Genomic DNA, 115,343 nt, shown 5'->3' with positions numbered 1-115,343 from the left:
AGCGAAAGAAATTTATTCCGGAGGTCTATCCCTTCAGGTGGTGCTTTATACCCAAATGAATTGTATATATATTTAAAATTGGATCATTATCCAGACGGCATTTACCATTATGACGCTGCGCATCACCGACTTATCTTACTTCGCGAAGGAAATTTCGATTCTTATCTTACAGACACACTCGGCAATCGCTGTAACATACATTCTTGCTTTGGTGCTGCATTTGTATCCACTATGTTTTGGAAAAACTTTTTTAAATACAATAACTTTTCGTATCGTCTGCAAGGATTAGATAGCGGCGTTCTCATCGGTCAATTACTCGAATGTGCGAAACAGTTCGGTTACAAAAATGGCATATACTTTCAATTTCTAGACCGTGCAATCAATCATTTACTCGGACTGACCGAAGGAGAAGAAAGTGTGTATGCTGTTATTCCTTTAAGTACAGAACCGAATATAGATTGGTTCCACGATGATTATCGTAAAAATAAAACCGTTACTTCTCATGACTTATTGCAGCAAATTCCACCTTTAGCACATGAGCATTTCATTCGTTCCAAACATGTGGAAGGATATCCAATGATAACAAAAATAAATGAAGCATCTATGATTGAATCGACAGAACACTTCCAAACACTAGCTCATGAAGAGTACTATCAACATCATGCGCACACTGTACAGCTACCGAAAGTAGAGCGTTTATCGTATAATTTCTTACAACTTTGTAAAGAACGGTACTCCCCTAACGATGACTTTACTTTAACGAAATGGGATGCAGCTGAGCTCGCTACTTTACTACAAGAAGCGAGTCTCTCCTTCCCCTATTACAACGACCTTGATGGCAAGTATATAAATGAAAATGCACGCGTCTCCTTATATGGATGTTTTTATAACGTAAAAACTATTGAAAACGGGGCTTATGCTTATAACAGTAAAACACATTCCATACACCCAATTCGGTATGGAGACCTTCGTTACCCCCTTCAGTCTAGTATGACGATGGATAACGTAAACCTTTTTCAAGTACCACTTTGCTTACATGTAGTTGGAAAGAAGGATTACTACACACGTGCATTAGGCTATAGAGGATATCGCATTCACCAAATGGAAGCTGGTATACTCGTTCATAAACTCGTTTTCGCTGCGACCGCTATGGGGATGGGTGGTCATCCGTTACTAAGTTTTGATACAAATTCTTGTGATCAATTGTACGGGATTGATGGTGGAAATGAAACATCACTTATTCAAATTCCTGTTGGGGCGTATCGAGCGCGGAATTGGTTAAAAGGGTCTTTGCATAATTAAAAGCACGCCGTCCACCGGCGTGCTTTTTACTAGATTACTTTAAAGATACTCTTAATTTGTCTTGCAAATAACCAATTTTTCGTACCATAGTTATCATTTAAACTATCTAAATTGATAGTTTGTCCGTTAGCAAACTTTAATTCTAACGTTGTATTTTTGTCATTTGTTTTTAAATTACTATTTGTAATGGCATCATACTTTAATTTTTCAATCTCAACATATTCGTCTTTTTCTTGTCCGATAACGACATGGTCTTGGAAGAAAAACAATACTTCTACTTTCTTACCGAAGCAAAATACATTTTTCGTATAAATTAATGTCGCATTATCAAGTCCGACACATACTTCTTTCATCTCTTCAACAACGTGTCCAAAATCTTCTTCCTGTCTTGCGTTTGATTCCGCAATCCATTCCTCGATTGTTTTCATGTTAATTGCCATACTGCGCCCCCTGGTTCGTTCATTGCTTTGTTAAAAAACAAATACTATATGACAATATAAGCGATACGTACTTTGTTTTCAAGGGTGAACCTTATATTCAAAATAAAGTGAAACTTTAATCAGTAGGAGGGCTGTTCATCCCCCACTGATTATCAGCCCTCACCAATCGGGCGCTTACGAGCAACCCGACTCCCACAAATAGCGGGATAAAGCTAAATTTCAAAGTAATATACTAGGAACACTTATTTCATTATATTTTAAACGTTTGAACGAGGCATTCATCATCATCAATCATTTGTTTTCGTTCATCAAATTCAATGTTTAACTCTCTATATACTTTCTTCCAAAACGAAACTGCCGGTACATTTTTTAGAAGTTCGATAACGAAATACTGTCCTCGTTTCTCTTCTAGTAAATTTTCAATAACTTGTTTACCGATTCCTTTTCCCCTATATTGATTCAATATGAAAATGTCATTCATACAAAAATCGTTTTCTTTCTTCAAAAATGGACGTTCTAATAGTAATAAAAATCCTACAATACTATGATCAACCTTTATAAAATACGGAGTGATTCCGTCATTTTTCCAAAACATGTGCAAATCTTCGTATTCAAAAAAACCATCCGCTCCGATAGTTATATTCATAGTGAACTTAGAAAGGTCATGAAGGTATAATACGTACAAATTACGTAATATTTCTTTTTCTGATTCTTGAATTCTTTGAAGTGCTACAACCATTTTTAAAAATCCCCTTTTCTATATGTAACTATTTCCCCCTCTTTATTATTCAATAAAAAAGATTACTTCCCTTTACAAAAAAAGTAGCACTTTAAAAGTGCTACTCCGCTCTCCTTGCTGCTTGCTGAATTGGATCCCAAACGCTGTTATATGGTGGTGCATAACTTAAGTCGACGTCTTCTAAATCGTGAATGCTCATTTTATTGAAAAGCGCCATTGCAATCACATCAATACGCTTATCTACACCTTCTTCCCCAATTACTTGTCCACCCAACAATTGCTTCGTATCGGAGCGATATAGCAATTTTAAGTGAAGTGGTTTCGCACTTGGATAATAGCCCGCCATATTTGTTGAATCTACTTTAACTGTTTTATACGGGATATTGAGCCCTTTCGCTTCTTTTTCATTTAAGCCTGTTCTCGCGAGTGTCAAATCCATAAATTTAATAATGCCTGTACCTAACGTACCTTTAAATGATCTTCGTTTATCAACCATATTGAGTCCAGCAAGTCGTCCTTGTTTATTGGCAGTCGTTCCAATTGGAATATGATCATGAATTTCTTTTATAACGTGATAATGTGTCGCGCAATCACCAGCAGCATATACGTCTTGCACATTCGTTTGCATATATGCATTTACTTCAATTGCCCCTTTATAATTTGTACGTATATTGGTTCCTTCAAGAAAATCAGTATTTGGCTTTACTCCGACAGATACTAAAACAAGATCTGCTTTATACGTACCTTTATCCGTTTCAATCTCCTCTACTCGCTCTTTTCCTCTAAACGCTTTTACATTTTCATTCGTTACAATTTCAATATGATGTTTATCCGCTTCTTTATGTATATATTCCGCCATATCTGCATCATAAATCGTACCGATATGATCATTTCGCTCAATCATCCTCACTTTTTTACCGAGTTCAACGAATGTTTCTGCCATCTCCAGTCCAATCGCACCACCGCCAATAATTGTTACGTCTTCAACTTTGTTCGTTTCTAACGTTTTTAATATACGCTCAGCATCTGGAATTGTTTTTAAAAGATGAATGCCTTGTAACTCTCGTCCTTCCCATTCTGGCATAACAGGACGCACTCCCGTCGCAATTAATAAACGGTCATACGTAAATTCAAAAACATCTTTCGTCTCCGTATGCTTTGCGTACACAATTTTCTTTTCCGTATCTACTTTCGTTACTTCATGTCGCACTTTCGCATCAATTCCGTACTTATCACGAAACGTCTTCACGTTACGTGCAATTAATTTTTCCGTCGAAGCAATAGCACCACTAATAACATACGGTAATCCGCACTGAGCGTATGAATAGATTTCACCTTTTTCTAACGTCACAACGTTTGCAGTTTCATCGTTTCTTACAATTTGCATGGCTGCACTCATCCCAGCTGCATCTCCGCCAATAATGACATAGTTCACTTTACCACTCCTTCTTTTTTACCTACTCTTTACAATTTCCATATTTTACAGAAATAACACCTATTCCCATTGTAAAGAAATAATATTTCATCTACAAATTTAGTGCACAAACCTATGCCTGAATAGGTAACCGTCGTGTCTTATAAACAACATGTTTAATATGCTATAACAGTTACTATTGAAAGTAGGTGAAACATACATGTGCGCAGGCCTTCTCGCCCAGCTTCCAGAGGAACCGCAAGAACCGAAAGCCGCCTTGTCGCTTGACCAAGAATTTTCTATTAACGCAACACTTTATAGTGCTCGCGCTTGGTTATCTAATGATGAGACTTTCGCTCAAACTATTTGGAAAGGCTCTCGCTTCGCTTCAGCATCACACGCTGGCAAGTCCATCTTACCAATCGGTACTGTTAAAATTTTGAACTTATCTGATGATACAATAACAGTTACTGCATCATCAGAATCAGATGATGCCCTCAAAATAGTCGTACCGCCTCGTTCTGAAGGTGTTTTAACATCTAGTGCATTATCTGATGTGCAAGCTAGTACATCAGGAGGAGCAAGTAAAGTCACATTCCTCTTTCACATCTTTTTCTCAAGAGATCCTGGTCCAGCTAAACAACCATAGAGAAGGTACAGTAATATACACTGTACCTTTTTTATGCACTCTATTCTCTTGATTTGATCAATTCAACATTATAAGCTTCAATATCCGTTAAATTCCCTGTAAAATACGGATTTTCTCTGTACCAAGACTGTTTTGAAAAATACGCTTGCATATCTTTCGTTTGAAATATGTTTCCATGTCTTGCATATATTTCGTTTCTAGCAATTTTCAACTGTTCTTTCGTTACATACGTTAAATCTGCATTCGTTAATTTTCGAATATCACTATCAGGGAAGATAAAACCATTATATACATACCCAGTTGTAGGTGGCGGAGTAACATTGTAAACGACTGTTTTTTCTACGCTTTTCTTTTCGAATGGAAGGTTATAAGCCGAAAGTGCTGTTACCGTTTCTACTTTTGTCGTTTCCCTTCCGCTGTCTCCATTGCGTTCTAAATAAATCGTCGCACTTCCATCAGTTGCTACGGGACCCCACGTAATTTCTTCTCCGGTCAATGCGGTAACTGGCTTTTGATTCACATATAATGTCGCACCAGGCGCGTTCGTTTGAACTGTAATATATTGCCCTTGCAACGTTAAATCTATCGTTACATTATTTTGACTTTGTTTCATAAGTACAACTTTTTCCTCGCGTGATAGTTTTACATAGTCATTTTTATATTCCACTTGAAACAATTGAGCTCCTGGAAGAAACGGTCCATATTGCTTCTGAAAATTTTTGTCTTCTGTCTTATCGATTTCTTTTCCGTTCATTTTTAAAGATGCACCTTTTTCATTTGAAAGCAAAGTCGTATAATACGTCCTTGCCTTCAATTTATACCGATCAAATATAAAGTAATGTTTCCCGTCTTTCGTTAAAGAAAAATCCGCTCTTTCAATTCCGTCCCCTTGCTTTTCACCTTGCTTTAAATATTGTTTCAATTCATTCACGTAAGACGGATTTTCTTTTATATATGAAAATAGAGGCTTGAAACTCTCTCTCGTTACAATAACCGATGGGTCATCTGTCGTAACAATCTCAGCTAATTTTTCTCCGTCTCTCTCTTGTAAAATCGTAATCATCCGGTCTACTTGTGCCACCTGCGCATAATACGATGATCCATACAAATACAATCCAACAATCGCTATAACAAGTAGTGCTAAAAGTGTAATGCCAATTTTTGTACCGCTCCCCATTTTCTTCTTCACTACTGGAATTTCTCTCTTTGTACCGCAGTTTTGACAAAATTGCACACCATCTACAAACTGCGTTCCACACTTTGTACATACATTCATCCGTTCAACCACCTTTGCATTAGAAGCCAGTTAATCCCTGTGTAAAGGCTTGAATTACAGTGCTAATGTAAGACCAAAGTACCATAAATGTTGCGATTCCAATGAAAACATTTGCAATAAGAAGTGTATAAACAAGATCTAATCCGCCGTTATCTAATTTTAATATGGCTACAATTATACTAATCCCTATATAAGTTGTAGCTAAAGATAATAATATCGGTGAGAAAAAGATTAATAAGAAACTAAAAAGAAAAGTAAGAACTAATATAGCAATAACCGGCGTTGCTATCGTTCCCCATATGCCGAATACTTCAAGAAACGAAAAAGAGGATTTCATCATCTTACCACTTATAAAAATAATGAATCCAACAAACAAAGTTAAAATTAATAAAAAGAAAAATACCGTTACAGATTCTCCAAAAAATGTAGGAGTATATACTTCTGGCACTAGCGTTCTCGTAACAGCTGCACCAGCACTCATCATTCTATAAAAAATACATGCTCCTAAAAAACAAATAAGAACAAGACTGACAATTCCATTTCGCACTTCGACATTGCCACTTTGCATAATCGCTGTCGGTGCTTGAAATGCCTGTTTAAAAAACCGAAAATAGCCACTCGTAAACCGCTTTGCTTGCTCTACCGTTTCATTTGGACGAGTTTCCTTCGCTTGCTCTGCATGCGATGATTGCTGATTTTCTTCTTGGACACCACTTGCTACTACTTCTTCGGTTAACGAATGTCCACAATTCCCGCAAAACTTTGCTTCTACTGCATTTTCTGTATGACATGCTGGACATTTCACGCTCTCATCCCTCCTTAAGCATATATCTTATAGGATGTTACAAGTTCAATATATGACTTTGGACATAAAACATGACTACAAGAAACAGATTATGAAATCCTGCTTTTGAAAGAAAATATATAGACTAGTAATCTAGAAAAATAATGCTATTATGAAACAGAGCAACTAAAGTGAAACTTTAAACAGATTGGATGAAAGGCAATGGAATTTGTAAACTCAATTTTTCAAATACTCCTTACAAGCGTGATCCAGTTATTTTCTTTAATTGGAGTCATCATTGTAATCGGATTTCTATTAGGTTATTTAGAATCTCTCACACGAATGTATTGGTCGAGGGCTTTCGGAAGAAAAGGATTTCTTTTGACTGCGTGGATTGGTGTTCCTATTCATGAACTTGGACATGCCATTATGTGCGTACTATTTCGTCATAAAATTGTAGCAACGCAGTTCTTCCCAACAGATACGAGCCAAGGTGCGTTAGGTTACGTACAACATCAATACAATCAAAAAAGTGTATATCAACGAATTGGGAATTTCTTCATTGGAATTGGCCCTATTATTTCTGGTATTACTGCATTAATCCTTTTCATGCGCTATTTCGTGCCAGATTCATATTTTTTATTTAATACAACTCTCGAAAAGACGATTGCATCTACTTCTATTACTTTAGAAATGGTTCAAAACATGCTCTTGTCGACGTTCGTATTATTGAAAAGCTTATTTACAATAAACAATTTATTGAACCCTTCCTTTTGGTTATTTTTATTTATCGCTATTTGTATTTCTGCACATATCGCTTTAAGTAAACCAGACATTAAAGGATCCATTGACGGTGTCATCGTCATGTTTATCGTATTGTTTTTATTTAATATAATAGCAGAACTTTTTCAGTACGACAGTAACCAACTCATTGGGAAAGTAATGAAATATAATATGTATCTCATTGCATTTTCTAGTGTGGCACTGCTGTTCTCTTGTATTTCTACACTTGTTAGTTTTGGGTTTTATAAAATAAGAGGAGGGCGTTCATTGTGAAATGCCCCCGTATTAAAAAAGCGCAACTAAGCAACCTGAGTTCTATATTTATATGGACTCAGGCTGCTTAATTTTTTTGAAATCTTTGATAGTTATACAAGTGCATATATTTGCGCACAGCAACTTTAACCTCATCAAACCTATTAATAATTTAAAACATATAAAATACCCCTTTTAGCTTTTTCTAAAAGGGGTGTTTTATTTACATATTTAATCCAGCTTTTAATACCCAATATTTATTTCCATTCATTGTGAGTGAGAATTCAATCCATCCGTTTGGATCTTCACGATAAATAAATACAGGTGTACCCGTTGCTAATGTACCTTGATCATTTTTCGTAACTGACTGACTTTTAATTGTACCATCAAATGGATATGGTACAACGTAATAGGAAGTAGCCAGTTTAACAGTTTTTGTCGTTCCTTGTGAGTATGTTTTATATGGAATATCACTTGATAGAGCGTCGACATTTAAAGAGCTTGGATTTTTAGGTAACTTTTGCGCATATACATAATCTTTTTTCTGGAAAGGTTTAATACGTTCCATTATTTTTACGATTTTAGTAGACCACTCTTGATCTGTTGAATACATGACATTCATGCCTTTTAATGTTGGTCCGTTAAAGTATGATCCGTTTGTTTCTAAGTACTTTTCTCTTACGTAGTTTGCGTTATAAGAAATACTATCACCGAAAGTTGGTAAATATTTCGCATACTTAAATGGATCAGCATCGTAAGCACGTAACCCAAATAGGTTATGTTTACGATATGCAATTTCAGATTTACCATATCCCGATTCTAAAATAGCGTGTGCAGCTAAATAAAGAGCATTGACACCATGTTTAGCTTGAGCTTCAACAAAATCATTCCCATGTCCAATTAATGGGCTGTCTGGATGATATTTTTTAATATTAGCATCAATTTCTGCACCAGTCACATTTGAAGCGTACGTTAAATCAAGATCTAAATATGTGGTAGCAGTGATGTTATTTTCAGGAATCCAAGCACCGCTCTTGTCGAAATGGTACGTCGTTCCATTGATTGAAGCAGTTCCAGTTTGCATCATACCGTTGGATTGCAAATAATACCATGTATCGCCATCTTGTAGCCAGTCCGTCTTCATTGCACCATTATTTTGTAAATAGTACCAACTTCCATCTATAAATGACCAACCAGTTTTCATCGTACCGTTAGAATTCAAATAGTACCAAGCGCCGCCATTTGAAAGCCAACCCGTTTGCATTGCTCCACTAGCGTTTAAATAATACCACGTATTATTCACTTGCAGCCATCCGATTTTCATTGATCCATCATTTTGGAGGTAATAACGGTTGTTTCCATCTTGTAGCCAACCAATTTTCATTCCGCCACTTGAATTTAAGTAATACCACTTATTATTATCAAGAAGCCAGCCAGTTTTCATAGAACCATTAGAATTTAAATAATACCAAACTCCTTGATTTAATAGCCAACCCGTTTGCATTGCTCCGCTAGCGTTTAAATAATACCAAACTCCTTGATCTAATAGCCAGCCAGTTTGCATTGCTCCACTAGCGTTTAAATAATACCAAACCCCTTGATCAAACAGCCAGCCAGTTTGCATAATGCCGCTTGAATTTAAGTAATACCATTTATTATTATCAAGAAGCCAGCCTTTTTTTATAGTGCCATCTGGATTGAAGTAATACCATTTCCCATTTTGTTGGACCCATCCAGATTGTTTTACAGCATTTACATTTACAGTTGCTGTATTAGAAGTTGTTACAGTTTCAGCTAAACCTGTTATAGGAATAGAAATTATACTAGATGTTAAGACAATTGCTGCAGCTTTTTTAAACATTTCTTCCTAGTACTCCTTTTATTAATTTTTTAGTTTAATAGTTATCTAACTACTATTGTAACAAGGAAGAGGAAAAAAACAACTATAACATTGTAGATATTTAATAGTATAATATTCAAATTATTAATATTGAGTTTTTAGGGGGAATTTATAAAGGAACATGTTCATAGAAGGATTGGAAAAAGTTGATTTGTGAAGTCAGCTCGTTAGTTTTTATTGTACATCTTCTTCTTTTTTAATAAGAGGGTGCTGCAAAACCCTCTTATATTAATACATTTGATGCTTACTCTCCATTATAAATTTATATACTACACTCTAATTGCTCAAAGAAAATGTTAAATCACATTGTTTTTAATTCTAGTTTTGTTCCCGCTTTTTGCATTCCCTGTTTTAAGTGCTTTTTATTGGACGAAGGTGTCTTGGCAAGCTTGTAATTTTTTGCCCCTAAACGATACCCAGCTCCAAACGAAATAACTATACTAAAAAACAACTACATTTTAAGATTAATCACTTTACCATTAAGAGAAAATTGTTTTGCTTCAACTAACAAAATAGAATCCCAAATCTCTATTATAATATTTACTCCTGTGGAATATTTGCTACTCCATTCTTTCTCATTTTGTAAACTCAATTTAACTTCACTCAGATTTGGATCTTCATAATAAATCGTTGTTAATTCTAAATAATCTACTTTTTCTCTATCATAAAATGCAAATCTACGCTTTTCATCATCTTTAACATAATAAAACGATGACACTTCTATCAATACTAATTTATAATCTTTTATCACTCCATTATCAATTACCTGCAATGTAAATTTAATACTATCATTTAACAAATCTATATGTGTCTCTAAAATGGTAGCGCCCCATAAATCATCTAATATAGACTGTATATTAATACTATTCATGTAGCTTTTCATCCTTTTCTAACGTTTTTTATTTAATGTATGACGTATTTGCTTATAAGACTTCCTTAATCAATTAACACGTGATTTGCCTTTGTATCCTTTATAAGCACTATAGCCACTTATCGCTACAGGAATAAGCCAAGGTGCCTGTCCATCTGGATTTGTCAGCATCACTGGATTATTATCACCATACGTATACCCATTCTGCTTTACAGAGGCATCCTCTTCACCCAGATCATGCCCCATACAAAATCCCTTCTTTACTTTATTATATATTTTTCCCATTCCTGTTAGTTCTCATAAAAAATACAAACCTTTTTAATGAGGTTTGTATTTTTTATCTACTATTCAGTTATCTTGTCTTTGTCCATACACCGTTTGCATCTACCCAGTATTTGCTATCAACCCACGTATTTTTGCTCATTTTTCCAGTAGGTGGGAAGAAAGAATACCACTTACCATCTATCTCTTTCCAACCTGCTGCCCTTACTCCATTTTCATCAAAATAATACTTTTCACCCTCAAGAGAAATCCACCCTATTGCCATCGAAGCATCATTTTGCAAATAATAGCCCTTACCATTATTGAACATCGAACCTATTACCGCTTCACCTTTTGTATTAAAGTAGTACCATTTTCCACTATCTTGTAGCCACCCAATTACTTTTACACCGTTCTGGTTTAAATAATACAGTTTACCGTTTTCTATTCTCCATCCTGTTTTTCCATTCTTCCAGTCAGACATCATTTCACCGTTTTCTTTAAAACCATACCATTTACCATCAATGAAATGTTTTCCTACTGCCATTGCACCATTAGAGTGTAAGTAATACCAATTTCGATCTTTTTGTAACCAACCGGTCACCATAGAACCACTAGCGTTTAGATAGTACCATGTATTATTTACTAATATCCAATCTGTCGCCATGGAGCCTTCTGCATTTAAGTAATACCAATGACCGTTTACTAACGCCCATCCTTTCATCATGGAGCCACTTTCTTTCAGGTAATACCACTTCCCATCTACTAGCGTCCAACCTGTTTTCATCGCTCCATCTGCACTTAAGTAATACCACTCACCATTTACTAACGTCCAACCGGTCACCATAGATCCGTTTTCTTTCAAGTAATACCACTTGCCATCTACTAGTACCCAACCTGTTACCATCATTCCGTTGTCATTCAAGTAGTATTGTTTTCCATTTTCCTTAAACCAACCTGTCACAAATTCCAATTTTTTCTCATCAAAATAATACCAGTGTCCTTGTGTTTCTCCATATTCCTTGAAATAATTCCAACCAACTACTGGCTCCAATAACGTAATGTTACCACTGCTCAGTTCTTCCATGCTTTCTCTCTCTGAGCTATCTCGTGGCTCATGAACGTTAGAGTTATATGCTATTAAGCCCAAAACTCCTGAATGGATCATATCAATCTCCCAAGTTCCAACCTGCTCAAAATCAAAATAAGTATTTAATACACCTTCATACAAATCTGTTTCCGAATTATATTTTAAATTTACATACTCATAAACTTCTTCTTCCTCTTCATCTAAATAAGGAAGGATATACTTGATGCTTATATCAGAACCTATGCCATTTGGATTATTAACCTTGACGGTAACTTTCACTTTCATTTCATTACCAAAAGAAACCTCACTTGGCGTTACATGAACACTATCGATCCAATCACTCTTGTTTTCTGATTCTGCACCAACTTCTTTACTAAACACCACACTCATCATAACCATGACTACAAGCATCATCGCTTGCATCAAAATTTTCTGCCTCGTACCCATATATATGTAGCCTCCTGCATCCATAAAATTGTGACTTTCAGGGTGGAAAACAGACAAGTCTAGAATAATATAGTAAACTCCAAAACTATCTTACCATTCTTTTTTATTATCCATTAAAAACAGAACATCCGTTCAATCCCCTTACATAAATTAAAGGATAAGAATAAAAAAAACAAGATAGATTTTACATGTAGAAACACTTTCATTTGTAATTACGAAAATATTCCTACAATTCCTCGTAAATCATTTACAGACTCCCCCTATATCCCTTATATTAAAAGTAACCATATGCAAATACTACACAATGTGTAAAAATCACTTAATAAATCATACATGTGACAAAGGATTAGAAAGGACTTATAAAGAGTAAAAAGTAGTGACCATGAATTCTGATCCTATCAAAAACCTTTTATAAGTTATCATTTTCAATCATTATGAAAAATACCACTATTAATAATTCATGAACAGTTTCTATGCCTTCAATAGCGATCACCATACATAACAATTTCTTTATCATACATGTATCCCACGTATCCAAATGGATTCTCTGCTGCGATACCTTTTGCGTCACTCTTTAATACGTTCCACCATGCATCATATTCATAGTTTACGACAACTTGTCCATTTGGGTCTGTCATCGCTACTACGTCACCACTTGGGTTGTAGTGATAGAATAACGTTTGTCCTTGTGCTTTCATTGCTAGACGAACGCCGGCCATTGAGTATACATATTGACGAAGTACGTTTCCACTACCATCTGTCTCGTATAACGGATTAATACTGTCACCATCGTAGAAGTAACGTGTGATTTTTCCATTTACTTCTTTTTCGAAACGAAAAGAGCTCGTTCATGTCGAACGAGCTCTTTTCATCAATTATTTTTCTTATAATTACAATTCTCAACCGGAACACGAGCATGCCCTTCTTCATCCGTACACCATGACTGCGACTGGAATGCAAGAAAGATACCGATCCATTCTTCTTCCTTTTCAAAATGAATGAGTATTCCTCCGTCTTGCCATATACCATCATCACCTTGCCATTTTTCTACATTTCCTTGATTCATATGAATATCATGTATACCGTTTCCTGGTTCAAAATGAAAGTAAGAATCGGGTGTATTTTCTTCTGGCCCCCATCTTTCACCGAACGCGTAAATAATCGCACTTTCTTCTATCGCTCGCTTTATATACCGCTCAATTTTTTCATTTAAATCATTATCAGCTCCTGCTTTTTCAGGTGGTAAAGGGATCATTTGATTTGAGTCAAATAGATTTCCTCTTACATAATCTAAAGCTACTTTCGGTTCATTGTTTTTTATTTCTGTAAAACCGAATGGTAATGTCGGTAAAACATGAATCGCCTCTGACCTAATATTGTTACTCGCAAAATATAAAACTTCCGACGGATAACTTTGCGATTTCACGTTAATTGCAATACGATAATCTACTCCTGCTTCGCCTTGTAAATGAACTTGATAATGAGGTGTTTTCCCTTTTCCAATCTTTGATTGTATAACTGTACCTTTTAACACACCGTAGTTTTTTAGGGGCATACATTTCATCTCCTATTCATTTAGTAGGAGCTTTTCATACTTAAGGCATTATCCATATAAAAAGAAAATCCTCCTTTTTCAGGAGGATTTTCTTATTTTCTCAACATATACCAAAAAATAACCTCCACCACTACAAGTAACACCGCACCAAAGATCATTAACGTCGTCTTCTTTAATAGTTCATTTTCACGATACGGGATATTACATAAATAAGCACCTAGTGTAATGCGTGATGGACAAGCGATTGTCGCCACTGACGATGCGGTGTTTTGAAGTGTTGTGACGTATTGCCACGGGAGTGCTACGTTTTGTGCTGTTTGCATTTGTAGTTTTATAAACATCGCATTTGATCCTGCGTTACTACCTGTTAAAAAACCACCGATACCACCGATGAACGGAGCAACGAAAACGAAAAAGGTACCAAATGTTTCACCAGCTGTTTTTGCGAGTAATGAATGCATGCCAGATGCACCCATTAACTCTGAAATGGCGATAAACATTGTCGTTGTAATAGCGAAAGGAATCCATTGTTTTATCGTTTGTGAGAGTGATTGTTTCATAATATTTGATGGAATACGGAAAAAAATAATTGTAAATAAACAAGTCATACCGAGCCAAAAACCTGGTGAATATAACATTTCTAATTTGTAAGAATATGATTTTAAATCAAGGACTGCATAAGATCTGAACAAATCATGTAATGGTGGAACGAGGCGAGAAAGTAAAATACAAACTGTTAAGAAGATATAAGGGCTAATAATTTTTATAATGGATACTTCTCTCTCCGTTGCCGCAGCATGTTCTGTTATAAAGGTTTGCTCATTTTTCCCTTTTAGTTTAATGATAAGAAAGCCAAATGTAATTGTAACGATAGAACTTAATATACCTGCTAGTTCAACACTTACGTATGCGTTAGAAAGATAGATTCCGAGAGAAAATAATAGAAAGAATCCTATCCCTTCCTTCCACTTTTCTATAACTGCCTGAAAGCCACCGACAACGTATAAAGAAAGGATGATAAAGTATGCGAAAATCGGGATGCTTAATAATGCTGTATTTGTACCAAGAGTTGTGAGCGGCATATTTATAAGCTGCGAACCGATAATCGTACCAGTTGCCATTGCGCCCCATGAACTAGCTAGTAAACCAATAAATGAAAGTAGTACAGCTTGAAACGGTTTATAGCCTAATGAAAGAAAGATAGGTGCTGCAACCATGAAGCCAATTCCGAATCCACTTACCGATTCAATTAGTGGGCAAATACCAAAGCACATAAGAAGCATTTGTAATAAACGATCTTGCGTCACTTCTTCTAAAAAACGCGCTACTTGATCGATGTACCCCATTTTGTTCATGAGGTGAAATAAAAAAATACCGAAAAATAAAACATACCCGACAATAAAACAAATTAACCAACCTTTAATCGTTGCATGCACAGTTTCACTTATCCTTAATTGAAACGTTGGCGAGAGTAAAACGATTCCAACAGACACCGCATAAGAAATTAATGAGGACCTTAATGACGTTTGTTTAAATAAAAATAAACAAATAAAAATCATCATAATTGGGATAAGTGCCAACAATATGGCCATGTTATCATCTCATTTCGTTAAAAATACAATTTCTAACTATTATATAACAGATGTAATATTTTTCAATTGTTTTTACAACAGAATCAAAAAGAAGCCGTTTGGCTCCTTTTTGATTCACTCCCATTTTCTATTATCCTCAAAAACCGTCTGCTGTCCGATTATTTTTCCTAACACAACAAACACAATGTAAGCACATATCGCTTGCAGTACAATATTCCCAAGTTTCATTAATGAAAATGAATAAATCCATTGAAATAATTCATTTAATAATACAATCGAAACGATACTAAATAGTTCTATACTAATTGAAAATATACATACTTCTAAAATAGATTGCTCTTGAATCCGATTTAAGTTGGAAAAGATGAATACATACCCTACAAATTGAGCCATCAACTCTATTTTCGTCATGCTAATAAGCCAAGCGTACAGTGGTACAGTTAAAAGCAGATATAGTAGTTTACGTCTTAGCATGCTTTCTCACCCTCTAAATTATATGTATTTTCTGTATATTTTAACATTTATTACGCAAAACAAAAAGAAGAGACTTACGCCTCTTCTTTTTGTTTTGTTGCCTGTATTAATTCACATACTTCTTCTCGTTTTTCATTTTCTAACAGCTCAATAACTTTACTTCCAACGACAACTCCGTCACATATTGTAATCATTTCTTCTACATGTTCCTTTGTTGAAATACCGAACCCTGCCACTACCGGTAAATGCGTATGTGATTTTACTTTTTCTAAGTAACTATGAATTTCCTCTTTAAAGTTTTGACGCACTCCCGTTACACCTGCTACTGTAACTGCGTAAACGAATCCTTCTGATTCACTCGTAATTTTTTCGATTCGCTCAATTGGGCTCGTTACTGTAACGAGTGGAATTAGCGCAATGTTTGCCTCTCGAAGTAACGGGGCAATAATATTTTGTTCTTCATACGGTAAGTCTGGAACGATAATACCGTCCACACCTGCCTCTAAGCATCTCTCAATGAATTGTTCTTTTCCGAATGCGAGTACTGGATTTACATATGTCATGAGTACAAATGGAATTTGCACTTCTTTCCTTACTTCTGCTAACGCTTGAAAAATGCCTTTTACTGTTACGCCGCTATCTAGCGCTCGTTTCCCTGCTCTTTGAATCGTTGGACCATCTGCGACTGGATCTGAAAATGGAATACCAATTTCAACGATGCTTGCTCCTGCTTCGTCTAGAAAACGAATTCTTTCTTTTAACTTTTCAAGTCCACCATCTCCGCCCATTACGTACGGAATAAATGCTTTTTTACCATTTTCAAATACTGCTTTAATTTTTTCTACTCCCATTTTTTACACCTCTTCCATATAACGTTTTATACTCTCTACATCCTTATCACCGCGGCCAGATAAACAAATGACAAGTCCTTCGTCTTGCTTCATTTTCGGAGCTAGTTTTAAAGCGTACGCGACAGCATGTGAACTTTCTAACGCTGGGATAATCCCTTCTTTTTTCGTTAATAATTGAAATGCTTCTAACGCTTCATCGTCTGTAATGGAATGGTACGAAACGCGTCCAATATCTTTTAGTAAACTATGTTCTGGCCCAACACCTGGGTAATCGAGTCCTGCTGAAATAGAGTGTGCTTCTTGAATTTGTCCTTCTTCATTTTGCAGAAGGTACATCATCGATCCGTGTAAAACACCAACGCTTCCTTTCGTTAAAGTCGCTGCGTGCTGTTCTGTATGAACGCCTTTCCCTGCTGCTTCTACGCCGTAAAGAGCGATTTCTTCATCGTGTACGAACGGATAAAACATGCCCATCGCATTACTACCACCGCCAATACAAGCAACGACTGCTTCTGGTAACTTTCCTTCTAACGCCTCATATTGTTTTTTCGTTTCTTTCCCAATTACACTTTGGAAATCACGGACAATTTGTGGGAATGGATGTGGCCCGAGAACAGATCCCATAATGTAGTGCGTATCATGCACATGTGAAACCCAGTAACGAAGCGCCTCGTTTACCGCATCTTTTAATGTTCCGCTACCTGCCGCTACACTTTCTACTTTCGCTCCGAGTAACTCCATTCGAAACACATTTAATTTTTGACGTCTCACATCTTCTTCCCCCATAAAGATGACGCATTCTAATCCAAGTAGGGCACATACAGTAGCGGTTGCCACTCCGTGTTGTCCAGCCCCTGTTTCAGCGACAACTTTTTTCTTGCCCATTCGTACTGCAAGAAGTGCCTGACCGATTGTATTGTTAATTTTATGAGCTCCTGTATGATTCAAATCTTCACGTTTTAAATAAATCTTTGCACCGCCGCAATACTTCGTCATATTTTCAGCGAAATAAAGCGGTGTTTCTCTTCCGACGTACGTTGTTAAATAATGATTTAATTCCTTTTGAAACGCTTCATCTTGCATCGCTTCTTTATATGCTTCTTCTAGTTCTAATACAGATTGCATTAACGTTTCTGGAACGTATCGTCCTCCGTATATACCGTAGTGGCCTTTTTCATCTGGATATGCGTAGTTCATTTGGAACACTCCTTCGCTTTTTTAATAAATTGTTTTATTTTCTTTAAATCTTTCTTTCCTTCTGTCTCCACTCCGCTACTTACATCGACCATATACGGCTGAATAGTTCGAATCGCTTCTTCTATATTAAGAGCGTTTAATCCACCAGCTAATATCGTTTTCTCTCGCAACTCTTTTGGCATATGCTCAAGTAGTGCCCATGAAAATTTCTTTCCATTTCCTCCGTGAAACTTTTCTTTCGGGCTATCAAACAATATATAATCCGTTTCATATGTTTGAGCGTTTTTCATATCAGCCTCTGAAGTTACTCCTAGCGCTTTTGTAGACGGAATATTCAATCTTCTAATTTGATGATTATCTTCATCCCCATGTAGTTGCACATGCGTTAACCCGCATTCATCTGCAATTTTCTGGATCTCTTCTACTGATTCATTTACGAAAACACCGACTTTTAATACGGTTGCTGGAATCTCCTGAATGATTTCTTTCGCTAGCCTTGGAGTGATTTTCCGCTTACTTTCTGCAAAAACAAATCCGAGTGCATCAGCTCCGTATTCACAAGCACGTTTTGCCGTTTCAACATCAGTGATGCCGCAAATTTTCACTTTCATATGTTCACCTTACAATCTTCAAAAAAGGTACGAATAGAAGATGATGTCATGAGTGCTTCTCCAACTAATACACCTTTCGCTCCAGCTCGTTTGACACGAATAATATCTTCTTTTGAATGAATCCCGCTTTCACTAATCCAAAGTAATTTCTCCTCGTTTAATCGTTTTCCAAGTTTTTCTGTTTGGCTTAAATCGACTTCGAATGTTTTTAAATTACGGTTGTTAATACCGATAACGTGCGGATTTAATTGGATTGCAATTTCTAATTCCTGTTCATCATGAACTTCAACGATCGCTTCTAATCCTTTTTCTAGCACGTAGCTATAAAGCTCTTTTAACTTTTCTTTCGTTAACACCGCTACGATTAATAAAATAAGATCTGCACCAGCTTCATACGCCCTATCAATTTGGATTTTATCGATTATAAAATCTTTGCATAAAAGCGGAATGTTACTTTCTGCTCTTGCAGTTTGTAAATCGGGAAACGATCCTTTAAAAAATTGACTGTCTGTTAAAACCGAAACTGCTCCTGCACCGCATTCTTCATAAGTTTTCACTTGTTTTCGTACATCAACGTGTACATTAATATCTCCTTTTGATGGTGATGCTCGCTTTACTTCTGCAATGACAGTAAATTGCTCTAAAGCTTTTACGAGTGAGTATGTTTTTCTTTTTGCATTGCCTGGTATATATGTTTCATATAGCTCCGCAACTTCTTTTTTCTTCTGCTCTACAATTTTGTCTAAAATCGTCCCCACCTTAATTCACCCTTTCTAATTTTTCGTTGCTTGCTGTAATTAATAAGTTTAGTTTGGCTAATGCTTTTCCAGAGTCAATGCTATGTGTCACTAGTTTAATTCCCTCTTCAATCGTTTCCGCTTTTCCGTTTGCGAAAAGTGCAAGCCCCGCATTTAATAAAACGGTATCGCGGTAAACACTCTTTTCTCCATTTAATACGCCGAGCGTAATCTTTGCATTTTCTTTTGAATTCCCGCCTCTAATTTCTTCGTTTTTCACTTTTGAGAAACCATACTTTTCCGGATCGATACTCATTTCTACTATTTCATTATCTTTTAAAAGGGCTACGTGATTTTCTCCCTGTAATGATGCTTCATCTAAAAAACCACTTCCATTTACGACAAGCGCTTGTGTCCGCCCTAACTTCTGTAATACTTGCGCAACTGGTAATAACATATCTCGTTTATAAATACCGACAAATTGTGTTTCTAAGTTAACAGGATTCGTTAAAGGGCCAATTAAGTTAAAGATTGTCGGCACATTTAATTCTTTTCTTATTTTCATAATGCGCCTTAATGCTGGGTGCATCGCTGGTGCGAATAAGAAAGCGATACCGACATGCTCTAGTAAATAATCAATTTCGCTTGGCGTACTGCTAATATTTACACCGAGTTCTTCTAATAAATCCGCACTTCCTGTTTTACTAGAAACAGCACGATTACCATGCTTTGCCACCTTTACACCTGCTCCTGCTAGTACGAATGCCGATGTTGTACTTACATTGAACGTTTGGGCACCGTCACCACCTGTTCCGCAATTGTCCATCGCGCCTTCTATATGGTTTGAAAACGGCAATGCTTTTTCACGAAGAGCACGAACGAGGCCATATATTTCTTCTGCTGTTTCACCTTTCGCTTTCAGTAATACTAAGAAAGCTGCTACTTCACTTTCCAATATGTTGTCACTTAATAAAAGAAGTCCCGCTTCATACATTTCTTCTTCTGTTAAATGTTGTCCCTCCACTAATTTACGAAGATAGGTATTCATACTCTCTCCTCCTCTTTTACTTCTCCTAAAAAAGCACGTATTAACTTTCCGCCTTCTTCTGTTGCGATTGATTCTGGATGAAACTGTAACCCGAAAAGCGGATAATAATTATGACGAACCGCCATTATTTCTCCATCATCCATAGCAGTTGCTAACACATCAAAACATTGTGGTAAACTCGTTTGCTCTGCAACAAGTGAATGGTAGCGCATCGCTGTTAGTGGCTGCGTCACGTACGAAAAGATTGCCGTTCCGTTATGTTTCACACGCGATGTTTTTCCGTGTTTAATGTGCTCCGCTCTTACAATTTCTCCTCCAAATGCCGATATAATTGCCTGATGGCCGAGACAAATCCCTAATATGGGAACGTTCTTATAGAAATGACGAATAACTTCGATACAAATACCAGCATCTTCTGGTTTTCCTGGTCCTGGTGAAAGCACAATTCCTTTTGGATTCATCTCTTCTAACTGTTCTATCGTTATTTGATCATTTCTTACGACTACAATTTCTTCTTCGTATTCGCCTAATAGTTGGTACAAGTTATATGTGAACGAATCGTAATTATCGATGAGTACAATCATTTCATTACCTCCAAAAGCGCCCTCGCTTTATTTAACGTTTCTTCATATTCAGCTACCGGATCTGAATCGTAGACGATACCTGCTCCTGCCTGAACATATGCTTTTTCATCTTTTACAACCATCGTTCGAATGGCGAGCGCCATATCAAGATTTCCTGAGAATGAAATATATCCAACAGCTCCGGCATATACATTTCTTTTTTCATGCTCTAACGTATTGATAATTTCCATCGCTCTAATTTTCGGAGCTCCCGAAACCGTCCCCGCTGGTAAACAATACGCTAATGCGTCAAATCCGCTCATTCGTTTTCGCAATGTTCCGTAAACTTCAGATACAATGTGCATGACGTGAGAATATTTTTCTACTTTCATATATTTATCTATCGTCACAGATCCAATTTCACTCACTCTGCCAATATCGTTTCGTCCAAGATCCACAAGCATCATATGCTCTGCTCGTTCTTTCTCGTTTTCTAACAGTTCTTTTTCAATTTCCGCATCTTCCTGCTTTGTTTTCCCTCTCGGTCTCGTACCCGCAATTGGATTTGTCATCACTTTATCGTCTCTAACTGATAACAAGCTTTCTGGTGAAGAACCGAGTACAACATAATCTTGAAAATCGATATAAAACATATATGGTGATGGATTCGCAATGCGAAGCTTGCGGTATAAAGCGAAAGGATCACCTTTACACTCGCTTTGCAAACGCTGAGATAGTACGACTTGGAATATGTCCCCTGCTCGTATATGCTCTTTCGCTGTTTCTACCATCATGCAAAACTCTTTTTCCGTTATAGAAGAAGTGAATGATAATGTTGATTGTATTTCCTTTACTTCCGCTTCTTCTCCTTTTAGCACTTCTTCTTTGTATACTTGCAACCTTTCGTATACTTCTTCATAATCTGCTGAATCATCTTGCCCGCATACATATACAAACGACAACTTTTGGCGTAAATGATCGTAAACGATAAACTCACGATATAGTAAAAGGTGTACTTCTGGAATATTTAATGGATCGTGTAAATCTGCTCCAATGTTTTCATACTGCCGAATGACGTCATACCCTATATAACCAACTGCTCCTCCGCAAAATGGGAATAGGCTCTCTACTTGCGATGATGCAATTACCCCTTCTAACACTTGCAGTACGTTACCTTGCAACCTTTCTGTTTGCCCATATGTCGTTCGTTCGACTTCCATACCAATGCTTTTCACTTCTCCATACGGATTACAACCTAAGTAAGAATAGCGCCCTTTATCTTGATGAAGCTGTGAGCTCTCTAATAAAAACTTCTTCTTCCCTGTCATACGTCTATATAAAGAAATTGGCGTAATGCTATCTCCTTCTTCTTCAGCGATTACTAAAAATGTTTTTCCTTGTTCTTTTTGCTTCATAAATTCCTCTTTTGTCATCATGCCTTTCACCTCACTCTGAAAAATAAAAAAGTCCCCTACATATCGAAATATGTAGAGGACGATAAATTTACCGTGGTACCACCTCATGTTGGACGCAAAAGCATCCCGCTTTATTCAGGTACAAAATATATACCTTATCCTTGTAACGGCGGAACCCGGGTTGCCTACTGAATAAAATTGTTCAGCATACCTCTCGTAAGCCCATTCCGTATATGGCACCGTACCGGGCTCCCACCTGTCCCCGACTCTCTAAAACGTCTCCAATATACGTACTCTTCTTACTTAAACGATTTAACATATTTAATTTTTTGTACACAAAAAGGGAGTACTCATCCTATAGAAAGGACGGGTACTCCCGTGGTGCCACCTTAATTCGTTACGAATGTAACGCACTTTACCGTATCAAAAACAATACGTGTCTCTTGTATCGATGAGATCCTGTCGCCAAAGCCTACTTCTTTCGTTTCGGTTTGGAAGCTCCGAAGCCCATTCCACATCAATCCCATACTGATTCGCACCAACCATCAGCTCTCTGACATGTTCATCATGTGTACTCTTCTTCATCAACGCTTGCATTTTTTTAAGTTGCACTCATTATAGACTTAACTTTTTTCACAAGTCAATACTTTTTTCGAAAAAATATTTTTCCCTTCTTTCAATATTATATTGACAAAACAACGTGTTTTTATGTAAATATAATAAATACTCTATTAAAATTAAGGTTTTTTCGGCTAAAATTTATATATTAAAAAAGTAAAACGATGTCAAAAAACGCTTACATTTCTGAAAATTCATATTTGTATATGGATTTTTCAGAATAATCATGATAGATTATAAATATGCAAAATGCATCAAAAGACATGACAAAAGAAAGGGGAACTACATGAGTACGCAGATGTTAACTTTAACTTCTATCTCTATTTACATGCTCGGGATGTTAGTAATCGGCTATTTCGCCTACAAACGAACATCCAACTTAACAGATTATATGCTTGGCGGTCGTACACTAGGCCCCGCAGTAACAGCATTAAGTGCTGGAGCATCCGATATGAGTGGCTGGCTTTTAATGGGATTACCCGGTGCAATGTTTAGCGTTGGATTAAGTAGTAGTTGGATTGCAATTGGCCTAACACTAGGCGCATACGCAAACTGGCTATATGTCGCTCCTCGCTTACGTACCTACTCTGAAATTGCAAACAACTCTATTACTATCCCAGAATTTTTGGAACACCGTTTCCACGACAAATCTCACATGCTACGCTTAGTATCCGGACTTGTTATTATGATTTTCTTTACTTTCTATGTAGCTTCAGGGTTAGTTTCAGGCGCTGTATTATTTGAAAATTCATTTGGTATGAACTATCATATTGGATTATTCATTGTAGCAAGCGTCGTTGTAGCTTACACATTATTTGGTGGTTTCTTAGCAGTAAGTTGGACAGACTTCGTGCAAGGAATCATTATGGTAGTTGCTCTTATTCTTGTTCCTATCGTAACAATTATGAATGCAAACGGACTTGGACCTGCATTTGATACAATTCGCTCTGTAGATCCAACACGTTTAGATATTTTTAAAGGTGCCTCCACTTTAGGAATGATTTCTTTATTCGCATGGGGCCTTGGTTATGTTGGACAACCTCATATTATCGTACGCTTTATGGCAATTTCTTCTGTAAAAGAACTGAAAAGCGCACGAAGAATTGGTATGAGCTGGATGATTTTCTCTGTTGTCGGAGCTATGTTTACTGGTCTTATCGGTATTGCCTACTATTCACAACAAGAGTTGACATTATCTAACCCAGAGACAATTTTCCTTGAGCTTGGAAAAATTTTATTCCATCCACTTATTACTGGATTTTTATTAGCTGCGATTTTAGCTGCAATTATGAGTACAATTTCATCTCAACTTCTCGTTACTTCAAGTGCTGTAACAGAAGACTTATATCGCACCTTCTTTAAACGCTCTGCTTCTGATAAAGAGCTTGTATTTGTCGGTCGTATGGCTGTTCTTGGTATCGCATTAGTTGGGTGCGCATTAGCGTTTAAACAAAATGATACGATTTTAGCTCTTGTTGGATACGCTTGGGCTGGATTTGGTTCTTCATTTGGACCAGCTATTTTATTAAGTCTATATTGGAAACGCATGACGAAATGGGGCGCACTTGCTGGTATGATTTCTGGTGCCGCTACTGTTATAATATGGACTCAATTTAAATTCTTAACAAACTTCTTATATGAAATGATTCCTGGGTTCACAATTAGTTTACTAGCAATCGTAATCGTTAGTTTACTAACACAACCTTCAAAAGAAGTTGAAGAGCAATTTGAGAATTTCGAAAAACAACATAGTGATAGTCTATAAAAAAGAAATCTCTGCTGTTATCGTAACAGCAGAGATTTTTTTACAGTTCGACAATCTTCTTCTCAAATTTAACAAATTCTTTATGTTTCGTTAAATTTAACATAACACTACTCCTTTATAGTACTAGTATTAGCACTTATACAGAAAGGGGACTCCAACATGTTAGCAGCTTTCCAGCAACAACATATAAGAAAATATTCACCTATTACAAATACTTCTGCTTCTCGTTTAAACATTCAACCTAATCCACCCAAAATTTCAATTGCTCCTTCTGTTATTTCCGTTATCGGTATTCATATGCAAAAAAATAAGTTGAAAATAAAAACTGGACAAAGTGCGGATTTATCAGCTTCCGTTTTGCCAATGCAAGCAGCAAATAAAGAACTTATTTGGACAAATATGAATTCTGACATCATTACCATATATCCAAAAGGAGATACGGTAACGATTACTGGAAAAAGTGCAGGAAGAGCAGTCGTAATTGTTACAACTGCTGAAGGAAAATTTCGTGACCTATGCGTCATTCATGTACAACCTTATATGACAAACCCAAAGTAAAAGAGTGGCTACGAGGCCACTCTTTTACTTTATTTCAATGTGGGGATTTTTACTTTTTACGAGATTGATGAATTGTTCTTTATCTTTAGGAGAAATAATCTCTGTTTTATGTACGCCGTAAACAATTTCAAGTCGATCGAATGATAATGCGTGAGCTGCTATTGGGTTTTTCGTATTTGAAATTTGTTTTATATCTCGTATAAATATACATTTTTTTACGAGACCTGATCTAATAATAATTGTTTCTTCCCCGACAATATATTTTGTTGAAAACCAACTCCAAATAAATACTATTGCCAATGGAATTGTAAAAAACAAAAGAAAATATTCTCTCCCTGCAAATATTGGAGCAAAACAGGCGCCTAAAATAATGAAAAAGATTGAATATAACCATGCGTCTTTTTTTGATGGAAATTCCACTACACTCCCCCCTTCTTCACCTAAATTTCTACAAAACAAAAAGAGAAGTATCTTAACTTCTCTTTTCTCCGCTAACATTATAATTCCTGTGTATACACTGGCTCGTTCACCACATTTTTTGCTGTTCTTTTTTGTTGCTGTAATAAGAAAACAGATACACCAAACAATACGAGCGTGCTGCCGATAATTTGCATTGCGTTTAATTTTTCTCCCAGTAAGAAAAATGCTAGTATAGACGCCCCAACTGGTTCTCCTAAAATACTCATCGAAATTGTTGTTGCATTTACGTAGTTTAATAACCAATTATTAATGACATGTGACACTGTCGGTACAATCGCAAGTAAAAGAAAAACGGTCCAGTCCCACTTCGTATAACCTGTAAAAGGCACTTGCAGCACGATATTGTAAATTCCCATGAAAATACCCGCGAATGCAAAAACTGTAAAGCTATAAATCCAGTGTGATACTTTCTTTACTGTCGTTTGCCCGATAAATAAATAACCGACAACCGCTATTACACTTAAAAAGGATAATATATCTCCATAAATTGCTTGTTTACTTAAACCTAAATCTCCCCAACCAATACACATTACACCTAATATAGCGATACCCATCGTTGCAATGGCTGAGTAGGTTGTTCTTTCTTTAAATAGAAAAAAACCTCCAACTAAAGACACGATCGGTTGAAGTGCTAAAATAATTGTCGAGCTAGCAACTGTTGTATGCTTTAAAGACTCAAACCATAAAAGAAAATGTAGCGCTAAAAAGAATCCAGATCCAATTAAAAATCCCCAATCTTTTATTTGAATCTTCTGGAACTCTTCCCGTTTCTTCCAAACGATAGGCAGCATAATAAGTACAATAATCCATAAACGATACATACTTAAGATGGAAGATGGTGCTGAGGACATCTTTACAAAAACTGCTGCGAATGAAATAGCTATAATGGAAATGGCTAACGGTAGTGCAATTGATCTTTCCTGTTTCAAATTCTGTCTCCCCTCTCACCTGTCAAAAATCCCACTTCATTATATCCGTTTTCTTTCCTAACTTAAATACTAATTTTTTAGATTCTTCGTACCATTATGGTAAAATAGAAATTAAGGCACCTATTAGTGAATCGTTCTTTCATTTTCACTATAAGCGTCGCCCTTACAATCATTACAGTAAACTTTTATTTAGGGGGATCTACATGAATCAAACAATAGGGAGAATTGAGGAAATTTCATTTTATAGCGCATCACTTCAAGAAGATGTTACGCTTTTAGTTTACTTACCAGTAAATTACACGCCACTGCACAAACATACAGTTGTAATTGCACAAGATGGTAGAGATTATTTTCAGCTCGGTAAAGCACACCGTGTAATTGAAAGCCTTCGTGAAACTGAAGAAATTGACCGCACAATTATTGTCGGTATTCCATATAAAAACGTACACGATCGTAAGGAAAAATATTTCCCAAGCGATGTAAAGAATGCTGCTTATATTCGTTTCCTTGCTCACGAGCTTGCTCCATATATCGATGAAAATTATCCAACGTATCAAATGGGTAAAGGTCGCGTTTTAATTGGAGATTCTCTTGGCGGTACAGTTTCCTTTATGACTGCACTTATGTATCCGCATACATTCGGTAAAGTTGTTATGCAATCACCATTTGTTGACGAAACAGTAATGAACTTAGCAAAAGAATTCAAAGATCCACAGGCTTTAGAACTTTATCACGTCATTGGTACAGAAGAAACAGCTGTAAAGCGCACTGATGGACAAGTATCTGATTTCGTAGAACCGAACCGTGAGCTTAATACTCTTCTTACAGATAGAAATTTCATCACGCATTACGAAGAGTTTGAAGGTAATCATACTTGGAAGTATTGGCAGGCTGACTTACCGAAAGCCTTCTCTCATATTCTATCAATGAAATAATAGAGAGCAGTGTTCAGAATAATTTGATATAATAGATAAAGAGATTTATTTTTCTCAAAATCTAACTAGACTTACAAAGGGAGGAATTGGAACATGAAATTAGGCATTGTAATTTTTCCATCTAAAATGATTCAAGATAAAGCGAACGGATTGCGTAAGCGTTATGATCCGCACTACGCATTAGTTCCGCCACATATTACATTGAAAACACCCTTTGAGACGCAAGATGAACAATTAGAATCGATTGTAAACGAGCTACATACAATCGCAAATAAAACGAACCCTTTCACCCTTCATGTCGGAAAAGTTGGTTCATTCGCACCTGTTAATAATGTTCTTTATTTTAAAGTAGAAAAAACACCTGAACTTACTTTCTTAAATGAAGAAATGCATAGCGGATTATTCACGCAAGAACGCGAATACGCTTTCGTACCTCATTTAACAATCGGACAAGGTTTATCAGATGCAGAGCATGCTGATGTATTAGGTCGATTACGTATGAAAGATTTCTATTATGAACAACCAATTGATCGCTTCCATCTTCTATATCAATTAGAAAACGGAACATGGACTGTACACGAAACATTCCACCTTGGAAAGGGGAACAACTAATTTGCACGCACAGATCGTACAAACAGACGAACAACTAAGAGATGCATTCTCTGTACGTAAGCAAGTATTCGTGAATGAACAACGCGTTTCTGCTGAAGAAGAGTATGATGAGTTTGAAGAAACTTCAACACACGTTGTTATATATGATAATGATGTTCCAGTTGGTGCTGGTCGTTTTCGCACCATTGATGGAATAGGGAAAATGGAACGCATTTGCGTACTAGCTTCCCATCGTAAAAAAGGCATTGGAAAAATTGTAATGGATGCACTTGAAACATATGCAAAGAAAAACTCGCTACCAAAATTGAAACTTCATGCCCAAACACATGCTGAAGATTTCTATAAAAAACTTGGATACGTAACGAGTTCTGATGTATTTATGGAAGCAAATATTCCTCACATCGTTATGATAAAAGAATTGTAATTTGAAAACAGGAGGTATCCCCTCCTGTTTTTTACATTGCTATTTTCTTTTTCTTCCGCTAAAGTTAAATGTTGATGCTATAGTTTTGAAGGTGAATATATGACACAAGAAAAATTTTCACAAAAATCGTTAACACACGCTGATATTCCGCGTGCCACATATCATATTCCGAAAACATCTACCCATTTAATTATGGAAGAAGATGCAGATGCGGCGTATTTCCGCGCTCTCGAACAGCAAAATGTTTTTCTAAACGAAAAGCAATTAGAAGCTGTGCGAACGACAGAAGGTCCTGTTCTTACATTGGCTGGTGCCGGAAGCGGAAAAACATCTGTTTTAACAACCCGCGTTGGTTATTTAGTAAATGTAAAACAAGTTCATCCACGGAATATTTTATTGCTTACATTTACACAAAAAGCGGCTGAAGAAATCCGAAGTCGTGTAGCAAATTTACCAGGTATGAATCGTGCCGCAAGTAGCTATGTTGTTGCTGGTACATTCCACTCTGTCTTTTTAAAATTGCTTCGTAGCCAAGGATATAATCAGCAAATTTTAGCAAATGAAAAACATAAACAAATTATGATAAAGAAAATTTTAAAAGAATTACGTTTAAAAGACGGTTATGATGCGGAAACGATGCTCGCTATGATTTCCCTTGAAAAAAACAACTTAAATCGTCCGAAAGATGTAAAAGCGAAAACACCAGTTGAACAAGAGTTTAAAGAAGTATACGAACGTTTTGAAGAGGTAAAACAACGATATAATTATATCGATTTCGATGACATCTTATTAGAAACATATTATATGTTAGAAAATAACGCTCCCTTACTTACTCAATTACAGCAACGTTTTCACTATATTGAAGTAGATGAGTTCCAAGATACATCTTACGCACAATATGAAATTGTAAAATTGTTAGCCACGCCAAGAAATAATTTATTTATCGCAGGTGATGATGATCAAGCGATCTATGGCTGGCGAGGAGCAAGTCATCAAATTATTTTATCTTTCCCAAAGGAATTTGATAATACAACGATTATCGCGCTTAATACGAATTATCGATCCAATCCATTTATCGTTGGACTTGGAAATGAAGTTATCAAACTAAATCAAGAGCGTTTTGATAAAGAGCTATATTCTGTTCGTGAAGAAGGTGTACAACCATTTTACGCACGACCAGCTACAACTCTTGATGAAGCAAATCAAATTTTACAGCTCATTCAAGAAAAAGTAGATAGTGGCGAACGAAACTATAAAGATTTTTGTTTACTGTATCGCACACATTCTGTAAGCCGTTCGTTACTTGATCAGCTTACAATTCATAAAATCCCGTTTATTAAACACGGTGCGAGTCAATCCTTTTACGAGCACTCTTTAATTAGACCTGTATTAGATCATTTACGACTCGTGATTGAACCGTTTCGCCTAGAATCTCTTTCTAACATATTGCCAACTATGTATATCGGCCGAGATGAGTGCATTTCCTTTATTGAACGTGAGCAATGGAAATATGGTGAAGGTCGTTTCCCTTCTCTTCTTCATTTCTTATTATTAAATCCGAGCTTGAAACCTTTTCAAGTAAAAAAGGTAAATGAGCGCATTGATTTTATTAAATTTATAAAAGAACTAGAACCGAAAAAAGCATTAAAAGAAATTATTCATGGTAAAGGAAAATATTTAGAGTACTTACAAAGTAACGATCGTTCTTCCTTTACGATGCATAAAGACATCCAAGAAGAAATGTTAGAAGAATTAATGGAGTCTGCAACTCGTTTCACCGATATTCCAGCTTACTTACAATTTATTGACGAGGCGATTCAAGGTCAAAAAGAAATGGAAGCATTAAAAACTATGCCGCAAAAAGATGCCGTTTCGCTTATGTCCATTCATAACGCAAAAGGCCTTGAGTTTCCATGCGTCTTTTTACTTGGAGCGAGCGATGGTATTTTGCCGCATACTTCTTCTTTAAAAGACGCAAATGACCGTGTAACGGAAACTTCTGAAGCACTAGAGGAAGAACGACGATTACTCTATGTCGCAATTACACGTGCGAAAGAAGAACTTTACATTTCTTCTCCGCAATTTTTCAGAGGAAAGAAATTAGACATATCTCGTTTTTTATATACTACAAGAAAAGACTTACCTGAAAAGACATCCACTAAATAAGGATGTCTTTTCTCGTACTCCCCCCTCCTATTCAAATTACCTGCTTTTATCATAAGAATTAACGTAATATCAACCATATCTCATTCATATTGTAATAGTGTATGTCAGAACTCACGATAAGGAGTGAACATAATGAGCTGCAATTGTAACGAAGACCATCATCACCATGATTGTGATTTCAGCTGTGTATCGAATGTCGTTCGTTTTATACATGAATTACAAGAGTGCGCAACTACTACATGTGGATCTGGTTGCGAAGTTCCATTTTTAGGAGCACATAACACTGCTGCAGTAGCAAATACACGCCCTTTTATTTTATACACAAAAACCGGAGAGCCTTTTGAAGCATTTGCACCGAATGCAAGCCTTACTAGTTGCCGATCTCCAATTTTCCGTGTAGAGAGTATAGATGATGATGATTGTGCTGTATTGCGGGTATTGACTGTATTATTAGGTGACAATTCTCCTGTGCCACCTGGTGACGATCCAATCTGTACGTTTTTAGCGGTACCAAATGCCAAATTAGTATCGACCTCTACTTGTATTACTGTTGATTTAAGTTGCTTCTGTGCTATTCAATGTTTACGTGATGTTACGATTCAAAACTAAATAATGATTTAAGTATGGATTGGGTGGCAGATAATTCTGCCACCCAATCCATGCTTAAAGAGTATTCTTATGTAAATTTCTTAAAATTGGGAACTTGTCTAGAACATAGAACCTGTCCTTTTCATTAACTGAAAGTAGAAACAGATAAAGGAGTGAAAAACATGTTCTCTTCTGATTGCGAATTTACTAAAATCGATTGCGAGGCGAAGCCAGCTAGTACACTACCTGCCTTTGGTTTTGCTTTCAACGCGTCTGCACCTCAGTTCGCTTCACTATTTACACCACTATTATTACCTAGCGTAAGTCCAAACCCAAATATTACTGTTCCTGTAATAAATGATACAGTAAGTGTCGGAGATGGCATTCGAATTCTACGAGCTGGTATTTATCAAATTAGTTATACATTAACAATTAGTCTTGATAACTCACCTGTTGCACCAGAAGCTGGTCGTTTCTTCTTATCATTAAATACACCAGCTAACATTATTCCTGGATCAGGTACAGCGGTTCGTTCTAACGTTATTGGTACTGGTGAAGTAGACGTATCTAGCGGTGTTATTCTTATTAACTTAAATCCTGGTGACTTAATTCAAATTGTGCCAGTTCAGTTAATTGGAACTGTAGACATCCGCGCAGCAGCATTAACAGTTGCACAAATTAGCTAGTAAAAAGCGGTATTTCTAATACAGAAATACCGCTTTTTATATATAATAAAAAACACTCACAGTAGCATGAGTGTTTCATTCTTCATATTGTTTTATTGTGTTCTTCTTTTTCCCACAATTGCATCCCTTTTTCTTCACAAATCCTTGTTGTTGTAATTGTTCTTGATATGCCTGTTGTTGTGCTTGGTGTTGTTGCTGTATGTGATACCACTGCTGCAGGTCATATGAATTCTGCCTTGGATTATTGCTCACAGCAAACATCTCCTCTACTGTCAATTCTGTCTATTCACTATATGAACAACTCCTTATTTCCGTTCCCTCATTCTTTTAAACTCCGCTTTTTCTTGATGCTATAAAAATATATTATTCTCCCATAAAATATCCTGTAATTGTTTCAATAATTGCAGCTGCACCTGCGATAGCTAATAATGCAAGTAATGGCTCCGCAACGATCGGGATCCAATTAAATAAAACTAATAAAAAAGCACTAACCCATACACCTGTACACCAATAACAACTTAATAATTCTCCAATCCATTTTCTTAATCCTTTACCTTTTACTTTTGTAAAAGTCGATACGCTTCCATCCGGCTCTGTAATCTCTAATTCATCAATAAATGGTCTTCGCAAAAAGCCTGTAATTTTATCATAAACAATTAAACGAGTAAACCTAAAAGCAGCTAACGCGAAAATAAAAAATAAAAGCCAGCTTGTAAACAGCATAATTCCACCTTCCCTTATCCTCTTTCGCCTATTTAAAAAAAAAGGTCTTGAGATTGTGACCAAATCTCCTCGACTCCAATATCTTATTAATGTAAATACAAACAAGAAGATAAGGAGTGACATTAATGAGTTGTAACGAAAATAAACACCATGGCTCTTCTCATTGTGTAGTTGACGTTGTAAAATTCATCAATGAATTACAAGATTGTTCTACAACAACGTGTGGATCTGGTTGTGAAATTCCATTTTTAGGTGCACACAATACTGCATCAGTAGCAAATACGCGCCCTTTTATTTTATACACAAAAACTGGTGAACCTTTTGAAGCATTTGCACCAAATTCAAGCCTTATTAGCTGCCGATCTCCAATTTTCCGTGTGGAAAGTGTAGATGATGATAGCTGTGCTGTACTACGTGTATTAAGTGTAGTATTAAGCGATGGTTCTCCACCTGCAAATGGTGATGATCCAATTTGTGTGTTTTTAAATGTACCAGGTGCAAGGTTAATATCGACATCTACTTGCATTACTGTAGATTTAAGCTGTTTCTGTGCGATTCAATGCCTACGCGACGTTACTATCTAATAAGTGAAGTAAACTAAAAAACTATTGGGGTGGTAGAAGGTTTCTACCACCTTTACATATTTAAAAGCCGGCCATATCAATCGATTTGATGTCTTCTATAGATAACCGAACATCTCTCATACTATTTGGTGGCATAATGGATACAATGCCATTACGATACGATATAATCGATCCTATATATGAGACGGTAGTCGTTCTTATCCTACATCTTACTTTCGGAATGTAATGAGGACGATTTAATAAAAAATGAATTTTTTCTTCATTATCCATATCCTTAAATGATTTATTATATGGGACGGCTCTCACTTGCTGTTGTTCTTCTTGCTCTTCTTGTTTCTCTTCTTCTATTTTTTCTTCTATTTTTTCTTCTATTTGCTGCTCTTCTTGTTCTATCACCTCTTCCACAGCACTACTTACAACATTTTCGTTTCTATTACTTTTCTCTTTTCGGTCCTCATCTTCAAAATTCGTTAATATAATTCGTTTTATTTTCGGTGCAGCAAGTTCTAAATTTACTTGCGCAATATATAACAACGGTTTTCCAACTGTTGAACTTTTATTTTTATTCTTCACACTCGTCCCTCCCACTTCCATACGTCGCTGAATAAATCGTGTACTATTATAGTTATATTCATAACGTGGCAAGAACTTTCGTTAAAAATCGTTCTTTCTGAGAACAATAAAAAAGGACAGCCTCAACGTTTAGAGACTGTCCTTTAAAAACTATAATTAATATTTATCCTAAAATATGATATCCTGAATCAACGTGAATATTTTCTCCTGTTACACCGCGTGCTAAATCACTGAATAGGAATACTGCTGTATCTCCAACCTCTTCTGGCGTTGTAGTACGACGAAGTGGTGCACGCTCCTCGATTTCTCTTAAGATTGAGTTGAAATCGCCTACACCTTTCGCAGATAACGTACGAATTGGTCCTGCAGAAATAGCGTTCACACGAATGCCATGTTGGCCTAAATCGTTCGCTAAATATTTTACGCTCGCTTCTAATGAAGCTTTCGCAACACCCATAACGTTATAATTTTTCACAACGCGCTCACCGCCAAGGTATGTTAACGTTAAAATATTTCCGCCTTCTGTCATTACTTTCTTCGCTTCTCTTGCTACAGCTGTTAAAGAGAATGCACTAATATTTTGTGCAAGTAAAAATCCATCGCGAGAAGTATCTACAAATTCACCTTTTAAATCATCACGATTTGCAAAAGCAATACAATGTGCTACACCGTGAATTGTACCAACTTCTTGCTTAATCGTTTCAAAGCAAGCTGTAAGTTCTTCATCATTCGTTACATCACAAGGTAATACAAGTGATTCTTGTCCTTCTAATGTGTCCGCTAATTCACGAACATTTCTTTCTAAACGTTCTCCTGCATATGTGAATATTAATTTTGCACCTGCATTATGCAAAGAGCGAGCAATTCCCCATGCAATACTTCTTTGGTTCGCAACGCCCATAACAACAAATGTTTTCCCTTGTAATAGTTCCATGATATATCCTCCCAGAAATACTTATACTTGTTATTAGTACCTGATACTATAATTATAGTACCATAAAACCGCTTAAAGGCAAACAAAAAAGTCATTAACATAAATTTGTTAATGACTTTTTGTTTCTATAAAAAAACGTTCTAATCCTTCTTCCCAAGAAGGCATTTGTAAAAAACCATTTAATCTTAGCATGTTATGTTGAAAGATAGAATATTTCGGCCTCGCAGCCTCCGATCCAAATTCTTCCGTTGAAACAGGTAATACATTCACATTCATATTTGCATAAGAAAATATTTTTTGTGCAAATTCAAACCAAGAACATGATCCTCTATTGGATACGTGATATGTACCGTATAAAGAAGTGTGAATGAGCTTATTAACCATCATATTTAAATCTGCCACGTACGTAGGAGAGCCAATTTGATCCGCTACAACGGTTATTTCATCTTTTTCTTTACCTAATCGCATCATCGTTTTCACAAAATTACTTCCATATTTACCATACAGCCACGATGTACGAACGATAAAATATTTATTATGTAACTCTTTGACGAACTGCTCCCCCGCATACTTAGAGGCCCCGTATATATTTATCGGCGCTGGATTATGAAATTCCCCATACCCATCCGGTCTTGCGCCCTGAAATACATAATCGGTACTAATGTAAACTAATTTAGCCCCTACTAATTGTGAAGCAACCGCTACATTTCGAGCTCCTATTGCATTTATTAAATAAGCAAGATCTTGTTCTTTCTCAGCACGGTCCACCTTCGTATAAGCTGCACAATGAATGATTATATGTGGTCTTATCTCTTGTACCACTTGTTGAACTCGGGATATGTTTGTTACATCTAGTAACTTTTTATCAAAAGGATATATGTCATATTCTTCAGGACTTAACTCTTCTTGCAGTTGCTTTCCTAACTGACCATTTGCTCCTGTTATGATAACCCGCTCTTTCATTTTCATGCCCCTTACTTTTCTTTTAGTGGTTTCCACCATTCTATATGATTTTCATACCATTCCACTGTTTCTTTTAGCCCTTGTTCAAACGTATACTGCGGTTCCCAATCAAACTCATTCTTCATTTTGTGTGCATCAATTGCATAACGACGATCATGACCTAAACGATCTGTAACAAATTCAATATCTTTTTCTGTTTTACCTAAGAGAGTAATAATTTGTTCCACAACATCTACATTTCTTTTTTCATTATTTCCGCCTATATTATATACTTCTCCTAAACGCCCCTTATGCAAAACGATGTCAATTGCACTGCAATGATCCTTTACATGTAACCAATCTCTTACATTTAATCCATCACCATATAACGGTAGTTTTTTTCCTTCCAGCGCATTCGTAACCATTAATGGAATTAATTTTTCGGGATATTGATACGGCCCATAGTTATTGGAACAACGCGTCACTATAACTGGTAATTTATATGTTTTATAATAAGATAAAGCTATCATGTCCGCGCTCGCCTTACTTGAAGAATACGGACTATTTGGAGCTAATGGGGTTTCCTCAGTAAACTTTCCTGTTTTCCCTAAAGAACCATATACTTCATCTGTTGATACTTGTACGAGCTTAATATGCGGATACTTTTTCACTAATTCTAATAAAGTGACTGTCCCGATTACGTTTGTATCATAAAAAGGGATCGGATCTTCAATGCTACGATCTACATGTGATTCAGCTGCGAAATTTACAACTACTTGCACGTCACGTTCCTTAATAACATGTTCCAGCAGCTCTCCATTTTGAATTTCCCCTTTTACAAAAAAGTAATTCGGATGATCTTGAAGAGACTTTACGTTATTTAAATTTCCGCTATATGTTAATGCATCGAAATTTATTATTTTATATGTTTCATAGCTTTGTAACATGTAATGGACAAAGTTACTTCCAATAAATCCGGCCCCACCTGTTACTAATATATTCATAAACAACTCTCCTACTCAAAAGCTATCTTCACATTCCTGAAGTAACGGTAATATTCGATCTTTATCAGACAAAATAGGACTTGTTACTGGCCATGAAATCGCTAATTCTTTATCGTTCCAAAGCACACCAGAGTCATGATTAGCACTATAATATTCATCTACTTTATACATAACAATAGTATGCGGGACAAGTGTACAAAAACCATGTGCAAATCCTTTTGGCACTAATAATTGCCTGTGGTTATCTGCGCTTAAAATATATCCTCTCCACTGTTTAAAGGTTGGTGAATCTCTTCGCAAATCAACGATAACATCATAGATTGCTCCTTGCATAACTTGAATAAGTTTCGTTTGTGCTTTCGGATTTTTTTGAAAGTGTAATCCGCGAATTGTTCCCGCTTCTGCTGAATAAGAAACATTATCCTGTACAAATGAATACGTAACCCCTAATGTTTCTAGCACCTTCTTATTATAACTTTCAGTAAAAAAGCCACGCTCATCTCCAAATAACCTCGGTTCTAACAATTTTGCATCGGTAAAGTTTGTTTCTATAACTTTCATATTCTCACCTATTCTCCGTTAAACTGTTTCCCAAAGTTCATATCCCGTGCTAACGTATTCGCCCTTTGAAGAGAAGCATGAGTTCCCGCATCCGTCCACCAACCGCTCATTTCATTATAAGTAAGTACTCCTCGTTTTAAATACCAATTATTTATATCTGTAATTTCAAGTTCTCCCCTTGCGGAAGGTTTTAATTCTTTTATATAGGAAAAGACTTTCGAATCATACAAATAAATTCCCGTAACAGCATAAGAGCTTTTCGGCTCTTTCGGCTTTTCTTCAATTTCAATTATTTTTCGGTTTTGAATATGCGCTACACCAAACCTTTCAGGATCTTCTACAGATTGCAATAGCACTTTCGCACCTTCTTTTTGCTTTGTAAACTCTTCAACATACGGATAAATATCATCTGAAAAAATATTATCTCCTAATATAACTACCATACGATCATTTCCGACGAAATCTTCACAAAGACCTAAAGCTTGTGCAATCCCGCCCGCTTTATCTTGCACCCGATACGTAAAAGACACGCCAAATTCGTGGCCACTTCCTAAAAAGCTAACAACATCTCCCATATGCTCTTTACCTGTAATTATCATAATATCTGTAATCCCGCATTGTTTTAGCTTATATACTGCATGATAAATCATTGGATACCGTCCAACAGGAAGCAAATGTTTATTCGTGACTTTCGTAATTGGATATAGTCTCGATCCAGTTCCGCCCGCTAAAATAATCCCTTTCATCCTACATCTCTCCCTTATGATGGAGATAGTATATCTTTATACTGTTCTACAAACACTTTCCGATACTTCTCGTATGTATCGGCATCAAACTCATCTCCGTTATAATGAATACACCATAAATTTGCTTGATTAGGGATACCAATTAGATAGCCAGCCTTTTGAAACTCTAAAGACTGTGAAACGTCATAAAAGTGGAATCCTTGAAATAAATCTTCTCGCCACGGAATATCATACTGCGTTGCCATGAGTAAACCATCGATTGCCTGCACTGACATAAAAGATTGATTTCCATAAAACCCTTGATCTAAATTTAATAATTGATAATTCCGTCTTCTATACTCAATCACTTTCCCCACTAAATTTTTCCCTTCCCACCATATCCCGTTACTCGGTAAAAACTGAGCACCAGCGACTCCAATTAAACCAAGTTTTTCATTTTCTTTAAAAAGAGAAATAAGATTATAAAACATATCACGATTAATAAGGTACGTGTCTTGATGTATATATACTTTATACTTTGCTGGAAATGAAAGAGCACGGTTATATGCACTTGCCATACTTTTTGCATCTCGTATCGGGAAAATTTGCACAGCATAGCCAGGGGGAACAAAAATGTTTCTTATTTGCCTCTCGCATTGCTCGAAAAGCTTTTCATTATTTACACAAACAACGACTAATATTGTGTGATCTTTCATTTTGTAGCCCCTCTATTCTTCCTTATTCACATCTGACATATAGTTTTCTACAAATACTTTTCTATATTTTTCATAGTTTGTCATATTCACATCGAAATGATAATGAATACACCAAGCATCGCGCTGTACAGGTACACCGACTGTATATCCTGCTTTTTTAAATTCAAATGATTGAGATACATCATAAAAGTCAAATCCGTCAAATAAGTCTTCTCGCCACGGGATATCATATTGTGTTGCCATTAACAAACCGTCAATACATTCAACAGGAATAAACGTCTTTGATTCATGAAATGGTTGCTCTAAACTTGCCATATAAAACAAATCGTTCATATAACCAATGACTTTCCCGACAATTCCACGCCCTTCGTTCCATATACCAGTTGGAGGAACATATTGCGATCCAACCATCCCAATCATTCCAAGATGTTCATGTTCCTCAAATAATTGAATTAATCCGTATAAAAAGGCTGCGTTTATAATAAATACATCTTGGTGTAAATACACTTTATACTTTGCTGGATGTGAAATGGCTTGATTGTATCCGCTCGTCATGCTTTTTGCATTTCGAATCGGCATGAATTGTATAGTATATCCAGGAGGTACTGCCAATTTCAATATATGTCGCGCACATTGTGCATACAATTTCCGATCATTTATACATGTAACAAATAATATTGTTTTGTCTGCCGCACTCATAATTGTGATTTTTCTGCTTCAATAATATATTGAAATACAACCGTCTCAGCCATGAAGCCACTTCCAAGACGATACTTTTTACAAATTCCATATAACTCTTCAATAAGTGGCTCATATATTTTATGATCAACATATACACGATCTACTTTACTAATTGAATATCCAGCTTTTAAAAACAGTCTTAACATTTCATTAAAAGTAAAGAAACGAATATGCGTTTTATCTAACAGACCATACTCTGTATACGTCCAGTTTCCAGCGAGTAAGGGGGCTAACACCGAGATGTGAGCAACGTTCGGTATACTAGCTAAAATCACACCATTTTGTTTGATATATGGTTTCACTTTTTCTACCACAGCCCATGGATCAAACAAATGCTCTAATACGTCACCAAATATGACGCAATCAAATTGGCCCTCCTCATACGGCATATCCATTGTCTCTATATCACCTAAAACAACATGATCTAGCTTTTCTTTTGCTTTTTCCGCTGCTTCTGAAAATGCCTCAATTCCTGATACACGTGTACCATTTTCTTTTATAGTCGCTCCTAATGCACCGCTCGAGCAACCAATATCAAGAACTTCTTTCCATTCCTTTTTTATATGCTTCAATAAATTTGGATTCGCTGCATTATAATAAAAATCAGATTTTTCTTCATATAAAGAACTTTTTTCCCGATTCATTTCACACGCTCCTTATGTAAATTGAATTTGAAATATACATCTCATATGAACAAAATACACTTTATAACCAATACCATCCCTGCCGATACTCTAATATATAGCCAATCTATCATTATTAGAATCGTGACAAGTTATTTCCTAAAAATAGCATGCATTACACCTTATATTGTTTATCAAAAACACCTCGAAAATATTTACGGTTATACTCGATTGCAGCATTATTCGGAACATAAGAAGCTGCTAATTCATTGTAATAATAAGCTTTGTCTTGCTCCCCTAACTTGCTGTAGCAAATACACATTTGTAAATAAGGAAGCCATGTGTAGCTAGCTGGACTGTGAAACGGACTATCCTTTGCCAGCGGCACTTCCGTTGCTAATTTAAACCAAAATATCGCTTCATTATACTTTTGTTGATCCATATATATATATCCTATTCTTGTACAATTCTCTCCTCTAGGAACATCGTACCGAAACGATTTTGCACAAGCCTCAACTGCTTTCTCCCACAGTCCGAGCTTCGCATAACAATCCCCTAACTTACCACATGCATAGATTTTCTCTTCATACCATCCTTCATCTTGATTCAGAAATGTTTCATATAAAAGAACCGCATCATTGTATTTTTGATTATCCATAGATTCATTTGCATAATAAAACAAATCTCTCGGACTCAATTCTTCTCCAGCTGCTACAGCATTTTGAAAAATTTTCAAATTACGATCCGTTACTTCTTTTTCCTTTTTATGTGTAATAGCAATGTTGCTATTAAAAATTTCACCGGAAACCGCTAAATACTCATGTACTTTACCAAACCATTGAAACTGTTTTTCGCGCTTTACAAGCCGATACCTTCTTGTGCAATATAAAGGCTTCCCGTTAGAGTCCATTACGAGGTGATAAGGCATCGAAACAGCATCCACATTAGAATCTAATTGGCCCTTTAATTGTTTCAATGCTTCTTGAGCATCTTCTAATAATACGTCATCTGCATCTAGCCATAATATATACTGTTGCGTCGCTTTTGAAAAAGCAAAATTTCTAGCCGCCGAGAAATCATCAATCCACTGGAAATCATATATATTAGGAGTATATTTCTCTACAATTTCTTTCGTTCGATCAACAGAACCTGTATCAACTACTACAATTTCATCAACAATTTCTTCAACCCCATCCAAACATCGAGCTATTGTCTTTTCCTCATCTCGGACTATCATACATAAACTAATTGTAATGCCTTGCTTGTTCAATATAATCACCTTCTTCCAACTCAATCATATGTTATACAAACGCGAAACTTTCCACATTTTTATATTGTTCAAGTTATTTTAGATTTCTTTTCAATAATTCAAATGTCCGTGTCATTTTCTTGCGATTTTGCATCTACTATATAATGAAAGCTTTATGGAGGTGAATTTATGTCAAATAATAATTATTCAGATGGCTTAAATCCTGATGAATCATTATCAGCTAGTGCATTTGATCCTAATCTTGTAGGTCCAACTTTACCACCAATACCACCGTTTACACTTCCAACCGGGCCAACTGGACCTACTGGGCCGACTGGACCGACTGGGCCATCTGGACCGACTGGGCCAACTGGACCTACTGGGCCAACTGGACCTACTGGGCCGACTGGAGGTACTGGTACAACTGGCGCGACTGGACCGACTGGAGGTACTGGTGCAACTGGACCGACTGGGCCGACTGGAGGTACTGGCGCAACTGGACCGACTGGGCCAACTGGATCCACTGGCGCAACTGGATCCACTGGTGCGACTGGACCTACTGGACCGACTGGGCCGACTGGGCCGACTGGACCGACTGGACCGACTGGGCCATCTGGATTAGGACTTCCAGCAGGATTGTATGCATTTAACTCTGCTACAGTTTCTTTAGCTCTTGGAATTAATGATCCTGTACCGTTTAACACGGTTGGATCTCAGTTTGGTACTGCAATTTCTCAATTGGACGCTGATACTTTCATCATAAGTGAAACTGGATTCTATAAAATTACTGTTATCGCATATACTGCAGCAGTAAGTTTATTAGGTAGCCTTGCAATTCAAGTTAATGGTGTTACTGTACCAGGTGCAGGCACAAGCTTAATCTCAATTGGCGCACCTATCGTTATCCAAGCAATTACACAAATTACAATAACTCCATCAATGGTTGAAGCAGTTGTTACTGGAATTGGATTATCTCTAGCTCTTGGTACAAGTGCATCTATTATTATTGAGAAAATCGCTTAATCTTTTACTTAGCAGTAAAACTGATATTGGTTTTACTGCTTTTTCTATTTCGAATTCAATCATGAAATCTTTGCTATCTACATAATCATATTGTTGTATGACATTTTTCAGGAGGCATAAATATGGAAAATAAATCCGCTGTTCAGCTTTATCTCGAATTGCTAAAGAAGACAATTTTATTTGAAATATGGTTAGAATATGAGGAGTACTTACCTGCATCTCTACATATATCAAAAGAACTTCAATTCGAGCCAGTTACCGTACCACTCCCTTTATTCATTAAGCAATATGCCGAAAATCACAACTTAAAAATTGTAAAGCCAGATGTTTCAAAAAGTGAACGTCATGATGGACTGGATTGGCCAAGAGCAGCCCATAGTATGATTGGCCGAGAACGTATGAATCAGTTACATGAGGCAATGGAAACCGTTGTTCGTGAAAATATAGAAGGAGATTTTATCGAAACAGGTGTATGGCGCGGAGGCTCTTGCATTTTTATGAATGGCTTTTTACAAGCCAATAACATTACGAATCGTAATATTTGGGTTGCAGATTCATTTGAAGGTTTGCCAGCACCAAATTTAGAACAATATCCGAAAGACTACGGTGATTATTTACACACATTCGATTATTTACGTGTTTCTTTAGAACAAGTACAAGAAAACTTTAAAAAATATGATTTATTAAATGATCAAGTAAAATTTTTAAAAGGCTGGTTTAAAGATACTTTACCAACAGCACCAATAGAAAAGATTGCAATTGCACGACTTGATGGGGATATGTATGAATCTACGATGGATGGTCTCGTGAACTTATACGATAAAGTTTCAACAGGTGGCTATATTATTATTGATGACTATGGACTACCAGCTTGTGCAGAAGCTGTGACGGACTTTAGAAATCAAAGAAACTTAAAAGCTCCTATTACTAAAATTGATATCTTTGGTGTATATTGGCGAAAAGAATAAGAGAAATTTTGATTATAAGGAGGTTCCATTCCTATTAATCTAATACTTGAATACATGAACCGTTTTAGGAATCTCCTTGTATGTAATAAGCGGTCACATCTTATCCTCTTTCGCTATCAAATAAAACTTTAATTTCCCCATACTCCTCGTTTTGAGGTGAGATTTGTCTGTAAATATCGAGATAATATGGATACTGTATTGGTTTGCCTTTTTACTACAAGGAAGGAGTGTATTTATGAGCGAACTTGAAAAAGAAATAAAATTACTCCCCCCTCCTGGACTCGTCCAATATGTAGGTGGCGATTTTGAAAAGGTCGGTAAAGAATTCCTAAAGCATTTCATTCAAATTGGGGCTTTAAAGTCAAACGAAAAAGTATTAGATGTAGGCTGTGGCGTCGGCCGAATGGCTGTTCCATTAATGAATTACTTAACTGATGATGGAGCGTATTATGGATTTGATTTATTTAAAGAAGGTATCACTTGGTGTAAAAATAATATTACAACTACCCGTAATAATTTTCATTTTGAACACGTTGACATATACAATCAATTTTACAATCCAGAAGGAAAAGAAGATGCCTCTCACTATAAGTTTCCATATGAAGACGCGACATTCGATTTCATCTTTTTAACTTCTGTATTTACGCACCTTCTCCCAACAGAATTAGAACATTACGTATCTGAGATTGCACGTGTATTAAAAAAAGACGGGAGATGTTTTATTACGTTCTTTTTAATAAACCCTGAGTCATCCTATTATTTAAATGCAGGACTAAGTACGTTAGGATTTTATCATCAAATTGAAAATTGTTATGTCGTAAATAAAGATATTCCTAATTTCGCAGTTGCTTATCCTGAAACAGATATTTGCGCTTTATTGAATAAATATGGCTTAGAGGTAATGAATAAACCACACTATGGTTTATGGTGCGGCCGACATGAATATACAAGTTATCAAGATATTGTTCTTACAAAAAAAAGCTTCTGAAAGGAAGTTACGTATGACAAATGAAAAAAATCTACCTCTTGTTTCCATCCTTATTCCCACCTATAATAGACCACATTATTTCAAAATCGCTTTAGAAAGTGCTTTGGCACAAACTTATCCAAACATTGAAGTTATTGTAGGAGACGATAGTACGAATGATGAAACTGAAAAATTAATGCATGAAAAATACTTACTAAACCATTCCCATATAACATATATCCGGAATAGTACTACTTTAGGACAATTCCATAATGACCTCATGCTCTTAGAACAGTCTAGTGGCGAATACATAAACTTCTTAATGGACGATGACTTATTCCATAGTAATAAAATTGAGAAAATGATGTTCTATTTCCAACAAGACTTAAATCAAAAACTCGCACTTATTACATCATATCGCACTTGGATTGATGAAAATGGAGATATAATTGAAAACCATCCCGCTGTAAATAGATTGTATAGCGAAGATACCCTGCTAAGTGGGATAGATTTTGGAAACCATATGCTTTTATCTGGACAGAATATTATTGGTGAACCTACGACTGTACTCTTTCGAAGGCGACTATTAACAGAACCTTTTGGTACTCTAAATGAAAGGAACTATTGTTGTAGTGTTGATATGGCCTCTTGGATGGGTTTACTTTCAAAAGGTGATGCATTTTATATCACTGAACCTTTAAGTTCCTTTCGCTTTCATGATGGACAGCAAGTACACCATAAATTACTTGAAGGATCTGAAGATTTTTCACATCTCGTTTTAACCTCAAAAAAGTATGGTTTCTTACAAGATTTCAATGATTATAGAACTAGTCTGCTCAAAGCCTATGAGTGGTGTATGGGTGCATTCGAGTTTTATAAACAATACCCCAATCTCATTCCAGATGCACATATACGTCTTTCTCGTTGTTTAAATATAATTATAAAAGAGCTAAATCCACGATAGCTTTGCATAAGGGAGGAGCTATTCCTCCCTATTATGTATGACTTTACATAAATAGTGGAATAAATGTATGGACAGTCTGCTTATATTACTTTTAGAATGACGTCATCAACATATTTACTAGGCGATAGAAAGGATTACATACAGTGAAAGATACGAATTCTCAATATCAAATAGACTACGTATTACTATTCATTTTATTTGCCATTGGGACTGTTAGTTGCTTTGCTATTGCAAGTGCGCAAACCTCTTTACCACCATTTTTACAAAATGTAAATTTTGCACTCAAGCAAATACAATGGTACTTCATTGGATTTGTCGCTATTAGTGTTATTATGATTATCGATTTCGATCGGTACCAAAAAATTGCTTGGTATTTATATAGCTTTGCAATGATATTACTTATCGGGCTAGAACTTCAGGTTCCAGGTGCCGTTACAATTAAAGGGGCTACCGCTTGGTACAGGCTCCCAGGCATCGGAAATTTTCAACCTTCAGAAATTATGAAATTATTTTTAATTATCGTCATTGGACGAATTATAGCTAATCATAACGAAAAATATTTTTTTCGAACACCTCGTGAAGATTTTATCTTACTCGGAAAAATATTCGCAACGAGTTTGCCACCGCTACTACTTATTGCAAAAGAACCTGATTTAGGAAACACAATGGTAATTTCAGCGATGCTGGCAGCAATGATACTAGTTTCCGGTATACGTTGGCGCTTTATTTTCGGATTAGTCTCCGTTATTTTCACAGCAGGTGTTACCTTAACGTATATTTATATTGCTCATACAGAATTCTTTAAGGAGTATATCTTAAAAGAATACCAATTAAACCGCTTCTATGGTTGGCTGGCCCCTTACGAATATGACGCGCAAGGCTATCAATTAAGACAAGCTTTTTTAGCTACTGGATCAGGAGAAATGCAAGGAAAAGGTTGGGAAAATGGACAAGTATACTTTCCAGAACCACATACAGATTTTATTTTCACTAATGTCGCTGAGCAATTCGGATTTTTAGGCGCAAGTGTCATTATTGCACTTTTTTTCCTACTTATTTTCCGCATGATTCATATCGCTTTAGAAAGTAATGACCCTTTCGGTAGTTACATCTGCGCTGGTACAATCGGAATGTTTACTTTTCAAGTATTTCAAAATATCGGGATGACAATCGGATTACTACCTATTACAGGAATCACATTACCCCTTATGAGCTACGGAGGAAGTTCGTTGCTTACATACATGATTGCAATTGGATTTATTTTAAACGTTCGCTCACGAACGAAAGTTTTTATGTTTAAATAAATCGTGCAAAAAACGATATTTTTATCTCTATCCTTTTTTAGTTATACTAATGAAAAATAGGCTGGAGGTTTACATATGAAATATGACATTATAGGTGACATTCATGGCTGCTTCCAAGAGTTTCAAAACTTAACGACGAAACTAGGATATAAATGGAATAGTGGCATGCCAGTTCATCCCGACGAGCGAAAGCTGGCATTCGTTGGTGATATTACAGACCGTGGCCCTCATTCATTACATATGATTGAACTTGTATGGGAACTTGTCATACATAAAAAAGAGGCTTATTACGCTCCTGGAAATCACTGTAATAAGCTGTACCGATTTTTCCTCGGACGTAATGTGACAATCGCTCACGGACTTGAAACAACTGCTGCTGAATACGAAGCACTATCTTTTCAAAAACAGCAAATCATAAAAGAAAAGTTCATCACTCTTTATGAAAATTCCCCTTTATATCACGTGCTCGATGAGAAAAGGTTAATTGTATGTCACGCTGGCATTCGGAAAGATTACATCGGAAGGCAAGATAAAAAAGTACAAACGTTTGTATTATATGGCGATATTACAGGTGAAAAACATGATGATGGCTCTCCTGTCCGTCGCGACTGGGCGAAAGAATATAAGGGCGACGCTTGGATTATATATGGACATACACCAGTAAAAGAACCTCGTTTTGTAAATCATACAGTCAATATCGATACTGGCGCTGTATTTGGAGGTAAACTAACTGGATTACGTTATCCTGAAATGGAGACCGTTTCTGTCCCTTCTTCCCTTCCTTTTGTCCCTGAGAAATTCCGCCCAATTTCATAATCCTCTCTACTTCGTACAATTCACGAATAACGAGAGATTATCATATTTTCTAGATGTATCCTATATAAATCTAGGTAAAGCAATTAAAAAAAGATGCAATAAAGTGCATCTTTTTTTAATTGCACGACATATAATGTCGCAGGAGGTGACAGAATGAAGAAAAAATCTTCTCAACAAAAAAGAAAATTCCACCCTTTATATCAGCCCATGTATGGAATTAACAACTGGTGCGGCATTCGAGCTGCAGCTATAGAAGAACTAGAAGAACAAGAGTCATCAAAAAAGAGCAAAGCTAAAACAAAATATGTCTCTTTAGAAAATGCTGTAATGAGTCGCATAATCAATCGTAGAAAAGTAAAGATGCAACAAAAAAATAAACATCTCTCTCATCACGATGAACAAATACTGCATTCTGAAGAAAAACAGGAAAATACGGAAGAGAACATTCCTGTAGCAATAAATAAAAAAATACAACCAGAAATTCCAACCGATATTATAAACCAAGTAAAAAAAATAAAAGAAGCATTAACTCCATCAAATAATATACAAACAGAAAAAACGATCATAATTCAGACTCCTGCACCTGAAAATACGAAAGTAAAAAAAGAAGGCCGATATTCACATGCAGAGGGGCTTCACTCTCATGCAGAGGGTACAGTTTCACATGCAGAAGGACTTCTTACACACGCAAAAGCAACTTGCTCCCATGCAGAAGGATCGAAAACAAAAGCAACTGGACATAGTTCGCATAGTGAAGGAAGTGAAACGACAGCAGGCGGCTCTTATTCTCACGCGGAAGGTAAACATACGATTGCTTTAGGCGAAGCAGCACACGCAGAAGGAACCGCAACTATCGCTAATGGATTCTCTTCTCATGCGGAAGGTAATCATACATCAACAGCTCATTTTGCAGGAAGCCATATTATGGGACGATTCGGCACGGCCGAAGAAGCCTATTCTTGGTTTATTGCAAATGGAACAAACGATACCGATCATAATATCGGTGCTAAATGGCTTGCTCATAATGGAGAAATGTACATTGAGGGTGCTTCTTACAATGCAGGCGGAACGGATTTTGCACAAATGTTTGAAACCGCGGACCATAAAGCTATTGATGTCGGTTATTTCGTTACATTTAGTAGCGAAGAAAAAATTCGGATAGCTACTTCAAACGATTCTTTCATTTTAGGAATATCTAGTGCAACCCCCGCTATTATAGGAAATAGTGGTGCTTTAAGTTGGCAAAAGCGCTATAAAACAGATAACTTTGGAAAGCGTCAATATGTACGTACAGAAACACAAGAAATACAACCACTTTTAAATACAGAATGGGATCCAGCTTGCAAATATATAGCAAGAAAAGACCGTTCTGGTTGGCTTCCTGTCGGATTAATTGGACAAATGTTAGTACGTGATGATGGCACTTGCGAACCGCATGGATATTGTCGTCCAAATGATGACGGCATTGCTACAAAAGCTGAAAGTGGATTTTTCGTTATTAAGCGTACGGATGATAATCAAATTTTAATATTATTCCGCTAAGAAAAAAGGGACCAAAATTCTTTATTACATAAGAATTTTGGTCCCTTTTTAAGCGTGCATTAATAACTGCTGCATATCGCTTGGAATCGTCGTAGCAAAAGACATTTCCTTTTCTAAAATAGGATGATAAAACGCCAAAGATGTACTGTGAAGTGCTTGTCGTTTCATTTCATCCCTTCTTCCTCCATATAAGTCATCACCAAGTAACGGATGTCCTATATGAGCCATATGCACGCGGATTTGATGCGTTCTTCCTGTCTCAAGTTCAAGAGATACATGCGTCTTTTGCGAGGAACTATGAATCACTCTAAAATGAGTAACTGCCCTCTGTCCATCCTCACAAACTGTTCGTTCAATGATGCTATCTGACTTTCTACCAATCGGTGCATCAATCGTTCCTTCACGTTTTATCATCTCTCCATGAACAATTGCTTCATACGTTCGTTTCACAGCTTTTTGTTGATGTTGTTTCGATAAAAGATGATGTACGAAACGATTTTTTGCAATAAGCATGAGTCCTGACGTATCACGATCCAACCTTGTTACAATGTGCACCGTACTGGCAAGATGCTGCTTATCATAATAAGACAAAAGCGCGTTAGCAACACTTCCCTCTGGATGTTCTCTAGACGGAATCGTTGACATGTTCGCTTCTTTATTGATGACAAGAACTGCATCATCTTCATATACAATGCATAGTGGGATATCTTCCGCAATCATCCCTTCACTTCTTTCTTCCACTGGAAAAAAAACACGTAATTGTTCGCCCGCTTGTAGTTGATGACGAACGCTTGCATATTGACCATTTACTTCAATGGCTCCGCCATGAAACTTTATATCCGTTAAAGCAGCTTTAGAAATCCCTTTTGTTTTCAAAAATTCTCTAACTAAAGTTCCCTCTTCAGCTGACTCTATATCCCATTTCAATGTAAATCTGTTCAATATATAAACCCCTTCTATTTATCTGCAACAAACGAGTCACGGACACGTTTCCAGAATGGGAACGGGCGGAAACGAACAAATCGCACTTTCTCGTTTGCAACGCGATACTGGATTGATTTCACATCTTGATGAACCATCGTTAAATGGTCCACCGTAATTTGTAAGTTCATCCCTGGAGCCGGCTTCAACACACATGTATGATGCTTCGGCAATACAAGCGGCGAGCCTACAGTACGAAACACACGGTTGTTAATGGATGCCATTTCTGCAATTTGAATTGCTTCAATAGAAGGGTGAATAATTGCACCGCCAAGTGCTTTATTATAGGCAGTACTTCCTGAAGGAGTTGAGATACATAGACCATCCCCGCGGAATGTTTCAAAGTACTCTCCCCGTATTTCCACTTCTGTTACTAATGTGCCCTCTGCACTTTTTACAGTCGCTTCATTCATCGCTAAATACTGTGACTCTTTACTTCCATTCACATAGCGAATAATCACTTCTAAAAGCGGATATTCCACCACTTGGAATGGCGTTTTAGCAATCGCAATTACTAATTTCTCTACTTCTGTCGGTAACCAATCTGCATAGAAACCTAAATGCCCTGTATGTACACCAACAAATGCTGTTTCATCCAATCGATTATAATAACGATGAAACGCATATAAAAGCGTTCCATCTCCCCCAACAGAAATTACAATATCGGGTTCCTTTTCATCCATAATGAATCCAAAATCTAGCAAGTACTCTTTCATCGTGCTTGCTAGTGTATCTGATGATTGATCTCCCTTTGACATAATTGTAAATTTCATCGCCAACACCCTTTAGTTTATGATTCGGAATCTTTCGTTTCTTGCTTTCTTGAAAAAGCCTTTTGTGCTTCTTGAATTTCAAGACGAATAGAAGACATTTCTTCATCCAATAAAAACGCCGCTTCCGCTGCACGTTGCAAGCGTATTTTAATATCTTCAGGAAAACGCCCACTATATTTATAATTCAAAGAATGCTCAATCGTTGCCCAAAAGTTCATTGCTAGCGTGCGTATTTGGATTTCTACCAATACTTTTTGTTCCCCTTGAATCGTTTGAACAGGATAACTAATAACAACGTGATAAGAGCGATAACCGCTATCTTTCTTTTGCGTAACATAATCACGCTCTTCCACGATTTCAAAGTCATTTCGTTTTCGGAGATATTCTACAACAGGCTTAATCTCATCAACAAATTGACACATCATTCGAAGGCCCGCGATATCCTGCATATCTTCTCTGAGCCGGTCTAGCGGTACATTTCTCTTCTCCGCTTTATCAATGATACTTGCAACCGACTTTACCCTTCCTGTTACAAACTCAATTGGAGAATGCTCTGTTAACATTGCAAATTGAGTACGCATTCCTTTTAGTTTCACTTTCAGCTCTGCCACCGCTTGATGGTAAGGTGCTAAAAATTCTTCCCAATTTCGATTCATTTCAACCACCACCAAAATCAATCCATTTGCTTATAGAAATACTTTTTCTACAGCAGTTACTAGTTCTTCTCCGTAATTTGCATTACCTTCAATATTTTCAACTAAATATTCTACTTCTTCTTTTAAACCTTCTAATTCCATTTCAACATCATTCACTTGAATAAACATCGCTGTATCTTTATTCATTGCTTCACGCATTGCTTCCCAGCATGTATGCGGAATACTTACATATATGAAAGATGATTCGTTTTCTAAGATATATAAAAATGATAAATTGTCTGAGTCTACAAGTACGTGATTACGCGCACTTAACTCCTTTACCTCTATTTCAGTATTTTCCGCACAAAAAATAAGCGCATTCTCTCTCATTTCTACGCTCTTTACTTGAATTTTATTTTGCATGCTCGAACTCCTCCATCTCAACTTCCTGTCTTACTTAACAGTATTATTGTATCATAACATGGACGCAAACAAATAAAACATTGAACCAAATTTGTGAAAAAGCGATAATGTGTAAAGAATTATTTTTCAAAAGGAGCGCATACAATGACACAAGAAATTGAAATTGAATTTAAAAATATCGTTACAGAAGAAGAATTCCAATCATTATGCAAATCTTTTTCTATTGAAGCTTTCACGAAACAAGTGAATCACTACTTTGAAACGCCCGACTTTTCATTAAAAGAAGCTGGTTCTGCACTTCGTATTCGTCATAAAGGGGAAACTTATACATTAACGTTAAAACAACCTGCAGAAATCGGCTTGTTAGAAACGCATCAAGTTGTAACCGAGGCCGAAGCAAAAATGATGATGGAAACAAACACAATCATTCAAGGTGCTGTAGTAGACCAACTACACAAATTACAAATTCCTGTTTCCGCTTTAACTTATATGGGCAGTTTAACAACTGAAAGAGCTGAAACATTATTTGAAGGCGGAACGCTTGTCTTTGATCATAGTTTCTATTACAATCACGATGATTATGAAATTGAATATGAAGTGCAAGACGAAGAAACAGGAAAAGCTGCATTTATTCATTTGTTAACACAGCATAACGTACCAGTTCGCCATACAAATAACAAAGTAAAACGCTTTTTCCTTGCCAAACAAAACAAAGCACGCTAAAGTGAAAATTCCACTAGTGAATCCGTTCTACTAGTGGATACATCTCACTTCTTAAAAAGTAAAAGGTTCATTTACACCTGTAGAAGAAGCAAAGAATGTTAGGAAGGCTGTTTATTTGCCCTCTCGAACATTCCATTGCTACAATAGATATACATTTCATGGAAAAAGGAGTTTATAAAGGATGAGCAAGCAACCGATGACACCATTTGAAGCAATTGGCGGTGAACAATGCATTGCAATATTAGTAGACACATTTTATTCCTATGTCAGTAAACACCCTGACTTATCTCCCATCTTCCCGGATGATTTAACAGAAACAGCTAGGAAGCAAAAACAATTTTTAACACAATATTTAGGTGGTCCTAATTTGTACACTGAAGAACATGGTCATCCTATGTTAAGAGCACGCCATCTTCCGTTTGAGATTACGCCAAAACGAGCAGAGGCTTGGCTATCATGTATGGAGCAAGCAATGGATGACACAGGAGTACACGGTCATATAAGAGAGTTCGTTTTTGAACGTTTAGCATTAACTGCTCAGCATATGGTTAATACTCCAAACGAAACAGGTGAAATATAATGGATAAACAGGAAGCAAAGCATATCAATATGCCATCTCCTTCCGCATGTGAGCATAAGTCTGTAGAAGCATATTTATTTATTGATCCACTTTGTAAAGATTGCTGGGAAATTGAACCCTTTATTATTAAACTATGGCTTGAATACGGGAAATACTTCTCTATTCGTCATATTGTAACTGGAAAAGTGGATGGAACGAACGCTTCCTCACACAAATGGAATAAACCTGCTAATATTCGATTTGTGTGGGAAAAGACGACAAGTTTACAAGGTTTTTCATGTGATGGAAAAGTACATATGCAAGAGGCATCATCAACACCATATTTAGTTTCGATGGCAATTAAAGCAGCGGAGTTACAAGGCCGAAAAGCAGGTTCGAAGTTTTTGCGAAAACTCCAAGAATACATTTTCCTTGAAAATGTATCAAACCCTGACTGCGAATTATTGCTTGCATGTGCAAAAGATAGCAATATTGATGTAGAAGAATTTAAAAAAGATCTACATTCCGCCAGCGCAAAAAAAGCTTTCCAATGTGACTTAAAATTCACAAATGAAATGCATATTACAGAAATACCTTCCCTCGTCTTTTTTCATGCGAACTCAGATGAAGAAGGCATTAAAATCGCTGGAACTTATTCCTATGATGTATACGTACAATTATTAAAAGAGCTCGTAAAATGTGAAATCGAGCCAGAACCATTACCGCCTTTAGAAATGTTACTAGAAGCAACGCAATTTATATCTTCAAAAGAAGTAGCATTTATATATGACTGCTCGCAACAAGAGATCGAGCGCGAACTAAAAAAATTACAACTGAAACGCAAAGTACAAATGATTGACGTAAAATGTGAGCGTTATTGGAAATGGATAGCAATAGAAAAAGACCTGGTGTAAACACCAGGTCTTTTTCTTTACGGCTTATAAAAATATTAAAGGGGATGGGAGAAATTTTCACGTTCAAACAAAGGGGTATATGTTTGTATGTGAATTCGTTCACGCTTATTATATTACAAGATTCGACGTCAGATGACAACCCCTTTTGTCGAATTTCACACTTTTGTCACATTCTAAACGTTTTCATTTTTGAATAAGCTATATAAAAGCCCTTTAGGAGGTGTTTTTCATAAAGAAATCCTATATTTTACTAATTTTTTCATGTGTCCTTGTTTCTTTTTTCTTGTACATTCTCTCTCTATTACAAGCTTTCCCTAAAATTATCGCCTTTCCTCTTCTATTCGGAGTCATCGTCATCGCTCTTTCTTATTTCAACCATAGAAAACGATTTAAAGGATTTTGAATTCAAAAATTAACTATAAAACTGTCTTCAAATTTAGAAATAGTAAGGAAAACCGATTTTCATTTCGACAAATATCGACAAATTGTATTTTTAAACAAAAAAGACGAGGATAAAATCCCTCGTCTTTTCTCATTACTTTTCTTCAAATAATAACGCTTCTAATTCATTTAATTTCTCTTCAAATACTTGTAGTGCCTCTTTCACTGGTTCAGGAGATGCCATATCAACTCCTGCTTTTTTCAGCACTTCAATTGGATAATCAGAGCTTCCTGCTTTTAAGAATTCATTAATGTAACGTTCTACCGCTGGTTGCCCTTCTTCTAAAATCTGTTTAGATAGAGCCGTTGCTGCACTAAATCCTGTTGCGTATTGGTATACGTAATAGTTGTAGTAGAAGTGCGGAATGCGAGACCATTCTAACCCAATTTCTTCGTCGATTACTAAAGCGTCACCGAAATATTTCTTATTTAAGTCGTAGTAGATCTCCGTTAACATATCTGGCGTAACAGCATGTCCTTCTTGTACTTTCTTATGAATAATATGCTCAAACTCTGCGAACATCGTTTGACGGAATACAGTACCACGGAATCCTTCTAAATAATGATTTAATAAATATAGGCGCTCTTTTTTATCTTCTGTCGTTTTTAATAAATAATCATTTAGAAGCGCTTCATTACAAGTTGACGCTACCTCTGCAACGAAGATTGAATAATCACCGTATACGTGCGGCTGTGTCTTTCTTGTGTAATAACTATGCACAGAATGACCAAACTCATGAGCAAGTGTAAATAAATTATTTACATTATCATGCCAGTTCATTAAAATATAAGGATTTGTTCCGTATGCACCAGATGAATATGCTCCGCTTCGTTTTCCTTTATTCTCATACACATCTACCCAGCGATTTTCATATGCTTCTTTCAAAATTTCAACATACTCATCACCAAGTACGTTTAAAGATTTTAATAACATGTCTTGTGCTTCTTCATATTTCACATTCATTTTCACTTCTTGTACAAGTGGTGTATATAAATCGTACATATGAAGTTCATCAAGTCCTAGCGCACGCTTTCGAATATCGATGTAACGGTGCAATAAATGTAAGTGATCATTTACCGTTTCAACGAGTTGATCGTAAACTGCTTCAGGAATATTATTATTGCTCAATGCAGCTTGGCGAGCAGAGTCATATTTACGAATACGTGCATTGAAATTATTACGTTTCACTGCTCCGCTTAACGTACTTGCAAATGTGTTCTTAAATTTCCCATACGTTTCAAATACAGCTTTGAATGCATCTTCGCGAACACGACGATCATCACTTTCTAAAAACTGAATGTAACGACCATGCGTAATTTCTATTTCTTCTCCGTCCTCGCCTTTAATAGACGGGAATTTCAAATCCGCATTATTCAACATACCAAATGTATTACTTGATGAACTCATTACTTCAGATGCTTCCGCTAATAAAGCTTCCTCAGCCTCAGATAATACGTGTGGACGTTGACGTGTAATTTCTTCTAATGCATGTTCATATACACTTAAGTCTCTATTTTCTTTTAAAAATGCTTGTAGTGTATCTTCTGAAATAGATAAAATTTCAGGTACGATATACGCTGTGCTACTAGATACTTGTGAATATAAATTCGTCGCACGATCATTTAAAGCTTGATACACAGAGTTTGTTGTATCTTGATCATAGCGCATATGAGCATATGTATATAGCTTGCCTAGTCGCATTGAAATTTCATCTTCATATTGCAGTGCCTCAAGTAAGTTGTTCGCAGAGTCACCAAGCTTACCTTTAAATTCAGTTAACTGCGGTAATAACTCTTTAATCGCTTGAAATTCTTTTTCCCATTCTGCATCTGTTTGGAAAATATCTTCTAATCGCCACGTACTTGCTTCTTCAATCTCATTGCGATCTGGTAATGTTTTTGCTTTATTTTGTTCAGACATTCTGTAAGCCCTCCTTTAAATATCTCTACTTAAGTACAATTCTGTTTTTCTTATGTAATTCCTTCACGTTCATTCTTTATTATATCCCCTTTTTCTTCTCCCATGTTGAACTTTGTCTCAAATAGAGATAGCGCATAAGTTAGGCAAATCTCATCATATTTCCTAACTTCCTCCTCCGTCTGTAACATAACTATATTCCTCATTTTTCGGTACGTATAAGTTCCTATTTTACGCAACACGCCTACAAAACATAAAAAAGTCATATATTCAGTAACCGCTACTTTCCATATATGTTGTGAAAAGTACGGAAGTAAGCGCCTTTTCGTATATTTTTTTACATAACTACACACATATTGAAGGGAAATACAATTCCCTACCGCAAGCTTTTCTATACACTTCATGTATAGAAAAGCTTGCCATGTAAATGGATTTGTTTGAAAAGCAAATGAAGACGGGAGTGGCACACCAATTTCAGAAGGAAAGCTCGCTGGAGTACATTTAAATTGATATAAGAGGCGTAATAGTGACTTATGATTATAATTCCAAATAGATAGGGCATTTTGCCGAAAGTAGTCCTTTCGCTTCTTCCATTCCTGTCCTAATATTTCTTTCCGGAAAGGAATAGGGGAAAAGAGTAATTCAAAAGTAGTTGTATCGTCTGGTAAATACATAATATGTGAGAAAGAGACGTTTGTAGAAAACGGAGTGATAAAGGCACATTTCATAAATGATTTTTGTTTCGGACAGAAGAAAATAAGAAATGGCTGAGGATAAGATTGTAAGGAGAAAGCCAGAAGTGAGGAAAATTTCATCCAATATGCAGCTTGCTTTTTGAATTGATTTCCGCCAATGATCCAGATGACCTGAATGCCCGCTTGCCAATACGAGTATGTTCGTTTAGAAAGTTGTTCTATGGAGAGATTGGCGCATTGATATTCAATCGCAATTTCCCTACCTGCTCTCTCTACGAAAATATCTGGTCTTTGCTGGATTTTTGGAAGGTAACGCTCTATATCCACATGGAAATTTTGACGTTTCAACCATCTATATAACAATTCTTTACCGTGCATATGATATATAGATTCTGCTTCATAAAAAGCAAGGCATGACTCCACTTTCTTATGAGCAAAATGCCAACTTCTTTGTTTCCCTAATTTCATTTGCACTTCCTTCCCACAAGCTATACAAAAGAAACACTCCCTTTTACGCATACGTTGTAAAAGCTCTTCATTTCGATTATAGAGTAGATGAATTTTCTCTCCGTTTTCTCTTTTAGCGATAAACATTATAATCACACCCTTTCAGCTCCTTATATTCTACAATTTATTACAAATCCCTTTTAAAAAAGAGATGTCCCAATTTCGGACATCTCTTTTTATAATAAAGGTGATAATAATCGATATGTCGATTCAACAATTCGTCTATGAAGACGTCTTTTATGAAAACGATCGACATGAATTTCACTTGATTCTTCTAAATCATCTTTAAAGTCTTGAACGAGTTTTCGAATGCTATCTGTATCATATAAAAAGGCATTCACTTCAAAGTTCAAATGAAAACTTCTCATATCCATATTTGCTGTCCCAATTGAAGCTAAATCAGAATCAACGATGACAACTTTACTATGAAGAAAACCTTTTTCGTACTCATATATCTTTACTCCTGCATCTAAAAGCTCAGGGAAATATGATCTTGATGCATAAAAGACAGTGCGCTTATCAGGCTTACTCGGCATTAATAAACGAACATCAATACCAGCAAGTGCCGCTACCTTTAATGCAGATAAAATATCATCATCCGGAATGAAATACGGTGTTGCAATCCAAATAGATTTCCGAGCAGAAGAGATCATTGCAAAATATAAATGTTTAATCGTTTCCCATTTATTATCTGGTCCACCTGCAATTAGCTGAACTCCGCCCCAATGATCACCTTCAACTGCTTTTGCCTGTAAATATTCTGGAGCCAGCACTGCCTCACCAGTCATATAAAACCAATCTTGAAGGAAAATAAGCTGTAAACTTTGAACAGCCTCACCACGCAAATATAAATGTGTGTCTCTCCAAAAACCGAAATATTTATCCTTCCCTAAATATTCATCTCCAATATTTAACCCACCTACAAACCCTTCATTTCCATCAATAACAACGATTTTCCGGTGGTTTCGATAATTAATCTTATCGTTTAAAATTGGAAAGCGCACAGGAAAGAACGGAATCATTTCGACACCTGCGTCATTTAATTCTTCAATATACGAATTCGATAACCTAAAACTTCCAACCGCATCATATAAAAACCGAACGACTACGCCTTCTTTTGATTTTTGTATTAAAATATCTTTAATTTCTGTTCCAAGCTTATCATCACGCACAATGTAATATTCCATATGAATGTGGTGTTTCGCTCGTTTTAATCCATCTAAAATGGCCTGAAACGTTTCATCCCCATTTGTTAATGTTCTCGTTTCCGTTTGAAATGAAATATTTAAAGCACCTAAGCGGTCCGCTAAACGAAATAACAGCTCTTGATGCTTATGATTACGTAACATCCGTTCTTCATAATCTTCATGCCCCTTATATTGTAAAAACGCCTGTTCATCCAGTAACGCCTTCTTTTGGAACATTCTCTTTCTCCGAAAGTTTTGTCCAAATAATAAATAAGCGAAGAATCCAAATACCGGAAAAATACCTAACACAATGAGCCATGTAAGTGTTTTAGACGGGTGACGGTTTTCTAAGAAAATAACGCAGCCAATTAAAAATGCAGATACCGTAAATAAAATACTAATAATACCTAAAATCGAAACATCTTTTATCCCAATTACATCCGAATAAAATGCTACATCAATAAACATACGTAACGAAACAAATAATGCGAACAATAGTAGAACAAAGAAAATCAACTTTAACGTATTTTTCATCTCTTACCTCCTTACTAAGAAAGCTTTCCTATTCTTCATATAAAAAGCCGATTTCATACTACAGAAATCGGCCTACGTTTTAGCAGGAAAATTATTGCGAATTGTTTCAAGCGCACGCTCTTTCACAATTTGTTTCCCATACTCACTCACACGATGAATTGTTAAAGTTGATTCTTCTCCATATTCTAAAATAATACTTAAAATACGATCAATTTCTTCTTCATCATGTAGCACTTCATCGAATTCCACATATACATAATAGCGGTCATCAAATGAATACAGCTCATCTTTTATATCTTCAAAGATAAGACGATGACTTAATGAAATAACATCTTCAAAATCATTAAACTTAATTAAAAAGCCAAACGTACCATCTTCATTAAAGTTTGTTCCTGTTTGTTCTTCTACCTCTTCCACTAATTCTTGCTGGAATAATGACTCGATACCCTCATCTAAAGGAATGTCTATAATTTTGTCTACACCTATCGGTAGCTCTAGCTTTTGTCCATCCTTTGAGAGCTCGGCTTTCGTGACAAGTACTTCAATCCCTTTATCGACTGCTTGCACTTGAATCCATAACGGTCCATCAATAAAGAAGTCATCATGATCACGAGCTTCGTCCATCATCTCCCAAAAGAGCTCTTCACTACGTTCGCGGTCATACCAAATTTCTTCACGATTAAACCCTCTGTCCTCTATATCAATGTACGTAATAAAAAACTTCATCGTATGATCGTTAATTCTTTCAATTTCCAAAATACAACTCTCCCTTCCTGTTTAGAATTGTTATGAAGGGATCCCCCACTCATATGACAAATCAATAGATTCTTGTACTCTCATTTTATGATAAGATTCTCCAGAAGGGAAATAAAATCGATTTATTTTACAAAAATAGTTATATGCCTATCTTTATTCGATTGTCTACATAAATATATCATTATGACAATTCTTTACACACGAAAAATTTGGACATACATTTCTATATTCCCCCGTACACTGTAATAAAGTGAAACTTCTATTAGAGGAGATTATTTAGTTCCCACTTTCTTCATCACATACATATATTTCGCTTATTAAAACATCATAAATGGAGGCAGACGAATGGACTTAGAGTTTTTAACATCTGTACTAATGATTGTTGGTATTGATGTTGTATTAGGTGGTGACAATGCAATTGTCATTGCATTAGCTAGCCGGAATTTACCTGAAGCAAAACGAAATAAAGCCATTTTGATCGGTACTCTTTTAGCAATTGTGCTACGAATTCTTCTTACAATAATAGCTGTCTACTTACTCGACATTCCTTTTTTACAGCTTATCGGCGGCGTTTTACTTACATTCATTGCAGTAAATTTATTAACTGATAATAGCAACGATCTTTCTTCTATTCAAGGGAAAACAACTTTATTCCAAGCTGTGCGTACAATTGTATTCGCGGATCTCGTTATGGGGTTTGACAATGTCATCGCTATTGCAGGTGCGGCTCACGGAAGATTATTACTCGTCATAATCGGGTTACTCATTTCTATTCCGATTATTATTTGGGGCAGCAAACTTATTTTAATCCTTATGGAACGCTTTCCACTTCTCATTTATTGCGGAGCAGCGATACTCGCCTATACAGCTGGAAAGATGATTACACACGAAGACAGACTTGCAACCTTTTTTCATAACAACCCAAGTTTCACTACAAGCATTCCTTTCTTGTTCATTTTCACTGTTCTATGCATCGGTATTATCGTTCAACAAGTTCGCATACGAAATGTGAAACAATAAAAAAAACCTTCTACTATATAATAGGTAGAAGGTTTTCATATTATTATAATTAATTTACAAGACGCTGTGCTTCACGTAATTGGAACGTTCTTACTGTACGTGGTAAGAAACGACGGATTTCATCTTCATTGTAACCTACTTGAAGACGCTTCTCGTCAATCATAATTGGACGACGTAAAATCCCTGGATAGTCACGAATCATCTTATATAAATCTTGAAGTGGTAAAGACTCTAAGTTTACATTTAATTCTTGGAAAACTTTCGAACGAGTAGAAATAATCTCATCTGTTCCGCTTTCTGTCATACGTAAAATCTCTTTAATTTCCTCAATCGTTAATGGATCTGAGAAAATATTACGTTCTGTATAAGGAATATGATTTTCCTCTAGCCATAATTTCGCCTTTCTACAAGACGTACAGCTTGGAGAACTATATAATGTTACCATACAAAGCTCACTCTCCTTAAAGAGTACAAATTCTGTACTAATTACAGTTTAAAATTCTAACTTCAGTAATTTTTCGCGATAACTTGTCTTATAACAAAGTACAAAAATCGCATTTCATGTAAGCAACAACTTATAATAAACAACAATTACTTTTAATAAGTAACTTCTATAATCATTATACAATAGATTTTGCAAGAAATATACAGTAAATTTCCTACTAGTTGAGAAAACTCTTCCGCGTATTCCACTGCTATGTAACATGATTACGCTCACTTTAGCTGTACTTTAACAATGACCTTCAAACCTTTTAATACTCACTTCCCATTGATTTTTCATATAATATATAGTTATTTATCTATAATTTCACCTAAAAAAAGAGAACGTTTTCTTACTTTTTCTTGATAAATCAATTAAGAAATGTAAGACTATATAAATGAGAATCAAAAGGAACGTTTGTTCTTATTTTAACAAACATTCTCCCTCCTGTCTACACGATTTCTAAAGTAAACCAAATATTTTTCTGACATTTCTTTCTTTTTTATCTTTTATCTCATACAATAAAAATACAGACAGGCAAAGGGGGAATTTGCAAATGATTGCTTTTTTTATTGATTTTGTTACTGTTGCTGCCCTCATCATCGGAATCACAGCATTGATTGGTGTCATTTCAAATAGCATCGGTGAAAAACTCTTTGGCGGAAAAGAAAAAATGAAGTTTGTTAACAAAAGTTTGGATGTACAATCCGGATGGAACCAAGTTGGTGGAAAAGGTATTTATAAGAAACGTACGTATTAAAAAAAAGCAGGTAATCACCTGCTTTTTTCTTATTTCTCTACTGACGCCCATTTAAAGCTTAAATCGCCACCATATTTATGGTTGTACATATTTTTAATTGAATCTCTTTGTAAGTATGCTCTACCACGTTGATATACTGGAACAATCGCAGCATCATCAAGTAACATTTTCTCTGCTTCTAGTAAGTTTTTCCAACGAGCATTTACATCGCTTCCATCTTTCTTCGCTTTCATGATAATCTCATCATATTTCGGATTAGAATATTTCATTTTATTTTGTGATCCGTCCGTTACAAACATATCAAGGTATGTAACTGGATCTGGGAAGTCTGCACTCCATCCAGAGAATGACATGACGTAATCGCCCGCATCTTCTAATTTTAGTTTTTGTGCAAATGGTTGTTGTTTAATTTTCACTGTTAAACCTGGTAAATTCTTTTCTAACTCACCTTTTAAATATTCACCAGTTTTCTTCGATAATTCAACGTCTTCATTTAATAGCTCTAATTCGATTTCATTTTTACCAAGCTCTTTTTTACCAGCTTCCCAATACTTCTTCGCTTCTTTCACGTTTGGTTTTACAATATCTCCATTTACAGCACGGAAGTCCTTTTTATCCGGTCCTTTAATGAAGTTATCAGGAATTAATCCTGTCGCTGGCTTAGAACCGTTATTTAATAGCGTGTCAACAAACGGCTTACGTTCAAAAGCAAGAGAAATTGCTTTACGAATATTTTTATTTGCTAACGCTGGATCTTTTTGATTTAAACGAAGGAAGAATACAGATGTATCTTCTACTGTTTGGAAATCTGGTTTTCCTTTATATTTATCGATGAACTCTGCTAATAACGTCGCTCGATCGACTGCGTTTGTTTCATATAAATTGATTGGCGTAGACGTATCTTTTACAATATTAAAGTTTACTTCCTCAATCTTCACTTCTTTATTTTCCCAATAAGATGGGCTCTTTGTCATTTTAAAGCTACGTTCATGTTGCCAATCACTTAGTGTAAACGGTCCATTATATAGTGTTGTATTTGCTTCTAAACCAAACTTCGTCCCCTGCTCTTTTACAAACTTTTCATTCACAGGATAGAAGATTGGATATACCATTAAATCTACAAGATATGGAATTGAATTGTCTAATTCCACTTCTAATGTATAGTCATCAATTGCTTTTACGCCTAATTGGTCTGGACTCATCTCTTTTTTATTAATTTTCTCTGCATTTTTTATATCATACATAATGTACGCTGATTTCGCAGCTGTGTCTGGGTTAATCGCTCTTTGCCATGCGTACACGAAATCTTTCGCCGTCACAGGCTCACCATTTGACCATTTTGCGTCTTCACGTAATTTAAATGTATATTTTTTACCGTCTTCTGACTTTTTGAATTCCTTCGCTACACCTGGAACTAGCTTATCATCTTTTCCTAAACTGTATAAGCCTTCCATCGTATTAGTCATTACTCTTGAAGAAACTGCATCAGCTGATAATGCTGGATCCATCGTTGGAATTTCTTGCGTTTCAATTAAGTTAATAACTTGCTTCGCACCGCTCTTCCCGCTATCCCCTTTTGCGTTCGCTTGCGATTGTTCATCTTTTTGATAACTACATGCCCCTAAAATCATGCTCATTGCTACCGTTGATAATACAAAAACCGGCATCTTTTTTTTCATATTTCCACCCTCCATAAAAATGTTAGCCCTTTCATTTTCAAACAAAAAGAAATATATATATGTTCTAATAATTCATATTATACACACAAATATATTTTTTGTATATTTATATTTCTATCTTATTAAAATTTCCTGTGAAAAAATAAATCTTTGAAAACGTTTCATATTACCAGTTTACCCGACTGAAGTGTCGGAAATAACAAATTTTAAACTTTTCTAAATTATCAGAGAAAAACGAATTTTATATTTTATAATATTTTTTGTATAATTATCCTTCTCTTTTTAGCATAAAATGAAGGTCTCTTCATATTAAAAATATGTAGGTTAAAATGAGTGCAAAGGATAAGAAAGTATGTTACGATACACTTTGCTAAAAATAGATATCGGTAAAGAGGGGACGGACATGACAGCAATTCACTCAAAAAACGGGCCGACAGAAAAATTAAGTTTATTCTTATTAACATGGCCTATTTTTCTAGAAGTTTTTCTTTTTATGTTGATGGGGATCGCTGATACTTTCATGTTAAGTGCATTATCAGACGATGCTGTATCTGGGGTTGGTGCAGCGAATCAATATCTTCATATCGCTATTTTGGTACTAGAAGTAATCGGGAATGGCGCTGCGATCGTCGTATCTCAATACCTCGGTTCCAAACGTTTTATGGAAGCATCTAAAATATCAGCATTAGCCGTCACATTAAATTTAGTGGTCGGACTCGTTATAAGTGCTGGTTTTCTTTTATTTTCAAAACATATGATGATGGCAATGAATTTACAAGGCGATGTACTAACGTATGCACAAAGCTATTTATCCATCGTCGGAGGAGCCATTTTCCTTCAAGCTATTATTAACTCGTTAGCCGCAATTATTCGCGTTCACGGCTTTACAAAGCAAGCAATGTTTGTTTCGCTTGGAATGAATATTATTCATATCGCCGGAAACTACGTACTTATTTTCGGGAAGTTCGGTTTCCCTGAACTTGGTGTACAAGGGGCCGCGATTTCTTCCGCTGTCAGTCGACTACTGGCACTGATTGTGTTCTTCTGGTTACTATACCGCGTTATGGAATACCGTGTAAAATTACAATATTACTTCACCTTATCAAAAGAATACGTGGGGAAAATTTTAAAAATTGGCATTCCATCTGCTTTTGAACAAGTCATGTATCAAGCTTGCCAAATTGTCTTCCTGTACTACGCAACTTACTTAGGAACAGAATCGTTAGCTGCTAGACAATATGCTACTAACATTTCCATGTTTACTTATTTATTCGCAATTGCAATCGGTATGGGAACAGCTATTATCGTGGGACGCCTAGTTGGCGGAAATGAAAAAGATGAAGCATACACACGTGTATGGAAAAGTGTACAATGGGCAATTGGTGTGACTTTATTTATGGTCGCTCTCGTTATTACATTCCGCACACAATTAATGGGGGTATTTACTGATAATCCTCATATTATCGCTCTAGGGGCAAGCGTTCTTTTACTAAGTGTACTACTCGAAACAGGACGTACGATGAACATCGTCATCATTAATTCCCTTCGTGCAGCCGGTGATGCAAAATATCCAGTTTTAATTGGTGCGTTCTCTATGGTGTTAATGAGTTTGCCACTCGGTTACTTTTTTGCCTTCCATTTAGATATGGGACTCGTTGGTATTTGGCTAGCGATTGCTATCGATGAATGGACGCGGGCAATTATTATGTTCTTCCGCTGGAGAAGTAGAGCATGGGAAAGTTACGCACTTGTTAAGCCGAATGAGCAAGAAGAGAATGTTTCTGTTCAGGCGCAGTAACACTTCTTTGATTAAGGTGCATTTATTGATAAATGCACCTTATATCGATGATTCTTTAAATATATCGACTTATCGACAAATATAGTAAAAAAGGTCATTCTTCCGTAACGGAAGAATGACCTTTTTTTTATTGATAAATCTCTTTATATTTCCTATACTCTGCTTCAGAACATAATACGAAATGTCCTGGGCGAATTTCACGCATTGTTGGTGCTTCATTACCATAATCATGCTGCGATGGATCGTATACGATACGTTTACGATTGCGCTCATAATCTGGATCTGGAAGCGGAATCGCTGATAATAGTGATTTTGTATATGGATGAATTGGATTCGCATATAACTCATCACTTGTTGTTAGCTCAACGATTTGACCACGATACATTACGCCGATGCGGTCACTAATGTATTTTACCATTGATAAATCATGGGCAATGAATAAGTATGTTAAACCTTTTTCTTTTTGTAACTGTTTCAGTAAGTTTACAACTTGCGCCTGGATCGATACGTCAAGTGCTGAGATTGGCTCATCGGCAATGATAAATTCAGGTTCTACAGCAAGCGCACGAGCGATACCGATACGTTGACGTTGTCCACCCGAGAATTCGTGCGGGAAACGGTTTGCGTGTTCTTTATTTAAACCAACTGTGTTTAACAGTTCATGAACACGGTCCATACGTTCTTTTTTACTTTTTGCTAATCCGTGAATATCAATACCTTCTGCAATAATATCCCCTACTGTCATACGAGGGTTTAATGATGCATATGGATCTTGGAAAATCATTTGCATTTTACGGTTGAACTTCTTCAGTTCTGCGCGTGATTTCTTACCATGTACGTTTTCACCATCGAACAACACTTCACCAGCAGTTGCATCATATAAACGAATAATCGTTCTTCCAGTTGTTGATTTACCACAACCAGATTCTCCTACAAGCCCGAATGTTTCTCCGCGGAAAATATCAAATGAAATATCATTAACCGCTTTGACAACACCACCACTCACGTCGAAGTGTTGTTTTACATTTTTTACTTCAATTAATTTCTCACGTTGTTTAGTCATGTTGTTCACCTGCTTTCATTTGAAGAATACGTTTTTCAACAACTGCCGGCGGTTTTACTTCTGGTGCTTGCTCGTGAAGTAACCAAGTTGCCGCATAGTGTGTATCACTTACTTTAAATAAAGGCGGTTCCATTTCAAAATCAATTTTCAGCGCCTGTGGGTTACGTGGTGCAAAAGCATCACCCTTTGGCGGTTTTAATAAGTCAGGAGGCGTTCCTGGAATCGCATATAGCTCTTCCTCTGATCCGTCTAAACTTGGCATAGATGCGATTAAGCCCCATGTGTACGGATGTTTTGGGTTGTAGAAAATTTCATCTACAGTTCCAATTTCAACAACTTTACCAGCATACATAACCGCAACTCGGTCAGCAACGTTTGCTACTACACCTAAGTCATGCGTAATGAAAATGATTGCTGCTTCTGTCTTTTGCTGAATGTCTTTCATAAGCTCTAAAATTTGCGCCTGAATCGTAACGTCTAGCGCTGTTGTCGGCTCATCGGCAATTAATAATTTCGGGTTACAAGCTAACGCCATCGCAATAACTACACGCTGTCTCATACCACCTGAGAATTGGTGAGGATATTGTTTTAAACGTGCTTCTGGATTTGGAATACCTACAAGGTCGATTAATTCTAACGCAACTTTACGTGCGTCTCCTCTACTCATCCCTTGGTGTTTAATAAGACCTTCCATAATTTGATTCCCAATTGTCATCGTTGGATTTAATGATGTCATTGGATCTTGGAAAATCATTGCGATATCTTTACCACGAACTTGCTGCATTTCTTTTTCCGTTAATTTCGTTAAATCACGACCGTCAAATATAATCTCTCCATTTTTAATACGGCCTGGAGGATTTGGGATTAACCCCATTAGCGCTTTAGAAGTAACTGATTTCCCAGAACCAGACTCTCCTACAATCGCTAATGTTTCCCCTTTTTTCAAATCAAAAGTAACTCCGCGCACTGCTTGTACTTCACCTGCATGTGTATCAAAGGAGACTTGTAAATCTTTTACCTCTAACAATGTTTTCATTTTTACTTCTCCCTCCTCGTTTACTTACGCATTTTTGGATCTAACGCATCGCGTAATCCATCTGCCATTAAGTTGAATGCTAGAATTAACATACTGATGACAACCGCAGGGATGAACATCATGTGTGGATACGTTTGAATAGATTTATAACCATCATTTACAAGAGAACCAAGTGACGCGAATGGTGGCTGAATTCCTAAACCAATGAAACTTAAGAACGCTTCACCAAACACCGCTGATGGAATTGTAAACATTGTCATTACGATAATAGGTCCCATTACGTTTGGAATTAAGTGTTTTACAATTAATTGCGTGTTCGTTGCACCTAATGTACGAGATGCTAATACATATTCTTGGTTTTTTAACTTTAAGATTTGTCCACGAACAATCCGCGACATCCCTATCCAACCTGTAATCGCCATCGCGAGTGTAATCGACCAAATACCAGATCCCATAATGATTACCATTAAAATAACGATGATTAAGTATGGAATACCGTTAATAATCTCCATAATACGTTGCATAATATTATCTACTCTACCGCCGTAGAATGCTGAAATACCTCCGTATGCAACCCCAATTACTAAGTCAATTGCTGCTGCTAAAAGAGCGATATATAATGATACGCGTGTACCTTCCCATGTTCTTGTCCATAAGTCACGGCCAAGATCATCTGTACCAAACCAGAAGTACTCTTTAATATCACGTTTTTCATATTGGTCAACACCATATTGATCTGTACCGTCAAATGGTAACCAATGAACATTTTCAATAACTGGAATTTTTGGTGGTAATTTCGCACGACCTAAATCTTGCTCTTTATACGAGTGTTTACTTACCATCGGTCCAAAAATCGCTAATAGCGCAATGATTACTAATAATACAAGGCCAAGCATCGCACCTTTATGTTGGAACAAACGTCTTCTTACATCTTGCCAAAACGTTAAGCTTGGACGGGCAATGACTTCATTATCAACATTATTTTGATTGGCTTGTTGAAATAAATCTGGAGATAATTTTTGTACATCTTTCATCATTTTTTCCCTCCCGCTAAACGAATACGAGGATCAATAATTCCGTATAAAATATCGACAATGAAAATAACTAAAATGAAGATTGCACTATAGAAAATCGTAGTTCCCATAATAACTGTATAGTCATTTAAAGTAATCGATTTAACGAATTGTTCCCCAAGTCCTGGTACAGCATAAATTTGCTCGATAACAAGTGTTCCTGTAATTAATGCCGCAACCATTGGTCCTAAAATTGTTACAACTGGAATTAACGCGTTACGAAGTGCGTGTTTTACAATGATAACGCCTTGACTAATTCCTTTTGCTTTCGCTGTTAAAATATAGTCTGACTGCATAACTTCAATTAATTCTGCACGAGAGAAACGTGCGATTGTTGCGATAACTCCCATCGATAATGCAATTGTAGGCATTACAGTAAACTCTGGTCCTTTCCAGAATGCTACCGGGAACCAACCAAGTTTTACCCCTACGAAATATTGTAGTAATGCGGCGAATACGAATGATGGTACCGACATTCCGAGTACCGAAATAACTGTTGCACTATAATCCACCCACGTATTATTACGAAGTGCGGCAACAATACCTAAAATTAAACCGATAAATGTCCCTAATATAATCGCTTGTAAACCTAATTGGGCTGATGGTCCAATACGATCCACAATCATGTCTGTTACTGGGCGGTTATCATATTGGAATGATACCCCTAAATCACCTTTTGCTAAGTTACCTAAGTAACGTGCGTATTGAACTGGTACCGGATCATTTAATCCGTATTTTTCAAGAATGATTTCTTTTTGTGCCGGTGATAGCTTCTCCTGGTTTTTAAGCGGAGAACCCGGAAGTAATTTCATCAAAAAGAAAGTCAGTGTAGTAATTAAAAATAATGTCAAAGCCATGTACACGAAACGTTTTAATACATAACGTCCCATAGTCAAGCACCTCCCCGTTTTTCTCAAAAGCAATAAGATAGTTTAAAATATTCTTACTTTTATTTTTTTAAAATAAGAGCATATGCCCATCATAGGCATATACCCTTGTAAACGATGGAAAAAAAAGATTATTTTTGTTCAACAGATGCCCATTTGTAAGTTAATTTACCACCATAGTTAATTGGGATAATATCTTTTACGGCACCTTTTACTACATACGCTGAACCTTTTTGGAAGATTGGAGTGATAACTGCATCCTCTTTAATTAACATCTTCTCTACTTCTAGAAGGTTGTTCCAGCGAGCTTGTAAATCTTTTGTATCTGTTTTAGCTTTTAGGATTAACTCATCATACTTCTGATTAGAATACCCTGTTTTATTTTGAGAACCATTCGTAACAAACATATCTAAATATGAGATTGGATCTGGGAAATCTGGTCCCCAAATACCAAACGCAATATCATATTGCTGAGAATCTTCTAATTTATTTTTTTGTGCGAATGGTTGCTGTTTAATTTTAATTGATAAACCTGGTAAGTTCTTTTCTATCTCACCTTTTAAGAATTCACCAACTTTTTTAGCATCTTCATTATCAAAGTTTAAGAATTCTAGTTCGATTTTATCAGTTCCAAGCTCTTTCTTCGCTGTTTCCCAAAGCTTTTTCGCTTCTTTTGGATTTGTTTCAACTAGCTTTCCATTTTCAGCTCGGAAATCTTTTTTATTCGGACCTTCAGCGAAATCTTTTCCAACAAATCCGTAAGCTCCAATTGCACCGTTATTTAAAATAACTTTCGCAATGTTATCACGGTCAAAGGACATTGAAATTGCTTTTCTTAAGTTTTTATTACTTAAGTACTGATTACTTTGATTAAATCTTAAGTAAGCAACCCCTGCTTCTTTTCTTGTTTGGAACTCTGGGCTTTGTCTAAACTTATCAACAAATTCAGACGTTAAAGCCGCACGATCAATCGCGTTTGTCTCATATAAATTTACATCAGTTGCTGTATTTTTTACAATATTAAAGTTGATTTCTTCGATTTTAACCGTTTTATTATCCCAATATGAAGGATTCTTCTTGAATTGGAAACTTTGTTCATGTTTCCAATCACTCATAACGAATGGACCGTTATATAATGTTGTATTTGCCTCTAAACCAAACTTATCACCTTGTGCTTTTACAAAGTTTTCATTTAGCGGGTAAAATACTGGATAAACTGTTAAATCGATAAAGTAAGGAACGGGATTGTCTAATTCCACTTCTAATGTATAATCATCAATCGCTTTTACACCTAATTGGTCAGCAGGTAATTCTTTTTTATGAATTTTCTCTGCATTTTTAATATCGAACATAATGTACGAATACGTTGCTTTTGTATCTGGATTTACGGCTCTTTTCCATGAATACACAAAGTCTTTAGCTGTTACAGGTTCCCCATTTGACCATTTCGCATCTTTTCTTAATTTAAATATGTATTTCTTCCCATCATCTAGCTTTTCGACATCTTCTGCAACGCCAGGCATTCTCTTTTGATCTTTGCCAATACGATATAAACCTTCCATCGTATTATTTAATGCTGTAGAAGATGAAGAGTCAGATGCTAATGATGCATCCATTGACGGAATTTCAGATAACTCTGTTAAATTAAGAATCTGTTTTCCGTTACTACTACTCGTAGCGTTCTCTTTCCCTTTTGCTTTTGCGTCATCTTTTTGGTAGCTACACGCGCCAAGCAACATACTTGCAGTTAAAGTTGATGCAAGTAATAACGGTATCTTTTTCTTCATGTTGTGTTGCCTCCCCTAATTGCACTTCCTGTACCCTCACTTGTTAAAAAGTAGAATTGAAAGAATAATCTCCAAGTTTCTACAATTTTCATTATACATATAATACGACGATTGTGAATATAGTTTTTTGTTTTTTTGTTAAAATTTTTAATAAAATGTTTATATTTTTAATTTTTCGTAAAGGGATACGTTAACATTGCTACCATCATCTTAAAATCAGACCTTTAATTGCGTATAATTTTCAAAAAATTATTTCTAGTACTTATTATAGCTTTTATAGTATAATAATTCTAGTAATATTTTGACGGAGGGGAATATTTTGAATAAAGTTTTTTTTCATACTTGTATACTAATTTTTATAGCGATGATTGCTTCTAGTATTGGTGCATTCCTCATTTCATCTCAATTTTTGTTGAACTTTGTCAACATTTCGTTTTATATCGCGCTATTTTTTATTCTGATAGGTGGTTTTTTATTCATATTTCAAAATGGATTTTTCAATGTGACTCTTTACGCTTTCCAGAGAGTATTTGGCACGAACAAAAAAATAGACTCGTTAATTGAAGAATCCGAGGAACCGGTGAATAAGAAAGAACGTATTTATAAAACATATTCATTCAAATGGACATATCCTATTTGTATTACAGGTATCATACTCGGAGCGTTCTCGACTCTCATTAGCTTTACTATTTTGATGTAGTTTGCAAACACTATCCCATATGATATAATTATCAGCAAAACATTTTGTTATAAAACTTTAGTTCTTTCATATTAAAAGAGCTCAGTTAACAATAAATAAATTTATATGTATGCGATGATAAAGAAGAGTACATATTGAAACAATTTCAGAGAGCTTGTGGCTGGTGTGAACAAGTAATTGTACAATGTGGAATGGGCTTTTGAGCACCAAACCGAACCGAAAGTAGTAGGCCTTGGCGTTATATCCAGACGTTACTATGGATTAGAGAGATTTCACAGTAGTGAAATAATTAGGGTGGTACCGCGGTCCATTCGTCCCTATAGTTTTTTGGGATGAATGGGCTTTTTTGTTTGCCTTCTCTTCCCTATCACGCATTCAAATTTAGGAGGAAATAATTATGTCAGTTATCTTTTCTGGTATTCAGCCAAGCGGAACGATTACACTTGGAAACTATTTAGGGGCTATGAAGCAATTTACAGAGCTTCAAAACGAACACGATTGCTATTTCTGTATTGTAAACCAACATGCCATTACAGTACCTCAAGATCCTATACAACTTCGCAAAAACATTCGTAGTCTTGCTGCACTTTATGTAGCATGCGGCATCGATCCTGAAAAAGCTACTTTATTTGTACAATCAGAAGTACCTGCACACGCTCAACTAGGATGGATCATGCAATCTGTTGCTTACGTTGGAGAATTAGAGCGTATGACACAATATAAAGATAAAGCTTCAGGTAGAGATTCAGTTCCAGCTGGATTACTTACGTATCCACCATTAATGGCTGCTGATATTTTACTTTATAACACAGAAATCGTACCTGTTGGTGATGACCAAAAACAACATATGGAATTAACACGTGATCTAGCAGAGCGTTTCAACAAACGCTTCCGTGAAGTGTTCATAGTTCCTGAAATTCGTATTCCAAAAGTAGGAGCTCGCGTTATGTCATTAACAGAACCTACGAAAAAAATGAGTAAATCTGATCCGAATCCAAAATCAATGATCAGTATGCTTGATGAACCAAAAACAATTGAAAAGAAAATTAAAAGTGCTGTAACAGATTCAGAAGGTATCGTGAAATTCGATAAAGAAAATAAACCTGGAATCTCTAACCTATTAACAATTTACTCTTCATTCTCAGGAAAAACAGTTGAAGAAATAGAAGCAATGTACGAAGGAAAAGGATACGGCGACTTCAAAGGCGACTTAGCACAAGTAGTCGTAGAAGCAATTCGCCCAATCCAAGACAAATATAACGAACTAATCAGCTCCCCAGAACTAGACGAAATTCTAGACAAAGGTGCCGAAAAAGCAAACCGCGTTGCATTCAAACAACTACGCAAAGTAGAAAACGCAATGGGACTAAGCAGAAAACGTAGGTAACTTATAAAGCGGAAGCGGCTCGCTTAGAATGTGAGGGGGATGGAGCTCCTGACGTAGAGGCGCTTTTTGCCTCGCAGGAAGGCGCGAAGCCACCGAACATTCTTGCCGCTGAAGCTGGATTTCATCAAATTAAAAAACCGCCAATTGGCGGTTTTTTAATTTACCTTTTGCTCATTTTCCATTTCCCATAACTTTTCAAAAAACGGCTGTCCTTTTACAAGGCGCTCGCATAATTGTTCGTGCTTCTCAGACCAGCCTGATTTCGCTTCATCATATAGTCTTGCCCAAATATCTTCAAATTCCATATGTTGGACCGTTCCATATGCTGACGGATCCCATTCTGTGTACCAATAACGAATTTCCGCTGTGTTTTTCGTTGTATGTAATTGATCTAACGCCATAAATAATAATTGTTTTAGCTGTCTCTCTTTACGAGTTAAGCCATTCATAATGAAAGGCGATGGTGATAAAATATGATGTTCCTTTTCTGTTTCCTCTACTTGGAACTCATACTTTTCTGCTTGTACGTTTTCCACCATCTCATATACCATCTGCTCTTGGCGAGGTATAAGTCTACTTTTTCTAATTGGTACATTGTAACCAATTGTATCAATCGCAATAATTCCTTTTCCATCTGTAACAACAAAGCAATACTCTTGCTGCAAACGTTCATGATTTTTACGAATATAAGCCTTATGATGTACGTCTTCCAACAACTTTTGCGGAAGCTCTAACAATTCGTTCTCGATGTAATGATATAATGTGGCATCTACTTTTAATAATGGCACTTGATCTAATAGTTCAATCGTATCATCTTTCCGCCATTCGTAAAAATGACAAACGTTATACCCATTTTCTTCACCTTCAAACCAATTTACCCATACATCATGTAGATATAACATTCTCTATCCCTCACTTCACTACTGTTTGTACCAATCATTATGTTCATTTTCGCTTAACTTTATTCCACTTAAGGAAATATATTCTAATTATTATTTTTCCTTCTATAATATCTAAAAAAACAGGAGATAGACCTCCTGTTTTTCATGGAATACGAAATGTATTTGCTTTACTCAATATTTCTTTCGCATCTATAGGTAATAAAGACAGTGTATCTTCCCCTTCAAACGCTACACAATCTTTTACAATGTGAAACCCAAGCGCATAACCAAGCATTTTCGGATAAGAATGAAGTCCGTTTAATAATACGTCATGCTCCCTCGTTCCTCGTTTTATACTTATTCTTTCTTGAACAACGTTTTGCCAATAATAAATCGCCTCTTCTTTTGAAAGATATTTCGTCCACGGTGCATTATTTTTTTCTGTATATCTTTCCGTTACTGCTTGCTCAGCTAACCCTTCCATAATCATCGTATCAAGTAACGTATACTCTGTTTCTTTCGTCTCAATTTGATGTAACCTGCATATGTGGTGATATTCATGTGCCAATAACACTTTTAATTCTTCCACCGAATTCCGTCCACATACGAATAAGAAAATAACGTGACGCATAGATAATCCAGCTTTTCCGTTATACTCTTCTTGTACAGTTCGATTATACGAATCTGATAATAAAATAAAGATAGGGACATCCGGACCTTTTAACCAATTTTTCAATTTATCATACTCCATACGTAACTCTTTCCAAATTTCTTTTTTCTCTAATTCTTTAATTTCACGTTCTCCTCGCATTACTGGGCGATACATACCTTTAGAAATTAAAAAGCGATACAACCTTTCTTTTGGCAGTGGAATATACTTCGTAAATTTCTCACAAAGCTTTTCTGGCCGTCCATAATATAGATGTAACCACTCGGCTGTTTCAACAACCCCCATCTTTATCCCCCCTTTTTCTTATGTATATGCAAAAGAAGAAAAAGGCGTAAAAATAAATAAGGTGTTTTTTCGTAGTTTATTACGAAAAAACACCTTATTTCATCTATTATTTATACGATTTAAATACTAATACTGCATTATGACCGCCGAACCCTAGTGAGTTACTTAATACAGCTTTTACTTCTTGCTGTCTCGCTTTATTCGGTACGTAATCTAAGTCACATTCTGGATCTGGTGTTTCATAGTTAATTGTTGGAGGAATTACTCCGTCCGTAATTGATTTAATAGAGAAGATCGCTTCAACAGCACCAGCTGCACCTAGTAAGTGACCTGTCATAGATTTCGTTGAGCTAATGGCTACTTTATATGCATGCTCACCGAAAGTTTCTTTAATTGCCATCGTTTCGTATTTTTCATTTGCATCTGTACTTGTACCATGTGCATTAATGTAATCGATATCTTCTGGCTCTAGACCTGCATCCGCTAAAGCTTGACGCATTGCACGCACTCCGCCTTCACCGCCAGGAGCAGGCATTGTAATATGGAATGCATCTCCAGTTGCGCCATAACCAGCGATTTCCGCATAAATGTGAGCACCACGTGCTAATGCATGCTCTAATTCTTCAAGAATTAGAATCCCTGAACCTTCACCCATTACAAAACCGCTACGATTTTTATCAAATGGGCGGCAAGCAGTTGCTGGATCTTCATTAAATGTTAATGCTTTCGCTGAACTAAATCCTGCGAATGCCATACTTGTTAACGGTGCTTCTGCTCCACCTGTAATCATTGCATCCGCATCACCGCGCTGAATTGCTTTAAATGCATCACCAATTGAGTTTGCACCAGATGCACAAGCCGTTACAGAACAAGTGTTAATTCCTTTCGCTCCAGTCGCAATAGATACTTGACCTGCTGCCATGTCTGGAATCATCATCGGTACGAAGAATGGACTCACGCGGCGTGGACCTTTCTCAGTAAAAATCTTAAATTGTTCTTCGTATGTTTCCATACCACCAATACCAGAACCAATCCATACACCAATTCGAGGTCCGTTTTCTTCTGTAATTTCAAGCTTTGCATCCGCAACTGCCATTTTCGCTGCTGCTACTGCATATTGTGTAAAGCGATCCATACGGCGCGCTTCTTTTTTATCAATATATTTCTCGACTTCAAAGTCGTTAATTTCTGCTGCTACTTTTGCTGGAAATAGTTCCGGATCAATTCTTGTAAGTCGCCCGATTCCAGATACACCCTTTTTTATGTTTTCCCAAGCTGTTTCAACATCTGTTCCGATCGGTGTAACAGCTCCTAGTCCTGTAATTACGACCCTCTTTTTTTCCATACAAAATACACTCCTTTTTTCTCTCAATCCTTATTTACCCCAACGAAGAGCTACTGCTCCCCATGTTAATCCACCGCCGAAACCAACAAGTATAATTAAATCACCGTCTTGAATACGTCCATTTTGCAATTCCTCTACCATTGCAATTGGAATGGAAGAAGCTGATGTATTACCGAACTTTTCAATTGTCATACTCATTTTTTCTTGTGGTAAATTTAATCTCTCTCTCGCAGATTCCATAATACGAATATTCGCTTGATGTGGTACTAAGAAATCCACATCCTCTTTCGTAAGACCAGCTTTATCTAACACACGAAGACAAGAATCTCCAAGTTGACGAACAGCAAATTTAAAGACTTCTCTGCCATTCATCATAACATACTCGTCTTGATAAAGATGCTTGCCGCCACTTCCGTCTGCTCCTAATTCGAAAGATAAAACGCCTCTTCCTTCTGAAACAGCTCCCATTACGATAGCGCCAGCTCCGTCTCCAAATAGTACTGCTGTGTTTCGATCATTCCAGTCTACAATTTTAGATAGTTTATCACTACCAACTACTAATACATTTTTATAAGTTCCAGTTTGAATAAATTGCTGTGCTGTAATCATTCCGTACATAAAACCCGCACACGCTGCACTTAAATCCATTGCCGCTGCGTGTTTCGCTCCAATTGCCTCTTGAATCACACAAGCTACTGCTGGAAAAGCACGATCTGGCGTTACTGTTGCCACTAAAATAAGATCGATATCCTCTCCGCTAATCCCTGCATCTTCAAGTGCTTTTTTAGAAGCCTCTACGGCCATATATGAAGTATCTATTGTCTCATCGGCAATGCGTCTTTCTGCAATTCCCGTTCTCGTACGAATCCATTCATCGGATGTATCCATTACTTTCTCTAAATCGTGATTTGTGACTACTTTTTCTGGCACATATCTTCCGATCCCTAAAATGCCCACGTTCACATCGCAGCCCTCCGTTTTATATCAATTATTATGACTTGGTACTAATTTTAAAACATAAATTTACTTTTGTCTAGAATATATTTCAGCTAAAACAGAAAGCTAGCGTTTTATTCTCTTTATTTTTCAGTAAAAACAACGAAAACATACCTTCCCCTATTCTTCCCCTTACTTCGCTCGAAATATAAAAAGACCCGAACCGCTTCTACTCACGGTTCGAGCCTCTCTCCCCTCAAAAAGAAGGGTTTTATTCTTTGTCTGCTTTCCCAAGCTCATATGCTTCATTCATAACTTTCATTAATAACTCTAACACTGGTTGTGCCTTCTCCATATCAAGCTCAATTCCATTCGAATCTAAAATTGCCTTTGCTTCTGGTAAATGCTTCATTGCGATTTGTAAAAATTGCATGCTTTTTTCGTTCATATTATACTCTTCCTCTCCATTAAAACTTTCAATTCATAATCCATACAATAGTGTAACACGTGCACTATCCTTCGTATAACTCTTTATATTTTTTCATATGTGCCAATTGTTTATTTAAACCGTATTCTAACGGGGTATTTCTTTTTATCGGAATATCCTCGGCCGCTTCATCTCTTTCTTCCTTATTATTTTTATTCACTTTATCATCTGCACGTAAAAGATTCATCCCTTTTTCCCATAACGACCGTTTACCACTAAGTAAATTGTATATACCGAGATGCTCTCCGTTCGTTCCATTTCCCCATAAGTATTCGCATACATCTTCAATGTAAAGTAAATCGCTTCCTTTTTCCTCACTCGTACAACGGCACTCTTTCTCATCCAGTTCTGATAAAATGAGCTGATGATACATCATAAAGGATGGTTGCCACGGACCATATAATGTAGGAACTCGAAATACACTATATTGTAATTCCCCTTTTTTTAACCCTTCTTCTACTTTCGAAAATAGGCGTTTATTTTCGGATTCCCCTGTGCATCCTACCTCAATAGAAGAAATTAGATTTAGCTTTACTTTATTTTCTTCACACATTTTTATAATCCGCTTTAAATATTGTAATATGACTCTTTCATTCCGAAAGCCACTTTGCTGGTTTGGTTCACACAAACAAAAGTAAACTGCATCGAAATTCTCTTCCTCTACTGATCTCCATCCATCTTCATCTCTTATTGGATAGTACGTAAATAAAGCGTTTCGCCCAATTAACAATAACTTCTCTTCATTAATTTTTGTCATACTATCGTATTCATCAAAATCAAGACCATACACTTCTACTTCTTCTGCAATCATTTTATTCACAAGGTGATAACCTACAAACGTAAGTGCACCTATAATCAGCACGCGTTCCATACCACCAACCCTTTCCCCTTGAAACAAATAGCTCCTCATTTATGTATATGGGAGCCTCACAATTCTTCTTCATATTTTTTAAAGAAATCCGTTGTTTGTCTAACCATTTTATATTTCACATCTTGGAGATGGAATAAGACAGAAGTATCACATTGATTGAATTGCCTCATTTTCTCGTATTTACGTAACAATTGTTTTCTTCCTCTTTTTTCTTGTGTTGATACGAAAATTTTAACAGGTACACAAGACGGAAGAAGCGTAAATGATTTCTTATTTATTTTTGATTCTAATTCTTCTTCTTTGGAATCGTACGCCAAACTTAATTCCTTCACTAATCTTTTGTAAAAAAACTTATGCTCTTTTTCGAACTCCACATATTCTGGCAAATCTAAACACGGATTTAACATAATGACAGAACGTATACTTTCAGGGTATTTGTTCATCATTTCAAGCGCTACAAGCGCACCCATACCATCTGCCATAATGTGCATTTTCGTATTTAATGTCTCTTTTCTCAAAACAACATCATATAAACGTTTCGCTAGACGAACAGATTGGTCATTCCCCCAGTGTCTTCCATATAAATTAGAAGAAAAGACCGTGTAGCCTTCCTCAATAAGGCCATGTAAAAAATAAGATCTTCCCGCATGCTGTGTCCATAAACTTGTACCATTCTCAATAAAGTAGTTGTAATCACCGAGGAGCATAACTGAAAACCCATTTGGCTTCTCCGGTAAATAAATGACACATGGTTCTTTTTCTAAGTAAAAAAAACGTTCCGTAATACTCATTTTTCCCCCGCCTTATTTTCTAAACGTATAAAACCACTCTTTTATAATGTATGAACGGAATGCAAATTTGCGTTGAAAAATCTACAAATATTTTTCTATATTCTTTTTTCAATTGTGTTACAATAAGGACAGATTGAACGAATAGAGGTGTAAAATATGCGTTTCATTTGGGCATTAATTTGGTCGTTCGCGCTTGTACATATGATGAGCTACGTAATCGGCTCTATGACTGGCGGTACATACGATTTTAACCAAGCGTCTATTTTCTCAGTTGTTCTTGCGGTATTAGTATTAGCGATTTCAGCTGCAATTCCAAACGAGCCAGTAGAACAACACTAAAAAGAGTCCGGATTTTATCCGAACTCTTTTTTATTTTCATTTCACATGAACAACTAATTCGTTATTTTCTACATCAACAACTACGTGACTATTATCCGTAATTGTGCCTGCAATTAATTCTCTCGCTAATTTCGTCTCAACTTGACGCTGCACATATCGTTTTAACGGACGAGCTCCGTACATCGGATCAAATCCAGCTTCTACAACAAATTCTTTCGCTGCGTCTGTTAATTCTACCGTAATATGACGGTCAGCTAAACGACCTTGTAATTCTTTTACAATTTTATCAACAATACCTTTAATTTCATTCGTTGTAAGAGGCTTGAATAAAATAATTTCATCGACACGATTTAAAAACTCTGGTCGGAAATGTCCTCTTAATTGTCCCATGACAAGTTCTCTTGATTCCTCTTTAATGGAACCATCTGCTTCTAATCCATCTAATAAATGAGCAGATCCAATATTTGAAGTCATAATAATAACCGTGTTTTTAAAGTCTACTGTACGTCCTTGCGAATCTGTAATGCGTCCATCATCTAACATTTGTAATAAAATGTTGAATACTTCTGGATGCGCTTTTTCGATTTCGTCTAACAAAATAACGGAATACGGTTTACGTCTTACTGCTTCCGTTAATTGACCGCCCTCTTCATATCCAACATATCCAGGAGGTGCACCAATTAAGCGTGACACAGCATGTTTCTCCATGTACTCAGACATGTCGATACGAATCATTTGCTCTTCACTATCGAATAAAGACTGTGCTAACGTTTTTGCAAGCTCTGTTTTACCAACACCAGTTGGTCCTAGGAAAATGAAAGAACCAATCGGGCGATTCGGGTCTTTAATACCAGCCCGCGCACGAAGAACTGCATCTGATACTAAGCTTACCGCTTCCTCTTGTCCGATGACACGCTCTGATAAAATTTGCTCTAATCGTAATAATTTCTCACGTTCACCTTCAACGAGTTTTGCGACAGGAATGCCAGTCCAGCGTGAAACAATATCAGCAATCTCTTCTTCACTGACTTCCTCGCGTAATAAACGATTTTCTTGTTTATTATGTGCGCTCATTTCTTCTGCTTCTTTTAACTCTTTTTCAATTGTAGGAATTTTTCCGTGACGAAGTTCAGCTGCTTTATTTAAATCGTAATTACCTTCTGCTTCTCCTAATTCACGGCGCAGACGCTCTAAATGTTCACGTAAGTCACGAACTTTGTGAATATCTTCTTTTTCTTTCTCCCATTTCGCTCTCATGCTACTTGCAACTTCTTTTAAATCCGATAATTCACGTTGCAATGTTTTCAGACGTTCTTGGCTACCAAAGTCCTTCTCTTTTCCAAGAGCGGCTTCTTCAATTTCCAGCTGCATAATACGGCGCGTTACTTCATCTAATTCTGTTGGCATAGAATCAATTTCTGTACGAATTGTTGCGCACGCTTCGTCAACAAGGTCAATTGCTTTATCCGGTAAGAAGCGATCTGAAATATATCGATCTGATAAAACAGATGCTGCTACAATCGCGCGGTCATGAATATTTACACCGTGATAAATTTCAAAACGCTCTTTTAAACCACGTAAAATGGAGATTGTATCTTCAACAGTCGGTTCCTCTGCTAATACTTGTTGGAAACGTCTTTCTAACGCTGGGTCTTTCTCAATATATTTACGATATTCATCTAATGTCGTTGCCCCGATACAATGCAGTTCACCACGAGCAAGCATCGGTTTTAACATATTCCCTGCGTCCATCGCACCTTCTGTTTTACCAGCACCGACGATTGTATGAAGTTCATCAATGAATAATAAAATACGGCCTTCACTCTTTTTAATTTCATTTAATACAGCTTGCAGGCGCTCTTCAAATTCACCACGGAATTTTGCTCCGGCTACAAGTGCACTCATATCTAATGCAAAGATTGTTCTATCTTTTAACCCTTCTGGTACATCTTTTTTCACGATACGCTGTGCTAATCCTTCAACAATTGCTGTTTTACCAACACCTGGCTCACCAATTAAAACAGGGTTGTTTTTCGTTTTACGTGAAAGAATGCGAATAACGCGGCGAATTTCACTATCTCGTCCGATAACAGGATCAATTTTCCCTGCTCTCACTTCCGCCACTAAATCACGGCCATATTTTTCTAACGCTTCATAAGTTGCTTCTGGATTTTGACTAGTCACTCTTTGATTCCCCCGAACTGTCATTAAAGACTGTAATAAGTTATCTTTCGTAATATGCAATCTTGTAAATAAATGATTGATATCGCCTTTTTCTTCAGAAAAAGCAAGCAATACATGTTCTACTGAAATGTAATCATCCTGCAGTTTTTCTGCTTCTTTCCCTGCTCTTACAAGCAGTTGCTGCAGATTGCTTGTTATATACAATTTCCCAGCTTCTGCTCCGCTTCCCGTTACAGAAGGTTTCTTTTTAATTACATTTTCTACATCTTGCTTCAATGCTTCTATATCAACATTCATTTTTTGAAATATACGTACTGCTAATCCATCTTGCTCCTCTAATAATGCAAGTAATAGATGAACAGTATCCACCTCTTGGTGATGATGAGATACCGCTAAAGATTGGGCACTCATAATCGCCTCTTGTGTTTTCGTTGTCATTTGATTTAAGTCCATCTTTACAGCCCTCCAAAAGTTTGACTTTCTTTGACCTTTGATTTGATTATACGCCAACTTACTTTTTTATACAATAAATTTGCCTATGTATTTTCAAACTTATTATTGGAAAAAGAAAAAGGGAGCATTCATTATGCTACTTAAAAAAGTACAGTAAATGAAATTATATTATGTAACAAAAAAAGCCGCAATAAAGATTGCGGCTTCTGTTACGGTTTTCTTTTATATGTCCACTGACGGTTATGATTCGTGTTATCTGGAAACTTTTCACCGGCAGTTAATTGTACCATTTGCGGATTTTTTACCATACTTCCCGTTTCACCAATTTCTACGTAAACGCCATCATTTGGCGCTTTTTGTCCAGAACGAAACCTGCGATTTTGTCCCATCTTCATTCTCCTTCCATGACGTCTTGCCTCATTAGTATATCCATTTTAAAAGAAAGCTTTTCTGTCATGTTTAGGAAACAAGTACTACAGTTCACCGATTTACAATATATATAATTACACAAGCTTAAGCAGGGATTACTTCCTTACTTGTAGAAAAAAAAGAAACCAACCTACCTGTAGGCTAGCTTCAAAGGAGAGTCAAACATATACGAGAAGATTACATGTTTATTATAAGCCTCCTCATACGGGCAATGTAACCCTTTTCACAATTTGTACATAATGAAAGAAACATTGTTTGAACTTTCTAAAAAAATATTGACTTTTCTTGATTTCCAACGAGAAATAGTAGACACCACCGTACTTTGCGACGTAAGATGGATATATAGTGAACTTTCCATCTATGGTGGTCTCACCCAGTCTAACCTCTTATTTCTGCATATTAAAAACGGAAATACAGATAGATACAAAAAAATTATTATAAGAGGTGAAATTATGAGTAAACAACATTTAATCGCATTAGACTTAGACGGCACTTTATTAACAGACAACAAAATAATTTCCACTCGAACGAAACAGACAATTACAAAAGCAAAGGAACAAGGGCATATCGTCGTCATTTCAACAGGACGTCCATTCCGTGCTAGTTTTGATTATTATAAAGAACTTAATCTTAATACACCGATTGTAAACTTTAATGGTGCTTACGTGCATCACCCTCTTGATTCAAATTGGGGCACACATCACTCTCCACTTGAGCTAGCAACAGCCCAAGAAATTGTCCGAGCTTGCTTTGATTTCGGCGTAAAAAATATATACGCTGAAGTGATGGATGATGTGTACGTTCGTGAAATTGATGAAGATAAAAAACACATTTTCGAATTTGGTTCTCCAAAGATTTTCACAGGAGATTTATTAAATATTTTAAACGACCATCCGACTTGTTTATTAATTGACGCACACGATGATCATTCCGTTGCAATTCGTCAACATTTAACTGATATGCACGCTGAAGTGATCGATCATAGAAAATGGGGCGCACCTTGGCCAATTATTGAAATTGTAAAAAGTGGATTAAATAAAGCGGTCGGATTGCAAAAAATTTCTAGTCATTACAACATTCCAAAAGAGCGCATTATCGCTTTCGGTGATGAAGATAATGATTTTGAAATGATTGAATTTGCTGGTCACGGTATCGCAATGGGTAATGCAATACCTGAATTAAAATCACTCGCCAATCATACGACATTAACAAATGAAGAAGATGGCATCGCTCTATATTTAGAAGAGGTTCTTGGATTGTAATCTAAAAATTCCCTGCTTATAGTTTCTCGCCAAACGCTCATACTATAATTAGACGCCGAGTTAACGCGTCGATTGTTTTCAGCTAAATAAAGGGGGTTTTTCGAATGGGTAAAAAGAACAAATCAAAACGTTTTATCCAACAAGGAGCCGATGCTGTTATGAAGCATGATGCAAGATTCCCGTACAGAGGTACATTAGCTGAGGCAGAAAAAGCGAGAAGTAACTCTTCTTTTGGAGGGGTTTAAATGGGGAACTTACTATTCCAACAAGCTAGAGATGCTGTTGCAAATGCCGTATCTTGTTCAAGCGGCGCTGAACAACAAGATCTCGTATATACAGCAAAAAACGCTTTGCAATCCGCTTATGCAAACTCTTCAACTGCTGAGAAAGTTCAGCTACGCGAGATGCAGGAGCAGTTGCAAAACATTACGAATTTGCATTAAAAAAGAGGACCAGCTTTGGTCCTCTTTAATCTTTTCGAAACAATCCGAATACCCCGACCGTTTGCAGTATATTTGTGAACGCACCTGGGTCTACTTGTTTAATAACCCTTTCTAATTCGTACAACTCGTAACGAGTAATAACCATCATTAACATTTCCTTATTTTCATTTGTGTAAGCACCTGTTGCAGGTATAGTTGTAATCCCTCTCACTAACCGTGAGTGAATCGCCTTTCGTACGTCTGCACCATTTTTCGTAACGATTAACGCTGTGATTTTCACATGGCGAGTATGGATGGCATCAATAATTCTCGTTGATACATATAAAGTTACTAACGTATATAACGCTTTCTCCCACCCATATACATAACCCGCAGCGATAATAATAATTGCATTAAAAAAGAAAAAGTATGTACCGACAGGTTTATCTTTTATCTTAGATAAAATCATCGCAATGATATCTAAACCACCTGTAGAAGCACCCCATTTTAACGCAACCCCTACCCCAATCGCTGAAATAATGCCGCCAAAAATTGCATTTAGTATAATATCGTTCGAAACCGCTCGAACTGGGATAATTTCTAAAAACAAGGTCATAAATATAACGCATAGAAAACTAAAAAACGTAAAAGCCTTCCCAACCTTTTTCCACGCTAAAATAACGACAGGAATATTAAACAAACTAAACAATACTCCTGTAGATATATGAATAGATAAAAAATCACCTAATATTTGTGATAATAATTGAGACAATCCAGCAAAGCCACTCGCGTACACTTTCGCTGGTGTTAAAAACAAATTCATTCCAATCGCATTTAATAAGCCTGCGATAATTACAACGATTAATTTCTTAATAAGTTCGGTATAATTCAACTTCAAATCCATCTCTAATCCACCTTTACCCTTCATAAATGCACCGCTATACATAGTCTTTACGAAAAAGGAAATGATAAACGTACAACGTTTAGAAATGGAGTTGATACATATGCCACATACGAGTGATAACGACAAAAAAGCTCGCGATAATAATGCAAAACGCACGCAAAAAAATGAGCAAGAGCAAAAAAATATTCAGCAGGGCAAGCGCGCATATTCCAAGAAGACTGATCACCTTTGATCCCATCGTACATCAACATAATTGTTGATGTACTTTTTTTACATTTCACAGGAAAAAACATTAAAAATTCACTTCATGTTCACTTCTATATTCTACAATAGCGATAACATATTCGGATGAGGTGTTAGCATGAGAGGGAAACATATTTTCATTATTACTGCACTAATAAGTATATTAATGCTTTCTGCTTGCGGACAAAAGAATGGCTCAGCTACAGTCGCTACAGCAACAGACTCAACCATTACGAAGAGCGACTTCGAAAAACAATTGAAAGATCGTTACGGAAAAGACATGCTATACGAAATGATGGCATACGACGTTATTACGAAAAAATATAAAGTATCTGACGATGATGTAGATAACGAGGTCCAAAAAGTAAAAAATCAATTTGGAGACCAATTCAAAGGATTTTTAGAAAACAATCGTTTAAAAGATGAGGCTGATTTCAAAAATCAAATGAAGTTCAAACTCGCTCTGCATGAAGCGGTTAAGAAAAGCGTTACAGAAAAAGACGTGAAAGACCACTATAAACCAGAAATTAAAGCGAGTCACATTTTAGTAAGCGATGAAAATGCAGCGAAAGAAATAAAGAAAAAACTAGACGCTGGTGCTTCATTTGAAGAATTAGCAAAACAAGAATCACAAGATCTACTATCAAAAGAAAAAGGCGGAGACCTCGGATACTTTAATTCAGGTACAATGGCGCCTGAATTTGAAACAGCTGCCTACAAACTAAAAGTTGGCGAAATTAGCAATCCCGTCAAATCAACGAACGGCTATCACATTATTAAATTAACTGATAAAAAGGATTTAAAGCCTTACGATGAAGTGAAAGACTCCATTCGTAAAAACTTAGAAGAAGAACGTATCGCTGACCCTACATTCAGTCAAAAACTATTACAAGACGAATTAAAAAAGGCAAATATTAAAATAAATGATAGTGAATTAAACGATACATTTTCTCTTATATTTGAGCGGGGAAACTAAAAAAGCACGGTCTTATTTAAAAAGATAAGACTGTGCTTTTTTTATTTCATGTTTTATTGCTTGTATTCTAGCCTATGATACATTCTTCTGCATAGCAAACAAATACTTGCTTTTCCGAACGTAAAGATACTATATAATACTCATCTTCAAAATGCCCTACTATATAACCCATTTCCCCCGCCAGTTCAATTGTTTCTTTATTGAAATATACTCTTGTCCGATCAAATTTCATATACTTTATGATACTCTCTAACTCATTTTCGTTTACTTCCTTTTCAGAGAAAAGGAACATGAGGCTTCCCTCCATACATACAGGAGAAATCACATCGAAAATATCAGTTGCAGGATCATACTGGTTTATTAAAATTGCGCTCTTTACGATCGACTTTTTCCAGTTTAACTCTTTTAATTCTTTTTCCCAAATATAATTTTGCACCTTTGTTAATTCTTCTTGAACCCCTTCACAATTCACTAAAAGATATAAATGAAATTTCGACATCATTGTTTCCATAAATTGTTCCATGCTTGTATCAACATCAACTATATATCTATTAATTGTTGATAACAAATTCAAAATTTTATCATTTTCAAAATTATCATGCTCATCTAATACTAGAAAATATTCGTTTTTTTCCGTTGCAGGTTTGTGTATTTCAATATATTTATCCATATTTTCTCCTTATATCCGAATGGATTGTCCGCTGCAATTCCTTTTGCTTCGCTCTTTAAGACGTTACCCCATGCAGCATATTCATACGTTGCGACAACTTCTCTATTTTGATCTGTCATCGCAATTACATCACCACGAGAATTATAATGATAATATACCGATTGATCTTGTATTTTCATTGCTAGGCGGACACCGTCTTTGTTGTAAACGTATATGCCCCATCCTAAATCTGTAAAAAACTTTGCAACAGAGCCATCTGCTTCATTCCATGTGTATATAAAAGGAAGAAGACATTTTCTCGCCTCTTCCCTTAATTTTATAATCTATTAATGTTTCAATTTGCTCTGTTTCCATTCGCGTTAATCCATACGCCAATAATAAATTCAAGAGAAAACTATTTACTTACGCAAAAGCACATCAATATCTTCCTTGAATTTCAAAATACAAATTATTAATAAAACAAGTAAAGTAGCTATATTAAGAACATTAAAGATATACCAAAAAAACAACACTCCTATCAGTACATCAGATATAAATCCTTCCCTGACATTTTTTAAATATTGATTGAATTCTTTTGAAGACAGCATAACTTTCTCTAGTATAAATATGGTAATGCCAGCAAGAAAGAAGACTATCTTTTTCAAATCCGAAGGCTGATCTACTAAAACATAAGCTACTATATATATAAATAGCAAATCAATAATTCTGAACCTTTTAAGCATATTCTTCACTTTTACCATTTGGCTTTCTTCCATTTCCCTTTTGATTTACCTTCGTCATATTTTAAATACCACTGTTTAGAATTCAATTTTTTTCTATAAGTTAAAGTAATTTTAGTACCTGGTTCTGGGACTGGCTTTATAAATTTTCCCCCAACATAATAGCCCCCTACTATCTCTAAACTCTTCTGTCGACTTGGAGCTTTTATATATTTTAAACCAATGTTCTTAACTACATTACCAGCATTAAAACTGACAACTGCTCTCGCAATTTGTCCTGAATAATAATTAAATTTAGTTTGCTTATAACTTCTTTGGTAATATTCATGCTTACCTTTTTTCCAATATTTATATCCACTTACAACTTTTTTGCCTTATACCCATCCGGATCCACCGATAAGAACACACCATGATCCGGATTGTAGTAACGAGCGATCAAGTAATACATACCCATTTCTTTATCATACATGTATCCTGCATATCCGAATGGATTGTCCGCTGCGATTCCTTTTGCTTCGCTTTTTAATACGTTACCCCATGCATCATATTCATAGCTTGCGACTATTTGTCCATCTTTGTCGGTCATTGCTATTACGTCACCGCGCGGGTTGTAGTGGTAGTATACCGATTGATCTTGTATTTTCATTGCTAGGCGGACGCCGTCTTTATTGTAAACGTATTGACGGAGGACTTTTCCGTTTCCGTTATTTTCCCATCAGAACTTTCATGTTTAATCTTCGTACGTTTTCCTGTTTTGTCATACTCATATTTCTCTAATAGTAGCATTTGCTTTGGTGTTGCAATAGCTAAATCCGATAGTTTCCCTGTTTGATCATAATTATACGTTGCACTAGCATCATTCGGTGCGATATACGTACGTACGTGGCCGTTCTCATCTGTTTTCATTCTTACAATTAACAATTTAAAGAATTTTCTGATGGTCTTCAATATAAAAACGACAATATTGTGTCTTTTTTCTAAAAATGTATATTTTCCGACAATTTACCATTTTATATTCTTTTTTCCTTATAAATACAGTAAAATATTTGTAGATTAAACGTTTTATTACACCTTATTTACTTTTTATCTACTTTATAATAAAAAAAAGAACTATTTTTTCTCTTAAAAATTTAGAGAAAAAATAGTTCTTTTTCATTCACTTTATTTCTTAAAGTAAGTCCAACCTTCTTCTTGGTAAATCTTTTCTTCTTTCATCATTTTACCAAGCGCACGCTTAAACGCAGCTTTACTCATATTGAAACGTTCTTTAATGTCTTCTGGGTGGCTCTTATCCCAAAACGGCATTGCTCCGCCTCTTTCTTCCATATATTCATAAATTACTGCAGCATCATCTTCCATTCCTTCTTCTTTACGAGGAAGAAGTGAAATGTTGATTGTACCGTCATCTTTCACGTCAATAATACGACCTGTTACACGCTCACCGATGCGGACTTGTTCTTTTCTTTCTGTATGGTGTAAGAAAGCACGGAAATGCTCATCAGTTAGTATGAATGAACCAACTTGAAGTGAACGATACACACGTCCATTGACGTTTTTATTACGCATAGATGGCGTCGCATCTACGATAATTTCTTGCATATCACTGTCTCTTGCTGGAAGAGCGATTAAACGATCACGATTCGTTAATTTTAACGTACAATATAATTCGTCGCCTACTTCTGGCCATACTGGCATATAAATCGGGAACTCATCAAGTGGAATTAGTATATCTTTTGATACACCAATATCAACAAACACACCTAAACTAGGAATAACTTCTACAACCTTTACCCAATTCCAATCATGTGTTGTAATAATTGGTTCCTTCATTGTTGCTGAAATACGATTTTGATGATCAAGGTATAAGAATACATCAATCGTATCGCCTTCTGCAATTTCTCCAGCTACTTCGTTTTTATGTAGGAAGATTTCTTCCTCTTCGTTTCCAACCATATATCCGATTTCCGTTTCGCGTAAAACAGTTACCTGTTCAATCGATCCTAATTGCAAATACATATTTTTTAATTCCCTTCTATATATATAAAGTTATCTTTTTTATCATTCCAAACAAAAGTTAATTATAACACGATTTTTCCTTTATTTGTCCAACTGCCCAAAATTCACTATAATAAAGTGAAGCTACATGAATATCAGTATGAAAACACTTAAGTCTAAGCTCGTTTTCAGCTATACTTTAGTATGTACAGTACATAAAAAGATTAGAAATTTATTTGGAGGTGCTAACTATGGCAAAAGATAGTTCTTTTGACATCGTTTCGAAAGTAGAATTACCTGAAGTAACAAACGCAATTAACATCGCATTAAAGGAAATCCAAAACCGATATGACTTTAAAGGAAGTAAAAGTGATATTAAACTAGAAAAAGAAGTACTTGTTTTAACTTCTGACGACGAGTTCAAATTAGACCAAGTAAAAGACGTTTTAATTTCTAAACTTGTAAAACGTAACGTTCCAATTAAAAACTTGGACTATGGAAAAGTGGAAGCTGCGACTGGTAACACTGTTCGCCAACGCGCAACGTTACAACAAGGTATCGATAAAGATAACGCGAAAAAAATTAACAACATCATTAAAGAAATGAAATTAAAAGTGAAAACACAAGTACAAGATGATCAAGTACGTGTTACAGCGAAAAGCCGCGATGACTTACAAGCAGTAATCGCAGCCGTTCGCAGTGCTGACTTACCGATTGACGTACAATTCATTAACTATCGCTAAAAAGAAAACTCCTCTTAATTAGAGGAGTTTTTGTATTTATTAAGAGCAGCACCATATCGCTTTATCAAATGATTTTTTCGGAATATATACTTTATCATTTTCGATTTTGTATTGAATATTATTTTTCTTAAGAGCTGCTGTGTCAACAGAATGAATACTATCACCCCACCGAACAAATTCCCTATCGTCACCGATGTCCCCAAAATACAAACTTACAAATACGATAAGAAGACATGAACATAGAGCGAGCAACTTCTTTTTCTGCAAATATCTCACCTCATCTGTGTTTCCTTTTAACCGCAATTAAAAACGCAATAAATAATACGTTCACACCGACGATTAAGGAGATAAATAACCAATTCACACCTGTTTCTTTACTAACAGTATACACATTCGATTCTTCGCGCTTTAAAACGAGATAGAACTTCCCGTTTTCTTCTCTTATAATTTCGTCTTCTAACAATCCTCTTAACTGTTGTTTTTCACCAATTGCACTTGCAGGTAAGGCAACTTTTTGTGTTTCTTTCGTATTATTAATTGCTACTAATGTTACTTCATCTTTGTACTTTCGTTTTAATATACTCATTCCATCTTTATCATATAAAAGTTCAAACGTACCACGTCGTAAAGATGGTCTCATTTGTCTAAGTTCGCCAAGCTTTGTTATGTGCTGCATAAACTTTTCATCTGATTTAAAATCCATTAATCGGCGATTATCCGGTACGCTTCCTCCATCTAATGCGATTTCAGTTCCGTAATAAAAATTCGGAATCCCTGGTGATGTTAATAAATAGGTAAGAGCTAGTTTCAAACGTGATGGCGGATAATACATATTTTCTTTTGCGATACGTGCAAACCTTTTTGTTTCTTGATTATCTAAAAACGTAACAAACTCCTCTTCTTTTTTACTCACATCATATAACGATTTCACCGATACATCCGCTTCGGAAAACGATTCTACTATTTTTTCATTGTATTCACTATCTTCTTTTGTCATAATACGAAAATCTTTCTTTATCACTTGCATATCCTTTTGAACGTCACCCCAGAAAGAACGCGGCTTTTTTTCACTATGTATTACATAACTTCCATCTAAATCGACTTCTTTTACCCACCATTTCATCGAGTCGATTACTTGTTGTTCGTTTTCTCCAAATGGAAATTGAAATACAACTTTCATTCCTTTTTCGTGAGCTTCTTTTACAAGCTCTTTCACATCATTTTCTGTTCCGAAATGTTCATTTACTTTTTGAAAATTTCGCACGTCTAATCCATCATACTGTCCACTTTCAAAAAGCGGCGAAAGCATAACAGTCGTAAAACCCATTTCTTTTATATAATCCAGCCTTTTTATAATCCCTCTTATATCTCCGCCCTGATAACCTTCTAAATTACCAACGTCTAACTGCTTGTCATTTTTCGGTTCTCCATTATTGAAGCGATCAATCATAATCGAATATATGACTTCATCTCGCCACTCTCTTTTTTCATCTGCAAAAGTATGTATTGGTACAAACAAAACGACAGCTAAACAAAAACAAATGAATAGGTTCCTAGTCCATATTTTTTCCACACGCATCCCCCAAGTTTTTTAATTGTAAGAATATTATACCAATTATCCAAGCAAATCGCATACGCTGATTTCATTCCTTCAAAAATACATAATGTTAGATTTTCTTACATGATTAATAAAATTTTCTAAAAATTCAGTTGATTTTCTCCTCAATTTCGAATATGATATGAAACATAACAAACAATGTAATATTTTCTAACATTACAGGAGGGGATTGAATGAATACGGGAGATACAGTTTTTATGTTTGTAACGACAGTAATGGTCATGTTAATGACACCAGGATTAGCACTTTTTTACGGAGGCATGGTTCGTAGTAAAAATGTATTGAGCACAACGATGCACAGCTACAGCGCAATGGCTATCGTCTCAATTCAGTGGATTGTAATCGGTTATTCTTTATCTTTCGGACCAGATTGGCACGGACTTATAGGCAATCTCGATTGGTTCGGCTTAAACGGAGTTACCTACGTACCAAATCCAGACTACTCATCTACTATTCCTCACAATTTATTTATGATGTTCCAACTCATGTTCGCTATTTTAACTCCAGCTTTAATTTCAGGTGCATTCGCTGAAAGAATGCGTTTTTCTGCCTTTCTTATTTTTATTCTTCTATGGACAACACTCGTTTACAATCCCGTCGCTCATTGGGTATGGGGCGTTGGCGGATGGCTAAGAGAACTTGGCGCGTTAGACTTCGCTGGTGGTAATGTCGTTCATATCACTTCTGGTGTTGCCGGTCTTGTATTAGCGATCTTCCTCGGAAAACGAAAAAACATAAACGGTACCTCTCCTCACCATTTACCATTTACGATGTTAGGTGCAGGTTTACTATGGTTCGGGTGGTTCGGTTTTAACGTCGGGAGTGCATTATCATTAAACGACGTCGCTTTAACTGCATTTATTAATACAAATATAGCCGCCGCTGCCTCTGCTCTAACTTGGATGCTATCTGAATGGTTCTTCCAATCGAAACCGACTGCGATGGGAGCTGCTTGCGGGGTTGTTTCCGGTTTAGTCGCAATTACGCCAGCTTGCGGATTTGTTACACCTTTCTCCGCCCTTCTTATCGGAGCAATCGGGGGCGTATTATGTTTCGGTGCTGTCTTCTTCTTGAAAACGAAATTTGGGTACGACGATACACTTGATGCATTCGGATGTCACGGCATCGGAGGAACTTGGGGCGGTATTGCAACTGGACTTTTCGCAACTACTACTGTAAACGGTGATGGCGCTAACGGTCTGTTTTACGGAAACGCAGCTTTACTATTTAAACAACTTGTCGCAATCGGAGCAACATATGCATTCACAATTATAATGACATACGCCATTATTAAAGCGATCAACTACTTCCTCCCTGTTCGGGTAGATGAGCACGAAGAACATATGGGACTTGATATTTCGATGCACGGTGAGAAGGCTTATGAGTATACTGAGCGAGTGAATTAAAAAAGAGATGCAATCTACTACTAGTAGATTGCATCTCTTTTTATTATACTGTCGGTGGTATACCCTAGTTGGTATATTCATGAATATATCAGCGATTATTCGGATATATCGACGATTTTTTAAATATATCAGCGATTCTTTCATTATATCGACGTTTCGACACAAAATATCGATTTACCAACAAATTCCGACATGATAAAAACGAAAAATACCCCGTGTAAAGCTTATTTTACACATAAAAAGACGACCGAAAACCGGTCGTCTTTTTCTATTTATTTCGGAGCATTCCCTACATATTGCGTAATATCAACATTTAACGCTTGAGCTAAACGCATACCGTACTCTTGATCTGCACGGAAGAAGTTACAAACAGCTAATAATTTCGTGCGCTCATTTACGTCTTTTAAGTCGTTTGTTAAGTTTGCAATTAAGTTATCTTGCTCTTCTTTAGAAAATGAACGGTAACGCTCCCCTGCTTGTTTGAAGTCATTTGGTTTCTCAATTTTTTCACGAGATACGTAGCCTTCTACTTTCATAGTTGAATCGCGGTAAGTTGGATCTTCAACCGGATTTTCCGTATGACGGCTCGGTTCGTAGTTTACCGTAGATGGGTTTTGATTTACTTGCATTGCACCATCACGTTGTTGGTTATGAACAGCTGCATATGGGCAGTTTACAGGAATTTGTAAGTAGTTTGCACCAAGGCGATAACGCTGTGTATCTGGGTAAGAGAATAAACGTCCTTGTAATAATTTATCTTCAGATGGTTCAATACCATTTACAGTTGCACTCGGAGAGAACGCCACTTGTTCTACTTCCGCAAAGAAGTTTTTCGGATTACGATTTAACGTCATTGTTCCTACTTCCATTAATGGGAAACGATCTTCGGGCCATACTTTCGTTGGATCTAGTGGATCAAAGTCTAAAGAATCCGTTTCATCTAGTTGCATCACTTGTACGTGTAAATCCCACTTCGGATAATTTCCTTTTTCGATTGCATCGAACAAGTCACGAGTTGCATGGTTGAAGTCTTTCCCTTGCACTTCTTGCACTTCTTTTGCATTTAAGTTACGTACACCTTGCTGTGGTTTCCAGTGATATTTAATGTAGACGATTTTACCTTCTGCATTAATCCATTTAAATGAATGGACACCGAAACCTTCCATTTCACGATAACTCGCTGGTGTACCGTAATCAGAAAATACCCACGTCATCATATGTGTAGATTCCGGACTTAACGTCATGAAATCCCAGTAACGATCTGGCGTTTGAATGTTTGTATCAGGTGCTGGTTTTAAAGAATGCACCATATCAGGGAATTTAATTGCATCACGAATGAAGAAGACTGGTAAGTGGTTACCTACGATATCGTAATTTCCTTCTTCTGTATAAAATTTAACAGCGAACCCACGTGGGTCACGAGCTGTTTCCGGAGAACCTTGACCATGAATAACCGTTGAGAAACGAACAAATACAGGCGTTTCAGTTCCTTCATTTTGTAAAAATGCGGCTTTCGTATATTGCTTCATGCTGTTTTTCGTTACGAATACACCGTGAGCACCTGCACCACGCGCATGCACAACACGCTCTGGAATACGTTCACGATCAAAATGTGCAAGTTTTTCTACTAAATGATAGTCTTCTAACAATACCGGTCCACGGCGACCAGCTGTACGAGAGTTTTGATTATCTCCAACTGGAGCACCTTGGTTTGTTGTTAAGCGATTATTTGGATTCATCTGGGGATCCTCCTCTTTCTTTCGTAGTAATTATTATTTATTTAAAATTATTATAAACTAATTATTATTCAAAACTAAATCTTTGTCAACTATTCCCTTCATTTTTTTGGAAACAATTTCAGCTAAACAATCAATAAATACAGGTTGTGCATTTGGCATATTCGGTCTAAAATATTGGGCGTTTAATTCCTCCGTTACAACCTTACATTCATAGTCGTTGTCATATAAAACTTCTAAATGCTCTGCCACAAATCCAACTGGGCAATATACGAAAGATTCATATCCATGCTCTTCAAATAAATCTCTCGTTAAATCTTGCACATCTGGTCCAATCCATGGGTCTGGTGTATTTCCTGCACTTTGCCAACCAATTGTATAGTGCTTTACACCTGCTTCTGTAGCAATTAAATCTGCTGTTTGCCGTAATTGCTCTACGTATGGGTCACCTGCTGCAATAATCTTCTCTGGTAAACTATGCGCCGAAAAAATTACGACTGCTTTTTCTTTATCTTTAACTTTTGTAAACGTTTCTTTTATTTGATCTGCCCAATAGGAAATAAACTTCGATTCGTCGTACCATTGTTCAATTGGTTCAATAACAGGGCCACCAATTTTTTCCGAAAGACGAATCGCGCGTTCATTATACGCTTTAATGCTGAATGTAGAGTAATGCGGTGCTAATACGATACTAATCGCATGCTCAATCCCACCTTTCTTCATCTCTTCTACTGCGTCTTCTATAAATGGTGCAATATGTTTTAATCCTAAGTAACAAGTAAATTCATACTCTGTAAATATATTATTCATTGAATCCGTTAATTTATGCGCTTGCTCTTTCGTAATTTTCGCAAGCGGTGATATTCCACCAATTGCTTTATAACGCCCGATTAAATCTTGGAGCGCTTCTTCTGTTGGCTTACGCCCATGACGGATATGTGTATAATACGCTTCTACATCATCCAATGACTCCGGCGTTCCATACGCCATTACGAGTAAACCTATTTTTTTCTTTGCCATCTATTTCACACCTCAATTTTTGAAAATGAGAATCTTTTTCAAGAACGTTTGTTTCCAATTATAACAAGCAATAATAAGTACGTCAAAATAATAATTCTAAATAAATATTATTTATAAGGTAGTTTTTAATTTTATATGACAATTTATTTAATAAAAAAAGCGGCTCACGTACATGTAAGCCGCTTTTTTGCTATTCTTTAATATTTACCCCATACTCTTTAAACCAAACGTGAATTTGTGCTAAATGAGCTAGAAGTTGCGGCCCAGTCATTAATTGACCGAACCAAGGTGTTTGGAATGCACTTCCGCCTGAGTGGATTAATCCATTCAATTGCTCTTTATCAAACAATTCATGCAAAATTGAGCCTTTATCCGTTAATAAATCCTGTAGCCATACTGTTACCGCTTTTGTATAATGCGGGTTATGCGTTTTCGGATAAGGACTCTTCTTTCTATATAAAATGTCATGTGGAAGTATCCCTTCTAAAGCTTTACGCAATAGACCTTTTTCGCGGTTTTCATACATTTTCATTTCCCAAGGAATATTCCACGCATATTCGACAAGTCGGTGGTCCGCAAATGGAACGCGCACTTCTAAGCTTGCTCCCATACTCATGCGGTCTTTTCTGTCTAATAATGTTGTCATAAACCATACCATATTTAAATAAAATAATTGTCGTCTCTTCGCTTCTAGTGGGCTTTCTCCCTCTAAAATAGGAACTTCTTGAATGGATTCTTCATAGCGCCTTTGTACATATTGTTGTAAATTTAATTTACTTCTCCATTCTTTCTTCAGAAGTTGTTCACGTGCTTCTGTAGAGCGCATCCATGGGAATGCACTTGATTGTAAATCATCTTCTCTATAAAACCACGGATACCCACCGAAGATTTCATCTGCACATTCTCCAGATAAACCGACGACAAAGTCTTGTTTAATTTCGCGGCAAAACCATAATAATGAGGAATCGATATCTGCCATACCAGGCAAATCACGAACGAGCACCGCTTCTGTTAAACACTCTGCTAGCAGTTCATTTGAAATGACGCAACGATGGTGAGTCGTTTGAAACGTTTCAGTCATTAAGTTAATAAACGGCGCATCTGAATTGGGTTGGAATGCATTTGCTTTAAAATATTTTTCATTATCTTCATAGTCAATAGAATACGTGTGTAATGGCCCTTTCCCTGATCTTTCATATTCTTTTGCAGCAATTGCTGTTATAGCACTTGAATCTACACCACCTGATAAAAAAGTGCATAACGGTACATCAGAAACGAGTTGCCTTGTAATAGCATCTTGTAATAAAAAGCGTGTTTTCTCTACTGTTTCTTCAAAGGAATCTTCATGTTTTTTGCTTTCTACATTCCAATATCTCCATATACATAAACCATTTTTTGAAAATGTCATTGCGTGGCCCGGTCGTAATTCTTTTATACCAGCATAAATACCGTGACCAGGCGTTCTAGATGGTCCGAGGCCGAATATTTCTGATAACCCTTCTAACGTTACTTCAGCCTTCACATCAGGATGCGCTAGTATCGCTTTTAACTCTGAGCCAAATAGTAATCGTCCACTATCATATTTATAAAATAGCGGTTTTACACCTAATCGATCTCTTGCAATAAATACTTGTTCTTTCCGTTCGTCCCATACAGCAAACGCATATATACCGTTTAAATGATCGACACATTCTTCTTTCCATTCAATATACGATGCTAATAATACTTCCGTATCAGAATGACCTTTGAACGTATATCCTCTTCTTAAAAGCTCCTTTCGAATGTCTTCCGTGTTATAAAGTTCGCCGTTATAGCAAATTGCATAATTCGCTTCATCCTTTAAACAAGTCATCGGCTGTTTACCACCCTCAGGGTCAACAACGATTAACCGTTTATGCCCAAACGCGACATTACCCTTAATCCAAACTTTATTATCATCTGGGCCACGCTTCGCTAACGTCTCAGCCATCTTCATAACGACGGCCCTTTCTCCTTCTAATGAGCGTTTATAATCCACCCATCCTGTAATCCCGCACATATAAATCATCCTTCCATCTTATTACTTTTCCTGAACGTGCAGTAATCCCCACTCTAAAAGTGCGGATACAAAAAAATGACAAACTTGACGATAACCTACCATCCGTATACGGAATAGTAATTTCACTCAGTAAAACGTGTTTTATTGTATGCCCACCTATGTCCGGATGTGTCTAGTTATAAAGAACGCGCGAACTGTCTATAACAAGAATAACTACTTTTCATAAAGGAGAAATCGTGTATGATACAACGTAAACATATTTTATATAACCAGCCTCGTGCTCATTCAGTCGGTAATGTAGAATATATAAACAATGAATGGGTATTCTTTGATGATGAAAATGACGAAGCATTTTTATTAGAAGATATTGCCGAAGATGGCTTTGAGGTTTTATATAACAACAACTGGCTACCAGCTCGTTTTTATGAACAAAACATATTGCAAATCGCAAATGAACAACATCCCCTCCAAAACGGGGAAATGATACGCATTCGTAAAAAATTACTCCTTAGCTATCATGAATGGCTTGAGGAATTACCCGATTCTGTTTTTGCGTTATTAACAGAATCATTGCAATCACTTCATTACTCTCTATATGATTGCATGTATTGCCATAATTATTTATCCTTCTTACCGAAAGAGGAAGCATGCGAGGGAGTAAATATTCTTTTATTTGATAATGAAGAGATGATCTGTACACTGCAGCACCATTTCGTTCGTCACTCTTCTTCAAATAAAAATATTTTCCGTTTTACGAAAGTAAATGGAGAAGAGTTGCATATCGATGCGACATAAAAATAAAAACCACCGTATCCCCCAAACATTTGAGAGATACGGTGGTTTTATTTTTTATTAGAATACTTGCCAACCAATCGGTAATTTCAGTCCAAGGTAAAATACCGCTACTAGTGCGACAATAAATAATCCCCAAACTGCCCCTGTTGCCTTATTCTTGCTCATTTTCACAAGAACCATTTCCATTCCACCGATAACTAAAATACCAGCTATCATTTTTAAACCGTACCACATGTGCATGTTACTTGTTGCAGTCTTCATAATACCCATGTACAACATGAAACCTGTCACAATAATGATAATGTACATAAGACGAAGCCCCATATGTACACCTTTCCCTTTTCTTCCTGCTGAATAAAGTGAATACGCAACGAAGAATAAAATTAAACCTAACGCCCATGCTGTAATATGCATATGTACCATCGTATCCCCTACCTCCTCTTTTCACACTTTTTCACTCTATATGATAACATGTTCATTTATTTTCAGGAAATGTTTCGCTTTTTTACATTTAAATGATATAATATTTAGAGTATTTACAAACTTCTTGTAATAACAAAAGGGGGAACAATCATGATTCAAACTAAGGATATTATCGAACTTACAGACACATACGGAGCAAATAACTATCACCCACTTCCAATCGTTATTTCTAAAGCAGAAGGCGTTTGGGTAGAAGATCCTGAAGGAAATCGCTATATGGACTTATTAAGTGCATATTCTGCAGTTAACCAAGGTCATCGTCACCCAAAAATTATTAACGCTTTAATTGACCAAGCTAATCGTGTTACGTTAACTTCTCGTGCTTTCCATAGTGATCAATTAGGCCCTTGGTACGAAAAAGTTGCGAAACTAACTAATAAAGAAATGGTACTTCCAATGAATACAGGTGCAGAAGCTGTTGAAACTGCAATTAAAACAGCTCGCCGCTGGGCTTATGATGTGAAAAAAGTAGAAGCAAACCGCGCTGAAATCATCGTTTGTGAAGATAACTTCCACGGACGTACGATGGGTGCTGTTTCTATGTCATCAAACGAAGAGTACAAGCGTGGCTTCGGTCCAATGCTTCCTGGCATTATTGTAATTCCTTACGGTGATTTAGAAGCGTTAAAAGCTGCAATTACACCAAATACAGCAGCATTCATTTTAGAGCCAATTCAAGGTGAAGCAGGAATTAACATTCCACCAGCTGGTTTCTTAAAAGAAGCTCTTGAAGTATGTAAAAAAGAAAACGTTTTATTTGTAGCAGATGAAATCCAAACAGGCTTAGGCCGTACTGGTAAAGTATTTGCTTGCGACTGGGACGATGTAACTCCTGACATGTACATACTTGGTAAAGCACTTGGTGGCGGCGTATTCCCAATCTCTTGCGTTGCAGCAAACCGCGACATTTTAGGTGTATTCGAGCCAGGTTCTCACGGTTCTACATTCGGTGGTAACCCACTTGCATGTGCTGTTTCTATCGCAGCTCTTGAAGTGTTAGAAGAAGAAAAATTAACAGAGCGTTCTCTTCAATTAGGAGAAAAATTAGTTGGGCAATTAAAAGAAATTGATAACCCAATGATCACTGACGTTCGCGGTAAAGGTTTATTCATCGGTATCGAATTAAACGAGCCAGCTCGTCCTTACTGTGAACAACTAAAAGCAGCTGGTCTGTTATGTAAAGAAACACACGAAAATGTAATTCGTATCGCACCACCTCTAGTAATCTCTGAAGAAGATTTAGAGTGGGCATTCCAAAAAATTAAAGCTGTTTTATCGTAATGATAGAGAGGTTGTCCTACACGTTAGGACAACCTCTTTCCTTTTATAGTGATTTATATTAAAGTTTAATTGTAATTTTCTGTTTTTTATTCATAGAAGGAGGTGCGACATGCTATTAAGATATGGTAAACATATTAACTATTTAGCTACAGCTTTTATTTTAGTTACATTCTTTGGTTTCATCCTTTCCACAACATGGTTTCATTACTCAACTCCTACTACACTCACACTACTGAAAGCATCATTTTGGACTGCTGTTATTCTTACTATTATTGGATTTGGACGAGAAAAAAGCGCACTTGCGGTTATATTATTTGGCATTTGTACACTTGCATTAATTGGTCTTTACACTTTTGCCGTTATCGATTACCTCTATAACCCGAGACCATAGAAAAAGCTATCTTTATACAAGATAGCTTTTTTCTTCATTTCACTACATTTCGCAAAGTACCAATTCCCTCTACTGTAATGACCACTTCATCACCAGCGTGTAAAAACTTCGGTGGTGTAAAGCCCTTTCCGACACCAGCCGGCGTTCCTGTTGCGATAATATCGCCTGGTTCTAATGTCATCCCTTTACTTATCGTTGAAATAATTTCTTCAATTGAAAAAATCATTTTATTTGTGTTTGAAGTTTGTCTTACTTCTCCATTTACTACTGTTTCGATGTGTAATGCGTTCGGCGTTTCAACCATTGATTTATGCATTAAATACGGTCCCATCGGACAAAACGTATCGAAGCTTTTCCCAAGGAAAAACTGTTTATGTTTCCTTTGAATGTCACGAGCGGTTACATCATTTATAACTGTATATCCGAAAACATGGTCTAGCGCTTTTTCTTTTTTTATTTGCTTCCCGCGCTTACCAATAACAATAGCTAGTTCCCCTTCATAATCTAGTTCATTCGTTGCGTGGGAATGCCCATTGATTTTCTCATCAATTCCAATAACTGTTGTTGGTGCTTTCGTAAAAATCATTATATTTTCCGGAATAGACTCTACTCCGCCCATCTCGATTGCATGTTCACGATAGTTTTTCCCAACACAAAGTATATTCTTTCTTGGCCTTGGAATTGGTGCTAATATTTTCACCTCTGTTAACGGATAATACGCTACCCCTTCATTTTCCTTTGCCCAATGTACAATTTCACATATTTTCTCAAGACATTCAGTCCCTCTTTCAATACACTCTAACATTGTAATCGGAATCGTAACCTTTTCCCCTTTTTGTCTTTGCGCTTCTCTTAAGTGCAGTACTTTTTCTTCCTCTTCGTCTACAATACCTACAAATACCTTTTCCTCTTTCTTCGCCGTTACAAAACGCAATATTTCCACTCTCCATCCTAAAACTCATACCATTTAATTGTATTCGCATCTATAAGAAAAAAACCTTCTCATGCACGCTAATTTTTACAATATTCTTCTCACGCCTTATTCGTTACTCATTCATTATTTGACATAAAATGTAGAATTTTTACTTTTTTTAGCGAAGTTGTTTCTTTTTTATGCGATTTTTGTATAATATGTACTACATATATACTAAAAATTTCATTTAGAGATGGAGCCGATTTCAATGTTTGAGCAAGCTATTGAAAAAAAACGTGAAAAAATGATCTATTTTGCTGAACGCTACGGAATGACTTCTCAAAAAACAGTGGATTGTAGCCAAGAACTGGACAGGCTCTTAAATGTAATTTGGCATGTACATACGAATTTTCACCATAATCAAACACTCGATACACACACGCAATAACGTGTGTGTTTCTTTTATTTCAAAAAAACACACATTTTATTGAAAACGCCCATACAATAGTAGAAAAGAAAATTTTAAAAACGAAAGGTGTTTTATATGCCAGCTATGGTCGGACATATTCGTATCGTCAATATTGGGTCAAGTGGTATTTTTCACATTGGAGATGTATTTGCGATTAGGCCTATTAGTTATTCACGTGCTTTCGCTGGGGCCGGCTCTTTTAACGTTGGAGATAATGTTTCTGTCTACAATTATCAAAGCGCAACGACTGTCAATGATTCAGATGTAATCGATCAAGCGATAATTGGTTCAACTTAAAGGAGGCAATTGCATTGAATTTTTACGTGAACCAAAGTATTATCATTAACAGTATTAGAATCGATAGCATTACGACTTCTTCTGTATTCCAAATTGGTACAGCCGGAAGTATTAAAGCTCTATCTAAATTTTCAAATACGGGTGGATTTACAGAGCCTCTTCGCCCATTACAGGCGAAAGGACAAATTATTTCTATCAAACCATCAAATAGTTCTTCTTAAGGCATCCTTGTCATAAATATATAGCAGGAATATATTTACCCTCCCTATTGAAAAGGAGGTTTCACAAAATGAATCAAGATATATATACTTACTTACACCAACTTCAGCAAGCTCTCCAAATACAACAAGCAACCATCCTTAGCCTAGAAGATCAAGTCCGCCAATTACAAGAAGAGCTTAATGAATTAAAAAGTCGCCCCTCCTCTTCTATAGGAAAAGTGGAATACAAATTCGATCAATTAAAAGTCGAAAATTTAAATGGCACTTTAAATATTGGTTTAAATCCATTTTCAACAAAAGGACAACAAATTGAAGATTTTCAAGTTGATACAGAAACATTGAAGGTCAATCCTGAAACTGACACCAACCCTGACTTTTATCAAGGTATCCTTCAAGAAATGCATCGCTACTTAGATGAAGAAGCATATAATCGAATTCTCCATTTTGAACAAGAAGAGAGAACACCGCTTGATGAAATGTATCGACAAATGATGGTTGATGACATAAAAAAACAGATGGAGCATAGACTTCCTTATTATTTATCACAAGCTCAATCATATGAAGGTATTTCAACGGATCCAGATTATTTACGAGACCTCATTATTCAAGCAATGAAACAAGATATCGACAAAGCCTTTCTATCCTTTATTCAGCACATACCGGGAAATTTCCGAAAGGAGTAAGTATGTATGAATCTTAACGTTGTAAATCGTGAGTTAAAAGTCGGACAGATTAAAATGAACGGTGTATCTTCGTCCGCTCTCTTTTTAATTGGGGATGCAAATTTCCTCATTTTATCTTCTATTCTTGATACACCGTTTGAAACTGTTACAGAGGGTCCATTTGTACCATTAGTAACAGATGTCCCTCCTACTCCAGGTTAAGGAGACTGAGAAATTATGTTACATCATGTGTCTATTGTCCAAAATGTTTCTATTATTTCTTTAGGGATTACTGCTGTATTTCAAGTTGGAGATGCAAATCAAATGGAATTAAAAAGTAGAGCTCTTGCCGTCCACAGGGAAATCCCTTGTTATATAAAAGGTGAAGGGCGCTTAGATGCATTTGAAATCTTTACAGATGAACACATTACAATCCCAAAGCGAACGACAGATGTCAAATTAAATATTATAAATGAATGCCCTTTTATTGAAGTAAATAACGTTGAATTGCGAACACTTTTAAATTCTGGTTGCTTTCAAATCGGAAATGTTGATTATGTTTTTAATAACTCTCGTATTATGCAAATCCGCCAATATATTACGGATGAACCTTCCGCTCAATAATTCATATAGTAATTAAAAAGCTTAGTAAAGTAGGTGGATGGTATGCCTTCTGTTGTTGGAAATCTCGTCGTTCAAAACAGTAACGGTTCTTTCAATTTAGGAGATTTTTATAACGTGTCTCCGAAAGAAAACACGAAAGCTTATAACGGGTCCGGAGCTTCTAATGTCGGATTTGTCGTCAACACTTTTAACGGCGTTAGTGCAACAAATACGTTTGATTCTGATGTGGCAGATCAAGACCAGATTGGAACGGCATAAAAAAGAGGTGTCTCCTATAGGTGACACCTCTTTTTTATATGAAATAGTAACGGATCTTTTCTTTGAAAATTATTCATCACATCACCATTTATTTAAATGATAACCCGCTCTCCTCCAAAGCCTTCCTAAGCTTCGGCAAAGACGCAGGTCCCATACCATGCAGTTTTAAAATTTCTTTTTCACTATATTTTGAGAGTTCTTCTACAGTTTGAATTCCATGGTGTTCTAATGCCCTTCTTGCTGGCGCTGAAAGAAGAGAGAGAAAACCTTCTTTTGGCTTTCTCTCTTTCTCACAGGTTGGGCAAGTTGGACAATCGCTACTTTTATAGTACTCGTGTCCCTGTTCACAAGTTCTTAACGTTGTCATTTTTTATAGCCCCTTTCTGTTGTCTATTCCTCAATTTTCACAACATGATTCCCATCAAAGAAGTATAAGCATTTCTCTTTCACAGGATGTTGTAAGCTTTTTTCGAGTGCTTTTGCATATAACGAAAGCTGCACTTTATAGCGATCTTCTAAAATTGGTTTTGCTTGTTCAAATCCGCCTGGGAATTTACCTTCAATCGTATCTGTTTTGAAATCGATTAGCGTAATACCATCTTCTTCTTCAATCATGCAGTCGATAACCCCTTGGACAAGAATCGATTCCCCGCTATTCCCTTGCCAATCTTGATATGCTTCTTCTGCTGATAGCATCATCGTAAATGGAACTTCACGCTCAACACTTTTCGCCGCTAATACCCTTTTACCTAAGTCACTGTCAAAGAATGAAATTACTTTTTCAATCGCTATTTCTTCCGCCTGCTCGAATGTTAATAATTCCTTATTTACCATTCCAGCAATTTGTTCTTGAAGAACTTCAACCGTAATCGGCTTCTTCAAATCTACATGTTGCATAACGGTATGGACTGCCGTCCCACGCTCTGCGTACGTTAACCCTTTTTTCTCCATAAAGCGCGGACGTGTTTTAATTGGTGCACGTAGTTTTTTAATAAAGGCGTTATCGCTGCCTTCTTCAGACTGATAATTTCTCTTTATTTCTGTAACGGATTGCTTCGCACGATGAGAGGTTGCTTCCTCATACCCGTACTTCCACATTAACCTATCGTACACTTCTTCTTTTCGTTCACTTTGTAATGGCACAGCCTTTTTCTCACGAAGTGCTTCTAACAACTCTTGTTTCTCTTCTTGAACTGGCTCTGGTGCAAGTAGCGTGTTACCGTCCACAACTTCTACTTTCCAGCTAGTGTCATACCCGTACATTTCATCTGGAATACTTCCTTGTCCTAATTCAAGAAGCATTTCACTATCACGATGTCTATATAATGAAGGTGCAATCCAGTCTAAATAACAAGACGCTCCAGCACGTATGTGATCTGGTAATAACCACTCACTATGTTCCCTCGCATCGAGCCATTTTTCCATTTCCTTATTTGCATCCTTAACTGTTCCGATTAAAATTAACTTCTCTTTTGCACGCGTTAAAGCTACGTATAATACGCGCATTTCTTCCGCAATTAATTCCATTTTCATTTTACGTTTAATTGCAAGCTGTGATAATGTCGTATATTTAATTCGTTTACGCGGATCAATGAACTGTGAACCGAAACCGAAGTCTTTATGCAGTAAGAAACGTTTCATTAAATCTTGTGTATTAAAACGACGACCGAGTCCAGCTACAAATACGACCGGGAACTCAAGTCCCTTACTTTTATGAATCGTCATAATGCGAACAACATCTTCTTGTTCACCAAGAGCTCTCGCCGTCCCCATATCGTCACCGCGTTCTAAAATACGTTCAATAAAACGTAAGAAGCGGAATAATCCTCTAAATGATGTTGCTTCATATTGCCTTGCGCGGTCATATAATACACGCAAGTTTGCCTGCCTTTGCTTTCCAGCTGGTAAACCGCCGACAAAGTCATAATACCCTGTCTCACCGTACACTTTCCAAATTAAATCAGAAAGTGATTGTTGGCGCGCGAATTCACGCCATCCTTGCAGTAAGTTATAAAACCATTCTAGTTTTTCATGAAGTTCTTGTTCTTCTTCAAGCGGTGCACCTTTTAAGAATGAGCTCATTACTTCATAAAATGACCCTTTCTTTCCGTGAGCACGAAGCGTCGCAAGTTCTTCATCATTTAATCCAACGATCGGTGAACGAAGTACTGCTGCAAGTGGAATATCTTGCATCGGATTATCAATAACGCGGAATACGTTCATCATAATATTTACTTCTGTCGCTTCAAAGTAACCAGTCGCAAGGTCTGCATATACTGGAATTCCTTGTAGTTTTAACTCTTCCATAATTTGCGGTGCCCACGGCATAGAGCGAAGTAAAATAACGAAATCACGATATTGCACTGGTCGCATACTATCCGTTTTTCGGTCATACACTTCATAACCTGAATCGACCATCGCTTTAATGCGCTGCGCCATAAGACGAGCTTCCAGTTGCGCCTTTTCGACTTCCGTACCTTCTTCACCCTCTAGTACTTCTTCTTCCGTTTGCTGAATGCATAATAATTCAGCCGCTACATCTTCACCTTCTGGATAACTAGCGCCTAGTTTTAATTCAGCGTCAGCGTCGTAGTCAATCTCTCCAACTTCTTCGCCCATAATTTGTTTGAAAATAAAGTTCGTACCTGCTAGTACTTCATGACGACTACGGAAGTTTTTCGCTAAATCAATCTTCATACCGCCGCCCGATCCTTCTTGCGTGAAGCGTTTATACTTTCCTAAGAATAAGCCTGGTTCTGCTAGTCGGAAACGGTAGATTGACTGTTTTACGTCACCAACCATGAACAAGTTCCCTTCACTCTCAGAATCTTTCGTTACGAATTTAATAATGGATTCCTGTACGAAGTTCGTATCTTGATATTCATCGACCAGTACTTCTGCAAATTTATTACGATATTGAAGCGCTACTGCTGATGGCTTCACTTCATCATTTTCACTTTGTTCACTTAAAATTTGCAAACAGAAATGCTCTAAATCTGTGAAATCAACCATTCCTTTATCTCGCTTCATCGCTTGGAAACGCTCTGTAAATACTTTTACGAGCTTCACGAGTTTTTCTAATACAGGATGCATATCTTGAAAATCTCGTAAGAAACTTTCAGGTTTGCGGCTAAATAACTCTTCTTGTAATTTCTTCACTTCATCTTTCGCTTTATTACGAAGAGAGTCTACTTGTTTTACAACATCCTCGTTGTAATCACTTTTCTTAATACGCTTTAACGTTTGCCACGATACGTTTTGCATCGCTTCATACACGCTTGTCCACGATTCACGAGCTGCTGATGATAACATTCCAAGTAAAGCTGCATCCGCTTGCAGGGTTTCAACGCGAGGCGCCGGGCCGTCAGGAAGCATTGCGAGTTCGGTTGCTTTACGAATATGTTGTTCCGCTGTTTCAAGCTGGAATCTCACATCTTCTAATAGGTAAGAAGCATACACTAAATCTTCAATTGTCTTTCCTTCCACGTCGTATGCTTCTACTAATTTATCGAGCCATTTTTCCGGATTTGGATGCGCTCTTGATTCTGTATGAAGCGCTAAAATCATTCTTTGTAAGTCATCATCACTACGGTCACTCGTATAGCGATCAACTAATTCAAAGAAAATACTATTATCTTCGATTCCATACTCTTCTTCTAATATGTCATCTAGCACTTCTTCTTTTAACAACTCATTTTCTGTTTGATTTGCAATACGAAAACGAGGATCAACATCAAGCATGTAGTAATACCCTCTAATTACTTGTAAACAAAATGAATGGATCGTTGAAATAGATGCTTTATTTAATAGGCTCAGCTGTTTTCTTACATGCTGAGATCCTGGCTCATCAATTAGTACTTTTTCTAACGCTTCTCCAATTCGATTTTTCATCTCTTGCGCCGCTGCATTCGTAAATGTCACAACGAGCAGGCGATCGACATCGACTGGATTTTCCTCATTAATAATCTTTTTAATCATACGTTCAACTAATACTGCTGTTTTTCCCGATCCAGCTGCTGCTGCGACTAAAATGTCACGTCCATTCGCTACAACGGCTTTCCACTGGTCATCTGTCCATTGACTACCTTCTGGTTTTTTAGGCCAATTTTCTATCATTCTCCGTCAACCTCCTCTCTAATTTTCTCCATCGCTTCACTATCTTTCATATCTTTTAACGTACGGAATTGATTATCTTCAAGTGATTCATCAAACTGACAGACAGATTTGAAGTTACAGAACGTACATGCCGCTTTATTCCCCTTTTTGTAAGGAGCAATATCAATAACACCTTCTGTAATGTCTTTTCCGATATTTTCAAACGTATGGTGTACATATTTTTGCAGCACGTTAAACTCTTGCTCACTTGCAATGCTAGAACGTGCACTAAAACTACCGTCTTTTTTCAGACCAGCAGAAATAATATCTGAACTTCCTGTTGAAAGTTTATTATCCATTAAACGAACAACGTCAGCATCTCCTAGTACGAGGCCTTTCATTTTAAATTTCTTTAAAATTTCTTTTTCAATTTCAGCTTCAGATGCGTCACCTTTCATTTCAACAATCGGGTTATGAATATGAAAGTACAGTACACCAGCAGGTGATGCTGCGTGGCCTTTTTTCATCCACGTTTGTGCATTTGTAGTAACGACATCTAAATACGTTAACATTTGAAGTGCCAATCCGTAATACACTTCCGTTAAGTCTAACGCTTTTGAACTTGATTTATAATCAATAATACGAAGGAATGTTCCGTTTTCATCTTCAGCCTTATCCACACGGTCAATACGGCCGATAACTTCCATCTTCACACCATTTGGTAATGAGAATTCCATCGGCGGAAGCGATCCCGTACCGCCCATACCGAATGGCACCTCTAAATCAACTGGTACGAAACCACTCGACTTCGCGTGTTCACGAAGAATGATTGACGTACGGAAAATGATTTGTTGTAGTTTTTGTTTTAAATAGAAATGACGATTTGAGCTTAATAAAATTTGTCTTTGTAATAACGGTGCGATTTCTTCTATTACTAAAACAGAAAGATGCTCACACTCTTTTATTGATAAATCCGCCCAAGTGCGGTTTTCGCGTAATAGCCTGTCTGCAATTCTCTTCAGTGCTGCATGGAATAGTTCACCGATATCTGGTGCATCTAGTTTAAAAATATCACGCTCTCTTAACGATAAACCGTGCTGCGCGAAATGAGCGTACGCACAACGGTTGAAGAGTTCCATACGAGAAACGCTTCCTTTTATTTTATCTCCGTATAAATCTCTACTTACTACCGTACTTAGTTTCTGCGCACGATTTCGATAGAATAAACTTGATAACACGCGACTACTTTTTTGTTTCCATTCATCCGAAGTGACGTAGAAGTTATAGACGTCCCACCAAAAATCTAGATTCCCTTCAAATCCGTATCGCTTCCACGTTTGTAGTTGCTGCATGACATAAGATAACGTCACTTCTGGCGTTGCTACGTATGAAATTTGTTCCGAACGCGATAAGTCGTTTACGTCATTCGTAATAAACGAGTCTTTCACATTAGGGAACATTCTTTTTATTTTCTTAATAAAGCTAGATGCAAGTAATGTCTTTCCTTCTTCATCTGCAAGTGGGCATGAAATATATAATTTCTCAGACGCTCTCGTTATCATCTGATACATAACGAACTGCTCTTCTAATAAAGTTTGTCTCGTCGTTGGCGCGAGTTCAATTCCTGCCGCACCAAGAACTTCTCTTTCCTCATCAGAAAGCATCCCTTCATCCATCGGTGCTGCTGGTATGACGCCTTCATTTACGCCGATAATGAATGTTGCTTTCACGTTTGATAACCTGGAGTGATCAATATTAGCAACTAATACTTGATCTAATGATGGCGGAATGTTAGCGAATTGAAGTGCCTCAAGTCCTGTCGACATAACGTCCGTGAACATAGATAGTGACATCTTCTCCTCACCAAGCATTTCTACAAACGTATCAAGAAGGCTCATTACTTCTTCCCATACTTGTTCATGGTCTGTTGCAAATAAGAAATCTCCGCTCTCTTCTGCACGTATACGTAATTCTTCTAACTTCTTTGGAACGTCAAGTTCTTCTAAAAATAAGTAAACCGCTTCGCACATTTGCATCACTGTTCCCGCACGCTTTAACCTTTTTTGCATGCGAATAACTGGCGTTCTTACAACGTCACGCAGCCTGTTTATTTTCTCTTCCATTTCACGTTCAATATCTGTTATCATTCCGTTTGTATCGTCAAGTGAACGGTAACGGCGATACATCCACGGATCCTCAGAAGTCCATCTCTTCCCTTGTACACCGTACGCTAAACAGTAGTTTTCGAACTCATCCATCTCTTCACGCATCATTTCTTTCCTTACGTCTAATGGATATAAAAGCTCTGTTTTCACGCAGCGAAACACCGCGTCATAACGCCAATTTCCGCTAATAATTTCTAAGGCAGAACGAATACACTCTACTAATGGATGATGTGACATCGGGCGTTTTTCATCGATGAAGTGTGGAATATTATAATCTGTAAATAACGTTCGCATCACATCGTAATAACTTTCCCCGTTACGAAGAAGTACTGCAATATCTCGGTAACGATACGTTTCATCCGCGACAAGTCTACGAATTTCACGAGCAACCCCTTCTACTTCAGCTCGTAAATTCGCCGCTGTACTAATTGTTACACTTGCTTCATCATAATACTTTTCATTCGGACGCGCTTCATAATGCGTTTCTAAATGAGCTAATGCCGGAGAATGAAAACGCGGTTGTTCCATAAGTGGAATTGTTTTTTCAATTTCTATTTTCTCTTCACGCGCTACTTGTTTTATTTTTTCATATGTTAACGTCGTTTCATAAAATAAATCCAGTTCATTCACTGGCTGCGCTAATGTTTTTTCATCTATCGTTAACGTAATTGTGACTCTCGCTCCACAAATCATGAGCTGTCTTACAATTTCAAGTTCTTGCGGAGAAAATGAATGAAACCCATCTATATAAATTTCAGCACCATTTACATACTCAGACTGCGGAAGCTTTTCCACTAGCAATTGTAAATAGTCTTCTGAATCTAAATACTTCCCGATTAAAGCACGTTCAAAATCATCATATAATAGCTGTAAATCATATACTTTATTCGCTAATAACTTTTGCTCAGCACTGCTACTATGCGCATCTAATTGTTGCCACATTTCATATACGTTAGATGGCGTCACATTGTAGCGTTTAAACTCCGCAATCATACTGCCAAGATGCTCAAAGAAACCGTTTTGCTCCGCTGCTTTTTGGAACACCGATAATCCATCTTTACGAGATTCTACAATTTTACGAAGTAACATATGCACACCCGCTTCATCAATATGAAGACGACTCGCTCCGCCAACTTCTTGCAACACCTTCCAAGCTAATCGTGAAAAACTAAAAACTTGTGCCCGAATAGAACCTCTTACATCCTCCCTTTCAATTAACGCCTGCTGCGTCTGGAATGTCATCTGTTCTGGCACAAGATATAATATTGTTTTGCCTCTCGGGCGCTGTTTTAACTCTTCTTGCACTTCTCGTAAACAAAGTGTACTCTTTCCACTTCCCGCTCTACCAATCACCAATCGAAGTGACATGTAACCCCACCTTTCACTTACACAACGAACGTTAGTTTGCTACTATAATTGTATTATAGTACAAGAAAAAAGACAAACGGAGTTGTTTGTCTTTTCTATACTTCTACTTCATTATATCAACCTTTTGAAAAATTCGTTTGCACCTCTTGAATTGGCCAATATCGTAAATCGACTTTACCGACAACTGTATCAGCCTTCACAAAGCCAAAGTGTCTACTATCCCAGCTCCCAAGGCGGTTATCGCCTATTACAAAAATATGACCAGCTGGCACCACCTTTTCTTTCGTTAACTCTTCTAATGTAAAATCACCTGTTAGTTGCCTTCCATTTATCTCTTTCTTGTACTTCTCTAAATAAGGCTCATCAATAAATTGACCGTTTATATACAACTTATCATGCTTATATTCAATATGGTCTCCAGGTAAACCGATAATTCGCTTTACATAGTCTTCTTTTTTATTCGCATGAAAAACGACGACATCGAACCTGTTCAAGTCCCCCACTTGATAACTCACCTTATTTACAACGAGCATATTACCATCTTGCAATGTCGGCATCATTGACTTCCCCTCTACAACGTACGTTGAAAAGAAAAACGTTCGAAAAAATACAGCTAATAGTACACCAATTAAAATTGTTCGTATCCACTCTAGGCCTTCTTTTTTCAAAGTTTTCTTCATCCGCTTCTCCCCTTACCCTTTAATAATGAAGCTTGCATTTATAAAGTGAAACTTAATCGGTGGGGGTTTTGTTCATCCCGCACCGATCGGGCAGTTTGATCCCCACCTAACTTCTCTGCTTCAGCCGAATTTTTTGGAGGGAGTTTCACGGCCCTCAAATAGTGGGACAAAGAAGACTATTCTTAATGTAGTTCTAACTTTACTTCAATTCTTTTACCGACATACCATAAAATAAAAATAACAATCGCTACAATAACTGATTTCACCGGCTTATGAATAAACGACATTAAATCATGACCGATGTACGTTAAAATAAAAATCATCACAAGCTTTCCGAATGCGAGCGCAAGTCCGAACTGTTTTACGCTAATGCGAGATAAACCAGCTACAACGTTTATAAGCGCAGACGGTGTAAACGGAAAACAAAATATAACAAACACTGGCGCGAATCCTTTCCTTTCAATCCACCCCATTGCCTTCCGCACTTTCTCATGCTTATTTACAAAAGAAAAGAAACGGCTTCGTCCAAAATGGCGGATAATGAAAAAAACAAGCATAGCACCGATTACTGATCCAAGCCATGAATAAAGGAAACCCAGCCAAAATCCAAATGCAACAGCATTCGCTAGTACAAACACAATAAGTGGTAATGCTGGAATAAGTGCCTCTATCATCGGCAAACCGATGCCAAGAAGCGGTCCGAACGCCTTATAACTTTCAACAATATGATCCATATTTTCTGGTGAAAAATACTCTTTGATTGACTGAAAATCCATTCTACACTTTACCCCTTTACTCTAATTACTACCTCTACTGTATCATTGCTTTTCTGAAAGAGGAAATGGTAGATACGACATATGGAGATGTAATTATTAAGTTTCCATGTCCTTCATTAGAATTCCTTCATTATTTAGCTATGATAATCTTTCAATATTCGACAGGATATGAAGATAATTTAGACACTATACACAAATTGTAACTTAACGGTTACATTTGATGAAAAAGCAGAAACTACAGAAAGTAATAATTCGTCTTTTTCAAAAAAATACCCTTACTGCACGTAAGGGTATTTCTACCTATATAGAAAGAAGTATCATGTATACCACAAATATAAAATGATATATATTCACACGACATTAAATATATATAAGGAAATTACCATTATATTGTTCCATTAAAGAACAATATATTTGTACATCTCGCTCGTTTTATTTATGAATCTTACAGCGTAAACTGTATATATATAATGAAATAAAAAAAGGATGAGTCTCCTCATCCTTTTCCTCTCACACATCTTCTTCCCTAACAAAATACACTTTCTCATAAGCTGGTCTTAATGTTGATTCATCTCTTTTATCAATTTCTTTAAAACAAGGATTTCCTTGTTTCTTCTTTCGATCTTCATATTCTGTACGCAGTTTCGCTGTACGATTTTGTTGATTTTCAAAACTATTTTTTGATATTTCTAATTTCACAGCAAGGCCATTTATAAATCGAATAATAAGATTTCCATCTTTTAATTCTCGATTA

At 36.5% G+C, this 115,343-nt stretch carries 119 protein-coding genes, 3 pseudogenes and 3 other annotated features (2 of these 125 cut by a window edge); of the genes and pseudogenes, 45 read left to right on the top strand and 77 right to left on the bottom strand.

The features are described from left to right. Window positions 1–1,302, top strand: the 3' portion of a protein-coding gene (locus DPQ31_RS06370; RefSeq protein ID WP_097957208.1) for a SagB family peptide dehydrogenase. Its footprint begins 240 nt before the window's first position; 1,302 of the gene's 1,542 nt are visible here — the last part of the coding sequence; its start codon lies beyond the left edge, outside the window; the stop codon is at window positions 1,300–1,302. A gap of 29 nt (window positions 1,303–1,331) precedes the next feature. Here DPQ31_RS06370 and DPQ31_RS06365 read toward each other — a convergent pair whose 3' ends face one another. From DPQ31_RS06365 to DPQ31_RS06355, 3 genes are all read right to left on the bottom strand, one after another. Next, the gene (locus DPQ31_RS06365) at window positions 1,332–1,742 is read right to left on the bottom strand and encodes a DUF3908 family protein (protein ID WP_000996796.1); all 411 of its coding nucleotides are present in this window, start codon (window positions 1,740–1,742) and stop codon (window positions 1,332–1,334) included. Window positions 1,743–1,992: 250 nt separating this feature from the next. Then, complete coding sequence (locus tag DPQ31_RS06360) at window positions 1,993–2,481, bottom strand: GNAT family N-acetyltransferase (RefSeq protein ID WP_208731698.1); 489 nt, start codon at window positions 2,479–2,481, stop codon at window positions 1,993–1,995. A 100-nt stretch (window positions 2,482–2,581) separates the two neighbouring features. Beyond that, entirely contained in the window at window positions 2,582–3,916 is a 1,335-nt protein-coding gene (locus DPQ31_RS06355) for an FAD-dependent oxidoreductase (RefSeq protein WP_199631472.1), read from the bottom strand. Window positions 3,917–4,115: 199 nt separating this feature from the next. On the opposite strand from DPQ31_RS06355, the gene DPQ31_RS06350 reads away from it, so the two are divergent. Then, on the top strand, window positions 4,116–4,544 hold the full coding sequence (locus tag DPQ31_RS06350; RefSeq protein WP_002158834.1) for a hypothetical protein: 429 nt from the start codon (window positions 4,116–4,118) through the stop codon (window positions 4,542–4,544). A gap of 40 nt (window positions 4,545–4,584) precedes the next feature. Here DPQ31_RS06350 and DPQ31_RS06345 read toward each other — a convergent pair whose 3' ends face one another. Beyond that, window positions 4,585–5,820 carry a TcaA 3rd/4th domain-containing protein gene (locus DPQ31_RS06345; protein ID WP_208731697.1) on the bottom strand — a complete coding sequence of 412 codons (1,236 nt, stop codon included), beginning with the start codon at window positions 5,818–5,820 and terminating at the stop codon, window positions 4,585–4,587. Between the two features lie 19 nt (window positions 5,821–5,839). Beyond that, window positions 5,840–6,625 (bottom strand): zinc ribbon domain-containing protein, encoded by a 786-nt coding sequence (locus DPQ31_RS06340; RefSeq protein WP_208731696.1) that lies wholly within the window; start codon window positions 6,623–6,625, stop codon window positions 5,840–5,842. A 201-nt stretch (window positions 6,626–6,826) separates the two neighbouring features. Between DPQ31_RS06340 and DPQ31_RS06335 the strand changes: the two genes are divergently transcribed. Beyond that, on the top strand, window positions 6,827–7,660 hold the full coding sequence (locus tag DPQ31_RS06335; RefSeq protein WP_000397497.1) for a hypothetical protein: 834 nt from the start codon (window positions 6,827–6,829) through the stop codon (window positions 7,658–7,660). Window positions 7,661–7,862: 202 nt separating this feature from the next. Here the strand turns inward: DPQ31_RS06335 and DPQ31_RS06330 are convergent, their stop codons facing one another. The 15 genes and pseudogenes from DPQ31_RS06330 to trpE all read right to left on the bottom strand — a co-directional run bounded on the left by DPQ31_RS06330 (window position 7,863) and on the right by trpE (window position 22,272). Beyond that, window positions 7,863–9,500 carry a glucosaminidase domain-containing protein gene (locus tag DPQ31_RS06330; RefSeq protein ID WP_208731695.1) on the bottom strand — a complete coding sequence of 546 codons (1,638 nt, stop codon included), beginning with the start codon at window positions 9,498–9,500 and terminating at the stop codon, window positions 7,863–7,865. Between the two features lie 490 nt (window positions 9,501–9,990). Continuing rightward, on the bottom strand, window positions 9,991–10,410 hold the full coding sequence (locus DPQ31_RS06325) for a YxiG family protein (protein ID WP_098827253.1): 420 nt from the start codon (window positions 10,408–10,410) through the stop codon (window positions 9,991–9,993). A gap of 69 nt (window positions 10,411–10,479) precedes the next feature. Beyond that, a complete protein-coding gene (locus tag DPQ31_RS06320) occupies window positions 10,480–10,656 on the bottom strand; it encodes a Wall associated protein (protein WP_208731694.1) in 177 nt (58 codons plus the stop codon). A 106-nt stretch (window positions 10,657–10,762) separates the two neighbouring features. Next, window positions 10,763–12,208: a cell wall-binding repeat-containing protein gene (locus DPQ31_RS06315; RefSeq protein ID WP_208731693.1), complete on the bottom strand. Its 1,446-nt coding sequence runs from the start codon at window positions 12,206–12,208 to the stop codon at window positions 10,763–10,765. Window positions 12,209–12,702: 494 nt separating this feature from the next. Beyond that, window positions 12,703–13,044, bottom strand: a pseudogene (locus DPQ31_RS06310) (RHS repeat-associated core domain-containing protein); the annotation flags it as partial. 35 nt (window positions 13,045–13,079) lie between these two features. Beyond that, complete coding sequence (locus DPQ31_RS06305; protein ID WP_208731692.1) at window positions 13,080–13,763, bottom strand: DUF2278 family protein; 684 nt, start codon at window positions 13,761–13,763, stop codon at window positions 13,080–13,082. 92 nt (window positions 13,764–13,855) lie between these two features. Then, window positions 13,856–15,355: an L-lactate permease gene (locus tag DPQ31_RS06300; RefSeq protein WP_000996269.1), complete on the bottom strand. Its 1,500-nt coding sequence runs from the start codon at window positions 15,353–15,355 to the stop codon at window positions 13,856–13,858. 114 nt (window positions 15,356–15,469) lie between these two features. Further along, window positions 15,470–15,829: a DUF4029 domain-containing protein gene (locus tag DPQ31_RS06295; RefSeq protein ID WP_208731691.1), complete on the bottom strand. Its 360-nt coding sequence runs from the start codon at window positions 15,827–15,829 to the stop codon at window positions 15,470–15,472. A 74-nt stretch (window positions 15,830–15,903) separates the two neighbouring features. After that, a complete protein-coding gene (gene trpA / locus DPQ31_RS06290) occupies window positions 15,904–16,680 on the bottom strand; it encodes a tryptophan synthase subunit alpha (RefSeq protein WP_208731690.1) in 777 nt (258 codons plus the stop codon). Window positions 16,681–16,683: 3 nt separating this feature from the next. Continuing rightward, window positions 16,684–17,877 carry a tryptophan synthase subunit beta gene (gene trpB / locus DPQ31_RS06285; RefSeq protein WP_097957195.1) on the bottom strand — a complete coding sequence of 398 codons (1,194 nt, stop codon included), beginning with the start codon at window positions 17,875–17,877 and terminating at the stop codon, window positions 16,684–16,686. Continuing rightward, window positions 17,874–18,488 carry a phosphoribosylanthranilate isomerase gene (locus tag DPQ31_RS06280; protein WP_208731689.1) on the bottom strand — a complete coding sequence of 205 codons (615 nt, stop codon included), beginning with the start codon at window positions 18,486–18,488 and terminating at the stop codon, window positions 17,874–17,876. The genes trpB and DPQ31_RS06280 overlap by 4 nt, the downstream gene beginning before the upstream one ends. Then, complete coding sequence (trpC, locus tag DPQ31_RS06275) at window positions 18,485–19,246, bottom strand: indole-3-glycerol phosphate synthase TrpC (RefSeq protein ID WP_098911375.1); 762 nt, start codon at window positions 19,244–19,246, stop codon at window positions 18,485–18,487. The genes DPQ31_RS06280 and trpC overlap by 4 nt, the downstream gene beginning before the upstream one ends. A gap of 1 nt (window position 19,247) precedes the next feature. Next, window positions 19,248–20,273: an anthranilate phosphoribosyltransferase gene (gene trpD, locus DPQ31_RS06270; protein ID WP_208731688.1), complete on the bottom strand. Its 1,026-nt coding sequence runs from the start codon at window positions 20,271–20,273 to the stop codon at window positions 19,248–19,250. Next, complete coding sequence (locus DPQ31_RS06265; protein WP_052943576.1) at window positions 20,270–20,857, bottom strand: aminodeoxychorismate/anthranilate synthase component II; 588 nt, start codon at window positions 20,855–20,857, stop codon at window positions 20,270–20,272. The genes trpD and DPQ31_RS06265 overlap by 4 nt, the downstream gene beginning before the upstream one ends. Then, window positions 20,854–22,272, bottom strand: a complete 1,419-nt coding sequence (trpE, locus tag DPQ31_RS06260; RefSeq protein WP_052943577.1) for an anthranilate synthase component I — start codon at window positions 22,270–22,272, stop codon at window positions 20,854–20,856. The genes DPQ31_RS06265 and trpE overlap by 4 nt, the downstream gene beginning before the upstream one ends. Window positions 22,273–22,323: 51 nt before the next feature. Further along, window positions 22,324–22,568 (bottom strand) — a binding site (T-box leader). A gap of 42 nt (window positions 22,569–22,610) precedes the next feature. Beyond that, window positions 22,611–22,848, bottom strand: a binding site (T-box leader). A 307-nt stretch (window positions 22,849–23,155) separates the two neighbouring features. Between trpE and putP the strand changes: the two genes are divergently transcribed. Both putP and DPQ31_RS06250 read left to right on the top strand, forming a co-directional pair. After that, the gene (putP, locus tag DPQ31_RS06255) at window positions 23,156–24,634 is read left to right on the top strand and encodes a sodium/proline symporter PutP (RefSeq protein ID WP_000107200.1); all 1,479 of its coding nucleotides are present in this window, start codon (window positions 23,156–23,158) and stop codon (window positions 24,632–24,634) included. A gap of 159 nt (window positions 24,635–24,793) precedes the next feature. Next, the gene (locus DPQ31_RS06250) at window positions 24,794–25,192 is read left to right on the top strand and encodes an Ig-like domain-containing protein (protein WP_097957189.1); all 399 of its coding nucleotides are present in this window, start codon (window positions 24,794–24,796) and stop codon (window positions 25,190–25,192) included. Between the two features lie 24 nt (window positions 25,193–25,216). On the opposite strand, the gene DPQ31_RS06245 is transcribed toward DPQ31_RS06250, so the two are convergent. Both DPQ31_RS06245 and DPQ31_RS06240 read right to left on the bottom strand, forming a co-directional pair. Continuing rightward, on the bottom strand, window positions 25,217–25,612 hold the full coding sequence (locus DPQ31_RS06245; protein WP_208731687.1) for a PH domain-containing protein: 396 nt from the start codon (window positions 25,610–25,612) through the stop codon (window positions 25,217–25,219). A 77-nt stretch (window positions 25,613–25,689) separates the two neighbouring features. Beyond that, complete coding sequence (locus DPQ31_RS06240) at window positions 25,690–26,601, bottom strand: DMT family transporter (RefSeq protein ID WP_000808240.1); 912 nt, start codon at window positions 26,599–26,601, stop codon at window positions 25,690–25,692. Between the two features lie 203 nt (window positions 26,602–26,804). Between DPQ31_RS06240 and DPQ31_RS06235 the strand changes: the two genes are divergently transcribed. The 6 genes from DPQ31_RS06235 (at window position 26,805) to exsF (ending at window position 32,012) form a co-directional block, all read left to right on the top strand. Continuing rightward, window positions 26,805–27,536 carry an alpha/beta hydrolase gene (locus DPQ31_RS06235; RefSeq protein ID WP_001076855.1) on the top strand — a complete coding sequence of 244 codons (732 nt, stop codon included), beginning with the start codon at window positions 26,805–26,807 and terminating at the stop codon, window positions 27,534–27,536. 93 nt (window positions 27,537–27,629) lie between these two features. After that, window positions 27,630–28,148, top strand: a complete 519-nt coding sequence (locus DPQ31_RS06230; protein WP_000765873.1) for a YjcG family protein — start codon at window positions 27,630–27,632, stop codon at window positions 28,146–28,148. Between the two features lies 1 nt (window position 28,149). Then, on the top strand, window positions 28,150–28,572 hold the full coding sequence (locus DPQ31_RS06225; protein WP_000543302.1) for a GNAT family N-acetyltransferase: 423 nt from the start codon (window positions 28,150–28,152) through the stop codon (window positions 28,570–28,572). Window positions 28,573–28,671: 99 nt separating this feature from the next. Continuing rightward, window positions 28,672–30,738, top strand: a complete 2,067-nt coding sequence (locus DPQ31_RS06220) for an ATP-dependent helicase (RefSeq protein ID WP_097957186.1) — start codon at window positions 28,672–28,674, stop codon at window positions 30,736–30,738. Between the two features lie 132 nt (window positions 30,739–30,870). Beyond that, on the top strand, window positions 30,871–31,347 hold the full coding sequence (gene cotY, locus DPQ31_RS06215; RefSeq protein ID WP_208731686.1) for a spore coat protein CotY: 477 nt from the start codon (window positions 30,871–30,873) through the stop codon (window positions 31,345–31,347). A gap of 161 nt (window positions 31,348–31,508) precedes the next feature. After that, window positions 31,509–32,012 (top strand): exosporium protein ExsF, encoded by a 504-nt coding sequence (exsF, locus tag DPQ31_RS06210; RefSeq protein ID WP_000492939.1) that lies wholly within the window; start codon window positions 31,509–31,511, stop codon window positions 32,010–32,012. 75 nt (window positions 32,013–32,087) lie between these two features. On the opposite strand, the gene DPQ31_RS06205 is transcribed toward exsF, so the two are convergent. Further along, on the bottom strand, window positions 32,088–32,273 hold the full coding sequence (locus DPQ31_RS06205; RefSeq protein WP_029948404.1) for a hypothetical protein: 186 nt from the start codon (window positions 32,271–32,273) through the stop codon (window positions 32,088–32,090). Between the two features lie 102 nt (window positions 32,274–32,375). After that, window positions 32,376–32,735 carry a DUF1360 domain-containing protein gene (locus tag DPQ31_RS06200; RefSeq protein WP_208731685.1) on the bottom strand — a complete coding sequence of 120 codons (360 nt, stop codon included), beginning with the start codon at window positions 32,733–32,735 and terminating at the stop codon, window positions 32,376–32,378. Between the two features lie 125 nt (window positions 32,736–32,860). Between DPQ31_RS06200 and DPQ31_RS06195 the strand changes: the two genes are divergently transcribed. Then, a complete protein-coding gene (locus DPQ31_RS06195) occupies window positions 32,861–33,319 on the top strand; it encodes a CotY/CotZ family spore coat protein (protein WP_208731684.1) in 459 nt (152 codons plus the stop codon). A gap of 60 nt (window positions 33,320–33,379) precedes the next feature. Here DPQ31_RS06195 and DPQ31_RS06190 read toward each other — a convergent pair whose 3' ends face one another. The 10 genes from DPQ31_RS06190 to DPQ31_RS06145 form a co-directional block, all read right to left on the bottom strand. Further along, the gene (locus tag DPQ31_RS06190; RefSeq protein ID WP_208732082.1) at window positions 33,380–33,913 is read right to left on the bottom strand and encodes a CotO family spore coat protein; all 534 of its coding nucleotides are present in this window, start codon (window positions 33,911–33,913) and stop codon (window positions 33,380–33,382) included. A gap of 142 nt (window positions 33,914–34,055) precedes the next feature. After that, complete coding sequence (fabI, locus tag DPQ31_RS06185) at window positions 34,056–34,826, bottom strand: enoyl-ACP reductase FabI (protein ID WP_000421885.1); 771 nt, start codon at window positions 34,824–34,826, stop codon at window positions 34,056–34,058. Between the two features lie 108 nt (window positions 34,827–34,934). Next, window positions 34,935–35,789 carry a dTDP-4-dehydrorhamnose reductase gene (rfbD, locus tag DPQ31_RS06180; protein ID WP_000664678.1) on the bottom strand — a complete coding sequence of 285 codons (855 nt, stop codon included), beginning with the start codon at window positions 35,787–35,789 and terminating at the stop codon, window positions 34,935–34,937. Between the two features lie 11 nt (window positions 35,790–35,800). Beyond that, window positions 35,801–36,772, bottom strand: a complete 972-nt coding sequence (gene rfbB / locus DPQ31_RS06175) for a dTDP-glucose 4,6-dehydratase (RefSeq protein ID WP_208731683.1) — start codon at window positions 36,770–36,772, stop codon at window positions 35,801–35,803. A 15-nt stretch (window positions 36,773–36,787) separates the two neighbouring features. Then, a complete protein-coding gene (rfbC, locus tag DPQ31_RS06170) occupies window positions 36,788–37,333 on the bottom strand; it encodes a dTDP-4-dehydrorhamnose 3,5-epimerase (RefSeq protein ID WP_208731682.1) in 546 nt (181 codons plus the stop codon). A gap of 8 nt (window positions 37,334–37,341) precedes the next feature. Then, a complete protein-coding gene (locus tag DPQ31_RS06165; protein WP_208731681.1) occupies window positions 37,342–38,079 on the bottom strand; it encodes a sugar phosphate nucleotidyltransferase in 738 nt (245 codons plus the stop codon). A 14-nt stretch (window positions 38,080–38,093) separates the two neighbouring features. Continuing rightward, the gene (locus DPQ31_RS06160; RefSeq protein ID WP_000651532.1) at window positions 38,094–38,774 is read right to left on the bottom strand and encodes a glycosyltransferase family protein; all 681 of its coding nucleotides are present in this window, start codon (window positions 38,772–38,774) and stop codon (window positions 38,094–38,096) included. Between the two features lie 12 nt (window positions 38,775–38,786). Further along, on the bottom strand, window positions 38,787–39,473 hold the full coding sequence (locus DPQ31_RS06155; RefSeq protein WP_001271193.1) for a glycosyltransferase family protein: 687 nt from the start codon (window positions 39,471–39,473) through the stop codon (window positions 38,787–38,789). Next, window positions 39,470–40,159: a class I SAM-dependent methyltransferase gene (locus DPQ31_RS06150; RefSeq protein WP_208731680.1), complete on the bottom strand. Its 690-nt coding sequence runs from the start codon at window positions 40,157–40,159 to the stop codon at window positions 39,470–39,472. The genes DPQ31_RS06155 and DPQ31_RS06150 overlap by 4 nt, the downstream gene beginning before the upstream one ends. Before the next feature lie 154 nt (window positions 40,160–40,313). After that, a complete protein-coding gene (locus tag DPQ31_RS06145) occupies window positions 40,314–41,411 on the bottom strand; it encodes a glycosyltransferase (RefSeq protein ID WP_052943320.1) in 1,098 nt (365 codons plus the stop codon). Between the two features lie 165 nt (window positions 41,412–41,576). Between DPQ31_RS06145 and DPQ31_RS06140 the strand changes: the two genes are divergently transcribed. From DPQ31_RS06140 to DPQ31_RS06110, 7 genes are all read left to right on the top strand, one after another. Further along, on the top strand, window positions 41,577–42,410 hold the full coding sequence (locus DPQ31_RS06140) for a BclA C-terminal domain-containing protein (RefSeq protein WP_208731679.1): 834 nt from the start codon (window positions 41,577–41,579) through the stop codon (window positions 42,408–42,410). A 122-nt stretch (window positions 42,411–42,532) separates the two neighbouring features. Continuing rightward, window positions 42,533–43,378, top strand: coding sequence for a TylF/MycF family methyltransferase (locus DPQ31_RS06135; RefSeq protein ID WP_016108015.1), 846 nt, complete (start codon window positions 42,533–42,535; stop codon window positions 43,376–43,378). Window positions 43,379–43,613: 235 nt separating this feature from the next. After that, complete coding sequence (locus DPQ31_RS06130) at window positions 43,614–44,366, top strand: class I SAM-dependent methyltransferase (RefSeq protein WP_208731678.1); 753 nt, start codon at window positions 43,614–43,616, stop codon at window positions 44,364–44,366. 13 nt (window positions 44,367–44,379) lie between these two features. After that, complete coding sequence (locus tag DPQ31_RS06125) at window positions 44,380–45,309, top strand: glycosyltransferase family 2 protein (protein WP_016108013.1); 930 nt, start codon at window positions 44,380–44,382, stop codon at window positions 45,307–45,309. Window positions 45,310–45,452: 143 nt separating this feature from the next. After that, window positions 45,453–46,613: an FtsW/RodA/SpoVE family cell cycle protein gene (locus DPQ31_RS06120; protein WP_000655682.1), complete on the top strand. Its 1,161-nt coding sequence runs from the start codon at window positions 45,453–45,455 to the stop codon at window positions 46,611–46,613. Window positions 46,614–46,688: 75 nt separating this feature from the next. Then, window positions 46,689–47,429 (top strand): bis(5'-nucleosyl)-tetraphosphatase PrpE, encoded by a 741-nt coding sequence (prpE, locus tag DPQ31_RS06115; RefSeq protein WP_000872707.1) that lies wholly within the window; start codon window positions 46,689–46,691, stop codon window positions 47,427–47,429. 153 nt (window positions 47,430–47,582) lie between these two features. Next, complete coding sequence (locus tag DPQ31_RS06110; RefSeq protein WP_098824709.1) at window positions 47,583–48,971, top strand: peptidase G2 autoproteolytic cleavage domain-containing protein; 1,389 nt, start codon at window positions 47,583–47,585, stop codon at window positions 48,969–48,971. Window positions 48,972–49,019: 48 nt separating this feature from the next. Here the strand turns inward: DPQ31_RS06110 and DPQ31_RS06105 are convergent, their stop codons facing one another. The 4 genes from DPQ31_RS06105 to DPQ31_RS06090 are packed head-to-tail and all read right to left on the bottom strand — an operon-like array spanning window position 49,020 to window position 51,783. Continuing rightward, window positions 49,020–49,913: an RluA family pseudouridine synthase gene (locus DPQ31_RS06105; protein WP_001079113.1), complete on the bottom strand. Its 894-nt coding sequence runs from the start codon at window positions 49,911–49,913 to the stop codon at window positions 49,020–49,022. 14 nt (window positions 49,914–49,927) lie between these two features. Next, the gene (locus DPQ31_RS06100; RefSeq protein ID WP_000673191.1) at window positions 49,928–50,725 is read right to left on the bottom strand and encodes an NAD kinase; all 798 of its coding nucleotides are present in this window, start codon (window positions 50,723–50,725) and stop codon (window positions 49,928–49,930) included. A gap of 17 nt (window positions 50,726–50,742) precedes the next feature. Then, window positions 50,743–51,381 carry a GTP diphosphokinase gene (locus DPQ31_RS06095; RefSeq protein ID WP_001081482.1) on the bottom strand — a complete coding sequence of 213 codons (639 nt, stop codon included), beginning with the start codon at window positions 51,379–51,381 and terminating at the stop codon, window positions 50,743–50,745. A gap of 30 nt (window positions 51,382–51,411) precedes the next feature. Beyond that, window positions 51,412–51,783 carry a UPF0738 family protein gene (locus DPQ31_RS06090; protein ID WP_001180013.1) on the bottom strand — a complete coding sequence of 124 codons (372 nt, stop codon included), beginning with the start codon at window positions 51,781–51,783 and terminating at the stop codon, window positions 51,412–51,414. Window positions 51,784–51,927: 144 nt separating this feature from the next. On the opposite strand from DPQ31_RS06090, the gene DPQ31_RS06085 reads away from it, so the two are divergent. The 3 genes from DPQ31_RS06085 to DPQ31_RS06075 all read left to right on the top strand — a co-directional run bounded on the left by DPQ31_RS06085 (window position 51,928) and on the right by DPQ31_RS06075 (window position 53,979). Then, on the top strand, window positions 51,928–52,506 hold the full coding sequence (locus DPQ31_RS06085; RefSeq protein WP_000191111.1) for a CYTH domain-containing protein: 579 nt from the start codon (window positions 51,928–51,930) through the stop codon (window positions 52,504–52,506). A 181-nt stretch (window positions 52,507–52,687) separates the two neighbouring features. Continuing rightward, on the top strand, window positions 52,688–53,086 hold the full coding sequence (locus tag DPQ31_RS06080) for a globin domain-containing protein (RefSeq protein ID WP_000043381.1): 399 nt from the start codon (window positions 52,688–52,690) through the stop codon (window positions 53,084–53,086). Further along, window positions 53,086–53,979 (top strand): ClpXP adapter SpxH family protein, encoded by an 894-nt coding sequence (locus DPQ31_RS06075; protein ID WP_000360648.1) that lies wholly within the window; start codon window positions 53,086–53,088, stop codon window positions 53,977–53,979. Before DPQ31_RS06080 ends, DPQ31_RS06075 begins: the two co-directional genes overlap by 1 nt. Before the next feature lie 535 nt (window positions 53,980–54,514). Here DPQ31_RS06075 and pepF read toward each other — a convergent pair. From pepF to mecA, 4 genes are all read right to left on the bottom strand, one after another. Continuing rightward, window positions 54,515–56,341 (bottom strand): oligoendopeptidase F, encoded by a 1,827-nt coding sequence (gene pepF / locus DPQ31_RS06070; RefSeq protein WP_000003362.1) that lies wholly within the window; start codon window positions 56,339–56,341, stop codon window positions 54,515–54,517. A gap of 50 nt (window positions 56,342–56,391) precedes the next feature. Next, window positions 56,392–57,636 (bottom strand): competence protein CoiA, encoded by a 1,245-nt coding sequence (locus DPQ31_RS06065; protein WP_208731677.1) that lies wholly within the window; start codon window positions 57,634–57,636, stop codon window positions 56,392–56,394. A gap of 80 nt (window positions 57,637–57,716) precedes the next feature. Then, window positions 57,717–59,261 (bottom strand): cardiolipin synthase, encoded by a 1,545-nt coding sequence (locus DPQ31_RS06060; protein WP_000799211.1) that lies wholly within the window; start codon window positions 59,259–59,261, stop codon window positions 57,717–57,719. Between the two features lie 72 nt (window positions 59,262–59,333). Beyond that, the gene (mecA, locus tag DPQ31_RS06055; protein WP_000402125.1) at window positions 59,334–60,017 is read right to left on the bottom strand and encodes an adaptor protein MecA; all 684 of its coding nucleotides are present in this window, start codon (window positions 60,015–60,017) and stop codon (window positions 59,334–59,336) included. Between the two features lie 345 nt (window positions 60,018–60,362). Between mecA and DPQ31_RS06050 the strand changes: the two genes are divergently transcribed. Further along, window positions 60,363–61,037, top strand: coding sequence for a TerC family protein (locus DPQ31_RS06050; protein ID WP_000362596.1), 675 nt, complete (start codon window positions 60,363–60,365; stop codon window positions 61,035–61,037). A gap of 49 nt (window positions 61,038–61,086) precedes the next feature. On the opposite strand, the gene spx is transcribed toward DPQ31_RS06050, so the two are convergent. Next, entirely contained in the window at window positions 61,087–61,482 is a 396-nt protein-coding gene (spx, locus tag DPQ31_RS06045; protein WP_000258267.1) for a transcriptional regulator Spx, read from the bottom strand. A gap of 592 nt (window positions 61,483–62,074) precedes the next feature. Between spx and DPQ31_RS06040 the strand changes: the two genes are divergently transcribed. Next, entirely contained in the window at window positions 62,075–62,278 is a 204-nt protein-coding gene (locus DPQ31_RS06040; protein ID WP_000559975.1) for a hypothetical protein, read from the top strand. A gap of 29 nt (window positions 62,279–62,307) precedes the next feature. On the opposite strand, the gene DPQ31_RS06035 is transcribed toward DPQ31_RS06040, so the two are convergent. After that, window positions 62,308–63,957 carry a peptide ABC transporter substrate-binding protein gene (locus DPQ31_RS06035; RefSeq protein WP_000728607.1) on the bottom strand — a complete coding sequence of 550 codons (1,650 nt, stop codon included), beginning with the start codon at window positions 63,955–63,957 and terminating at the stop codon, window positions 62,308–62,310. Between the two features lie 352 nt (window positions 63,958–64,309). Between DPQ31_RS06035 and DPQ31_RS06030 the strand changes: the two genes are divergently transcribed. After that, window positions 64,310–65,755, top strand: coding sequence for an MATE family efflux transporter (locus DPQ31_RS06030; protein ID WP_002156289.1), 1,446 nt, complete (start codon window positions 64,310–64,312; stop codon window positions 65,753–65,755). Window positions 65,756–65,882: 127 nt separating this feature from the next. Here DPQ31_RS06030 and DPQ31_RS06025 read toward each other — a convergent pair whose 3' ends face one another. The 5 genes from DPQ31_RS06025 to DPQ31_RS06005 all read right to left on the bottom strand — a co-directional run bounded on the left by DPQ31_RS06025 (window position 65,883) and on the right by DPQ31_RS06005 (window position 71,601). After that, a complete protein-coding gene (locus tag DPQ31_RS06025) occupies window positions 65,883–66,818 on the bottom strand; it encodes an ABC transporter ATP-binding protein (RefSeq protein WP_208731676.1) in 936 nt (311 codons plus the stop codon). Then, window positions 66,811–67,854 (bottom strand): ABC transporter ATP-binding protein, encoded by a 1,044-nt coding sequence (locus tag DPQ31_RS06020; RefSeq protein WP_000854338.1) that lies wholly within the window; start codon window positions 67,852–67,854, stop codon window positions 66,811–66,813. The genes DPQ31_RS06025 and DPQ31_RS06020 overlap by 8 nt, the downstream gene beginning before the upstream one ends. Before the next feature lie 20 nt (window positions 67,855–67,874). After that, window positions 67,875–68,891 (bottom strand): oligopeptide ABC transporter permease, encoded by a 1,017-nt coding sequence (gene opp3C / locus DPQ31_RS06015; protein WP_000974107.1) that lies wholly within the window; start codon window positions 68,889–68,891, stop codon window positions 67,875–67,877. After that, window positions 68,888–69,817 (bottom strand): oligopeptide ABC transporter permease, encoded by a 930-nt coding sequence (opp3b, locus tag DPQ31_RS06010; protein WP_000534168.1) that lies wholly within the window; start codon window positions 69,815–69,817, stop codon window positions 68,888–68,890. The genes opp3C and opp3b overlap by 4 nt, the downstream gene beginning before the upstream one ends. Before the next feature lie 128 nt (window positions 69,818–69,945). After that, window positions 69,946–71,601: a peptide ABC transporter substrate-binding protein gene (locus DPQ31_RS06005; protein ID WP_000727209.1), complete on the bottom strand. Its 1,656-nt coding sequence runs from the start codon at window positions 71,599–71,601 to the stop codon at window positions 69,946–69,948. 319 nt (window positions 71,602–71,920) lie between these two features. On the opposite strand from DPQ31_RS06005, the gene DPQ31_RS06000 reads away from it, so the two are divergent. Both DPQ31_RS06000 and trpS read left to right on the top strand, forming a co-directional pair. After that, window positions 71,921–72,301: a DUF3899 domain-containing protein gene (locus DPQ31_RS06000; protein ID WP_001045000.1), complete on the top strand. Its 381-nt coding sequence runs from the start codon at window positions 71,921–71,923 to the stop codon at window positions 72,299–72,301. Between the two features lie 105 nt (window positions 72,302–72,406). Continuing rightward, window positions 72,407–72,623, top strand: a binding site (T-box leader). Between the two features lie 75 nt (window positions 72,624–72,698). Next, complete coding sequence (trpS, locus tag DPQ31_RS05995) at window positions 72,699–73,688, top strand: tryptophan--tRNA ligase (RefSeq protein ID WP_000110979.1); 990 nt, start codon at window positions 72,699–72,701, stop codon at window positions 73,686–73,688. Window positions 73,689–73,843: 155 nt separating this feature from the next. Here the strand turns inward: trpS and DPQ31_RS05990 are convergent, their stop codons facing one another. The 7 genes from DPQ31_RS05990 to DPQ31_RS05960 form a co-directional block, all read right to left on the bottom strand. After that, entirely contained in the window at window positions 73,844–74,590 is a 747-nt protein-coding gene (locus tag DPQ31_RS05990; protein ID WP_000966122.1) for a YjbA family protein, read from the bottom strand. A 142-nt stretch (window positions 74,591–74,732) separates the two neighbouring features. Beyond that, window positions 74,733–75,524: a DUF2268 domain-containing putative Zn-dependent protease gene (locus DPQ31_RS05985; protein ID WP_000539318.1), complete on the bottom strand. Its 792-nt coding sequence runs from the start codon at window positions 75,522–75,524 to the stop codon at window positions 74,733–74,735. 106 nt (window positions 75,525–75,630) lie between these two features. Further along, window positions 75,631–76,869, bottom strand: coding sequence for a beta-ketoacyl-ACP synthase II (fabF, locus tag DPQ31_RS05980; RefSeq protein ID WP_000412641.1), 1,239 nt, complete (start codon window positions 76,867–76,869; stop codon window positions 75,631–75,633). A 30-nt stretch (window positions 76,870–76,899) separates the two neighbouring features. After that, on the bottom strand, window positions 76,900–77,832 hold the full coding sequence (fabH, locus tag DPQ31_RS05975) for a beta-ketoacyl-ACP synthase III (protein WP_001100553.1): 933 nt from the start codon (window positions 77,830–77,832) through the stop codon (window positions 76,900–76,902). A 244-nt stretch (window positions 77,833–78,076) separates the two neighbouring features. Continuing rightward, window positions 78,077–78,253, bottom strand: coding sequence for a ComZ family protein (locus DPQ31_RS05970; protein ID WP_001003338.1), 177 nt, complete (start codon window positions 78,251–78,253; stop codon window positions 78,077–78,079). Window positions 78,254–78,317: 64 nt separating this feature from the next. Then, window positions 78,318–79,190 carry an NAD-dependent epimerase/dehydratase family protein gene (locus DPQ31_RS05965; RefSeq protein ID WP_000486174.1) on the bottom strand — a complete coding sequence of 291 codons (873 nt, stop codon included), beginning with the start codon at window positions 79,188–79,190 and terminating at the stop codon, window positions 78,318–78,320. 29 nt (window positions 79,191–79,219) lie between these two features. After that, window positions 79,220–79,954 (bottom strand): lipase family protein, encoded by a 735-nt coding sequence (locus tag DPQ31_RS05960; protein ID WP_000028709.1) that lies wholly within the window; start codon window positions 79,952–79,954, stop codon window positions 79,220–79,222. A gap of 156 nt (window positions 79,955–80,110) precedes the next feature. On the opposite strand from DPQ31_RS05960, the gene DPQ31_RS05955 reads away from it, so the two are divergent. Beyond that, window positions 80,111–80,293, top strand: coding sequence for a YjzD family protein (locus tag DPQ31_RS05955; protein ID WP_001211112.1), 183 nt, complete (start codon window positions 80,111–80,113; stop codon window positions 80,291–80,293). A 36-nt stretch (window positions 80,294–80,329) separates the two neighbouring features. Here DPQ31_RS05955 and clpB read toward each other — a convergent pair whose 3' ends face one another. Next, a complete protein-coding gene (gene clpB, locus DPQ31_RS05950; protein ID WP_208731675.1) occupies window positions 80,330–82,930 on the bottom strand; it encodes an ATP-dependent chaperone ClpB in 2,601 nt (866 codons plus the stop codon). 209 nt (window positions 82,931–83,139) lie between these two features. Continuing rightward, the gene (locus DPQ31_RS05945) at window positions 83,140–83,319 is read right to left on the bottom strand and encodes a YjzC family protein (protein ID WP_016082481.1); all 180 of its coding nucleotides are present in this window, start codon (window positions 83,317–83,319) and stop codon (window positions 83,140–83,142) included. Window positions 83,320–83,811: 492 nt separating this feature from the next. On the opposite strand from DPQ31_RS05945, the gene DPQ31_RS05940 reads away from it, so the two are divergent. The 3 genes from DPQ31_RS05940 to DPQ31_RS05930 all read left to right on the top strand — a co-directional run bounded on the left by DPQ31_RS05940 (window position 83,812) and on the right by DPQ31_RS05930 (window position 85,064). After that, on the top strand, window positions 83,812–84,621 hold the full coding sequence (locus tag DPQ31_RS05940; protein ID WP_000043171.1) for a Cof-type HAD-IIB family hydrolase: 810 nt from the start codon (window positions 83,812–83,814) through the stop codon (window positions 84,619–84,621). 104 nt (window positions 84,622–84,725) lie between these two features. Further along, window positions 84,726–84,866 (top strand): hypothetical protein, encoded by a 141-nt coding sequence (locus DPQ31_RS05935; RefSeq protein WP_000516816.1) that lies wholly within the window; start codon window positions 84,726–84,728, stop codon window positions 84,864–84,866. Then, a complete protein-coding gene (locus tag DPQ31_RS05930; RefSeq protein WP_000527396.1) occupies window positions 84,867–85,064 on the top strand; it encodes a DUF3813 domain-containing protein in 198 nt (65 codons plus the stop codon). It begins immediately after the preceding gene. A gap of 25 nt (window positions 85,065–85,089) precedes the next feature. On the opposite strand, the gene DPQ31_RS05925 is transcribed toward DPQ31_RS05930, so the two are convergent. Continuing rightward, a complete protein-coding gene (locus DPQ31_RS05925; protein WP_000364440.1) occupies window positions 85,090–85,947 on the bottom strand; it encodes a YitT family protein in 858 nt (285 codons plus the stop codon). A 100-nt stretch (window positions 85,948–86,047) separates the two neighbouring features. Here DPQ31_RS05925 and DPQ31_RS05920 point away from each other — a divergent pair, with 100 nt between their 5' ends. Next, window positions 86,048–86,179: a DUF3941 domain-containing protein gene (locus DPQ31_RS05920; protein WP_001120851.1), complete on the top strand. Its 132-nt coding sequence runs from the start codon at window positions 86,048–86,050 to the stop codon at window positions 86,177–86,179. A 129-nt stretch (window positions 86,180–86,308) separates the two neighbouring features. After that, complete coding sequence (gene prsA, locus DPQ31_RS05915; protein ID WP_001214219.1) at window positions 86,309–87,166, top strand: peptidylprolyl isomerase PrsA; 858 nt, start codon at window positions 86,309–86,311, stop codon at window positions 87,164–87,166. 67 nt (window positions 87,167–87,233) lie between these two features. Here prsA and DPQ31_RS05910 read toward each other — a convergent pair whose 3' ends face one another. The 5 genes and pseudogenes from DPQ31_RS05910 to DPQ31_RS05890 form a co-directional block, all read right to left on the bottom strand. Continuing rightward, window positions 87,234–87,836 carry a hypothetical protein gene (locus DPQ31_RS05910; protein WP_016108001.1) on the bottom strand — a complete coding sequence of 201 codons (603 nt, stop codon included), beginning with the start codon at window positions 87,834–87,836 and terminating at the stop codon, window positions 87,234–87,236. A gap of 11 nt (window positions 87,837–87,847) precedes the next feature. Further along, window positions 87,848–88,048, bottom strand: a pseudogene (locus tag DPQ31_RS05905) (RHS repeat-associated core domain-containing protein); the annotation flags it as partial. Between the two features lie 186 nt (window positions 88,049–88,234). Further along, window positions 88,235–88,576 carry a hypothetical protein gene (locus DPQ31_RS05900; protein WP_097957166.1) on the bottom strand — a complete coding sequence of 114 codons (342 nt, stop codon included), beginning with the start codon at window positions 88,574–88,576 and terminating at the stop codon, window positions 88,235–88,237. A gap of 361 nt (window positions 88,577–88,937) precedes the next feature. Continuing rightward, window positions 88,938–89,464: pseudogene (locus tag DPQ31_RS05895) on the bottom strand (RHS repeat domain-containing protein); the annotation flags it as partial. A gap of 252 nt (window positions 89,465–89,716) precedes the next feature. Then, window positions 89,717–90,571, bottom strand: coding sequence for a CvfB family protein (locus DPQ31_RS05890; RefSeq protein WP_000281280.1), 855 nt, complete (start codon window positions 90,569–90,571; stop codon window positions 89,717–89,719). A gap of 230 nt (window positions 90,572–90,801) precedes the next feature. Between DPQ31_RS05890 and DPQ31_RS05885 the strand changes: the two genes are divergently transcribed. After that, a complete protein-coding gene (locus DPQ31_RS05885; protein ID WP_001040146.1) occupies window positions 90,802–91,293 on the top strand; it encodes a YajQ family cyclic di-GMP-binding protein in 492 nt (163 codons plus the stop codon). Between the two features lie 39 nt (window positions 91,294–91,332). Here DPQ31_RS05885 and DPQ31_RS05880 read toward each other — a convergent pair whose 3' ends face one another. After that, window positions 91,333–91,560 carry a hypothetical protein gene (locus tag DPQ31_RS05880; protein WP_001169968.1) on the bottom strand — a complete coding sequence of 76 codons (228 nt, stop codon included), beginning with the start codon at window positions 91,558–91,560 and terminating at the stop codon, window positions 91,333–91,335. A gap of 10 nt (window positions 91,561–91,570) precedes the next feature. Further along, a complete protein-coding gene (locus tag DPQ31_RS05875; protein WP_000412000.1) occupies window positions 91,571–92,866 on the bottom strand; it encodes an alpha-amylase family glycosyl hydrolase in 1,296 nt (431 codons plus the stop codon). Between the two features lie 218 nt (window positions 92,867–93,084). Here DPQ31_RS05875 and DPQ31_RS05870 point away from each other — a divergent pair, with 218 nt between their 5' ends. Continuing rightward, window positions 93,085–94,317, top strand: a complete 1,233-nt coding sequence (locus tag DPQ31_RS05870; protein WP_199631885.1) for an ammonium transporter — start codon at window positions 93,085–93,087, stop codon at window positions 94,315–94,317. A 272-nt stretch (window positions 94,318–94,589) separates the two neighbouring features. Here the strand turns inward: DPQ31_RS05870 and katB are convergent, their stop codons facing one another. The 3 genes from katB to asnB all read right to left on the bottom strand — a co-directional run bounded on the left by katB (window position 94,590) and on the right by asnB (window position 99,111). Beyond that, window positions 94,590–96,056: a catalase KatB gene (gene katB / locus DPQ31_RS05865; protein ID WP_001069169.1), complete on the bottom strand. Its 1,467-nt coding sequence runs from the start codon at window positions 96,054–96,056 to the stop codon at window positions 94,590–94,592. A 57-nt stretch (window positions 96,057–96,113) separates the two neighbouring features. Then, complete coding sequence (gene hemH, locus DPQ31_RS05860; protein ID WP_208731674.1) at window positions 96,114–97,073, bottom strand: ferrochelatase; 960 nt, start codon at window positions 97,071–97,073, stop codon at window positions 96,114–96,116. Between the two features lie 190 nt (window positions 97,074–97,263). Then, on the bottom strand, window positions 97,264–99,111 hold the full coding sequence (asnB, locus tag DPQ31_RS05855; RefSeq protein WP_000333956.1) for an asparagine synthase (glutamine-hydrolyzing): 1,848 nt from the start codon (window positions 99,109–99,111) through the stop codon (window positions 97,264–97,266). A gap of 240 nt (window positions 99,112–99,351) precedes the next feature. Between asnB and DPQ31_RS05850 the strand changes: the two genes are divergently transcribed. After that, a complete protein-coding gene (locus DPQ31_RS05850) occupies window positions 99,352–99,906 on the top strand; it encodes a DUF2777 domain-containing protein (protein ID WP_000616037.1) in 555 nt (184 codons plus the stop codon). Between the two features lie 57 nt (window positions 99,907–99,963). Here DPQ31_RS05850 and DPQ31_RS05845 read toward each other — a convergent pair whose 3' ends face one another. Continuing rightward, window positions 99,964–100,329, bottom strand: a complete 366-nt coding sequence (locus DPQ31_RS05845) for a YisL family protein (RefSeq protein ID WP_000233490.1) — start codon at window positions 100,327–100,329, stop codon at window positions 99,964–99,966. A gap of 150 nt (window positions 100,330–100,479) precedes the next feature. Here DPQ31_RS05845 and rocD point away from each other — a divergent pair, with 150 nt between their 5' ends. Together rocD and DPQ31_RS05835 are read left to right on the top strand one after the other, a co-directional pair. Next, window positions 100,480–101,670 carry an ornithine aminotransferase gene (rocD, locus tag DPQ31_RS05840; RefSeq protein ID WP_000616647.1) on the top strand — a complete coding sequence of 397 codons (1,191 nt, stop codon included), beginning with the start codon at window positions 100,480–100,482 and terminating at the stop codon, window positions 101,668–101,670. A 109-nt stretch (window positions 101,671–101,779) separates the two neighbouring features. After that, window positions 101,780–102,061, top strand: coding sequence for a hypothetical protein (locus DPQ31_RS05835; protein WP_208731673.1), 282 nt, complete (start codon window positions 101,780–101,782; stop codon window positions 102,059–102,061). Window positions 102,062–102,095: 34 nt separating this feature from the next. Here the strand turns inward: DPQ31_RS05835 and DPQ31_RS05830 are convergent, their stop codons facing one another. Next, window positions 102,096–102,995 carry a fumarylacetoacetate hydrolase family protein gene (locus DPQ31_RS05830; protein ID WP_176519418.1) on the bottom strand — a complete coding sequence of 300 codons (900 nt, stop codon included), beginning with the start codon at window positions 102,993–102,995 and terminating at the stop codon, window positions 102,096–102,098. A 247-nt stretch (window positions 102,996–103,242) separates the two neighbouring features. On the opposite strand from DPQ31_RS05830, the gene DPQ31_RS05825 reads away from it, so the two are divergent. From DPQ31_RS05825 to gerPF, 7 genes are all read left to right on the top strand, one after another. After that, window positions 103,243–103,422 (top strand): aspartyl-phosphate phosphatase Spo0E family protein, encoded by a 180-nt coding sequence (locus tag DPQ31_RS05825; RefSeq protein WP_000462852.1) that lies wholly within the window; start codon window positions 103,243–103,245, stop codon window positions 103,420–103,422. Window positions 103,423–103,518: 96 nt separating this feature from the next. Next, complete coding sequence (gene gerPA, locus DPQ31_RS05820; RefSeq protein ID WP_001111187.1) at window positions 103,519–103,740, top strand: spore germination protein GerPA; 222 nt, start codon at window positions 103,519–103,521, stop codon at window positions 103,738–103,740. Window positions 103,741–103,754: 14 nt separating this feature from the next. Next, window positions 103,755–103,961: a spore germination protein GerPB gene (gene gerPB / locus DPQ31_RS05815; RefSeq protein WP_001012514.1), complete on the top strand. Its 207-nt coding sequence runs from the start codon at window positions 103,755–103,757 to the stop codon at window positions 103,959–103,961. 68 nt (window positions 103,962–104,029) lie between these two features. Then, window positions 104,030–104,644, top strand: a complete 615-nt coding sequence (gerPC, locus tag DPQ31_RS05810; RefSeq protein ID WP_001070753.1) for a spore germination protein GerPC — start codon at window positions 104,030–104,032, stop codon at window positions 104,642–104,644. A gap of 6 nt (window positions 104,645–104,650) precedes the next feature. Next, window positions 104,651–104,845: a spore germination protein GerPD gene (gene gerPD / locus DPQ31_RS05805; RefSeq protein ID WP_001052804.1), complete on the top strand. Its 195-nt coding sequence runs from the start codon at window positions 104,651–104,653 to the stop codon at window positions 104,843–104,845. Window positions 104,846–104,860: 15 nt separating this feature from the next. Continuing rightward, window positions 104,861–105,247 (top strand): spore germination protein GerPE, encoded by a 387-nt coding sequence (locus DPQ31_RS05800; protein ID WP_000902326.1) that lies wholly within the window; start codon window positions 104,861–104,863, stop codon window positions 105,245–105,247. A 42-nt stretch (window positions 105,248–105,289) separates the two neighbouring features. After that, window positions 105,290–105,505, top strand: a complete 216-nt coding sequence (gerPF, locus tag DPQ31_RS05795; RefSeq protein ID WP_001141566.1) for a spore germination protein GerPF — start codon at window positions 105,290–105,292, stop codon at window positions 105,503–105,505. Window positions 105,506–105,593: 88 nt separating this feature from the next. On the opposite strand, the gene DPQ31_RS05790 is transcribed toward gerPF, so the two are convergent. The 6 genes from DPQ31_RS05790 to DPQ31_RS05765 form a co-directional block, all read right to left on the bottom strand. Beyond that, entirely contained in the window at window positions 105,594–105,872 is a 279-nt protein-coding gene (locus DPQ31_RS05790) for an RNA polymerase alpha subunit C-terminal domain-containing protein (RefSeq protein ID WP_097958866.1), read from the bottom strand. 23 nt (window positions 105,873–105,895) lie between these two features. Next, window positions 105,896–109,621 (bottom strand): helicase-exonuclease AddAB subunit AddA, encoded by a 3,726-nt coding sequence (addA, locus tag DPQ31_RS05785; RefSeq protein ID WP_097958864.1) that lies wholly within the window; start codon window positions 109,619–109,621, stop codon window positions 105,896–105,898. Further along, window positions 109,618–113,133: a helicase-exonuclease AddAB subunit AddB gene (addB, locus tag DPQ31_RS05780; protein WP_098711136.1), complete on the bottom strand. Its 3,516-nt coding sequence runs from the start codon at window positions 113,131–113,133 to the stop codon at window positions 109,618–109,620. The genes addA and addB overlap by 4 nt, the downstream gene beginning before the upstream one ends. Before the next feature lie 116 nt (window positions 113,134–113,249). Beyond that, window positions 113,250–113,813 carry a signal peptidase I gene (lepB, locus tag DPQ31_RS05775; RefSeq protein WP_000751914.1) on the bottom strand — a complete coding sequence of 188 codons (564 nt, stop codon included), beginning with the start codon at window positions 113,811–113,813 and terminating at the stop codon, window positions 113,250–113,252. 182 nt (window positions 113,814–113,995) lie between these two features. Further along, complete coding sequence (locus tag DPQ31_RS05770) at window positions 113,996–114,589, bottom strand: TVP38/TMEM64 family protein (RefSeq protein WP_000347508.1); 594 nt, start codon at window positions 114,587–114,589, stop codon at window positions 113,996–113,998. Between the two features lie 510 nt (window positions 114,590–115,099). Beyond that, window positions 115,100–115,343, bottom strand: partial view of a competence protein ComK gene (locus DPQ31_RS05765; protein ID WP_000444436.1) — the 3' portion only. Its footprint extends 338 nt past the window's final position; the window shows 244 of its 582 coding nt (coding positions 339–582); the start codon falls outside the window, past its right edge; its stop codon occupies window positions 115,100–115,102.

The sequence above is a fragment of the Bacillus sp. COPE52 genome, assembly GCF_003355115.1.
Taxonomy (GTDB): domain Bacteria; phylum Bacillota; class Bacilli; order Bacillales; family Bacillaceae_G; genus Bacillus_A; species Bacillus_A toyonensis.
The sequence above is the reverse complement of the archived record's forward strand: the minus strand, read 5'-3'. Positions and strand labels throughout refer to the sequence as shown.

Bases quoted from the DNA above. Each gene is read 5' to 3' on its own strand.
- DPQ31_RS06035 (WP_000728607.1), bottom strand. From the start codon at position 63,957: ATGAAAAAAAAGATGCCGGTTTTTGTATTATCAACGGTAGCAATGAGC.
- DPQ31_RS05930 (WP_000527396.1), top strand. From the start codon at position 84,867: ATGGGGAACTTACTATTCCAACAAGCTAGAGATGCTGTTGCAAATGCC.
- DPQ31_RS06060 (WP_000799211.1), bottom strand. From the start codon at position 59,261: ATGAAAAATACGTTAAAGTTGATTTTCTTTGTTCTACTATTGTTCGCA.
- trpA (WP_208731690.1), bottom strand. From the start codon at position 16,680: ATGGGAGTAGAAAAAATTAAAGCAGTATTTGAAAATGGTAAAAAAGCA.
- gerPC (WP_001070753.1), top strand. From the start codon at position 104,030: ATGAATCAAGATATATATACTTACTTACACCAACTTCAGCAAGCTCTC.
- DPQ31_RS05990 (WP_000966122.1), bottom strand. From the start codon at position 74,590: ATGTTATATCTACATGATGTATGGGTAAATTGGTTTGAAGGTGAAGAA.
- prpE (WP_000872707.1), top strand. From the start codon at position 46,689: ATGAAATATGACATTATAGGTGACATTCATGGCTGCTTCCAAGAGTTT.
- DPQ31_RS06085 (WP_000191111.1), top strand. From the start codon at position 51,928: ATGACACAAGAAATTGAAATTGAATTTAAAAATATCGTTACAGAAGAA.
- exsF (WP_000492939.1), top strand. From the start codon at position 31,509: ATGTTCTCTTCTGATTGCGAATTTACTAAAATCGATTGCGAGGCGAAG.
- DPQ31_RS05835 (WP_208731673.1), top strand. From the start codon at position 101,780: ATGCTATTAAGATATGGTAAACATATTAACTATTTAGCTACAGCTTTT.
- DPQ31_RS05890 (WP_000281280.1), bottom strand. From the start codon at position 90,571: ATGTATTTGCAATTAGGATCGATTGAACAGGTAACTGTTTTACGCGAA.
- DPQ31_RS06330 (WP_208731695.1), bottom strand. From the start codon at position 9,500: ATGTTTAAAAAAGCTGCAGCAATTGTCTTAACATCTAGTATAATTTCT.
- DPQ31_RS05985 (WP_000539318.1), bottom strand. From the start codon at position 75,524: ATGGGGGTTGTTGAAACAGCCGAGTGGTTACATCTATATTATGGACGG.
- DPQ31_RS06090 (WP_001180013.1), bottom strand. From the start codon at position 51,783: ATGCAAAATAAAATTCAAGTAAAGAGCGTAGAAATGAGAGAGAATGCG.
- rfbD (WP_000664678.1), bottom strand. From the start codon at position 35,789: ATGAAAGAGCGGGTTATCATAACAGGAGCAAATGGTCAGTTAGGAAAG.
- katB (WP_001069169.1), bottom strand. From the start codon at position 96,056: ATGAATCCAAATAATCGCTTAACAACAAACCAAGGTGCTCCAGTTGGA.
- addA (WP_097958864.1), bottom strand. From the start codon at position 109,621: ATGATAGAAAATTGGCCTAAAAAACCAGAAGGTAGTCAATGGACAGAT.
- DPQ31_RS06080 (WP_000043381.1), top strand. From the start codon at position 52,688: ATGAGCAAGCAACCGATGACACCATTTGAAGCAATTGGCGGTGAACAA.
- spx (WP_000258267.1), bottom strand. From the start codon at position 61,482: ATGGTAACATTATATAGTTCTCCAAGCTGTACGTCTTGTAGAAAGGCG.
- rocD (WP_000616647.1), top strand. From the start codon at position 100,480: ATGATTCAAACTAAGGATATTATCGAACTTACAGACACATACGGAGCA.
- DPQ31_RS05870 (WP_199631885.1), top strand. From the start codon at position 93,085: ATGAATACGGGAGATACAGTTTTTATGTTTGTAACGACAGTAATGGTC.
- DPQ31_RS06135 (WP_016108015.1), top strand. From the start codon at position 42,533: ATGGAAAATAAATCCGCTGTTCAGCTTTATCTCGAATTGCTAAAGAAG.
- trpS (WP_000110979.1), top strand. From the start codon at position 72,699: ATGTCAGTTATCTTTTCTGGTATTCAGCCAAGCGGAACGATTACACTT.
- DPQ31_RS06200 (WP_208731685.1), bottom strand. From the start codon at position 32,735: ATGCTGTTTACAAGCTGGCTTTTATTTTTTATTTTCGCGTTAGCTGCT.
- rfbB (WP_208731683.1), bottom strand. From the start codon at position 36,772: ATGAATATATTAGTAACAGGTGGGGCCGGATTTATTGGAAGTAACTTT.
- DPQ31_RS06030 (WP_002156289.1), top strand. From the start codon at position 64,310: ATGTTACGATACACTTTGCTAAAAATAGATATCGGTAAAGAGGGGACG.
- pepF (WP_000003362.1), bottom strand. From the start codon at position 56,341: ATGTCTGAACAAAATAAAGCAAAAACATTACCAGATCGCAATGAGATT.
- DPQ31_RS06280 (WP_208731689.1), bottom strand. From the start codon at position 18,488: ATGAAAGTGAAAATTTGCGGCATCACTGATGTTGAAACGGCAAAACGT.
- fabF (WP_000412641.1), bottom strand. From the start codon at position 76,869: ATGGAAAAAAAGAGGGTCGTAATTACAGGACTAGGAGCTGTTACACCG.
- DPQ31_RS05955 (WP_001211112.1), top strand. From the start codon at position 80,111: ATGCGTTTCATTTGGGCATTAATTTGGTCGTTCGCGCTTGTACATATG.
- hemH (WP_208731674.1), bottom strand. From the start codon at position 97,073: ATGGCAAAGAAAAAAATAGGTTTACTCGTAATGGCGTATGGAACGCCG.
- prsA (WP_001214219.1), top strand. From the start codon at position 86,309: ATGAGAGGGAAACATATTTTCATTATTACTGCACTAATAAGTATATTA.
- DPQ31_RS05945 (WP_016082481.1), bottom strand. From the start codon at position 83,319: ATGGGACAAAATCGCAGGTTTCGTTCTGGACAAAAAGCGCCAAATGAT.
- DPQ31_RS06345 (WP_208731697.1), bottom strand. From the start codon at position 5,820: ATGAATGTATGTACAAAGTGTGGAACGCAGTTTGTAGATGGTGTGCAA.
- DPQ31_RS06020 (WP_000854338.1), bottom strand. From the start codon at position 67,854: ATGAAAACATTGTTAGAGGTAAAAGATTTACAAGTCTCCTTTGATACA.
- DPQ31_RS05940 (WP_000043171.1), top strand. From the start codon at position 83,812: ATGAGTAAACAACATTTAATCGCATTAGACTTAGACGGCACTTTATTA.
- DPQ31_RS06075 (WP_000360648.1), top strand. From the start codon at position 53,086: ATGGATAAACAGGAAGCAAAGCATATCAATATGCCATCTCCTTCCGCA.
- DPQ31_RS06165 (WP_208731681.1), bottom strand. From the start codon at position 38,079: ATGAAAGGGATTATTTTAGCGGGCGGAACTGGATCGAGACTATATCCA.
- clpB (WP_208731675.1), bottom strand. From the start codon at position 82,930: ATGGACTTAAATCAAATGACAACGAAAACACAAGAGGCGATTATGAGT.
- DPQ31_RS06320 (WP_208731694.1), bottom strand. From the start codon at position 10,656: ATGGGGCATGATCTGGGTGAAGAGGATGCCTCTGTAAAGCAGAATGGG.
- trpB (WP_097957195.1), bottom strand. From the start codon at position 17,877: ATGAACTACGCATATCCAGATGAAAAAGGCCACTACGGTATATACGGA.
- DPQ31_RS06190 (WP_208732082.1), bottom strand. From the start codon at position 33,913: ATGGAAGTGGGAGGGACGAGTGTGAAGAATAAAAATAAAAGTTCAACA.
- DPQ31_RS05885 (WP_001040146.1), top strand. From the start codon at position 90,802: ATGGCAAAAGATAGTTCTTTTGACATCGTTTCGAAAGTAGAATTACCT.
- DPQ31_RS06005 (WP_000727209.1), bottom strand. From the start codon at position 71,601: ATGAAGAAAAAGATACCGTTATTACTTGCATCAACTTTAACTGCAAGT.
- opp3C (WP_000974107.1), bottom strand. From the start codon at position 68,891: ATGATGAAAGATGTACAAAAATTATCTCCAGATTTATTTCAACAAGCC.
- DPQ31_RS05960 (WP_000028709.1), bottom strand. From the start codon at position 79,954: ATGAGTATTACGGAACGTTTTTTTTACTTAGAAAAAGAACCATGTGTC.
- DPQ31_RS05790 (WP_097958866.1), bottom strand. From the start codon at position 105,872: ATGACAACGTTAAGAACTTGTGAACAGGGACACGAGTACTATAAAAGT.
- DPQ31_RS05925 (WP_000364440.1), bottom strand. From the start codon at position 85,947: ATGGATTTGAAGTTGAATTATACCGAACTTATTAAGAAATTAATCGTT.
- DPQ31_RS05935 (WP_000516816.1), top strand. From the start codon at position 84,726: ATGGGTAAAAAGAACAAATCAAAACGTTTTATCCAACAAGGAGCCGAT.
- trpD (WP_208731688.1), bottom strand. From the start codon at position 20,273: ATGAATACCTATCTTCGTAAATTAGTGGAGGGACAACATTTAACAGAA.
- DPQ31_RS06110 (WP_098824709.1), top strand. From the start codon at position 47,583: ATGAAGAAAAAATCTTCTCAACAAAAAAGAAAATTCCACCCTTTATAT.
- DPQ31_RS05770 (WP_000347508.1), bottom strand. From the start codon at position 114,589: ATGGATTTTCAGTCAATCAAAGAGTATTTTTCACCAGAAAATATGGAT.
- lepB (WP_000751914.1), bottom strand. From the start codon at position 113,813: ATGAAGAAAACTTTGAAAAAAGAAGGCCTAGAGTGGATACGAACAATT.
- DPQ31_RS06050 (WP_000362596.1), top strand. From the start codon at position 60,363: ATGGACTTAGAGTTTTTAACATCTGTACTAATGATTGTTGGTATTGAT.
- DPQ31_RS06160 (WP_000651532.1), bottom strand. From the start codon at position 38,774: ATGAAAGATCACACAATATTAGTCGTTGTTTGTGTAAATAATGAAAAG.
- DPQ31_RS06040 (WP_000559975.1), top strand. From the start codon at position 62,075: ATGATTGCTTTTTTTATTGATTTTGTTACTGTTGCTGCCCTCATCATC.
- DPQ31_RS05850 (WP_000616037.1), top strand. From the start codon at position 99,352: ATGATACAACGTAAACATATTTTATATAACCAGCCTCGTGCTCATTCA.
- opp3b (WP_000534168.1), bottom strand. From the start codon at position 69,817: ATGGGACGTTATGTATTAAAACGTTTCGTGTACATGGCTTTGACATTA.
- DPQ31_RS06350 (WP_002158834.1), top strand. From the start codon at position 4,116: ATGTGCGCAGGCCTTCTCGCCCAGCTTCCAGAGGAACCGCAAGAACCG.
- DPQ31_RS05845 (WP_000233490.1), bottom strand. From the start codon at position 100,329: ATGGTACATATGCATATTACAGCATGGGCGTTAGGTTTAATTTTATTC.
- DPQ31_RS06155 (WP_001271193.1), bottom strand. From the start codon at position 39,473: ATGAGTGCGGCAGACAAAACAATATTATTTGTTACATGTATAAATGAT.
- DPQ31_RS06205 (WP_029948404.1), bottom strand. From the start codon at position 32,273: ATGTTTGCTGTGAGCAATAATCCAAGGCAGAATTCATATGACCTGCAG.
- DPQ31_RS06265 (WP_052943576.1), bottom strand. From the start codon at position 20,857: ATGATTGTACTCATCGATAATTACGATTCGTTCACATATAACTTGTAC.
- DPQ31_RS06325 (WP_098827253.1), bottom strand. From the start codon at position 10,410: ATGAATAGTATTAATATACAGTCTATATTAGATGATTTATGGGGCGCT.
- putP (WP_000107200.1), top strand. From the start codon at position 23,156: ATGAGTACGCAGATGTTAACTTTAACTTCTATCTCTATTTACATGCTC.
- DPQ31_RS06230 (WP_000765873.1), top strand. From the start codon at position 27,630: ATGAAATTAGGCATTGTAATTTTTCCATCTAAAATGATTCAAGATAAA.
- DPQ31_RS06150 (WP_208731680.1), bottom strand. From the start codon at position 40,159: ATGAATCGGGAAAAAAGTTCTTTATATGAAGAAAAATCTGATTTTTAT.
- DPQ31_RS06025 (WP_208731676.1), bottom strand. From the start codon at position 66,818: ATGACTAAACAACGTGAGAAATTAATTGAAGTAAAAAATGTAAAACAA.
- DPQ31_RS06335 (WP_000397497.1), top strand. From the start codon at position 6,827: ATGGAATTTGTAAACTCAATTTTTCAAATACTCCTTACAAGCGTGATC.
- DPQ31_RS06305 (WP_208731692.1), bottom strand. From the start codon at position 13,763: ATGCCCCTAAAAAACTACGGTGTGTTAAAAGGTACAGTTATACAATCA.
- DPQ31_RS06295 (WP_208731691.1), bottom strand. From the start codon at position 15,829: ATGCTAAGACGTAAACTACTATATCTGCTTTTAACTGTACCACTGTAC.
- DPQ31_RS05825 (WP_000462852.1), top strand. From the start codon at position 103,243: ATGTTTGAGCAAGCTATTGAAAAAAAACGTGAAAAAATGATCTATTTT.
- DPQ31_RS06100 (WP_000673191.1), bottom strand. From the start codon at position 50,725: ATGAAATTTACAATTATGTCAAAGGGAGATCAATCATCAGATACACTA.
- DPQ31_RS06235 (WP_001076855.1), top strand. From the start codon at position 26,805: ATGAATCAAACAATAGGGAGAATTGAGGAAATTTCATTTTATAGCGCA.
- rfbC (WP_208731682.1), bottom strand. From the start codon at position 37,333: ATGAAAGTTATAGAAACAAACTTTACCGATGCAAAATTGTTAGAACCG.
- DPQ31_RS05920 (WP_001120851.1), top strand. From the start codon at position 86,048: ATGCCACATACGAGTGATAACGACAAAAAAGCTCGCGATAATAATGCA.
- DPQ31_RS06315 (WP_208731693.1), bottom strand. From the start codon at position 12,208: ATGGGTACGAGGCAGAAAATTTTGATGCAAGCGATGATGCTTGTAGTC.
- gerPD (WP_001052804.1), top strand. From the start codon at position 104,651: ATGAATCTTAACGTTGTAAATCGTGAGTTAAAAGTCGGACAGATTAAA.
- DPQ31_RS05900 (WP_097957166.1), bottom strand. From the start codon at position 88,576: ATGGTAAAAGTGAAGAATATGCTTAAAAGGTTCAGAATTATTGATTTG.
- DPQ31_RS06250 (WP_097957189.1), top strand. From the start codon at position 24,794: ATGTTAGCAGCTTTCCAGCAACAACATATAAGAAAATATTCACCTATT.
- DPQ31_RS06125 (WP_016108013.1), top strand. From the start codon at position 44,380: ATGACAAATGAAAAAAATCTACCTCTTGTTTCCATCCTTATTCCCACC.
- addB (WP_098711136.1), bottom strand. From the start codon at position 113,133: ATGTCACTTCGATTGGTGATTGGTAGAGCGGGAAGTGGAAAGAGTACA.
- cotY (WP_208731686.1), top strand. From the start codon at position 30,871: ATGAGCTGCAATTGTAACGAAGACCATCATCACCATGATTGTGATTTC.
- DPQ31_RS06140 (WP_208731679.1), top strand. From the start codon at position 41,577: ATGTCAAATAATAATTATTCAGATGGCTTAAATCCTGATGAATCATTA.
- trpE (WP_052943577.1), bottom strand. From the start codon at position 22,272: ATGATGACAAAAGAGGAATTTATGAAGCAAAAAGAACAAGGAAAAACA.
- gerPF (WP_001141566.1), top strand. From the start codon at position 105,290: ATGCCTTCTGTTGTTGGAAATCTCGTCGTTCAAAACAGTAACGGTTCT.
- fabI (WP_000421885.1), bottom strand. From the start codon at position 34,826: ATGGAACTATTACAAGGGAAAACATTTGTTGTTATGGGCGTTGCGAAC.
- DPQ31_RS05800 (WP_000902326.1), top strand. From the start codon at position 104,861: ATGTTACATCATGTGTCTATTGTCCAAAATGTTTCTATTATTTCTTTA.
- asnB (WP_000333956.1), bottom strand. From the start codon at position 99,111: ATGTGCGGGATTACAGGATGGGTGGATTATAAACGCTCATTAGAAGGA.
- DPQ31_RS06130 (WP_208731678.1), top strand. From the start codon at position 43,614: ATGAGCGAACTTGAAAAAGAAATAAAATTACTCCCCCCTCCTGGACTC.
- DPQ31_RS06195 (WP_208731684.1), top strand. From the start codon at position 32,861: ATGAGTTGTAACGAAAATAAACACCATGGCTCTTCTCATTGTGTAGTT.
- DPQ31_RS06220 (WP_097957186.1), top strand. From the start codon at position 28,672: ATGACACAAGAAAAATTTTCACAAAAATCGTTAACACACGCTGATATT.
- DPQ31_RS06360 (WP_208731698.1), bottom strand. From the start codon at position 2,481: ATGGTTGTAGCACTTCAAAGAATTCAAGAATCAGAAAAAGAAATATTA.
- DPQ31_RS05970 (WP_001003338.1), bottom strand. From the start codon at position 78,253: ATGAACGAAAAAAGCATGCAATTTTTACAAATCGCAATGAAGCATTTA.
- DPQ31_RS05910 (WP_016108001.1), bottom strand. From the start codon at position 87,836: ATGGATAAATATATTGAAATACACAAACCTGCAACGGAAAAAAACGAA.
- DPQ31_RS06095 (WP_001081482.1), bottom strand. From the start codon at position 51,381: ATGAATCGAAATTGGGAAGAATTTTTAGCACCTTACCATCAAGCGGTG.
- DPQ31_RS06300 (WP_000996269.1), bottom strand. From the start codon at position 15,355: ATGGCCATATTGTTGGCACTTATCCCAATTATGATGATTTTTATTTGT.
- DPQ31_RS06365 (WP_000996796.1), bottom strand. From the start codon at position 1,742: ATGGCAATTAACATGAAAACAATCGAGGAATGGATTGCGGAATCAAAC.
- gerPA (WP_001111187.1), top strand. From the start codon at position 103,519: ATGCCAGCTATGGTCGGACATATTCGTATCGTCAATATTGGGTCAAGT.